We start from the raw sequence: 108801 nt of genomic DNA, 5'->3' as shown, positions 1-108801 counted from the left end.
CTCGACATGTCGTTGCTGGACCACTGGGACGAGAGGAGCGTTAGCACGGACTAGGAAGCCGCAAGCAAGTCCTGCCGACATAGGGGGGTCAGAAGACATTTGCGAAAGATACTTGACGGAACCACGGGGGAGTTCTGTGGCAGCGACCGGCTCTCGATAGGGGGCGCCTCCTCGGAGGCGCCCTTTTGCAGATCCACCCAGAATTGTGCTTGCATAGAAGTTAGCCAAGGTGTACTATAAAGTTAGTTGAGGGCAACAAGTTCCCGCAACGAGTTATCACCTGCCCGAAAGGCGTGACTCCTCTCCCACGCCACAGAGGGCCCCAGCGCCGCCGGCCTCCCCCTGACACTGCCGGCGGCGCATTCTTGTGCAGACTCGCGTTAGAAGAGGGGAGCGACCCCGCTTGCGGGGCCGCTCCCTGGGTGCGCATTCGCGCGGACGTCCTTCTCGGGCGCATGCCCCTACTTCTTGGCCTTGCCCTGGTTGGCGACGGCCTGGATCTTGGCGGCGATCATGTCGGGGTCGCCGACGTAGTGCTTGTCGACGACGTTCCAGTCCTGGTCGAAGGTGTAGGACAGGGGGATGGCCGTCGGGATGTTGACGTTCAGGATCTCGTCCGGGGTGAGCTTGTCGAACTTCATGACGAGGGCGCGCAGGCTGTTGCCGTGGGCGGCGATGAGGACGCGCTTGCCGGCCTTGAGCTCAGGGGCGATCTCGTCCTGGAAGTACGGCCAGGCGCGGGCGATGGTGTCCTTCAGGCACTCGGTGTAGGGGAGGACGTCCTTCATCGCGACGTCGCGGAACATCTCCTGGGTGTGGGGGTCGCGCTCGTCGCCGGGCTCGAGGGCCAGGGGCGGCACGTCGTAGGAGCGACGCCAGATCTTGACCTGCTCCTCGCCGTACTTGGCCGCGGTGTCGGCCTTGTTCCAGCCCTGGAGTGCGCCGTAGTGGCGCTCGTTGAGCTTCCAGGTCTTGACGACGGGCAGCCAGGCGCGGTCCATCTCGTCGAGCACGTTGTTCAGGGTGTGGATGGCGCGCTTGAGGTAGGAGGTGTAGCAGACGTCGAAGTCGTAGCCGGCCTCCTTGAGGGCCCTGCCGCCCGCCTGGGCCTCCTTGACGCCGTTCTCGGAGAGCTCGACGTCGGTCCAGCCGGTGAAGAGGTTGGCCTTGTTCCACTCGCTCTCGCCGTGGCGGATGAGCACGAGGTGCATGAGCTGATCTTCGCTTGCCATAGGAGTCCTTTCCCTAACGAGACGTTTCCTGCACATGCTCGGCAGTCTACTGCCTTTACGCATGTAGTATGACCCTTTCGGGTATAGTTTGTAGTGGTTAACTTATGACGGACGCCTTGAGTGCGCCGTCGGTGGCGCCGCTCGAGGGCGCCCGGAGAGGAGGGTCGGACATGAGTGGTATCGACGTCGTCATAGTCGTCGCGGTGGCTGCGGTGCTCGCCCTGTGCGTGCGGAGCTTCGTACGCCACAAGGACGGCTGCGCGGACTGCGCGAGCGCGGGATCCTGCAGTGCCAGCGCCCGTGCGCAGGGGCGCTGCGTCGCCACGGAGGACATGCTGAGGCGCGCGGACGCTGCGCTCGGCGAGGCGGAGCGGGGACGAGGGGGGCGCGCGTAGCGGGTCCGCTGCCCGCCCGCCCTCCGGGTGCGCGCCGTTCGCTGCCGTCGGTGCGTGCTATCCTGCCACGGGCACAGGCCCGCCTCCCGGCCCACTCGCCTGCCCCGCGTGCCCTGAAACGTGCCAGTAACATCCATGTGGGATGCTAATCTGCCAGATATGTTGTCAGGGGCGGGGTCTTGTCCCAGCTCAGACCACGTACTCGTCTCCTTGAGGAGGGCATAGCATGAGCAACGACCGAAACGTTGACTTCGTGTTGCGCACAGTCGAGAAGCGCGACATCCGCTTCGTGCGGCTGTGGTTCTCGGACATCCTTGGAAACCTCAAGTCCTTCTCGATTTCCCCGGAGGAGCTTCCGGAGGCCTTCGAGGAGGGCATCGGGTTCGACGGCTCGGCGGTGGACGGCTTCGCCCCGGCCGAGGAGTCGGACATGCTCGCCTTCCCCGACGCGCAGACCTTCCAGATTCTGCCCTGGCGGCCGACCGAGGGCGGCGTCGCGCGCATCTTCTGCGACATCCGCACGCCGCAGGGCGAGCCCTTCGAGGGCGACGTCCGCGGCTGCCTCAAGCGCGTCTTCCAGAAGGCGGACAACGAGGGCTACGTCTTCAACGTCGGCCCCAAGATCGAGTACTTCTACTTCGCCGACGAGGGCCCCGAGCCCGTCACCGTGGACAGCGCCAGCTACTTCGACCTCACTCCGTACGACTCCGCGCGCGACCTGCGCCGCTCGACGACCCTCACCCTCGAGCGCATGTCCATCCCCGTGCAGTACTCCTACCACGCCAACGCCCCCTCGCAGAACGGCATCGAGCTGCGCTACAGCGAGGCCGTCAACTGCGCGGACAACATCATGACGGCACGGCTGGTCATCAAGCAGGAGGCCAACGAGCAGAACATGTTCGCCTCCTTCATGCCCAAGCCGCTAACCGGCCACTCGGGCTCGGCCATGTTCCTCTACGAGTCGCTGCTCAACCACGACGGTGAGAACCTCTTCTGGAGGGAGGGCGGCGAGGGCGAGGACCACCTTTCCGACCTCGCGCGTCACTTCACGGCCGGCATCCTCAAGTACGCGCCCGAGTTCATGCTCATCACCAACCCCACGGTCAACTCTTACAAGCGCCTGCAGGCCAACGGCGAGGTCCCCATCTTCGCCACCTGGGGGCGCCGCAACCGCGCTGCGCTCGTGCGCATCCCGACCTACAAGCCGGGCAAGAAGATGGCCGCGCGCATCGAGGTCCGCAACCCCGACCCCACGGCCAACCCCTATCTGGCCTGCGCTGCCACGCTCGCGGCGGGCCTGCGCGGCGTCGAGGACGAGCTGCCCCTCACCGACGAGCTGTCGCTGTCCGGCGACGACCTCAGCGAGGAGCGCATGGCCGCGGCCGGCTTCCGCCGCCTCCCGCGCAGCCTCGGCGAGGCGATCGACGCCTTCGTCGCCTCCGACCTCATGCGCGAGGTCCTCGGCGACCAGATCTTCGACTACCTCGTGACGAACAAGCGCAAGGAGTGGGAGGACTACTGCACCACGGTGACCGACTGGGAGAAGGCCCACTACTACGCGGGCTTCTAGGACGTCGACGGCAGTTCCAGGCGCCTCGCGAACTGCGATGCGGCCGGCACCTGGCTTCAGGTGCCGGCCGCTTATTCATCCCAGGGATTATCGGGGGCGTTTTATAGCGGGAGTGTTAAAGTTAGGACTTCCCGCACAAATTCGGGCGTGGCTGGCTGAAAATTGTTTATGCAATCGCCAGGCCGTCAGGCAGCGAGGCGCGCGACGCGCCCCGGGCCCAGGCGGCGGGCCCTCGGGCCCCGAGCTGGCACGCCCGACAGGTCGAGGTGCCGAGGCACCGCCTTCCCTGAGATGAAGGAGTAGGAACATGATCACCAGGAAGCAGTTCGTCAGTGCGTCCTTTGGCGCGCTTCTCACGGGGACGCTCGCAGCCTGCGGCTCCCAGGGCTCCAAGGACGCCGCGTCAGGCGCGTCCGCACCGAGCTCGGCCGCAACCGACTCCCAGGGCTACGTCCTGGTCAAGGAGGGAACGCTCACCGGCGTCTCCGACATGGCATACCCGCCGCTCGAGTCCATCCCTGAGGGCTCCACCAAGCCCGAGGGCTTCGAGATCGACCTCATGGACGCCGTCGCCGGCAAGCTCGGCCTCACGATGGAGTGGCTGCCCGCAACGAAGTTCGACACCATCGTCCCCCTCATCAAGCAGGGCGGCAAGGCTGACGTGGGCGTCTCGGCCTTCACCATCACCGACGAGCGCAAGCAGCAGATCGACTTCACCGACTCCTACCTGGACTCCAACCAGGGCCTCGTGACCAAGGCAGACGCCGCGGCCGACACCCAGGAGGCCCTGAACGCCTCGGGTACCAAGGTGGCCTGCCAGTCTGGCACCACCGGCGAGACGTGGATCAGGGAGAACCTCCCCAACGCCGAGTGCGTGCCCCTCGACGACGCGATCCAGGCGATGACTGGCGTGCAGACCGGCCTGTACGCCGCCTGCGTCGCCGACCTGCCGGTCGTCACCTACCTTTGCAACAAGTCCTACACGGACTGCAAGGTGGCCCTGCAGATCCCCACGGGCGAGCAGTACGGCATCGTCGTCTCCAAGGACAACAAGAAGCTCACCGCCGACATCAACTCCGCCCTCGCGGACCTCAAGGACGACGGCACCATCGCCAGCCTCGAGGAGAAGTGGTTCGGCGAGGCCCTCTAGCGCCGCGCCGCCCCAACCCACCAGCTGCGGGCGCACCAAGGCGTCCGAGAGATAGCAAGGAGAGTGCACATGTTCACCAGGAAGCAGTTCGTATCCGCGTCGGTCGGCGCGCTCGTTGCGGGCACCCTCGGCGCCTGCTCCTCCAACGGCTCCAACGGCGGCTCCGCCGCCACCAAGGCCTCCGACGACAGCTACACGCTCGTCCAGAGCGGCAAGATCCTCGGCGCCTCCGACCTGCAGTACCCGCCCCTCTCGCAGATGAACGAGAGCACGGGCCAGCCCGAGGGCTTCGAGATCGACCTGCTGGCCGCCCTCGCCGAGAAGATGGGCCTCGAGTCCGGCTGGATCGACCCGATCAAGTTCGACGCGATCATCCCGCTGATCCAGCAGGGCGGCAAGGCCGACGTGGGCCTGTCCGCCTTCACCATCACCGACGAGCGCCTGAAGCAGGTCGACTTCACCGACTCCTACCTTGACTCCAACCAGGGCCTGGTCGTGAAGAAGGAGCTCACCGACGACGCCGAGGCCTACCTCAACCAGGCGGGCAGGAAGGTGGCCGCCCAGTCCGGCACCACCGGCGAGAGCTGGGCGAAGGAGAACCTCCCCAACGCCGAGCTCGTCCCCCTCGACGACGCCATCCAGGCCATGACCGGCGTCTCCACCGGCCTCTACGACGGCTGCGTCGCCGATCTGCCCGTGGTGAGCAACCTCACCCTCAACTCCTACACGGACCTGACGGTGGCCAAGCAGATCCCCACGGGCGAGCAGTACGGCATCGCCGTCTCCAAGGACAACCCCGGCCTCACGAAGGCGCTCAACAAGGCGCTCACGGAGATCCAGGGCGACGGCACCCTGGACGAGCTCAAGACCAAGTGGTTCGGCTCCAACATCTAGCGAGCTGTCACGGCCGGCGCGGGGCGCCGGTGCTGGGCAGGCGGACCCTCGAGGGTCTGCCTGCCCTTATGGATTGCAGGAAAGGCGGGGACACCCCATGCATGACAAGACGAAGAGGGGGCATGGCCGGCTGCGCGGGCTCGTAGGCGCGCTCGTGCTCGCCCTCGCGATCGCGCTCGCCGGCGCGGCAGCGCTCCCGGACGAGGCCTTCGCGCTCACGACGAACAAGGCGACGGCCAGGCCCAACGAGGACGGCGGCGACGGCGTCATCGGCGGCATCGCCACGCGCCTCACGTGGGAGGGCACGGTCGCGGACGGCGAGGAGCTCTCGAGCATCACGCTGACGCTGCCCGATGACGCCTCCTTCGCGGACTCTACGACGAGGGTGACCGTCCTGGACGGCCTCAACCGCATCAACCAGGACAGCACGGTCAGCGCCTCGGGCAACTCCCTCACGGTGGACTTCGCCTTGCCGATCCCCGCCGACTCGCTGCTCAGGCTCGAGGTCGAGGGCATGACCTTCCCCTCCGAGGGCGGGGACTACGTGGTCTCGGGCTCCTACGTCAACGACCAGGGCACCCAGCAGCTCCAGGACTCGCCCGCCATCAGCGTCATCGCCAACACGCCGCTGCAGCAGGCCGTGGACTGGCTCGACGGGCAGGCCTGGGTCGCGGCCTGGAACGCCAACCCCTTCCTGGGGATGTTCTTCAGGCCCCAGCTGCTGCTGACCTCGTTCGCCTCGCTGGCGCCCGGCTGGGTCCTGTGCCTCGTCATCGTGCTCGTGGCCTACCCGTTCGCCATCCTGCTCGGCCTCGTCGCGGCGTTCATGAAGATCTCGCGCCACCGCCTTTTGCGCGCCATCGCGATCGTCTACATCAACATCCTGAGGGGCACGCCGCTCTTCCTGCAGATCTACATCATGTTCTTCGGCCTGCCGATGGTCGGCATCAACATCAACAACAACGTCCTCGGCGTCATCGTGATGGCGATCAACTCCTCGGCCTACCTCGCGGAGATCTTCCGCGCCGGCATCGAGTCCATCCCGCGCGGCCAGTACGAGGCGGCGGCCTCCCTCGGCATGAACCACATGCAGACGATGGTCTCCGTGATCCTGCCGCAGACGGTGCGCCGCGTCATCCCCACGGTCACGAGCGACTTCATCACCTCCTACAAGGACACCTCGCTGCTCTCCTCGGTCGGCGTCATGGAGCTCATGATGTTCTCCAAGAACCTCACGACCGTGACCGGCAACATCACGCCCTACATGGCGGCCGCCATCTTCTACCTGATCGTCACCCTGCCGCTGATCAAGGTCGTCGGCATCGTGGAGAAGAACCTCGCGCGCTCCGAGAGGGGAGGCGGCCCGAGGCCCAAGGCGCAGGCCGCCGGCCGCGCGTCCGAGCAGGAGGGCGACGACGAGGGCCTCGAGGTCGCGGGCTCGAGCCACGCGGAGGCGAGCGACGCGGACGAGCTCCCCGGCGCGCTCCGCGCCCTCGTGGCGCCGTTCTGCGCCCACAACACGTTTGGAGGTATGGCCGATGCCGAGTAAGCACAAGCTGGGGGCCGCGGCCTCCATCGAGGTACCGCCCGCCCTCCCGGCCGACGAGGCCGCGAGGCTCGCGTTCGAGCACGACCGCGCGCTCACCCGCCACCACTTCGAGGAGGGCGAGCACCCCGTGGTGCGCATCGAGCACCTCAACAAGACCTTCGACGGCTCCACGCAGGTCCTGCGCGACGTCAACCTCGACGTCTGGCCCGGCGAGGTCGTCGTGGTGCTGGGGCCGTCCGGCTCGGGCAAGTCCACGATGCTGCGTTGCATCAACCTGCTCGAGAAGCCGACCGCCGGCCACATCCTCATCGAGGACAAGGAGATCACGGGCTCGGCCAAGACCGACGTCAACAAGCTCCGCCAGAACCTCGGCATGGTCTTCCAGAGCTTCAACCTCTTCCCGCACCTCACCGCCAAGCAGAACGTCATGATCGGCCAGACCAAGGTCCTCAAGAAGGACAAGGCCGAGGCGGCGCGCGAGGCGGAGCGCCAGCTCGAGGCCGTCGGCCTGCTCGACAGGGCGGACTTCAAGCCGGCGCAGCTCTCCGGCGGCCAGCAGCAGCGCGTCGCCATCGCCCGCGCCGTCGCCATGCACCCCGACGTGCTGCTCTTCGACGAGCCGACCTCCGCGCTCGACCCCGAGCTCGTCCGCGGCGTCCTCGACGTCATGCGCGACCTCGCGGAGAACGGCGGCATGACCATGATCGTCGTCACCCACGAGATGGGCTTCGCGCGCGAGGTCGCGGACCGCGTGGTCTTCATGGAGGGCGGCGTGGTGGTGGAGCAGGGCCTGCCCGAGAAGGTCTTCGACCACCCGGAGAACGCCCGCACGGCCGAGTTCCTGGGAAGCATCGACTAGCGCCGCCTCCCTGGCCCCGGCCCTTCTCGGCCGGGGCGCACGAAGGGGGGAGACGAGCTGCGAGCGCGACGGCGCCCCTGGCACGCAGCGTGCCGGGGGCGCCTCCCGTTCGGGTGCCATGGGAGGGAATGAGACACATTGTGAACAATATCGGATGGATAAAGCCGGCGTGCGAACGGCTGTGATACTATGGCGAACAGGTATCTGACGCAGTCGGCAGTTGGATTGGGGTCTGAGGATGCACCACAAGAATATCCTCCTCATGTCGCGGACGTCCCGCCACCACGAGCGCATGCGCGAGCTGTCGCACGCCCTGGACGTCTCGATCGCGCTCGCGACGCCTGACACGTTCTCGCAGGCGATCGTGAGCGGGCATGACTTCGACCTCGTCATCCTTGACTCCGCCGGCATGGACGAGGAGACCCTGAACGCGGTCGACTCCTACGTCGCCAACAACAGCTACATCCCGGTCCTCGTGATCCAGGACGAGGACAAGCTCCAGAGCCTGCGCATGCCCGTCCAGGGCCACAACGACTTCATCCTCGCGACGGCGGGGGAGGCAGAGTTCGAGGCGCGCTGCTCGCTGTTGCTCTGGCCCGGCGAGGAGAGCGCCCCGGCGGACATCGTGACCGTGGACAACATGACGATCAACCTCGCCACCTACCAGGTCTACATCGACGGCGCGCCCGTGGACCTCACGCTGATGGAGTACTCGCTGCTCTCCTTCCTTGCCACCCACCCCTCGCGCGCCTACTCGCGCGAGACGCTGCTGCACCGCGTGTGGGGCTTCGAGTACTGCGGCGGCACGCGCACGGTGGACGTCCACATCCGTCGCGTGCGCTCCAAGGTGGGGCCGCAGGTGGCCGCCCACATCGTCACGGTCCGTGGCGTGGGCTACCTCTTCAAGCTCTAGGCGAGGCTCCGCCGTCGGGGGCGTCTGGCAGGCGCCCCGCGCTTTCAGCTTGCCGGCAGCGGGTCTTCAGGTAGCCAAGAGGCTTGTCCGAGTGGTGTGGACCTGGGCAGTCGTAGAATGCGGCGCGTACCGGCGGGGTAGAGTTCACCTTGTCAAGAGGCGAGACGCCAGACCGGCGCCCGTCACATTGTCCTAGACAGCAAGGGGCGATACCATGGCAAGCGATTACAACCAGACACCTCCCGCGCCGGGCTCCTACGGTGCCTCGGGAGGCTCCGACCAGCCGAACCAGCCTCAGGGCACCGAGAGGATCTCGTACGCCCAGGCCCAGCAGGGACCCACCTCCCAAGGTCCCACCCCCGGCGGCACCGCCGGTGCCGGCTCCGGCAAGGGGGACGGCGGGCACGGCAAGGCGGGCGCCAGGGGCGTCGTGGGCGGCGCCGTCGCCGGCGGCGTCGTGTCGGCGGCGCTGGTCTGTGCCCTTCTCGGCACGGGCGTGATCGGCGGTGCGCAGAAGTCTGCGACCACGTCGACCACGGGCTCGTCCAACAACGGCACGATCACGATCAACACCAACGACGAGAACGCCACGACCGCCGAGGCCGTCGCCTCCAAGTGCCTGCCCTCCGTCGTCACCATCACTGTCACGTCCAGCGAGGGCACGGGCCTCGGCTCCGGCGTCATCCTGGACAACGACGGCAACATCATCACCAACTACCACGTGGTCGACGGCGCCCAGAGCATCTCGGTCACGATCGACGGCAAGAGCTACACGGGCACGCTCGTGGGCTCCGACGCCTCGAGCGACATCGCGGTGGTCCACGCCGAGGTCGACGACGGCACCACCCTCACCCCGATCGAGGTCGGCGACTCCTCCTCGCTCGTGGTGGGCGAGTGGGTCATGACGATCGGCAGCCCGCTCGGGCTCGAGCAGTCCGTCTCCACGGGCATCGTCTCGGCGCTCTACCGCTCCACGCTCACGCAGTCCGCGAGCGGCAACACCATCTACACCAACCTGATCCAGACCGACGCCGCAATCAACCAGGGCAACTCCGGCGGCGCCCTCGTCAACGCCCAGGGCCAGCTCGTCGGCATCAACACCCTGCTCGCCTCCGAGACCCAGTCCTTCTCGGGCATCGGCCTCGCGATCCCGGGCAACTACGCCGTGGACATCGCGGAGAAGATCATCGCGGGCGAGCCGGTCACCCACGCCTATATGGGCGTCTCCGTGCAGACCGTGAACGCCACCAACGCCCAGGCCAACAACCTCGGCGCCAACGAGGGCGCCTACGTCGCCGCCGTCACCGACGGCGGGTCCGCCGCCTCTGCGGGCATCCAGGTGGGCGACATCATCACCAAGGTGGACGACACCGACGTCGCCTCCGCCGACGGGCTGATCCTCGCGGTGAGGTCGCACTCGGTGGGCGACACCGTGACGGTCACCTATGTCAGGGGCAACGAGACCAAGACCGCCCAGGTCACGCTCGGCTCGGACGAGGGCGCGACCACGGGCTCCGGCTCGTCGTCGGTATCGGGCGGGAACGGCTCGGAGAGCATCCCGTACGACCTCTACGATTACTACCGCCGCTACTACGGCGGCAGCCAGAGCCGCTAGAGCCGCCGGCGCGGGGGTGCCCCCCGCGCGTGGGCCCGCCCCGCGCGGGTGGGAGAAGGGCTTCGAGGAGGGTCCCGGCCGGGGCCCTCCTTCGCGTCTTCGGCGGGGTGCCCCACGCCCTCGGGGAGTACCATCTGATTCTGGGCACGCCCCGGCCGAGCCGGCGCCTGCGCCCGCGAGAGAGGTGACAGACATGCGCTTCGTACACACCGCCGACCTCCACCTGGGCAGGAGGCTCGCGCAGATGCCCCTCGAGGAGGACCTCGCCTACGTCCTCGACGAGCTGGCGGGCGTCGTGGAGAGCGAGGACGCGAGCGCCCTCGTCGTCGCCGGCGACGTCTTCGACAGCCCCAACCCGAGCGAGGCGGCCCTGCGCCAGTGGGACGCCTTCCTGCGGCTCATGGCGGGTCGGGGCGTCCACACGCTGGTGGTGAGCGGCAACCACGACTCCGGGGCGCGCCTCGCCTACGGCGCGACGTTCGCTGCCGACAAGCGCGTCTACATCGCGGGCGAGCTCACCGGCGAGGTGGTCCACGTGGAGGTGGACGGCGCCACCTTCTGGCTCGTCCCCTTCGTGAGGCCGGCGGACGTGCGCGCCTGGGCCCAGCGCCTGGGCCTCGACGCCTCGGGGGTAGTGGGCTACGACACCGCGCTCAGGTTCGTGCTCGACCACGTCCGCGGCCTGCCGGAGTTCTCGCGCGGGCCCAACGTGTGCGTGGCGCACCAGTTCGTGACCTGCGGCGGAGCCTCGCCCGAGCGCAGCGACTCAGAGCGGCTCTCGCTCGGCACCCTCGACAACGTGGACTTCTCCGCCTTCGACGGCTTCGACTACGTCGCCCTCGGGCACGTGCACCGCCCGCAGCGGGTGGGGCGCGACACTTGCCGCTACGCGGGCAGCCCGCTCAAGCTCTCGAGCTCGGAGATCGTGCAGCAGAAGTCGTTCGCCGTCGTCGACGTGGGCGCGCCTGTGGCCCAGGCGGCGCCGCGCGGCAAGCACTTCGCCCCCACGCCCGCCTTGCAGCCCGCGCCCACGGCCTCCGCGCCCGGCGTCGGCGTGAGGCTCCGGCCGGTCCGCCCGCTCCACGACTTCAGGGCGGAGCGCGGCTCGCTCGACGAGCTGGTCGCGCGGGCCCAGGCGGAGCCGGAGGCGGAGCGGCTCGACTACGTCCGCGCCATCGTCACCGACGACTCGGCGCTCGACGTGGTGGCGCGCCTGCGCCACGTCTGGCCCAACCTCGAGCAGGTGACCTTCGACAACTCCATCACCCGGGCGGCGGGGGCCACGACCCCGGACGCCGAGGTCACGGGCCGCAGCATGCAGGAGCTCTTCTCGCAGTTCTTCTCGGAGCAGGCGGGAAGGCAGCCGAGCGAGGAGGAGGCCGCCCTCGTGCGGGAGGCCTTCGACCGTGTCATGGGGGGAGAAGAGCGCGCATGAGACCGCTGAGGCTGACCATGGAGGCCTTCGGGCCCTACGCCAAGAGGCAGGAGCTCGACTTCTCGCGCTTCGGCGACCGGGGTCTGTTCCTGATATACGGGGACACCGGGGCGGGCAAGACGATGGTCTTCGACGCGATCGCCTACGCCCTGTTCGGGCGGGCGTCGGGCGGCCGCGACGTGACGACGCTCAGGAGCGACTTCTCGCCGGCGGACGCGCCCACGAGCGTGACCCTCGACTTCGAGCACGCGGGGCGCACCTACAGCGTGACCAGGGCGCCGCAGCAGATGCTCGAGAGGCGCCGGCGCACTCAGGGGGCCTCCGCCTTGGTGAGCAGGGCCGCGGTGGCCACGCTTACCTCGGGGGAGGAGGTGCTGGCCAGCGGGACCAAGGCGGTCGATCGCGAGGTCACGGGGCTCCTCGGCCTCGACTACAACCAGTTCCGGCAGGTCACGATGATCGCCCAGGGGGCGTTCCGCGAGCTGCTCAACGCGGACCCGGACGCGCGCGAGGGGGTCCTGCGCAAGATCTTCGGCACCGAGGAGCTCGACCGGCTCGAGTCCGAGCTCGCGGCGGGCGCGCGCTCCTCCGCCGAGGCGCTCGCGCGGGCGCGCGCGGACTTCTCGGCCGCCGTCGCCCGCGTGGACGTGCAGGACGCCGAGCTCGACCACGACCGGGGCCTGAGGGTCCTCGTGGGGGAGCGGCCCGAGCTCGACGCCGACGCCTGCGTGGAGGCGCTCGGCGCGCTGGTCGAGGCCGAGCGCGGGGACGAGCTCGACGTCACGGCCGCCATGGGGGAGGCCAAGCGGGAGGCCCAGGCGGCCCACGACCGCGAGCGCGAGGCGCAGGAGGCCGTGGGCGCGGTGCGCGAGCTGCGCGCCGCCCGCGCGAGGCTGGACGCCGCCCGCCAGGCGGAGTCGCGTGCCGCCGAGGCGCTCGCGAAGGCCGCTCGGGAGCACGACGGGCGCCACCACGACCTCGTCGCCCGCGAGGGGGAGCTCGCGCGGGCGCTGCCGCGCTACGACGAGCTCGAGCGCAGGCGCGCCGCCGTCGCGCAGGCGCGCGAGCGCAGGCGCGCCGCGCAGGCGCGCGCGGAGGAGCTCGGGGCTCGCGTCGGGGGGCTCGAGGAGCGTGTCAAGGACGCGCGCGCCCGGATCGCGGCGGACGAGGGGGTGGAGGCGGAGCTCGCGCGGACGACCTCGGAACTCGCCGCGTCCACCCAGCTCGAGGGGCGCCTCGACGCAGCCCTGGCGGACGCCGCGGCGCTCGCGGAGGCCGAGGCAGGCCTCGCACCGGCGGCGGAGAGGGTGGACGGCGCGCGGGAGGCGGAGGCGCGCGCGACCGCGGCGGCGGACCAGGCCTTCTCCGACCTCGTCGCCAACGACGCGGCCTTCGTCGCCTCCCAGCTCAGGGAGGGCGAGCCCTGTCCCGTGTGCGGCTCGCTCGCGCATCCGCGCCCCGCACGTCCGGCGCAGAGCGCGCCGGACGCCGGCGCCCTCGAGGCCACGCGCGCCGCCCAGCGCCGGGCTCGCGAGGAGCTCGAGCGCCGCCAGAACGAGTACCTCAGCCTGAGGGCGAGCGTGCGGGAGCGCACGAGGGCGCTGCGCGCGTGCGCCACGGGCCTGCTGGGACCGGAGGCCGTCGCTGCGGCCGAGGGGGCCGCCGCGAAGACGGACGAGGCCGGCTCGCAGGCCGGGGTCGCCGAGCCCCTGCGCGCCGCGCTCGCGGCCGAGCGGGGGGAGGTCGCGCACCGCACGCGCACGCTCGGCGTGCGCGAGTCCGACCTCGCCGACAGGCTCGAGCGCGTGAGGGGCTACCAGGAGTCGCTCAAGGCCGACGAGGCGGACCTCCTCGAAGCGCGCAGCGACCTCGCCGACGCCTCCACGGCCGCCACCGCCGAGGCTGGGGCCGAGGCCCGCGCCGAGGCGGCCCTCGACGAGCTCGGCGGAAGCCTCGAGTACCCCTCGCGCGAGGAGGCGACAGAGCAGCTCGAGTCCGTGCGCAAGGAGGTCGCCGCCGTCGAGGGCGCCCTCGAGGCGGCGCGCGGCGCGCACAACGCCGCCGAGCAGGACGTCGCGGCCGCCGAGGTCCTTCTCGACGCCCGCGCCAAGCGCCTCGAGGAGCTCGGGGCCAGCGAGGCGACCGTGAAGGAGCGGCTCTCGGTGCTCAAGGAGGCCACGATCAAGGCCGAGGCGCGCCAGCGCCACCTCGAGCAGGCCCTGAGGGCCGCATACGCGCGCCGCGAGAAGAACGAGGGGCTCCTCGCCGAGCTCTCCTCGCTCGCGGAGGGCCTGCCCGCGCTCGAGGCGCGCGCCAGGTCGGCGCAGGTGATCGCCGACGTCGCCCGCGGGCGCGGCAGCGGCACCAACCACATCTCCTTCGAGCGCTACGTCCTCGGGTTCTACTTCGACCAGGTGATCATCTGCGCCAACCGCAGGCTCACGGTCATGTCGGACGGCCACTTCGAGCTCGTGCGCAACACCGAGGGCGAGAGCCGCGGCAAGGGCGGGCTCTCGCTCGACGTGATCGATTACGCCACGGGCAAGCGCCGCCCGGTGAGCTCGCTCTCGGGCGGCGAGACCTTCGAGGCCTCGCTCTCGCTGGCGCTCGGGCTCTCCGACTACGCCCAGCAGCAGGCCGGCGGCATGCACCTTGACACCGTCTTCATCGACGAGGGCTTCGGGTCGCTCGACCCCGAGTCGCTCGAGCTGGTCATGCAGGTGCTCGCGGAGCTCGCCTCGGGCGACTGCCTGGTGGGGATCATCAGCCACGTGGAGGAGCTGGAGAAGCGCATCGACCGGAGGATCGAGGTGTCAAAGACGCTCGAGGGCAGCAGCGCCCAGGTGGTGGTGGAGTAGGTTCGCCGAGATGTTGCTATATACCTCATAGGGGTATATAGTGGCTACTGCGGACGAGGCCCAGGAGGGGGAGAGATGGCGGAAGACGAGGGCAAGAAGGAGTGCGCCACGTGTGCGCACCTCAAGCGCACGCCGCGCTCGGAGGAGCTGAAGCACGACGTGACCTGCCGCTGCAACCGCGTGATCGGCCAGCTCAACGGCATCAAGGCCATGGTGGACGAGGACCGCTACTGCGGCGACGTGCTGACCCAGCTCGCGGCCGTGGAGAGCGCGGTGAAGGCCATCTCGCGCGAGGTCATGCGCGACCACCTCGAGACCTGCGTCGTGGAGGACATCCGCGACGGCGACACCGCGGTCATAGACGAGCTCATGAGGCTCTTCAAGAAGTTCATGTAGGGGGTCGGCGGAGGGGCCGGCGCGGAGGCGGGCGCAGGCCCGCCTCCGGGACTTGGGCCTCGCAGCGACCTAGCATACCCCACTATGGTATATACGTACGAAGGAAGGGCACGCAGATGAAGGAAACGTTCGACATCACGGGGATGACGTGCGCCTCGTGCTCCGCGCGCGTGCAGAAGGCGGCCTCGGCCGTCGACGGCGTGAGCGAGGCAAGCGTCAACCTGCTCAAGAACTCGATGGAGGTCGACTACGACGGGGCGGCCGCCACGGCGGACGCCGTGGTCGCCGCCGTCGAGAAGGCCGGCTACGGCGCGACCCCGCGCCACCCCCACGGCCCGGCTGCCCCTGCCGCGGGCGGCACCCACGAGCTCGAGAGTGCCGAGAACGCCTCGCAGGCCAGCGCCTGCAAGGCGCTCGACGAGAAGCTCCGCCAGCTCGTGGCCTCCGCGGTCTTCTCGGTCCCGCTGTTCTACCTCGCCATGGGCCCCATGCTCGGCTGGCCGGAGGTCCCGGGCCTCTCGGGCATGCAGGGGATGATGGCCGACGCATTCACCCAGTTCGTCCTCGCGTCGCTCGTGATCCTCACCAACCGGCACTACTTCGTGACGGGCTTCCGCACCCTGGCGCACCTCTCGCCCAACATGGACTCCTTGATCGCCGTGGGCTCGGGCGCGTCGTTCGCCTGGTCCGTCGTGATGCTCTACGGCATGGCTCTCGCGCTGGGCGCGGGCGACCTCGAGGCCGCGCACGCCGACATGCACAACCTGTACTTCGACTCGGCGGGCATGATCTTGGCCCTCATCACGCTCGGAAAGTACTTCGAGGCGCGCGCCAAGCTCAAGACCACCGACGCCATCAGCGACCTCATGAACCTCGCCCCCAAGCAGGCGACGGTCGTCCGCGACGGGGCCGAGCTCGTCGTCCCCACCGACGAGGTCGTCGTCGGCGACACCCTCGTGGTGCGCACCGGCGAGTCCGTGCCCGTCGACGGCGTCGTCACCGAGGGCACCGCCGCGATCGACGAGTCCGCCATCACCGGCGAGCCCATCCCCGTCGAGAAGGTCGCGGGCGACAAGGTCACGGGTGCGACCGTCACCCGCGGCGGCTGGTTCAGGATGCGCGCCTGCGCCGTCGGCGACGACACCGCGCTGGCCGGCATCATCCGCCTTGTGGACGAGGCCACGAGCTCCAAGGCCCCGATCGAGCGCTTCGCCGACAGGATCGCCGCCGTCTTCGTGCCCGTCGTCCTTGCGATTGCCGCGGCCACCTTCGTGGCCTGGGTCGCCCTGCTCGCCCCCGGCGACGTCGCGCTGGCGCTGACCCACGCCATCAGCGTGCTGGTCATCAGCTGCCCCTGCGCGCTCGGCCTCGCGACCCCCACGGCGATCATGGTCGGCACCGGCCGTGGGGCCAAGAACGGCATCCTGATCAAGGACGCGACCTCGCTCGAGACGGCCTGCAAGGTCACCACCGTCGTGCTGGACAAGACCGGCACCATCACCGAGGGCGCCCCCCGCGTGACCGACGTCGAGCTCGCCCCCGGCGTCGAGGCAGACGAGCTCGTCGGCCTCGCCTCCGCCCTCGAGCGCAAGAGCGAGCATCCGCTCGCCAGGGCCGTCGTGGGCTATGCCGCGGAGAGCGACGTCGCGGACGAGGCGGACGTCGAGGACTTCGAGCAGGTCGCGGGCGGCGGCCTGGCCGGCACCGTCGCGGGCTACCACGTGCTCGCCGGTAACGCCCGCCTGATGGGCCAGCGCGGCGTGGACATCTCCGCCCTCCAGGCCGCGGCCGACCGCATGGCCGCGGACGCCAAGACCCCGCTCTACTTCGCCGCGGACGGCCGTCCCCTCGGCGTGATCGGCGTCGCCGACGTGGTCAAGCCCACGAGCCGGCGCGCCATCGAGCGCCTGCGCTCCATGGGCGTGAGGACGTTGCTGCTCACGGGCGACCAGGCAAAGACCGCCCGCGCGGTCGCGCGCCAGGTCGGCGTCGACGAGGTCATAGCCGGCGTCCTGCCCGACCAGAAGGAGGGGGAGGTCAGGCGCCTGCAGGAGGCCGGCGAGGTCGTGGCCATGGTCGGCGACGGCATCAACGACGCCCCGGCGCTGGCGCGCGCCGAGGTCGGCATCGCCATCGGGGCGGGCACGGACGTCGCGAAGTCCTCGGCGGACGTCGTGCTGCAGCACTCCGACCCGGCCGACGTCGCGACCGCCATCGAGCTCAGCCGCGCGACCATGCGCAACATCAAGCAGAACCTGTTCTGGGCGCTGTTCTACAACGTCATCTGCATACCCGTCGCCGTCGGCGTGCTCGCGCCCTGGGGCGTCACGCTCAACCCGATGATCGGCGCGGCGGCGATGGGCTTCTCCAGCGTGTTCGTGGTGAGCAACGCGCTGCGCCTGCGCGGCTGGAGGCCGAGCGAGCCGAGCGCCGCCGGGCAGCCGGCCGGGGGCGCGGAGCCCGCGCTCACCCAGGCCGGAAAGGCGCCCGCCGGGGCGCAGGCCCAGGAGGGCGCCCAGGCACAGGATGGGGATTCAGAGGGGTCCAGGACCACGGGTGGCCACGGGGCCACGTCCGGCCCCGCCAAGAAGGGAGAGATCGACATGAGGTCCGTCAAGCTCAAGGTGGAGGGAATGATGTGCGAGCACTGCGTGGCGCACGTGACCGAGGCGCTTTCGGGCGTCAGGGGCGTGAGCAACGTGGCCGTATCGCTCGACAAGGGCGAGGCCACGCTGGACGCAGGCCTGCTCGTGAAGGACGACCAGCTCGTGGCGGCCGTGAAGGACGCCGGCTACGCCGCCGAGGTGGAGGCGTAGCCGGGGGACCCTAGCCGACCTTGCCGCTGGCGTCCCAGGGGATGCCGACGAGCCTTCCGGCCGAGAGCTCCCGGGCCCGCTCGACCCAGGGGGCCTCGGCCGCGGCGCGGGCGGCGAGCACGGGGTCGGACGTCTGCGTGAGGGAGAGGCACTGGTTCACGACCCACCAGCCGTGCGGGATCCGTGCGCGGTCGAGGTCGGCGACCAGCCGCGTCGCCTCCCGCACGGGCGTGTCCTCCGGCAGCGTCACGACGACGATCTGCGTCTGCGCCGGGTCGCGCAGGCGGGGCAGGAGGTCGACGACGCTCTGGGGGACGTCCCCTCCGGTGTGCTCGATCTGCTTGGCGAGGCTCTGGGCGCTCCCCAGCAGGAGCAGCGTGTGGCCGGTCGGGGCCGTGTCCACGACGACGGTCTCCTCGTCGGCGCGCTCGACGATGCGCGCGAACGCCCGGAAGGTGGCGATCTCCTGGGTGCAGGGCGAGCGGAGGTCTTCCTCGACGTATGCGAGGTCGTCGGCCCCCATGGTCTCGCGGGCCTTGGCGAGCACCTCCTCCTTGTAGCGCGCGAGCTCGGCGGCCTCGTCGATGTGGGAGACCTCGAGCCCCTCGAGGTCGAAGGCGGCGATGTGGTCGGCCGGGTCGGTCGTGGTGAGTCGCACGCGCTCTCCCGCTGCCGCGAGACGGCGCGCCACCTCGACGGCGACGCTCGTCTTGCCGACGCCGCCCTTGCCCATGGTGAGCACCACGCGCACACCGCGTGCGAGCAGGTCGGAGGTGAGGTCGGCGAGGCTTGCGAGCTGCGGTCGAGCGGCGTGCGCGCGCTCCGACGGGACCGTCTGCGTCGCGTCCGTCGCAGACGCCGGCACCGCCGCCGAACCGCCCTCGTAGGACGGTGCGTCGACGGGGGAGAGGAGGCGGCGCAGGCTGCTCGCGCCAGTGACGTCGAAGGCCCGGAGGGGGACCCAGCGGCGCTCCACGTCGCGGAGCCCCTCCGGCAGCCGGTCGAGCGCGTCGCGCTGAGAGGCCGCCATGGCACGCGCGGTCTCGTCCGCGGGCTCCTCGATGCAGCCGTTCACGACGAGCATTCGCGTACGGATCCCGAAGTCGCCGAGCTCGCGGGCGGAGCGTGCCGCCTCACCGAGCGAGAGCCGCTGCGGACGCGAGACGAGCACGAGCGCGCAGCGGCTCTCGTCCTTGAGCACGTCCATGGCGCGTCGGTAGTCCGTGCGCCTGTCGCCCAGGCCGGACAGCTGCCCCAGGCAGGAGGTGCCGGTCGTGTTCTCGTCGAGGAACGAGGTCCATGCGCTCGGCAGCTCGAGCATCCTCAGCGTGTGGCCGGTCGGCGCCGTGTCGAACACGATGTGGTCGTAGGTGCTCGCGACGTCCTCGTCGGCGAGCAGGCACGCGAATCGGTCGAAGGCGGCTATCTCCACCGTGCAGGAGCCCGACAGCTGCTCCTCGATGTTCGCGATCGCGTCGTCCGGAAGGATCCCTCTGTAGGGCCCCACCACGCGCTCGCGGTAGGCCGCCGCCTCGCGCACGGGGTCCACCTCCTCGAGCCAGAGCCCGGGGACGTCGCGGGCGGGGACGGGGTCGCGCCCGACCTGCTGCCCAAAGACGTCCCCGAGGTTGGACGCCGGGTCGGTCGTGACGAGAAGGACGCGCTCCCCGGAGTCCGCGAGCGCCGTCGCGACGGCGCAGGAGACGCTCGTCTTGCCGACGCCTCCCTTGCCCGTGAAGAAGAGGTACTGGAAGGCGTCGAGGTCGCGGGCGTCGAGTGGCCTGCGCCGCGCGCCCGGCGTCGTCGGGTCGTCCCCTAGCAGCATCCCGACTCGCCCCCGCAGCAGCAGCCGTCACCGCAGCGGCCGTCACCGCAGCAGCCGTCACCGCAGCAGCAGCCGTCCTTCTCGTGCTCGCCCCCGCAGCAGCCGTCACCGCCGCAGCAGCAGCCGTCCTTCTCGTGCTCGCCCCCGCAGCAGCCGTCACCGCCGCAGCAGCACCCGTGCTCCCCGCCCTCTGTGCCCTGTGCCTCCGCGGCGCCGAGGTCGATGCCGAGGGCCTCGCCGATGGTGTCGTTCGAGGGGTAGGCGCCCTTGGAGACGAGCCTGCCGTCTATGTAGGCGATGGGGAGCGCGTCCGCCCCCTCCTCCTTGAGGAGGGACACGATCTCGGGGTTTTCCGCAAAGGCCTTGGGATCCTGGGAGAGGTAGTGGCGCTCCACCGAGACGCCGGCGTGCGAGAGCCGGTCGAGCACGCCTGTGATCCTCAGGAGCTCGGGGTCCACCCCGGGGCCGCAGACCCCCGTCGGGCAGCACATGGCGCGGTCGTATATGGCTATCCTGCTCATCGTTACCTCCACATATCGACATATATCGAACTATTGGCAAGGATAACAGGAAGTCGGGCGAATGCAACGGGGGCTTTGCGGCGGTCGGGCCGATGGTCTAGACTCCCCCTCAACGGTTGGAGCTGCGAGGCTGGGAGGCCGCGCGCGAGGAGGGGAGGCCTGCCATGCGGGCGAGGTTCCTGCACAGGTGCACGCACGTCCTGGACAAGGAGGCCACGATCGCGTTCTACGAGCGGGCGCTGGGCTTCCACGTGGACCACGAGGTGGGACCGGAGGACGGGTCGTGGACCAACACGTTCATGGTGAACGACGCGTCGCCCGTCGAGCTCGAGCTCACGTGGAACCGCGGGCGTACCGAGCCCTACGACAACGGAGGGCGCGACACCCACATCGCGTTCGAGGTGGACGACATCGAGGCCGCGCATCGCCTGCACGCCAGCATGGGGTGCATCGACACCGAGAACCCCAGGATGGGCCTCTACTTCATAGTGGACCCCGACGGGCAGCGCATAGAGATACTCTCCGCCGACCGCAAGCGTTCGAGGGGGTAGCGCCGGCAAGGGGTGGTGCAGGCACGTCCGGCGCCGGGCGGCGGAGAGCCGTCCCGCGTCCCGGCTGCACGTCACTGCATGAGGCAGGAGGGGCCGCCCTCGTCGGCACGTCCGCCGGTGACGTAGCCCGTGGACGCCCTTCTCGCGTTGAGCTCGCTGAGCTCGCACTCGCCCTCGATGTAGGGGGCATAGAACCTGTCTATGCCGCAGGAGTCGAGCGAGCAGTCGCCGCAGTCGTCCCCGAAGGAGAGCGCCTCCGCCACGATGCGGATGCGCTGCTCGCGCGTCGTCTCCGAGACCTTGATCCTTCGTGCCATGGCCACCTCCGGCTCCGAGGGGCCGGCGTCATCGGAGCCCGCGCGAGACCCTCTCTGAAGATTAGATACTAACACGATGCCCCCGGCGCCCGCCCCCTGCGACCGATACTGACCCAGGGCGGCCGCTGGGCGAATATAGCCTTAAGTTTCAAAACGAGAATACTTCTATTAAAATCGTAGGGCGCCCGCATGGGGCGGGTGCGGATGATGGGGGACACCATGACGAATCTTTCTCGTAGGGGTTTTCTCGGCGCGACGGCTACCGCGGCTGCAGGTCTTGCCCTGGCTGGCTGCGGCGGCTCCGGATCTTCTGACGGAGGCTCCGGATCGGACAGCGCGGACCTCTCGCGCGTCGCGTCCGACGACATGATCAAGTCCGCCAAGGACGATGGCGAGCTCGTCGTCTACGGCTCCTGCGAGGAGGAGTACCTCGCCGCTGTGACCGGGCACTTCCAGGAGCTCTTCGGCATCAAGACGAGCTACCAGCGCCTCTCCACCGGCGAGGTGGAGGCCAAGATCGAGGAGGAGAACGGCAACCCCTCCGGTGACGTCTGGTTCGGCGGCACCACCGACCCCTACAACGTCGCCTCCGGCAAGGGCCTGCTCGAGGTCTACAAGGCCAACAACGCGAGCCACCTGATCGACGAGAAGTTCAAGAGCACCAACGACGACTGGTACGGCATCTACAAGGGCATCCTCGGCTTCATGTACAACAAGGACGAGCTCGAGCGCCTGAAGCTCGACGCGCCCGCCGACTACGCCGACCTTACCGACCCCAAGTACCAGGGCCTCATCTGGTCGTCCAACTACAACACCTCCGGCACGGCCAAGCTCATCATCAACACCGTCATCCAGAAGTACGGCCACGACCAGGGCGTCCAGTACCTCGTCGACCTCGACAAGAACATCGCGCAGTACACCAAGTCCGGCTCCGGCCCCTCCAAGTCCATCGGCATCGGCGAGTGCACGATCGGCCTCGGCATGCTGCACGACGGCATCTACCAGATCGTCGACAAGGGCTACGACAACGTGGGTCTCGTGATCCCGAGCTCCGGCGCCTCCTACGAGGTCGGCGCCACCGCCATCTTCAAGGGCTGCAAGCACGGCAACGCCGCCAAGCTCTGGGTCGAGTACGCGCTGTCGCCCGAGTGCGTGAACCTCGGTGCCGACAATGGCTCCTACCAGTTCCTCGTGATCGACGACGCCACCCAGCCCGCGGTCGCGACCGAGTACGGCCTCGACCCCAACAACGTGATGGACTACGACTTCGAGGACGCGAAGGAGCATACCGAGCAGTACGTCCAGGACGTGATGAACGCGCTCGGCGGCGGCGACGACCGCTTCAAGACCGAGTAGCCTGCACATCCAACCGAGCGGGGGACGGGGGCCGAGGCCGCCGTCCCCCGTTTCTGCAAGAGAGCCTCTAGGGGGGCTGCCCATGGCATCACAGCAAAGCGCGAAGCTCGACAGGCAGAAGTTCATGGCCGACCCGATCATGGTCACGACCATCGTTCTCCTGATCGCCTTCCTCACCCTGTTCATCCTCTATCCCCTGGCGATCCTCCTGGTCGACAGCGTGATCACCGACCAGGGGATATCCCTGTCGGTCTTCCAGCGCGTGCTGGCCATGCCGTCGTTCCAGACGGCGATCACCAACACCCTGAAGGTGGGCCTGCTCGTGAGCGTGGTCTCGACCCTCGTGGGGCTGCTCTTCGCCTACGTCGAGGTGTACGTCCAGCTCAAGACCAGGTTCATGTCGGGGCTCTTCAAGGTGGTCTCGATGCTGCCCGTCGTCTCCCCGCCGTTCGTCCTGTCCCTCTCGATGATCCTGCTCTTCGGCAAGATGGGCATCATCACCCGCGGGCTGCTCGGCATCCCCGACAACAACGTGTACGGCTACTGGGGCATCTTCGTCGTCCAGACGCTCACGTTCTTCCCGGTGTGCTACATGATGATGAAGGGCCTGCTCAAGAACATCGATCCGTCGCTGGAGGAGGCCGCGCGCGACATGGGCGCCTCCAGGTGGAAGGTCTTCACGAGCGTCACCTGGCCGCTGATCCTGCCGGGCCTGGGCAACGCCTTCCTCGTGACCTTCATCGAGTCGATCGCCGACTTCGCTAACCCCATGATCATCGGCGGCTCCTACGACACGCTCGCCACCACGATCTACCTGCAGATCACCGGCGCCTACGACAAGCAGGGCGCGTCCGCGATGGCCGTCGTGCTGCTGTGCATCACGCTCGTGATGTTCATCGTCCAGAAGTACGTCCTCGAGGCCAAGAGCACCTCCACGCTCACCGGCAAGGCGAGCCGCGCCCGCATGCTCATCACGGACAGCTCCGTGAGGATTCCGCTGTCCGTCCTGTGCGGCGCCGTGGCCGTCTTCGTGTGCGCCATGTACGTCTGCGTCCCCCTCGGCGCCCTCTTCAAGACCTGGGGCCGCGACTACTCGCTGACCCTCAAGTGGTTCCAGCTGGTCTTCACCCGCTACCACGGCCTGCAGGCCTTCCGCGACTCCTTCCTGCTCTCGCTCATCGCCAGCCCCATCACCGCGCTGCTCTCCATGATCATCTCCTACCTGGTGGTCAAGAGGACCTTCCACGGCAAGGGCTTCATCGAGGCCGTCTCGATGCTCGCGATGGCCGTGCCCGGCACCGTCCTGGGCGTCGGCTACATCCGCGGCTTCGCCTCCGGCGTCTTCCACACGGGCTTCATGCAGGCCTTCTACGGCTCCGCGGCGATCCTCGTCGTGGTCTTCATCGTCCGCTCGCTGCCCACGGGCACGCGCTCGGGCATCTCGGCGCTCCGCCAGATCGACAAGTCCATCGAGGAGTCCGCCTACGACATGGGCGCCAACAGCTTCCAGGTGTTCATGACCGTGACGCTGCCCCTGATCAAGGACTCGTTTCTCTCCGGCCTCGTGACCACGTTCGTGCGCTCCATCACGGCCATCTCGGCGGTCATCCTGCTCGTGACGCCCCAGTTCTTCCTCATCACGGTGCAGATCAACGAGTTCGCCGGCAAGGGCGACTACGGCGTGGCATGCGCCTTCTCCACGATCCTGATCGCGATCACGTACGCGTCCGTCCTCCTCATGAACCTCTTCATCAAGCGCTTCGGCACGAGCGCCAAGACCTCGAAGGAGTAGCCACATGTCTGACCAGAAGAAGGGTGTCCGCCTGGAGCACCTGAGCAAGATCTACAAGGACCCCAAGACGGGCAAGGACTTCTACGCCGTCCACGATGCGAACATCGAGATCGAGCCGGGGGAGTTCGTGACCCTGCTCGGGCCGTCCGGCTGCGGCAAGACCACCATCCTGCGCATGATCGCCGGCTTCGAGAGCCCGGACGAGGGCGAGGTCTACATCGGTGGCGAGCCGGTCAACGAGCTCACGCCCAACAAGCGCGACACCGCCATGGTCTTCCAGAGCTATGCCCTGCTGCCGCACTACAACATCTACGACAACGTCGCCTACGGCCTGAAGCTCCGCAAGATGGACAAGGCGACGATGGACGAGAAGGTCAAGAGCATCCTCAAGCTCGTCGGCCTGGAGGGCATGGAGGACCGCATGACCAACCAGCTCTCCGGTGGCCAGCAGCAGCGCGTCGCCCTGGCGCGCGCGCTGGTCATCGAGCCGGGCGTCCTGCTGTTCGACGAGCCGCTCTCCAACCTCGACGCCAAGCTCCGCGTGGACATGCGCACCGAGATCCGTCGCATCCAGCAGGAGGCCGGCATCACCGCCATCTACGTCACGCATGACCAGTCCGAGGCCATGGCCATCTCCGACCGCATCATCGTGATGAAGAAGGGCCTCGTCGACCAGGTCGCGGACCCCAAGACGATCTACTACCACCCCGTGGACGAGTTCGTGGCGGACTTCATCGGCGAGGCGAACTTCCTGCACGGGACCCTCGCGGGCAAGTCCGGCGACGAGGGCGTCGCCCTGGTCGAGGGCCAGGAGATCGAGGTCGCCGGCGTCGGCGACCTCGAAGCCGGCAGCAAGGTGACCCTGGTGCTGCGCCCCGAGGCCGCCCACCTCGCGGACGAGGGCAAGCTCCCCTGCGAGGTCGTCCTGTCCCGCTTCATGGGCCACTACCAGAACTACCACGTGCGCTGCGGGGACCACGTCGTGAAGATCACGGAGTTCAACCCCAAGAACAAGCACGAGTACCAGGTGGGCGACCACGCCTTCGTGCGCTTCGAGAAGGACGACCTGCACGCGCTCGCCCAGGAGGGCTAGGCAGGGTCCGGCACGCCGGGCGGGCCACCCCGGGCGTGCCCGTGGGGCCCTGTGCCCCGGACGCCCATACGCCCGCCTCTCGCCACAAGGACGCGCCTCGGGGGCGCCGTCGCGAACGTACGCGACGGCGCCCCCCTTCCTTCGGGGCCCGCGCGTCCGGCGCCTCCCGTCCCGCTCGTGCGATAATGTGCGATGCGAAAACCGGGAGCGAAGGAGCGCGCATGGCGGACACTGAGGCAACGGCGGGATCGGCGGGCACGGAGGACCAGCTGTCACTCTTCGGAGGCCCCGCGGGAGCGACCGCGCACGGCGCGGAGGGGGCAAGGGAGTCTGCGGCCGTGCCGCCAGACGCGCCCGAGGCGCCGCACCTTCCCGCGCGCCCGGCGGACACCCACGCCACCGACCCCGCGGCGAGGGCCCGCGAGCTGCGCGCCCTTCTCGACTACCACGCCTACCGCTACTACGCCCTCGACGACCCGGAGATAACGGACGCGCAGTTCGACCGTTACCTCACGGAGCTCCAGGCGATCGAGGCGGCGCACCCCGAGCTTGTGGTGCCGGACTCCTACACCCAGCGCGTGGGCGGCTACGTGGGCTCGCAGTTCGCGCCGGTGCGCCACGCCCAGCGGATGTACTCCATCGACGACGCAATGAACCTCGAGGAGCTCGACGAGTGGCTGGAGCGCACCGACGAGGCGCTCGGGTCCACGCCGGAGCACCCCGTCGCCTACACCTGCGAGCTCAAGATCGACGGCCTCGGCATCGCGCTCACCTATCGCGACGGGCGGCTGCTGCGCGCCGCGACCCGCGGCGACGGCACGACGGGCGAGGACGTGACGGCCAACGCCCTCACGATCTCGGACATCCCGCGCACGCTCGCCCGCGCGGGCCTCGAGCGCGTCCGCGACGGTGGCTTCGGGCTGGACGTGGAGGTCCGCGGCGAGGTCTACATGCCCAAGCACTCCTTCGTTCGCCTGAACGAGCAGAACGACGCGGCGGGGAGGCCCCCCTTCGCAAACCCCAGGAACGCCGCCGCTGGCAGCCTGCGCCAGAAGGACGCCTCCGTCACGCGCGCGCGCGACCTGGAGACCTTCATCTACGCGGTCGCGGACGAGGAGCCGCTGGCGGTCGCCACGCAGAAGGCCTTCCTCGACTGGCTGCGCGACTGCGGCTTCTCCGTGAACCCCCACGCGCGCCGCGTGACCGACTCGGCCGCGGTGCACGCCTATTGCGCCGACGCACTCGCGCACCGCGAGGATCTGGACTACGACATCGACGGCGTGGTCGTGAAGGTCGACTCCTTCGCCTCGCAGGGGGCGCTCGGCTTCACGGCTCGCGCGCCGCGCTGGGCCATCGCCTTCAAGTTTCCGCCGGAGGAGCGCCGCACCGTCCTGCGCGAGATTCGCGTGCAGGTGGGGCGCACCGGCGTCCTCACGCCGGTCGCGGAGTTCGACCCGGTCACGGTCGCGGGCTCCACCATCGCGCGCGCGACGTTGCACAACATCGACGAGGTCCACCGCCGCGACGTCCGCGAGGGCGACACGGTCGTGGTCCACAAGGCCGGCGACGTGATCCCCGAGGTGGTCGGCCCCGTCACGGAGGGAGAGCTGGGCGCCGCGCACGAGGCGCGCCCAGTCTGGCAGATGCCCACGACCTGCCCGAGCTGCGGAAGCCCCGTCATCCGCGAGGAGGGTGAGGTCGCCTACCGCTGCGTCTCGATCGACTGCCCGGCCCAGGCCGTCGAGCGTCTCATCCACTGGGGGAGCCGCAACGCCCTCGACATCGACGGCCTCGGCGAGGAGATCGTGGGCAGGATGGTCGACCAGGGGCTCCTGCGCGACGTGGCGGACTACTACGACAGGCTCACGGCCGAGCAGCTCGCCCAGGTGGACACCGGCCGCATCTACGAGACGTCCGGTCGCGACCACGCCGAGGGAGACCACATCCGCGTGGGGGAGACCATCGCGTCCAAGATCATGGAGCAGATAGCGCGCTCGCGCTCCGCGGGCCTCTCGCGGGTCCTCTTCGGGCTGGGCATCCGCCACGTGGGCGCCAACGTGGCCAAGCTCCTGGCGGACAGCTACGGCTCGCTCGAGCGCCTGATGGAGGCGGACGAGGAGGGCATCTCGCAGATCGCGGGCATCGGACCCAAGATCGCTCACAGCGTCTGCCAGTTCCTCGCGGTGCCGGAGAACGTGCGCGTCCTGGAGCGCCTGCGCGAGGCGGGCGTCTCGCTCGAGGAGGAGGGCTTCGGCGCCGAGCCGGAGCGGCCCCAGTCGCTGGCCGGCCTCACCTTCGTGCTGACGGGGACCCTCGAGGGCTTCACCAGGACCGAGGCGGGCGCCAGGCTGAAGGAGCTCGGCGCGAAGGTGTCGGGGTCCGTCTCCAAGAGGACGAGCTTCGTCGTCGCCGGTGCGGCGGCCGGCTCGAAGCTCGCCAAGGCCGAGCAGCTCGGCGTGCCCGTACTGGACGAGGCGGCGCTCGTGCGCGTCCTCGAGACGGGCGAGGCGCCCCAGGCGGAGTCATAGGGGACCGCGCCGACCGTCTGCGCAAGGGCGTGCGCCCTTGCGCAGAGCGCATGTAATACGGCCCGTGTGACCTCGTGCTTTTGTCCTCTGTGATAACTTAAGGAAGTATGGAATTTTCCAACGGGGCCGGAGGAAGTGGCCTTGAGCTACGGGGAGGCGTCGTGCGGGTAGCAGAGACTATCATCCTGTTGCTGCTCGGCATGATCGGCGGGATCGTCTCCGTCACGTTCGACGTCGCCCTCGTGGGCTCCCCGGCGGTGCTCCTGCACTTCGCGCCCTGGGTGCTCGTGAACGTGATCCTCGCCGTCCACCTCGCGGACGCGCGCGAGGCCGTGTTCGGCGCCATCCCCCTGAACTTAGGCCTGGTGGAGACGGCCGTGCTGGCCACCTCCATGACCTACGAGGGGCTCTCCCGCAAGATCCTGCTTCCGATGGCGCTGCTCGCCCTCACCGCGCCGCTGGTCTCGATCGTGGCGTGGATGGCGCGTCGGGAGCGTCACACGCTCTTCGGCAAGCTCGCCTCCGCGATGCTCGCCGCCTTCGTGCTGCTCGGCTGCGCCCTCCTCTACGGCGCGCCGGCCACGGGCGACTACGTCTGCGCCGCGCTCGTGCTCCTCTTGCTGCTCGTCGTCCCGACGAGGATGCTCCGCCTGTGCGCGCACGTCCCGGGAGGGGAGGGCGCCGACGCGGCCGAGGGGCGAGAGGGGCCACGGGCGGAGGGCGACGCCGCTCGTCGTCCCGCCGAGCGGCACCGCCCGCGTCGCACGGCGCGGCTCCAGGAGGCCGAGGGGGAGCGGCGGCAGCCTAGTGACACTGGCGGCGCGGACGATCGGCATCTGAGGCGAGAGCGGCGGCCCGCACGGACCGTCGAGCGCCCCTCCGTCACCTCCAAGGACATGGGCAGGCCCGCGCGAAGGCCCTCGCAGCAGCCTGCAAGGCGCGGGACGTCCGAGGGCACGACTCAGGAGGGGTCGCGCCGTCGCGCCGCCGAGCGCCCCGAGCGGGGGCAGTCCCGTCAGCGCCCGACGGCAGGCAGGCAGAGGCCGGCGCGCGCGCAGGAGCGCCCGGCGGCAGGCCAGCAGAGGCCGGCGCGCGGTCAGCAGCGCCCCTCGCAGGCGCAGTCGCGCCCGTCCGGGCAGACGAGGCTGGGCCTGCGTCCGCAGCGCCAGGACCGCCAGGAGAGGCCTCGTCCGACCAAGCGGACGGGCGCCCAGGGGCCGTCGGGTCCGAAGGACCAGGCGGCGAGGCAGCCCGGGCGGCGGGAGGATTCGCGCAGGAACCGGCCGAGGGGCTAGGCGCACGCCCCGCGCGGGCAGACAGCCCGCAGCGCCAGGTCCTTCTCGCCCAGGGCTAGTGCGTGCCCCTCACGCCGTCGTAGTTGATGCCGCAGACGATCTCCTCCACGTTGAGGCCGCCGCCGCGCACGTAGGACTCGACGAAGCCCGCGTAGTCCGCCAGGGCCTTGTGGTAGAGGTCGGCGAAGCTGTCGCAGGAGACCTCGCCGGTCGACGGGTCCGTCCACGGGTGTCGCTCGAGGTTGGCGGAGGCGCACTCGTCGCTCCTGAGCACCTGGTGCGCCATCGCGCGCAGGTGGGAGTGCGGCCGGAGGAGCCTCTCGATGGCGGCGTAGCCATCGCAGCGCATGGAGCCTGCCGGCTCGATGCGGCGGTAGACGAAGGCGTAGTCGCGTACGGAGCGGCCGAACTCGTCGGCTCCGACGCGCAGGTCGTACACCTGCCACGCTACCTGCGAGAAGAGCGCGCCGGCCACGCGGGCGATGCGTGAGGTCAGGGCCAGCTCCATGTCGGGCGGGCAGTCCAGCACGGTCGCGTGGCGCTCCTGCCAGAGCATCCAGGTGTCGATGTCGCTCTCGATCACGGCGTGCACGTCCACGCCGGCGCCCTCGAGGCCCACCCCCGCCTCGCAGATGGCGTCCTGCTCGGCGAAGACGAGGGGGTGCGCGGTGCGGTCGAGCAGGTAGTGGCCGGCCATGCCGAGGACGAAGGCGCGACCGACGCCCTTGTCCTCCTCCCAGAGGTGGGTGACGGCCTGGCGCAGGCAGACGAAGGCGCCGGCGACGTGCTCCTCGTGCATCTCGTGCGCGAGGCGGTGTGCCACGGCGGCCTTGTCCGGCCGGGTGGAGAAGCGCGCGAAGAAGGGGTCCGGCCCCTGGTTGCCCATGAGGAAGGCCAAGAGCTCCTCCTGGCCTTGGACGAGCCCCTCGGGCAGGGAGGTGACGGCGGCCTCGCCGAAGAGGTGGTGGGTTATGAGTGCGGGCATCGGTGTTCTCGATTCCGGGGCAATGTGTTGTTTTTGTCCATAATTGCGTTTACGCCGGACTAGGGTACCGCAAAACGTAGGGGAAGAGAAAGGCCGCCCGCCGGACTTGTCGGGATCGATGGGGTATATTCCCCTCGGTGCCCGGGCCCTGGGGTCGTCCGGTTCCGGTGCGTGCATACGAAGGCCCCGCGCGGTGGCTCTCGCCGCCAAGGGATAGGAGGCAGCTATGGGCAAGCTCTTCAAGAGGGCGCGCGCGACCATCATCCTCACGGGTGTCGCCCTCATCGTCCTCGGGGTGATCATCTTCCTGTACCCCATCGCCGCGACGAGCTCCCTCGTCGAGGTCGTCGGTTGGACGCTCGTGGTCGCGGGCGTGATCACGCTGGTCACGTCCTTCGTGCGGCGCAACCCCGAGACCGAGGTCGTGGCCGACCTCACGGTCGCCCTGGCAGAAATCGTCCCCGGCATCATCATGGTCATGGCGCCGACGGTCTTCGTCCTCTTCATCTGGTCGCTGATCGGCCTCTACATCATCCTCACGGGCATTAACGACGTCTTCGAGGCGCTCGACCTCAGGGGGGTGGCCGACCACCACTGGGGCGCCCGCCTCGCGATGGGGGTGCTGACCATCCTCCTGGGCGCCTTCGTGGTGGCCACGCCGGTCTTCTCCACGGCCGTGGGCATGCTCCTGTGCGCCTGCGCGCTCGTCGTCGACGGCGTCTCGGAGGTGGCGAGCGGAATCAGGCTCAAGGACCCGGACGTCGGCCAGCCTGACGACCTGTAGAGCCTGGCGAGGGGCCGGCGGGAGGGCCTTCCTCGGGCCGTCCAGCCGCCTGCCGCTCGCCTCGGGCGCGTCGTGCGACAAGGGAGGGGGCGCCCCGGCTGACCCGGGACGCCCCCTCCTCTCGTCTTGCCCTCGCTCGCTCGGAGCCGGCCCTACACCCAGAACAGCAGCTGGTTGTAGCTCGGGACGGGCCAGTAGTCGGTGGCGCAGATCTCTTCCATGCCGTCGACGGCGGCCCTGAGCCTGTCCATCGCGGGGAGGACGAAGTCGCGGTAGGCGTTGTCGCTCTCCTGCGGGTCCTCCTTGGAGCGCGCGTCCGCGTTCTTGGCGTCGAGGTCCTTCGTGGCGGCCACGATCTCGTCGATGCCGGCGGTCAGCTGCGAGATGAGCTCGCGCTCGGCCGGGCAGTCGATGCCGAGCTCGGCCTTGGTGGCAGCCGCCGTGGCGAGGTCGCCCGCGTAGGAGGAAATGGCGGGCACGTAGAGCTTGCGCGCCATGTCGACCATCGTGTTGGCCTCGATGTTGAGGAGCTTGGCGTAGGTCTCGCACTTGGTGACGTAGCGGGCGCGCACCTCGGACTCGTTGAGCACGCCGTACTTGCCGAAGAAGGCGATGTTCTCGGGCGTGACCAGGCAGGGGAGGACGTCGGGGGTCGTCTTGTAGTTGGGCAGGCCCCTGCGCTCGGCCTCCTCCTCCCACTCCTCGGAGTAGCCGTTGCCGTCGAAGAGGACGCGCTGGTGGTCGCGGAGGGTGTGGCGCACGAATCGCAGGGCCCTGGAGACGAACTCCTCCTCGGGGACGCCCTCGAGCTTGGTCGCGAAGCGGTCGCACTCCTCGGCCATGGCGGTGTTGAGGACCACGTTGGGGTCGGAGAGGTTCTGCTGGCTGCCGCACATGCGGAACTCGAACTTGTTGCCGGTGAAGGCGAACGGGCTCGTGCGGTTGCGGTCGGTGTTGTCGCGGAAGATGTTGGGCAGGGCGGGGACGCCGGTGTCCATGACCTCGCGCTCGGCGCTCTCGGTGTGCTCCTTCTTGATCAGGCCCTCGACGACCGGGGTGAGGGCGTCGCCCAGGAACACGGAGATGATCGCCGGGGGCGCCTCGTTCGCGCCGAGGCGGTGATCGTTGCCGGCCGAGGCGACCGAGCTCCTCAGGAGGTCGGCGTGGTTGTCGACGGCCGCGACGAGGCAGGAGAGGAAGACGAGGAACTGGAGGTTGTCCTCGGGGTTGCTGCCGGGCTCGAGGAGGTTCTCGCCGTCAGCGGAGAGCGACCAGTTGTTGTGCTTGCCGGAGCCGTTGACGTAGTCGAAGGGCTTCTCGTGCTCGAGGCAGGCGAGGCCGTGGTGGGTCGCCAGTAGCTTGAGCTTCTCCATCGTGAGGAGGTTGTCGTCGATGGCGAGCGAGCTGGCCTCGAAGATCGGCGCGAGCTCGTGCTGGGCGGGGGCGACCTCGTTGTGCTTGGTGCGGGCGGGGACGCCGAGCTTCCAGAGCTCGTCGTCGACCTCCTTCATGAAGGCGTTGACCGTCGGGCGGATGGCGCCGAAGTAGTGCTCCTCGAGCTCCTGGCCCTTGACCGGCGCGCAGCCGAAGAGGGTGCGGCCGCACATCACGAGGTCGGGACGGGCGGCGTAGTCGTCCTCCTTGATGAGGAAGTACTCCTGCTCGGGGCCGACGGTCGTGACGACGCGCTTGGGTGACTTGCCGAAGAGCGACAGGACGCGCTTGGCCTGCTGCTCGAGGGCGACCTCGGAGCGCAGCAGCGGGGTCTTCTTGTCGAGCGCCTCGCCGGTGTAGGAGATGAACGCGGTCGGGATGCAGAGGACCTCGTCCTTGATGAAGGCCGGGCTCGTGGGGTCCCAGATCGTGTAGCCGCGGGCCTCGAAGGTGGCGCGCAGGCCGCCGGAGGGGAAGCTCGAGGCGTCGGGCTCGCCCTGGACGAGCTCCTTGCCGGAGAAGGCCATGAGCACCGTGCCGTCGCCCTTGGGGGTGATGAAGCTGTCGTGCTTCTCGGAGGTGATGCCCGTCAGCGGCTGGAACCAGTGCGTGAAGTGGGTCGCGCCGTGCTCGAGCGCCCAGTCCTTCATCGCGTGGGCGACCTCGTTGGCGATCTTGAGGTCGAGGGGCTTGCCCTCGTCGATGGTGCTCCGCAGCTCCTTGTAGGTCGGCTTCGGCAGCCGCTCCTGCATGTCCGCGTCCGTGAAGACGAGGCTGCTGTACTCCTGTGTGACCCTGTCAGTTGCCATTGACCCGCCTTTCTCGAATAGGTCGAGCGAATAGGTCGAGCTCGCCGCGCGCTCGGTCGGCGCGCTGCATGAAACCACCTTAAGTGTCGCTTGTTACGCGAAAATTAAGGCGGAATTGACATGCAGTTGCACTTGCTTGCATAGATTGTATCGTGTCCCGGCGCCTCGCGCGCGCCTCCTCGGCGGATGCCGTCGCAAGCGCTTGGCTACAATGGGTGGACACGTACGAGAAAGGAAGCCCATGCCCCAGCCCAGCCCGGCGACGGCGGAGGAGCCGCGCCGCACCATCGCCGTCATCGACGGCAACTCCCTGATGCACCGCGCCTTCCACGCGATCCGCCAGCCCATGAGCGCCCCGGACGGGCGCTCCACCAACGCCCTCTTCGGGTTCTTCAACATGTTCATCAAGCTCGTCGAGTCCTTCCGGCCCGATGGCGTCATCTGCGCCTTCGACAAGGGCAAGCCGCAGGTGCGCATGGACATGCTCCCGCAGTACAAGGCCCAGCGCCCGCCCATGGACCCCTCGCTCCACGAGCAGTTCCCCATGGTGAAGGACCTGCTGCGCGCCCTCGACGTGCCCGTCGTGGAGTGCGAGGGCTGGGAGGGCGACGACATCCTCGGCACGCTCGCCCGCCGCGGCGAGGAGGCCGGCTACGAGATGTACCTCTTCACCGGCGACCGCGACATGTACCAGCTCGCGACCGACCACGTGAGGATCGTCTCCACCAAGAAGGGCGTCTCGGACGTGGCCATCATGGACCCCGAGAGCGTCGACGACCTCTACCACGGGATCACGCCCGCGCTCGTGCCGGACTTCTACGGCCTCAAGGGCGACACCTCCGACAACATCCCGGGCGTCCCCGGCATCGGCCCTAAGAAGGCGGCCGCCCTCATCGTCAAGTACGGCAGCCTGGACGAGGTCATCGCCCACGCCGACGAGGTGAAGGGCAAGATGGGCGAGAACCTGCGCGCCCACGTGGACGACGCCCTGCTCAGCCGCAAGGTCGCGACCATCCGCAGGGACGCGCCGATCGACGTCGACCTCGCGAGCGCCAAGTTCCCGACCTTCGACCCCGCAGAGGTGACGCGAGCCTTCTCCGAGCTGGGCTTCACCGGCATGACGGCAAGGCTCGTGCGCCTCTCGGACAAGGGGGCGGGGCCGGCCGCGCCCGCGCCCGCACCTGCGGAATTCGACGTCCCGCCCGTGCTCGAGGGCGAGGAGGCGCTCGAGGCGCTGGGGGCTGCCGTCAAGGGGGGCGGCTGGGTCTCCGCGACGAGGGTCGCCCCCGGGAGCAGGAAGGGCCAGCAGTCGCTCTTCGACGAGGCGCCCGCGGCGGAGCTGTGGCTCTTCGACGGGAACAGCCTGCTGCACCTGGTCGACGCGGCTGGCGGCGACGCGGCCGACCCCGGGGCAGGCGTCGTGGCCGGCGCGGTCGCGCGCCTGGTCGGGGAGGGCAGGCTCGCCTCCGGCGACGTCAAGGCCGTCCTGCACCTCGCCTACCCCGCGGACTCCTCAAAACCCGCCCTCTTCGGCGAGAAGGACGTGGACCCCGCGCGCATCTTTGACGTCGGCGTCGCCGACTACCTGCTCGAGTCCGACCGCACGGACTTCTCGCCCGCGGCGGTGCTCGCCACGCGCCTGCCCGAGACCCACCTGCCAGAGCCCACAGACGAGCTGCCCGCCGAGGCGCTCGACGCCGTCGCCGCCCGCCTGCTCGTCCCGGTGCTCGATGACCTTCTCGAGAAGGACGGCTCCGCCAAGCTCTTCCGCGAGATGGAGATGCCGCTGCTCCCCGTCCTCATGGAGATGGAGCGCACCGGCCTCTACGTCGACCCGGAGCGGCTGCGCCAGCAGTCCGCCGAGCTCGGCGCCGAGGTGGACGCGATGGTCGCCCACATCCACGAGGAGGCGGGGGAGGACTTCAACGTCGACTCGCCCCAGCAGCTCTCCCACGTGCTCTTCGACGTGTGGGGGCTCCCGACGGCGGGCCTCAAGAAGACCCGCAAGGGCTTCTACTCCACCAACGCCAAGACCCTGGGCGACCTTGCCGCCACGGACCCGCGCGTGCAGGAGGTCCTCGACTACCGCGAGCGCGCCAAGATCAAGAGCACCTACCTGGACGCCCTGCCCGCCCTGATCGCGGGCGACCACCGCATCCACACCACGCTCAACCAGACGGTCGCGGCGACGGGGCGCCTCTCGAGCTCCGACCCCAACCTGCAGAACATCCCCACCCGGTCCCAGCTGGGCCACCGCGTGCGCACGGCGTTCACGGTGCCCGAGGGCTCGGTCTTCCTCGCCTGCGACTACTCGCAGATTGAGCTGAGGCTGCTCGCGCACCTCTCGGGTGACGAGCACCTGATCGAGGCCTTCTGCGAGGGCGAGGACTTCCACCGCTCCACGGCGGCGCGCGTCTTCAAGGTGCCCTTCGACGAGGTGACGCCGCAGATGCGCAGCCGCGCCAAGGCGGTGAACTTCGGCATCGTGTACGGCCAGCAGGCCTATGGGCTCGCAAGCTCGCTCAAGATCCCGCGCGCGGAGGCGCAGGAGATGATCGACCGCTACTTCGAGGCGTACCCCGGCGTGCGCGCCTTCCTCGACGCCCAGATCGCCTTCGCGCACGAGCACAGGTACGTGCAGACGATGTACGGGCGCAAGCGCCACTGCAAGGACATCGCGTCGCGCAACTACCAGCTGCGCTCCTTCGCGGAGCGCACGGCCATGAACCACCCGATGCAGGGCACCGCGGCCGACATCATCAAGATCGCCATGACCCGCGTGCCGGGCATGCTGCGCGAGAGGGGCCTCAGGAGCAAGCTCGTGCTGCAGATCCACGACGAGCTGGACTTCGAGGTGCCCGCCTCCGAGGTCGAGGTCTGCTCCGCGCTCGTGAAGGAGGCCATGGAGGGCGTGGTAGAGCTCAGGGTGCCCCTCATCGCGGAGGTCTCGTTCGGCGACAACTGGGCGGAGGCGAAGTAGGATGGCGAGCTTCGACGAGTTCGTGCGGCAGGGCGGTCTCTCCGGCCCCGCGGGCGCGGCCGGCACGCCGGGCCCCGCGGCCGCCACGGCCAGCTCCGCGGCCGCCACGGCCAGGACGCACGTGGTCGCCTACACCGACGGGTCCGCCAGGAGGAACCCCGGTCCCGGCGGCTATGGCGTGGTCCTGCTCTTCTCCGACCACGCCGGCAGGCTGCACTCAAAGATGCTCTCCCAGGGCTTCCGTCGGACGACGAACAACCGCATGGAGCTCCTCGCGGCCATCGTTGCGCTCGAGACGCTGAGCCGTCCGTGCACGGTCGAGCTGCACTCGGACTCGCAGTACCTCGTGAACGCCATCAACAAGCGCTGGGTCCAGGGCTGGATGAGGAACGGCTGGAAGACCGCGAGCAAGAAGCCGGTCAAGAACCCGGACCTCTGGAAGCGCCTCGTGGCCGCGATGCGAAGGCACGACGTCGAGTTCGTGTGGGTCAAGGGCCATGCCGGCCACAAGTACAACGAGAAGTGCGACGAGCTCGCGACGTCGGCCGCCGACGGGAAGGCGGGCCCGCTCGCCGTCGACGCGGGCTTCGAGGAGTAGGGGGGGGCGCCGGGGCGGGGGCCGCTGGCCCCCGCAGCCGGCCGCGGCCGGACGTCCTTATCGCCCGCGGATCTCAACGGCTGGCCCCGTGGAGGCAGATGCCAGCCAAGCCTGTACAACCCCTCCGCATGGCGCTACAGTTACCCTTGTCAAACATAAACGGACTGGGGGTATACATGGTCGCCAACGTCATCATCGTCGCTCTCGTCGCCCTGGGCGTCGTCCTCGGGGCGCGCCGTGCCATGGGAGCGGCCACGGGCAGGCGCGACTGCTGCTCCGGGAAGGCGAAGCCGTCCGCGCGGCGCTTTCGAGAGGTCAGGGTCACGGACAAGGACGAGTCGCACTACCCGTACGCGGCGGACCTCTCGATCGCGGGCATGACCTGCGAGGGCTGCGCACGGAACGTGACGCGCGCGCTCGACTCCGTCGGCGGCACCTGGGCGGAGGTCTCGTTCGCCGACGGCTCCGCGCACGTGCGCTCCAAGGCGCCGATCGACGAGGCGGCCCTGCGCGGCGTCGTCGACGAGGCGGGCTATCGGGTCCTCTCCTGCGAGGTGGCGTAGGGGGTGCCCGCGTCGCCCCCTGCCCCTGCGCAGCCCTCGTCGCTCGTGTCGGTCTTGCCGATCATGATGTTCAGGATCTCGATGTCGGTGGGGTGCATGCCCACGCGGCCCACGTAGCCCATGGAGCGGATGGTCTCCTCGGCCGTCCTTCCGACCAGCCCCTCGCCCGGCCCGAAGTCGACGTTGGCGAGCGCCATGTCGCAGCCGAGGATGGCGGCGTCGACGGCGGCCGCGATCTTGGCTGCGCAGCTGGGCTTGGCGCCGTCGCAGACGATGCCGCCCACGTTGGCCAGGGTGTTGGCGATGGTGGCCTCGTACTGAGCGAACGAGCCGCCGCGCAGGTAGCAGATGGCCGCGCCGGTTCCGGCGGCCGCGGTGACGGCGCCGCAGAACGCGGAGAGCTCGCCGATGAAGCGCTTCGCGTGCACCGAGGTGAGGTCGGAGAGCACGACGGCGCGCAGCAGCTGCTCGTCGGTGGCGCGCAGGTAGCGGGCGTACTCCTCGACCGGGACCGAGCCTGTGATCCCCTGGTTGCCGCTGCCGCAGTTGATGACCACGGGCATGGCGCAGCCGCTCATGCGGGCGTCGGAGCCCGCCGCCGCGACGGCGCGGGCGCGACAGGTTATGTCGTCGGGCCGGGTGAGCAGGAGCGTCTTGCCGATCCGGGCGCCCCAGTCGCCGCGCAGCCCCTCGTTGGAGATGGCGCGGTTGAGGCTGATCTGGCGCTCGACGGGGCCGCGCACGTCATCTGGGTCCACCACGTGGGCGAACTCCCAGATGGACTCGAGCGAGAGGCGGGAGCGGTCGGTGCCGGCGGCGTTCCCGCCGGCGTCGTGCGGAGAGACGCCGGCGACCTCGACGGGCACGCCGTCGCGCGAGAGCTCCACCACGTTGGTGTGGCGCTCGGAGACGCAGGCCACGCCGGCGTGCCCGTCCGCCTCGGCGATGACGCGGACGTAGAGGTTGGGCACGTCCTCCGCGAGCTCGACGGCACAGGCGCCCGCGCGCTCGAGCGCAGCCGCGCGGGCGCGGTCCTCGTCGGTCAGCGACTCGAGGACCTCGAGCGCCACCTCGGCGTTGCCACCGACGGCACCGAGAAGGGCCGCGGCCTCGATGCCGCGCTGCCCGCCCGAGTTGGGCACCGTGACGCTCTTCACGTTCTTGATGATGTTGCCGCTGCAGGTGACGGAGAGGCGCGCGGGCGCGGTGCCGAGCGCCTCGCGCGCGAGGGCGGCTGCGTAGGCCACGGCGATCGGCTCGGTGCAGCCGAGCGCGCAGACGAGCTCCTCCTCGAGGATGGCGAGGTGGTTGCGATACAGGGCGTCGTCCATGGGTGCACCCTCCATGCTTCGTCCGGGGTAATATGTTGTGGGTTATTCTGCCACGCGGAGACGGGGTCGTGGGCCCCGGTCCTTCTCTGCGGTCTCTCCGTACATGGAAAATGTGCTATTCGAGGGTTCGTCCTTGCAATCGCCCCCGTCCATTGGTTACTCTTACCGACGTATGGGCATGGGGCTCATACACGGTATCTATCGGCCCCCGAGAGCATGCAAGTTTCCAGCACACGCCAACGTACCAGATGGCAACGCAGGCAGCGACCATGTAGAACGGGGCCCCATTTCCGAAAGGGGTCCACTTTTGAGTGAGATTCAGAACTCGTCCATCTTCTCCTTGGATGACGTGTCCGACGAGGAGATGAACAAGCTCATCGACGGCACGATCACCGACTTCGATGAGGGCGATCTTGTGACCGGCACGGTCGTCAAGCTCGAGCACGACGAGGTCCTGCTCGACATCGGCTACAAGTCCGAGGGCGTCATCCCGGCTCGCGAGCTCTCCATCCGCAAGGATGTCAACCCCGCCGACGTCGTCTCCCTGGGCGACCAGATCGAGGCCCTTGTCCTGCAGAAGGAGGACAAGGAGGGCCGTCTGATTCTCTCCAAGAAGCGTGCGGAGTACGAGCGTGCGTGGAACCGCGTCGAGGAGAAGTTCCAGTCCGGCGAGAACGTCGAGGGCGAGGTCATCGAGGTCGTCAAGGGCGGCCTTATCCTCGATATCGGCCTGCGCGGCTTCCTGCCCGCCTCGCTCGTCGACCTCCGTCGCGTCAAGGACCTGAACGCCTACCTCGGCACCCGCATCGAGGCTCGCGTCATCGAGATGGACCGCAACCGCAACAACGTCGTCCTCTCCCGCCGCGTCGTCCTCGAGGAGGCCCGCAAGGCCGAGCGCCAGGAGATCCTCTCCAAGCTCAAGGTCGGCATGCGCCTCAAGGGCACCGTCTCCTCGATCGTCGACTTCGGCGCCTTCGTCGACCTCGGCGGCATCGACGGCCTGGTCCACATCTCCGAGCTCTCCTGGAACCACGTCAACCACCCCTCCGAGGTCGTCAAGGTCGGCCAGGAGGTCGAGGTCCAGGTCCTGGACGTGGACTTCAACCGCGAGCGCATCTCCCTCGGCCTCAAGCAGACCACCGAGGACCCCTGGCGTACCCTGGTCAAGAAGTACCCCGTGGGCGCGATCGTCGAGGGCACCGTCACCAAGCTCGTCAGCTTCGGTGCCTTCGTGGACCTCGGCGACGGCGTCGAGGGCCTCGTCCACATCTCCGAGATGGCCAAGAGCCACGTCGACACCCCCGCGCAGGTCTGCGCCGTGGGCGACAAGGTCCAGGTCAAGGTCATGGAGATCGACCTCGACCGTCGTCGCATCTCCCTCTCGATGAAGGCCGCCGCCGAGACCCTCGGCACCGAGGTCGTCGTCAAGCCCCTCGAGGGCGAGGAGGCCGGCGAGGAGCAGGCCGAGAAGACCGACGCCGAGTAGCGCCGATCGCCACCCGACGTGGACGGGTATCGTCCGCGGAGAAGAACGTGCACTTCCGGAGGGGCCGCCAAGCGGCCCCTCCTTCATTAGGGAGGCCTGCAGCGGCTCGCAGAGGGGTCCCGACGTCTGCTTCAAGCACCTGAACCCTGACGACTGCCATCCCCGCCAGTGCCCCTACGGCTGCTCTCCCTTGCAAGCGTCCCGACACCGATATCGGATACTGTCCGAATTCCCGATGTGCGTACGCCTGTTCGCTGCGCCCCGTCCGCTGCAGCGACCTTCAGGACTCATGACTGTTGCTCGATGCCCTTTCTATCTGCGGCTTTGTACGATAGGTGTTACTAGAATGTAAATCATACCCAGTGATGAATAAACTGACCGAACTCTCATACATAGTTACATGGAAGCATAAGCCAGGTCGAAAGCGTTTGAACTTCGACCGCCGCATATGCGCGATTCTGTCGGACCAAAGAAAGGTGCACATGATGAGCTCTCTCACTCGTCGTAACTTCCTGAAGGGCTCGGCCGTCGCCGCCACCGGCGCCGTCGCTGCCTCCACGCTCGCTGCCTGCGGCTCCTCCTCCAGCGACTCCGGCGACAAGAAGAAAATCCTGCGCTTCGGCCAGTCCAACGCCAAGCAGGGCCTGGACATGCAGAAGTCCACCAACTCCGGCAGCTCCTCGATCGCCGACTCCATCGTCGAGGCGCCGCTTCGCTGGACCGAGGACAACGAGCTCGTCACCTGCCTGCTGACCGAGATCCCCTCCTTCGAGGACGACGGCGTCACCCTGCACTGCACCCTCAAGCAGGGCATCAAGTGCCACGACGGCTCCACGCTGACCGCCAACGACGTCAAGTACACCTTCGAGCGCATGTTCACGCCGTCGACGGGCGCCAAGTCCACCTACATGTACGACAAGATCAAGGGCGCCAAGGAGATGCTCGCAGGCGAGGCCACCGAGCTCGAGGGCCTCACCGTCGAGGACGACACCCACTTCACCTTCGTGCTGACCGACCCCATGGTCACCTTCGTCAACAACCTCGGCATCAACTACGCCGACATCTTCCCGAAGGACGCCTGCGAGAAGGCCGGCACCAGCTGGGGCTCCGGCACCAACATCGTCGGCACCGGCAAGTACAAGGTCAAGGAGAACGACGACACCACCGAGACCGTGGTGGAGAAGTTCAGCGACTACCACGACGGCGAGCCTGCGCTCGACGAGATCCACTACGTCTTCTACGACGACCTGAACACCAAGATGATGGCCTTCAAGAACGGCGACATCGACTACTGCGACCTCGACGCCTCGCTCCTCGCGCAGTACCAGAACGACCCCGACGTCAAGGACCTCATCACCCAGTACGAGACCCTGGGCGTCCAGTTCGTCAACCTCAACCTGAGCGACGGCATGGGCCTCACCGACGTCCGCGTGCGCCAGGCGCTTTCCCTCGCCATCAACCGCCAGGAGCTCATCGACTCCATCGCCGGCGGCGCGGGCACCGCGGCGTCCGGCTGGCTCGCCCCGGCGACCCCCGGCAACGACCCCAACGCGCCCGCGTTCGAGTACAACCCCGACAAGGCCCGCCAGCTCCTCTCCGAGGCCGGCGCCACCAACCTCTCGCTGGTCGCCAAGGTCCGCAACGGCATCAACCAGAAGCAGCTCGTCGCCGTCCAGGACTACTGGAACAAGGTCGGCGTCACCCTGGACGTGCAGGTCGAGGACAACGGCGTCTGGGCACAGGACTGGGCCGACGGCACCCTGCAGATCACGGCCCTCGGCTGGTTCCCCCTGTACGCCGACGCCGACAACCACATGTACACCTACTTCTACAGCGCCAACGCCAAGGGCAAGTCGTCCTTCTACAACAACCCCGAGTTCGATGACCTGGTCTCCCGCGCGCGCGTGTCCCAGGACAAGCAGGAGCGCGCCGACCTCTACAAGCAGGCTGACAACCTCCTGACCCGCACCGACTTCGCGACGCTGCCGCTCTACTGGCCCAAGAACCAGTTCGTCGCCAAGGACTACGTCAAGAACGCCAAGGTCGGCAACCTCGTGTACCACATGTTCGACGTCGACATCGACACCTCCAAGGAGGACTACTCCGGCGAGGAGTAGGGCTGCAGGGCTGACCGACGTCTGGCTACTGTTACGTGTTGGACCGTGGGGCGCCATCCAGCGGGATGGCGCCCCACGGCAGTAGTAATATCCTTGTGGCATTTGGTCGCGATAACGCATAAATGCCCCGTTTTGGAGAGGGGAGAGGCTGAATGAGGGACTTTCTCATCAAGAGAATCCTGCAGGCGATTGGCGTGATCGTCTGCATCTCCGCCATCACGTTTTTCATCCTCAACATCGTGCCGGGCGATCCCGTGCGCGTGATGATGGGCGACATGGCGGACGAGCAGACGATCGAGCAGGTGCGGCACACGATGGGCCTGGACCGCCCCGTGCCCGAGCAGTACGCCAGCTGGTTCGGCAACATGATCAGGGGCGACTTCGGCACGTCCTACACCCAGAACAAGAGCGTCGCGTCGCTCATGGGCAAGGCCTTCGCCGTCACGGCGCGCCTCGCCGGCTTCGCCTACCTGCTCGCGCTCGCCGTGGGCCTCGTCGTGGGCATCCTCGCGGCCGTCTATCACGGGAAGTGGGTGGACCGGCTGCTGATGGCGCTCTCGATCTTCGGCATATCCGCGCCGGCGTTCTGGGTCGCCATCATCGTCCAGATCGTGTTCGCGCTGAACCTCAAGTGGTTCCCGCTCTCGGGCGTCAAGACGCCCGCGGCCTTCGTGCTGCCCGTCATCGCGCTCGGCCTGCGCTACGCCGCGTCGATCGCGCGCGTGACGCGCACCTCGATGCTCGACGTCCTGAACCAGGACTACATCCGCACCGCCGAGGCAAAGGGCCTCAAGCGCTGGGCGATCATCATGGGACACGGCCTTAGGAACGCTCTGATCCCGATCATCACCATCGCCGGCACGCAGCTCGGCGACATCTTCACGGGTTCGATCCTCATCGAGTCGGTCTTCGCCATGCCGGGCATGGGCAAGCTCCTGCTCGACGCCATCAACGCCCGCGACCTGCCGCTCATCGAGGGCGGCGTCATGTACATCGCACTCATCTGCGTCGTGGTCTACCTCGTCGTCGACATCCTCTACGCCGTGGTCGACCCGCGCATCCGACTCGGAGGGGGGAGTGAGGAGTAATGGCACTTCTTTCGAGCGACAAGGGAGACAAGAAGGTCCAGCAGGCGGAGCGCGTCGCCGAGGACGCCGCCAAGGCCCAGGAGGCCGAGCAGGCGAGGACCGGCAAGAAGCGCGCCTCGAGCTACTGGGCCGTCAGCTGGAACATCTTCAAGAAGGACAAGGTCGGCATGACCTGCCTCGTCATCGTGGGCCTGCTGGTGCTCGTCGCCCTTCTCGCGCCGGTGCTCGCGCCCTTCGACCCGGACGCGCAGGAGCTCTCCAACATGCTCCAGGCGCCCAACGCCACGCACCCGTTCGGGACCGACGAGTTCGGCCGCGACATCCTCTCGCGCGTCATCTTCGGCTGCCGCATCTCGCTGTCCGTCGGCGTGATCTCGCAGCTGATCGCCCTGGTGATCGGCTTCCTCGCCGGCGTCTTCGCAGGTTACTTCGGCGGCAAGGTCGACGCCGTCATCTCCTTCATCATCCAGGTCTTCTCGAGCTTCCCGTTCCTGCTCTTCGCGATCGTTGTGATGTTCGTGCTCGGGCCGGGTCTCATCAACCTCTACGTCGCCCTGGGCCTGCTCATGTGGACCTCGACGGCGAGGCTCGTGCGTGGCGACGTCATGCGCCTCAAGGGCTCGGAGTACATCCAGTCCTGCATCCTCTCGGGCGGCTCCAGCTGGCGCATCATCATGAAGCACCTGCTGCCCAACTGCGTCTCCACGCTGATCGTCGTCTCGACGCTCGGCATCCCCAACGCGATTCTCTCGGAGGCGTCGCTGTCCTTCCTCGGCCTGGGCGTGCAGCCGCCCATGGCGAGCTGGGGCCAGATGATCTCGGCCTCGCAGCCCTACATCCAGTCAAACACGTACTACAGCGTCATCCCCGGCATCGCCATCATCATCACGGTCATGGCGTTCAACATGCTGGGCGACTCGCTGCGCGACGCGCTCGATCCCAAGATGCGCGCCTAGGAGGTGAGGACACATGCCTAAGGATATTTCCGTCACCCGCGAGGAGGGGAGGCGCATCGCCGAGCAGGCGATCGCACGCGACGTCGAGAAGGAGGTCCTTCTCGACGTGGAGAACCTCCACGTGACGCTGTTCACCGAGGACGGGGCCCTGCCCGCCATCACCGACCTCTCCTTCGTCATGCGCAAGGGCGAGACCCTGGCCGTCGTCGGCGAGTCCGGCTGCGGCAAGTCGATGACCGCCCTCTCCATCATGGGGCTCCTGCCCCAGCCGCCCGCCAAGATCACCGGCGGCCAGATCAACTTCGACGGCACGGACCTCGCAAAGCTCTCCCGCGACGAGATGCGCGCCTACCGCGGCTCCAAGATGGGCATGATCTTCCAGGAGCCCATGACCTCGCTCAACCCCGTCATGACCGCGGGCAAGCAGATTCGCGAGGGCATCTTGGTGCACAACCCCAAGATGGACAAGAAGGAGGCGGACGCCCGCGCGCTCGAGATGATCAAGCTCGTCGGCATCCCCGCCCCCGAGAAGGTCTTCCGCAGCTACCCGCACGAGCTGTCCGGCGGCATGCGCCAGCGCGTCATGATCGCCATCGCCCTCGCCTGCCAGCCCGACCTCCTGATCTGCGACGAGCCGACCACGGCCCTCGACGTTACCATCCAGGCGCAGATCCTGCAGCTGATCGACCGCATGAAGCAGGAGCTGGGCACCGCGGTCATGCTCATCACGCACGACATGGGCGTCGTTTCCGAGATGGCCGACTGGGTGCTCGTCATGTACGCCGGCCACAAGGTGGAGTACACCGTCTCGGCGGAGCTCTTCACCAACCCCAAGCACCCCTACACGCGCGGCCTCATCGACTCCATCCCGAGCCTGGACGACGACAAGGAGAAGCTCTTCGCGATCCCCGGCAACGTCCCCATGCTCTCCGAGATGCCCACGGGCTGCCCCTTCCACCCGCGCTGCCCCTTCGCCAGGGACATCTGCCGCAAGGAGACGCCGGACCTCTTGCCCGTCGACGGCGACGAGAACCACCGCTGCGCCTGCTGGAAGTACACCGATAAGTGGGGTGAGTAGCCGATGGAGCAGAACATGGACAAGAACACCGAGCCCGCGTCCGGCGCCAAGGACTCCGACGTCGTGCTCAGGGTCGAGCACCTCACCAAGCACTATCCCATCAAGAGCGGCCTCGTCGGGCGCTCCAAGCGCTACGTCCACGCGCTCGAGGACGTGTCGTTCGAGCTCCACCGCGGTGAGACCTTCGCGATCGTGGGCGAATCTGGCTGCGGCAAGTCCACGACGGGCAAGTGCGTCCTGAGGCTCACCGAGCCGACGAGCGGCAAGGTCTACCTCGACGGCGAGGACTTCACCTCGCTCAAGGGGGCCGACCTCACCCGCGCGCGCCAGAAGATGAAGCTCATCTTCCAGGACCCGTACAGCTCGCTCAACCCGCGCATGACCGTGGCCGACATCATCGCCGAGCCGATCGACATCGCGCACACGTACAAGACCCGCGCCGAGCGCGACGCCCGCGTCGAGGAGATCATGCAGGCGGTCGGCCTCGACCTCGTGTTCAAGTATCGCTACCCGCACGAGTTCTCCGGCGGCCAGCGCCAGCGCATCGGCATCGCCCGCGCCATCGTGCTCGAGCCCGAGATCGTCATCTGCGACGAGCCCGTCTCGGCCCTCGACGTCTCGGTGCAGGCGAAGGTCATCAACCTGCTCGAGGAGCTGCAGGAGAAGCTCGGCCTCTCCTACGTCTTCATCAGCCACGACCTCTCGGTCGTCAAGCACATCTCCGACCGCGTCATGGTCATGTACCTGGGCCACGAGATGGAGCTGGCCGAGACCGACGAGCTCTACGACCGGCCGCTGCACCCCTACACGCAGGCGCTGCTCGACGTCATCCCGCGCATCGGCCACGAGAGGATCCAGGACAAGAAGATCCTCCAGGGCGACGTGCCGAGCCCCACGAACCCGCCCGAGGGCTGCTGCTTCCACACCCGCTGCTCCAAGTGCATGAGGGTGTGCACCGAGAAGGTCCCGGAGCTTCGCGAGGTCAAGCCGGGCCACCTCTGCGCCTGCCACCTCTTCGACGAGGCCCTGAGCGAGGCGGAGCGCGAGCTCATGCCGATGGGCGTGGCCCAGGGAGCCGGTGCCGCGAGCCCGGCTGCGTCGCGGCAGGAGTCGGGTGCGTAGCGCCGTCCGAGGGGCTCGTGCGCGGCCCGGATCAGCAAGGTCTGCCATTAAGTGAGCGGCAGGTCGCCATTGGCGGCCTGCCGCTCTCCTGCGTCGAGCCATTGAAACCGGTGCGGGGGCAAAGAAGGGGCCGGCGCTCGTCGGGCGCCGGCCGGTGACTGCTACTTGTTGTACGTGACCTTCCTGAAGTGCGGGTCGACGAGCATCTCGAGGCCCTCGTAGCCCTCGCGAAGCACGTAGGGGTTCTGCGGCCAGTCCACGGGGATGGTGCCGTAGTCGACGCGCACCAGCTGGCGGTCGGCCTGGATGGCGTTGTCGAGCTGCGTTGCCTCGTCCTGCGAGCTGCGCGCGGCGTCGACGTAGGCGTCAAACGCCGGGCTGTCGTAGAAGGAGCTGCGCGTCTTGGCCTTGTCGCTCCTGAAGTAGGAGCCCATGTGTTCGACGCCCACGAACGAGAGGGTCGACCACGTGACCAGCGTCAGCGAGAGGGAGCCGTTGGAGCGCGACTCGCGCCACAGGCCGGAGTCGATGACCTGCACGTCCACGGTGACGCCGACCTGCTGCCAGTAGTTCTGGATCGCGACCATGACCGCCTGGTCCTGGGAGCGCACCTGGGCGGTGAGGTGAAGGTCTGTCGCGCCCGCCTCGGCGAGGAGCTTACGCGCCTGGTCGGGATCGTAGGGCAGGACCTCCGCGCTCTTGTCGTAGCCGGTCTCGGAGCTGGGGATGAAGGCCGAGCAGGGCTTGGCCGCGCCGGAGAGGATGGTGTCGCACAGCTCCTGGCGGTTGATCGCCAGCGAGAGCGCCTGGCGCACGCGGACGTCCTGGAAGCTCTCGTCGTTGAGGTTGATGTTCAGGAACTGCGTCGCCGCGGGCGTGTAGTAGACGATCTGGCCGCTCACGTCGTCGTTGGACTTGTACTGGTCCAGCAGGGACGTGTCGAGGAAGCACAGGTCGATGTCGCCGTTGGTGTAGTTCATCATGCGGGTGTTGCCGTCGTCGATGTAGTGCACCTCGACGCGGTCGATCGCCGGCTTGCCGTCGTGGTACTCGTCGAAGGCCGTGAGCACCACCTCGGTGGAGTCGTCGTTGCTCTCCAGCTTGAAGGGGCCGCAGCCGATGAAGTCGGTGCCCGTGCCCCAGGAGTCGCCGGCGGCCTCGCATGCCTCGTGCGGGTAGATGGAGGCGTAGAACTGCGCGAGGAGGTAGGGGAAGGAGGAGAAGGGCTGGGAGAGCGTGATGGTGAAGTGGCGGTCGTCTTGGGCGGAGAAGCCCGCGAGCTCGGTGGCGGCGCCGGAGACGACGTCCTTGGCGCCCGCGATCTTGTCGTAGCCGTCGGACTGCGCCTGCTTGGCGAGGACGCGCGTCAGCGTGTAGCGGACGTCCTCGGCGGTGAGGGTGGAGCCGTCGTGGAACTTGACGCCGTCCTTGAGCTCGAAGGTGTAGGTCAGGCCGTCCTCGGATACGGTCGGCAGGGAGGTCACCAGGACCGGCTCGAGCTGCTTGGAGTCGGGGTTGAGGCGGATCAGCGTGTCGCAGACGTTCTCGGACGCGCCCCAGGTGTTGGACGTAATCTGGGTGTCGAAGCTCGCCTTGGGGTTGGCGACGCCGAAGCGCAGGACCTTCTCGGTGGTGGTGCCCGCGTTGGAGGAGGCGCCGCCGCAGCCGGCGAGCGCCCCGGCGGCGCCTGCGGTGGCGGCGACGCCGATCGCGCCCCTGAGGAAGGAGCGGCGGGTGAGGCTGGAGCTGGTCGCGCGGACAGGGCCGCCGTTGCGCGATGAGGCCATGGTTGTCCTTTCTTGAGCGGTGCGAGCGCTGCGGGGACGCGAGCGGGGTTCGCGCGCGTCCGCGGCGGGGGCGCAAATCACACCCAGCAAATAGGTTTTTACAATGATAGCCAAATAATCACCTTTGGGCGAGTAGGGCGACCTTCCGAAACAAAAGCGTCCCGGCCGGGCGTTGGCGGCACCGTGCGCGCGGCCCGCGTCCGCGCGGCGGCCACCCGGGCGCGGCTTTGAGCAGATTGCGTAAGAACCTGTTAACGCCGCTGCGTCCCGCTGGCTTTTCTCCGTTCGCCGTCCTAACGTAGAGGGCCGCGAATATACAGCAAGCTGCATCGACTGCCGGCCACGCGCCAGGCGCGTGGCCACGTGGTGCCGCGCCTGGCGGGGAGCTGCCGCGCCCATCGAGGAGAGACATGCAAGTGCCCAAAGACCGCCCGCTGATCTGCGTCACCCCGCGCTACGAGCCCGCGAAGGAGCTCTTCGGCGAGAGGTTCCTGCCCAACGAGTCGCTGAGCCGGGGGCTCCTCGACGCCATCGTCGACGCCGGCGGCCTGCCGGTCATGATGCCCATCACGGACGACGCCGCCCTGATCCAGCGCTACGTGGACATGTGCGACGGCTTCGTGATCCCTGGCGGCCACAGCGTCGACCCCGCCCGCTGGGGCGAGGAGCCCCGTGCGGATGCCTCCGACGTCTCGCCCGAGCGCGACGCGCTCGAGTTCCCGCTGGTGGAGAAGGTCCTCGCGGCCGATAAGCCGCTGCTGGCGATCTGCCGCGGCATGCAGCTGCTCAACGTGGCCCTCGGCGGCACCCTCTCGCAGTGGCTCTACGACCTGCCGACCCGCGAGGGCACGACGCACTGGCGCCACGAGATCATCCTCAACGACCCCGCGCACCCCGTTGAGGTCGTCGCGGGCACCCTGCTCGACCAGGTCATGGGCGCCCGCCCGCGCCTGCAGGTCAACTCCAGCCACCACGAGTGCGTGGCCAGGCCGGGCGAGGGCGTGCGCGTGGACGGCTACGCCACCGACGGCATCATCGAGTCGATCGACGTGCCCGGCAGGCGCTTCTGCCTGGGCGTCCAGTGGCACCCCGAGTACACCTGGCCCACGCTCGAGACCGACCGCCTGCTGTGGCGCTCCCTCGTGGAGGCGTCGGCCGGGCACTGACGGAAGCCCCCGCGTGCCGCGGCGGGCCTCGGGCCTCGTCGTCCGCTGCGGCCGCACCCAAGCCCGGGGCGTGGAGAGGCCGCGCCCCTCGACCAGATGGCCCTCGCGAAAAGGCCGCGCCCTCGCGGCAGACCGAAAGGAAGAGACATGAGCGACGTTCTCGACAGGTTCGTCAGGTACTGCAAGGTCGCCTCGCAGTCCGACGAGACGAAGGACCCCACCAACCCCGACAACATCCCCACGACCGAGAGCCAGTTCGACATCGCCAACGTGATCGCCGACGACCTGCGCGAGCTCGGCGCCGAGGACGTCTCCGTGGACGAGCACGCCTACGTCATCTGCCACTGGCCCGCCAGCGAGGGCCTCGAGGACCTGCCGACCCTCGGCTTCTGCTGCCACATCGACACCGCCTGGCAGAGCTACGGCTCGCCCGTCCACCCGCAGGTGAAGCGCTACGAGGGCGGCAGGCTCCTGATCGGCACCGGCCGCGACGGCAAGGAGGTCTGGATCGGCCCCGAGACCAACCCCGCGCTCGAGCACATGGTCGGCTGGGACCTCGTCACCACCGACGGCACCTCGCTGCTCGGCGGCGACGACAAGGCCGGCGACGCGGAGATGGTGAGCCTCATGAGGCGCCTCAAGGACGACCCGTCGCTGCGCCACCCGCGCCTTGCCTTCGCCTTCGTGCCCGACGAGGAGATCGGCCACGGCGCCGCCCTGCTCGACCTCGACAAGTTCGGCGCCGCCTTCGGCTACACGATCGACGGCGGCCCGCTCGGCGAGTTCTGCTACGAGACCTTCAACGCGGCCGAGGCCGTGGTGCGCGCCAAGGGCCTCTCGGTCCACACCGGCACGGCCAAGGGCCTCATGGTCAACGCCGCCGAGACCCTCATGCGCTACAACGAGCTGCTCCCCGCCCAGGACCGCCCCGAGTTCACCGAGAACTACGACGGCTTCTACTACCTCTCGAGCGTCGAGGGCAGCTGCGAGGAGGCCACGAGCCACTACATCGTCCGCGACCACGACAAGGCCAAGTTCGAGCACCGCAAGCAGCTCATGCTCGACGCGGCGGAATACCTGAACGAGCGCATGGGTAGGCAGGTCGTGACCGTCACCCTGCGCGACCAGTACTACAACCTCGCCGACGTGATCTTGAGGCCGGAGAACAGCCACCTGATCGAGAACGCGCGCAAGGCCTTCGAGAAGGTCGGCCAAGAGATGAGGTGCATCCCCATGAGGGGTGGCACCGACGGCTCGCAGCTCTCCTTCCGCGGCTTCCCGTGCGCCAACCTCTCCGCGGGCTACTACAACGCCCACGGCGTGATGGAGTTCGTGCCGATCCCGGAGCTCGAGGCCATGGTCGACATGCTCGTGGAGCTCGTGGGCCTCTACGCCAAGCCCCAGGTGGCGGCCGGCGAGGTCGCGTCGGCGACGGAAGAGTAGGGGGCTGCCATGGCGAGCGAGAGCGAGCGCGGGACGGCCGCGAGGGCTGCTGCGGCGCCCCTGGACGAGGCGGCGCGCCGCGCGGCTGCAGAGCGCCTCGGGCTGGACGGGATCGACCCGGCGCGGCTGCGCGACCTTACCGAGGAGCTCGTGGGGGTCGACTCGACCGTCGGGTACTACCCCGAGATCCACGAGTTTCTCGCATCGAGACTCGAGGGGATGGGCTATGAGCCCTTCGTTGACAACAAGGCGACCATGTACGTGCGCGTGCCGGGAGAGGATGGCTCCAGGACCGTCTGCGTGGGCGCCCACCTCGACACGATCGGGCTGATCGTGCGCGGCTTCAACGACGACGGCACGCTGCGCGTGCGCAACCTCGGCGGCATCAACTACCACTCCATCGAGGGCGAGACCTGCCGCATCCACTGCAGGGACGGTCGCGTCGTGCCCGGCCAGGTGATCTGCAAGCGGCACTCCACGCACGTGTTCGCCGACGCCCGCACCGTCGAGCGCGACGAGGACAACATGTCCGTCTCGATCGTGGGCGACGTCGACAGCCCGGCCGACGCCCGCGCGCTCGGCGTGACGCAAGGGGCCATCTGCTCGATCGACCCGCACTTCCAGGCCTTCGACAACGGCTACATCGTGTCGCGCCACATCGACGACAAGGCCGCCGTCGCGGTGCTGCTCGACGTCCTGGACTGGCTCGCGCGAAGCGGCCGCAAGCCGGCGTTCGACACGCTCTTCGCGTTCCCCATCTACGAGGAGATCGGCCACGGCGGCGCGTACGTGCCGCCCGAGGTTGCAGAGTACGTGGCGCTGGACATCACGCTGATCGGCCCGGACTACGACTCCGACGAGCACAGCGTTGGCGTCATCGTGAGCGACCACAAGGGCCCCTACGACTGGAACCTCTCCAACCGGCTGATCCGCTGCGCAGAGGAGGTCTGCGACGAGGGCCGCTGGAACACCCAGGTGTGCTTCCACTACTCGACCGACGCGAACGCCGCCTCCGTGCTCGGCCGCAACCTCGCCTCTGGCGCCTTCGGCATGGCGTGCCTGAGCAGCCACGGGCGCGAGCGCTGCCACGTGGACGCGATCGTCGAGACCGAGCGGCTCTGCCGTGCCTACGTGATGGGCGAGTGCCTGGGGTAGGGACGGAGCGCCGCGGGCTGCCCGGCCCGCGGAACCGGCTCGCGGGACCGGCGCGCGGGACCGGCGCACTAGGCTCGCGGGCCCGGTAGCCCGCGCACCCGGGCCTCGGCGTCATGTGCTTATCGGGGAAAATCGGAGGCTGGCGCCGGGAGGCGCTAGCCTCTTCTTGTGCGTCGCGCCCCTGCGCCGCCGCGGCGCCTCGTGCGCCAGGCGTCCCGCGGAGGGCGGGACATCGGTTCGTCACCCAGGGCTCAGGCATCGTCGCCGGGGCAGGGGCATCCGGCTCGCGGGCGCCCGGGCCATCCGGCAAGGACAGGAGACCGCATGGACAAGAACATGAACGACAAGCTCGCGGACTGGCTCAAAGGCAGGAACGGCGCGGACGAGATCTCCAACCTCACGCTCGCCGTCGCCATCGTGCTCGTGGTCGTCAACCTCTTCGCCCACACGTGGGTGATCTCCCTCGTCGCCGTGGCGCTGCTTCTCTACACGGGCTTCAGGATCTCCTCCACCAAGGTCGCGGACAGGCGCGAGGAGAACGAGCACTTCCTGGCCGTCCTCGGGCCGCTCGCCCCGTGGGTCAGGAATCCCGCCGCGGCGATGCGCGAGGCGCGCGCCTACAAGCACCTCACCTGCCCAAACTGCGGCCAGCACGTCCGCGTGCCCAGGGGCAAGGGCAAGGTCCGCGTGACCTGCCCCAAGTGCAAGACCAAGTTCGACGCGAACGCCTAGCCTGATGTACGAGGTCCTTCTCGCCGGAGGCACGGCCTCGGGAAAATCGACCGTGGCTCGCGAGCTCGAGCGGCTCGGAGCCCGCAGGATCGATCTCGACCAGGTGTCGCGCGACGTGTGCGCCGTCGGCTCCGAGGTCTGCCGCCGCCTGGCCGAGGCCTTCGGCGCCGACGTGCTCGACCCGCGGACGGGAGAGCTCGACCGCGCCCTCCTCGCGCGCCGCGCCTTCTCGAGCGAGGAGTCGACGCGCGAGCTCGAGGCGATCGAGCTCCCCGCAATCGGGGAGGAGCTCGCGCGGCGCGTCCGCACGGCGGGCGACGGGGTGGTCGTCGTGGAGGTGCCGCTGCTCGACCGCGTCGAGGACATGCTCTACGACGTCGACGAGGTCGTCTGCGTCACCTGCCCGCTCGAAGTGCGTCGCCGGCGGGCCTGCGGTCGCGGCATGGACCCGGCGGACTTCGACCGCAGGGTCGCCCACCAGCCGAGCGACGAGTACCTCAGGGCGCACGCGGACACGGTGCTCGACAACTCCGGCGACGAGGAGGCCCTCGTCGCGCGCGTGGGCGCCTGGTGGGAGGAGCGCGAGCGCGCAGGCTGGCCCCGCGGGGGCTGGGCGCGCGGGTGCTGGAGGCGCGCGTGAGGTCTGGTTCGGAGAGGTTCTTCCGCTGGTACCGCACCCTGCCGCTCCTGGCGATGGGCGTCGTGCTGGCGCTCACGCTCGGGGTGGGGGCGCTGCCCGGGAGCATCGTGCGGCGGGTGTTCTACCCCGTGTCCTACGCGACGCAGATCAACGGTGCCGCGGCGCGCCACGACGTGGACCCCTACCTCGTCGCCGCCGTGATCAAGTGCGAGTCAGACTGGGATCCCCGGGCGCAGTCCGGCGCGGGCGCAGTCGGCCTCATGCAGCTCATGCCCGAGACGGCCCAAGAGCTGGCGGACCTGGGCGTCGTCGACGATGCGGACTACGACGTCTCGCGGCTGACCGATCCCAGCGTCAACATCGAGTACGGCACGGCCTACCTGGCCTACCTCTCGCAGGAGCTCGGCTCGACCGACGAGGTCATCGCCGCCTACAACGCGGGCCTGGGGACCGTGCGCAGCTGGCTCGCTGGTGGCGCCCAGGGCGTCGCCGAGGCGATCACCTACCCCGAGACCCGCCTCTACCTGCAGCGCGTCAAGCAGGCGCGCGAGCGCTACGCCGAGCTCTACCCGGAGGGGCTCAAGGATTACTAGCGCCCCGGCGCGCCGCAGGCACGCCGGGGTCGTCCGCCAGGGACGGTGCCCGGCGGCGCCCGGGACGGCCCGGCCTGGACGGCCGCACCCCGGGGCCGTGGCCTGGGGGCCGCACCCCGACGCAGTCCCCTCGCCTCGGCTGTGCATTTTTCCAAGTTAGGGATGGGTCGGGGGCTGACCGTGGAGGTCGGCGGGCCTCCTCCGTCGTGCCGTGCAATCCATGAGTCGCATTTGCCCAGGATTCGAAGGATCTGGGCGGTGGCGCTCTGGCATCGCGGGCTTGGAGTCGTCCATAAGTCGCAGAAATGCACTGTCCCTTTGTGGGAGCTGCGGCGGCCCCCGCGGCGGCGTTTCGACCACGCCTGGGACGCCCGGCCTACGCGGCCGTTCCATCGGCACCACATCGCGTTCGTGCGGATCGTCGCGACTCCGGCGGGTACAATCAAACACGTGTACCGAGAGAGGGGGAGGACAGGTGCAGCAGCCCAAGCAGCCCAAGCAGCCCAAGCAGCCCAAGCAGCCCGAGCAGCCCGAGCAGCCGGCCCAGCCCGCGTGGCAGGTGCAGCAGCAGGGAGGGTCCGCCGGCGAGGCGGGCCTGCGCGTCGAGGACGGCATCGAGTACGAGCCGCTGGCAGGCACGCCGGCGGCCAAGGAGCGCTTCGGCGCCGAGCTCAAGAGGTTCGGCCTCGGCAAGGACGACTCGCGCTTCGAGGTCGTCTCGCCCTTCGAGCCGGCCGGCGACCAGCCTCAGGCCATAGAGAAGCTCGCGGAGGGCGTGGAGCGTGGCCTGCGCTACCAGACCCTCATGGGCGTCACCGGTTCCGGCAAGACCTTTACCATGGCCAAGACCATCGAGAAGGTCAACCGCCCGACGCTGATCATGGAGCCCAACAAGACCCTCGCCGCCCAGGTCGCCAGCGAGATGCGCGAGATGTTCCCGCACAACGCGGTCACCTACTTCGTCTCGTACTACGACTACTACCAGCCAGAGGCCTACGTCCCGCAGACCGACACCTACATCGAGAAGGACGCGTCGATCAACGAGGAGGTCGAGAAGCTCCGCCACCAGGCGACCTCCAACCTCCTCTCCCGGCGCGACGTGATCGTGGTCGCCTCCGTCTCGTGCATCTACGGCATCGGCAGCCCCCAGGACTACGCGGGCCTCGCCCCCAACGTGGACAAGCAGGTCCCGCTCGAGCGCGACGACCTCATCAAGAACCTCATCGACGTCCAGTACGACCGCAACGACTACGACCTCTCGCGCGGCACCTTCCGCGTGCGCGGCGACACCGTGGACGTGTTCCCGCCCTATGCCGAGAACCCGCTGCGCATCTCCTTCTTCGGCGACGAGGTCGAGTTCATCGGCGAGGTCGACTCCGTCACGGGTGAGGTCGTGCGCGAGTTCGACGCCGTCCCGATCTGGCCCGCCTCCCACTACGTCACCGAGCGCCCCAGGATCAACCGCGCGTTGGAGACGATCAACGAGGAGCTCGAGGCCCGCGTCGCGGAGCTCAAGGCCAACGACATGCTCCTCGAGGCGCAGCGCCTTGCCCAACGGACCGGCTACGACCTCGAGATGCTCGAGCAGATGGGCTACTGCAACGGCATCGAGAACTACTCGCGCCACCTCGACGGGCGACGTCCGGGCGAGCCGCCCTACACGCTGATCGACTACTTCCCGAGCGACATGCTCTGCATCATCGACGAGTCCCACGTCACCGTCCCGCAGATCCGCGGCATGCACGAGGGCGACCGCTCGCGCAAGGTCACCCTGGTCGACCACGGCTTCCGCCTGCCGTCCGCGCTCGACAACCGCCCCCTGCGCTTCGACGAGTTCGAGAGCCGCATCCCCCAGTTCATCTACGTCTCCGCGACGCCGGGCGACTACGAGGAGGCCGTCTCCCAGCAGGAGGTCGAGCAGATCATCCGCCCGACGGGCCTCCTGGACCCCAAGATCGACCTGCGCCCCGTCCGCGGCCAGATCGACGACCTGATCTCCGAGATCAAGGAGCGCGCGGCGAGGAAGGAGCGCGTCCTCGTGACGACCCTCACCAAGAGGATGGCCGAGGACCTCACGGACCACCTGCTCGACGAGGGCGTCAAGGTCAACTACATGCACTCCGACACGGCGACGCTCGACCGCGTGGAGATCATCCGCAGCCTGCGCGAGGGCAAGATCGACGTTCTGGTCGGCATCAACCTGCTGCGCGAGGGCCTCGACATCCCCGAGGTCTCGCTCGTGGCGATCCTCGACGCGGACAAGGAGGGGTTCCTCCGCAACCGCCGCTCGCTCATCCAGACCATGGGCCGCGCCGCCCGCAACGCGGAGGGCCAGGTCATCATGTACGCGGACACCATCACGGACTCCATGCGCGAGGCGATCGACGAGACCCGCCGGCGCCGCAGCCTCCAGGAGCGCTACAACGAGGAGCACCACATCGTGCCGCAGACCGTGCGCAAGTCGATCACGGACATCTCGAGCTTCATCCAGGAGGCAGAGGACAACGTGGGCAGGCGCCAGCGCAAGGACGGCGTCTTCTACACGGCGGCCACGGGCGAGGACGAGGCGGCGGACGCGGGCGAGAAGGACGCGGAGTCGATAGCGGAGGAGCTCTCCGCGCTGCCACGCGAGGAGGCGGCCAAGGTGCTCGGCGCGCTCCAGGACGAGATGCTGCAGGCCTCGGCGGACATGGACTTCGAGCGGGCCGCCGCCCTGAGGGACCAGGTCGTCGCTCTCGAGAGCGCCCTGTCCGGCGAGAGCGCCGACGACGTGATGGCCCGGCTCAAGGCCACTGACCGCAAGGGCTCCGCCCACGCGACCCGTCGCAGGTATCATAGGGGCAAGCACTAGCCGGCGCGCCGCCGTCCGCGGCCAGGGCGCGCGGCTCCTGCGAGGCGTCGCTTGGGAAGGGGTGCGGATGAGAGGCGCGGACAGGGAGCTCCTCAGGCCCGAGCTCGTCTTCCTCGGCATGGACGCGCCTGACAGGGCGTCGCTCTTCTCCCAGTTGGGGGCCCGTCTCGCGCCGCTCGGCTACGTCACGCCGGACTGGTTGGAGAGGATCGAGGAGCGCGAGCGCGCATATCCCACGGGGCTGGCGACCGCCACGGTCGGCATCGCGCTCCCGCACGCGGACGGCTGCGTGGCCAGGCCCTACATCGCCATCGTGCGCCCGCTCGCACCCGTCGCCTTCGAGCCCATGGCCGGTGTCGGCGACACGGTCGAGGCGGAGCTGGTGCTGAACCTCGGCGTCACGCGCGAGGGGGGCCAGGTCGAGGTCCTCCAGGGCCTGATGAACCTCTTCATGCAGGAGGACCCCGTGAGGCGCCTCATGGCGCAGACGACGGGTGAAGGTATGGTTTCCACCCTGCTCGAGTTTCTCGGGTAGGCGTCTTTCAGGGTATCTTTTCGTTCGGGGCGCCTCGCGAGACGCGCCCAGGGGATATCGAAGCGGACGCTCCGCATCGCTCAGAAGGAGGACCCCAATGGCAGCTAGGATCATCGTCGCCTGTGGCTCGGGCATCGCGACCTCGCAGATGGTGGCCAAGAAGATCGACAGGCTCCTGCGCGAGAAGGGCGTGGAGGCAGACGTCGCGGCCGTGACCAAGGAGGCCCTCGCCGAGGAGGCCGAGGGTGCCGACGCCTACGTCGCCGTCGTGAAGACCGAGGAGGACTACGACGTCCCCACCTTCAACGGCGTCGCCTTCCTCACCGGCATCGGCGAGGACGAGGAGCTGGCACGTCTCGTGGAGGCGGTCAGGGACAAGTAGCGGCCGCTAGGGGCGCCGGGCGAGCGAGCTCGTGAGGGCGTCCGCCACGCGCAAGCCATCGGTGGCCGCGCTCATGATGCCGCCCGCGTAGCCGGCGCCCTCGCCGCAGGGCCACAGGCCCAGGGTCGACACGCTGGTCAGCTCGTCCGTCCGCGTGATGCGCACGGGCGAGCTCGAGCGCGTCTCCACGCCCGTGAGGACCGCCTCGGCGTCGTCGAACCCGCGCAGGTGGCGTGCCATGAGCGGGATGGCGGCGCGCAGCGTCCGCGCCACGTAGTCGGGCAGGCAGCCCTCGACGCTTCCCCAGCTGACGCCGCGCGGGTAGGTCGGCCGCACGCGGCCCGCCCCGCTCGAGGGTCGTCCCGCGAGGAAGTCGCCCACGAGCTGCGCGGGCGCGACGTAGGCACCGCCGCCCGCCTCGAAGGCGGCCCGCTCGCAGCGACGCTGCAGCTCGACGCCGGCGAGGACGTCGGCGCCGGGCAGGTCGGAGGGGAAGACGTTCGCCAGGAGGCCCGCGTTGGCGTTCGTGCCCGCGCGGTCGGACAGGCTCATGCCGTTGGTGCAGACGCCGCCCGCCTCGCTCGCGGCGGCCACCACGTAGCCGCCGGGGCACATGCAGAACGAGAAGGCGCTGCGGCCGTCCGGCAGGTGGCACGCGAGCTTGTAGGGTGCGGCGCCGAGCGCGGGGTGCCCCGCGAAGGGGCCGTACTGCGCGCGGTCGACGTCGGCCTGCAGGTGCTCGATGCGCACGCCCATGGCGAAGGTCTTGCGCTCGAGCGCGACGCCGCGACGGGCGAGCAGGTCGTAGACGTCGCGTGCCGAGTGGCCCGTCGCGAGGACCACGTCATCGGCGGGGACGACCTCCTCCACGACCATGCCGGTCGGACGGTCGGTGCGCGAGAGCGTGACCGAGCGCACGCGACCGCCCGTCGTGTCGACGTCGCACACGCGCTCGCCGAGCCTGACCTCTCCTCCCAGGTTCTCGATCCGGGCGAGCAGGTTGGTCACGACGGTGGGCAGGACGTCGCTCCCGATGTGGGGCTTGGCGTCCCACAGAATCCGCCGCTGGGCGCCGGCCTCGACGAGGGTCTCGAGGACGATCCGGTGCGCGGGGCTCTTGGTGCCCGTGGCGAGCTTGCCGTCCGAGAAGGTCCCTGCGCCCCCGAGGCCAAACTGGACGTTGCTCTCCGGGTCGAGCTCGCCCGTCTCCTCGAAGCGCCTGATGGCGGCCCGTCTGCGCGTGGCGTCCTCGCCGCGCTCCACGAGGATGGGGGATAGCCCCGCCTCGGCGAGGGAGAGGGCGCAGAACAGGCCCGCGCAGCCCGCGCCGACGACGACGGGCCTGCGCGGGCACGCGAGGCCGAGGCGCTCGGGCAGGCGGTAGGGCTCCCCCTCGCTGACCTGCCGCACGTTCTTGTCGGCATGCCTGCGCCTGAGCCGCGCGAGGGCGCGCCCCTCCGCCTCGGCGTCGCGCAGGGAGAGGCGGACAGTGTAGACGAGGCGGACGTCTCGCCTCTTGCGGGCGTCGACCGAGCGCCTCCTGAGCTCGAAGGAGGAGAGCGCTTGGGGCGAGACGCCGAGCCGGCGGCAGGCGAGGCGCCTGAGCGCGGCCTCCTCCGCACCCTCGTCCGCCTCGGCGTCGCCGAGGGCCACTGCCAGGTTCGCTATCTCGATCACGTCGTCCCCCAACCTCGTTAGATGAGAGGACCATCGTACCCCAGGCTGCGGTATGGTTGCTTGGCGCCTAGGCGGCGGAGAGACGGGCCGGGACGTACTGACGGGAGGGCGCATGGCAGAGCGCAATGGTGGTGGCGGAGGGACCCGGAGGGGCAGACTGTACGGCGTGGGCGCAGGCCCGGGCGACCCCGAGCTCCTCACGCTGAAGGCGGCCCGCGTCATCTGCGAGGCAGACTGCGTCGCCGTCCCCGACTCGGGGAGCGGACGCCGGATGGCGCTCGGGATCGTCTCCTCGTGGCTGGACGGCCAGGAGGTCATAGACTGCGCGACCCCCATGACCTCCGACGCGGACGTGCTCGCGCAGGCTCACGACGACGTCGCCCGCGAGCTCGCCTCGCGGCTGGACGAGGGCAAGGACGTCGCCATGGTCGTGCTCGGCGACGTCTGCGTGTACTCCACGTTCTTCTATGTCGCGGAGCGGCTGAGGCCCCGCGGCTACGAGGTCGAGCTCGTGCCGGGGGTCACCTCCTTCAGCGCCGCGGCCGCAAGGCTGTGCCAGCCCCTCTGCACGGGGTCGGAGTCCCTGCTCGTGACCCCCGCCTCCGCGGACGGGCTCGACGGGCGCCTCGGCGCGGCCGAGAACCTCGTCCTCATGAAGCCGCCCCGAGACCTCTCGGCGCTCGCGGGGAGCCTGCGGGAGCGCGGCCTCCTCGACGGGGCGTCGCTCGTCTCCGACCTGGGCCTTCCGACCGAGCGGGTCGTGCCCCGGCTCGCGGACCTGGAGGGCCAGGTGGGCTACCTCTCGCTCGTCCTCGTGCGGGGCGCCGAAGCGCGTGCGGCGGCGCGGGCTGGCCGGCCCGCCGGCCCGGAGCGCTAGTCCCGCGCCGCCCCGGATGCGGTGGGGCGGCGCCTGGGGGCCGGCGCCCCGGCGAGGGCGGCCCCTAGGCACCCGTTCGCGAGAGCGCCCGCTCCGCCGCCGCGGCGCCCGCGACCATGCCGCTCTTCCAGGCCCAGGCGAGGTTGAAGCCCCCGCAGTCCGCGTCCACGTCGAGCGACTCGCCGGCGGCGAAGAGCCCGGGCACGCTCCGGCAGGCGAGCGTCCTGGGCGAGAACTGCGCGAGCACGAGGCCGCCGCGCGAGACCTGCGCCCTCTTGGGCTCGGCCGGCCCCTCGACCGCGAGGGCGAGCCCCTTCGCGAGGGCGAGCGCCCGCTCCAGGACGGCCTCCTCCGTCGGCGCGCCGGCGAGTCCGGACGCCGCCTCGCGCGCGAGGGCGGAGGCGATGCGGGGGTCGAGGAAGCCGTGGAGGCGGGCCGCGGCGGCCTGCGTGGCGCGGCCCGCCTCCCGTGTGGGTCCGCGCCCGCGGGCTTGCCCGGCGGCACCCGCCGCCCGTCGCAGCTCCGTCGCGGAGTGGCCCGGGGCGAGGTCGAGCACGAGGGCGTCGTTGGGCCGGCAGCGGCGCGAGAGGTCGAAGGCGACGATCCCCGTGACCCCGTAGGGACGGAAGATGACCTCGCCCGCTTCCCGCGCGACCTCGGACCCGCCCCGCACGAGCAGGGCCGACACGTGGACGCGCCTGCCGTCGAGCTCCCCGAGCAGCCGACCCGCGCCCGAGCAGGCGATGGGGCACAGCACGGGCTCCCAGGGACGCGTCTCGAGGCCGAGGCCGCACCCGAGCAGGGCGGGGAGGGGTGTGCCGCCGCCGAGCGCCACCACGACGCAGCGGGCGTAGATCGAGCGCTCCCGCGCTGTCCCTCCCTCGCCGCACGCGAGTGCGTAGCGCACGCGCAGATCCTGGCCGCAGCGCTCGACGCGCGTGACCTCGCGTCCGGGTGCGAGCAGCGCGCCGGCCCGGCGCGCGCGGGCGAGCAGGACGTCGCGCACGGACGCCGCCTGCTTGCTGAGCGGGTAGAGCCTCCCGTCCTCCTCGGCGACTATGAGGCCGCTGCCCTCCATGAGGGAGACGACGTCCTCCCCGAAGCGCGTGCCGGCGGCCTCGGCCACGAAGGCAGGGTCGTTGTAGCGGGAGAAGTCGAGGTCGCGGTTGGAGAGGTTGCAGCGGCCGTTGCCCGTGGCGAGGATCTTCTGCCCGCAGGAGAGCCCCCGCTCGAGCGCCACCGTGGAGGCGCCGGCCTCGGCGCTCGCGATGGCCGCCGCGAGCCCCGCGGCGCCCGCGCCGAGGACGCAGACGTCGCAGGAGTCGCCGACCTCGACGCGGGCTGCCTCGTCCTCGAGCCTGCGCCTCTCCTCGGCGCGGGAGCGGCCCTTGGGCGGACGCGGCACCTAGACCCCCTTCGCCTCGTCGAAGGCGGCCGTGTTCTCCACGAGCTCGATGGCCTTGGGGAGTAGCCCCTCGGGGAGGGCGGTGTCGACGGTGCCCTCGTCGCACGCCTTGGCGATGGCGGGGTCGATCGGCAGCCTCCCGAGGACGTCGAGGTCGAACTGACGCGCGATCTCGTCGAGGTGGCTCGGCCCGTACGGCTCGATCCTCTCGCCGCAGTGCGGGCAGGCGAGGTAGCTCATGTTCTCCACGAGGCCGATGACCGGCACGTCCATCATCGAGGCCATGTTCACGGCCTTGCTCACGATGACCTGCACGAGGTCCTGCGGAGAGGTGACGATCACCACGCCCTCGATGGGCAGCGACTGGAAGACGGTCAGGGCGACGTCGCCGGTTCCCGGGGGCATGTCGACGAGCAGGTAGTCCAGCTGGCCCCAGTTGGTCTGGCCCCAGAACTGCCTGAGCACGCCGGAGAGCATGGGGCCGCGCCACAGCACCGGGTCGGTCTCGTTCTCCAGGACGAGGTTGGTGCTCATGATCTCGATCCCTGTGATGCTCGTGGCGGGGAGCAGCAGGTTGTCCTGGGCGAAGGCGTGCTCGCCGGACAGGCCGAACATCTTGGGGATGGACGGCCCGGTGATGTCGGCGTCGAGGATGCCCACGCGCCTGCCCGCGCGAGCGAGCTCGGTCGCGAGGATTCCGGTCACGAGCGACTTTCCGACGCCGCCCTTGCCCGACACGACGCCGATGACGTGCTTCACGCTCGAGTTCGGCTCCATCTCGAAGACCTCGGGGCCCTGCGGCTCCCTCTTGCCGAACGCCGCGTCTGCCTCGCGGCGAATCTGGTCCCTCTCCTCATCGTCCATGGGTTCTCCTTCCCTTGCGCCCTCGGCGCGGTGTGCATGACGTCTGGATTCTACCCGAGGCGCGCGAACGCCCTCGGGCCACCTTGTTCCATTTGATGTAGAACGTGTGTTCTCACATCATACCACCTGCGGCGCGTGTAGACTAGTCCCCGTCAGAGAATGGGGCGCATGCCCCGGACCGAGGTGGGACGGATTCCGCGAATGGCACAGAACTGCATCACGATCCGCGGCGCGCGCGAGCACAACCTGCGCGACGTCGACGTAACGATACCGAGGGACAAGCTCGTGGTCATCACGGGCCTGTCGGGGTCGGGCAAGTCGTCGCTGGCCTTCGACACCATCTACGCGGAGGGGCAGCGCCGCTACGTGGAGTCCCTCTCGAGCTACGCCCGCATGTTCCTCGGACAGATGGACAAGCCGGACCTGGACTCCATCGACGGCCTCTCGCCCGCGGTCTCGATCGACCAGAAGACCACGAGCAGGAACCCCCGCTCCACGGTCGGCACCGTGACGGAGATCTACGACTACCTCAGGCTCCTCTATGCGCGCGTGGGCACGCCCCACTGCCCGGTCTGCGGGCGCGTCATCGAGCGCCAGACGACCGACCAGGTGGCGGACAAGGTCCTCGCGCGGGCGCAGGGCCGGCGCGCCTACGTGCTGGCACCGGTCGTCCTCGGTCGGAAGGGGGAGTACGCCAAGCTCTTCGAGGACCTGCGCAAGGAGGGCTTCTCGCGCGTCAGGGTGGACGGCGAGGTCCTCGACCTCGACGGGGAGCTCAAGCTCAACAAGAAGCTCAAGCACTCGATTGAGGTCGTCGTCGACCGGATCGTCGTGCGCGAGAACTCCCTCGGCCGCATCGCGGAGGCGGTCGAGCAGGCGACGCGGATCGCCGAGGGCCGCGTGGGCTTCTACCTCCTGCCGGACCGCGACGACCCGGAGGCCATGCCCGGCGAGCTGCTCCAGTACTCGCTCGCCCTGGCCTGCCCGGAGCACGGCCACTCCATAGACGACCTCGAGCCGCGCGACTTCTCCTTCAACGCCCCCTACGGGGCCTGCCCGGACTGCGACGGCCTGGGGACGCGCAGGATGGTGGACGCGGCGGCCCTGATCGACGACCCCTCGCTCTCGGTGGCCGGCGGCGTGTTCAACGACCTGTTCGGCTCCCGCTCGAACTACTACCCCCAGCTCCTCGCGGCGGCGGTGCGCGCCATGGGCGAGGACCCGGACACTCCCTGGGAGGACCTCTCGGAGAGGACGAGGGACGCCCTGCTCGACGGCATGGGCGACGAGAAGATCCGCGTGGACTACCACACGCGCGACGGGCGCGACACCTCCTGGGACGCCACGTTCCCGGGCGTCAGGAGGATCCTGTTCGACAAGTACCAGGAGACCACCTCGGAGACCCTGCGCAAGCACTACGAGAAGTACATCCGCGAGGTCCCCTGCTCCACCTGCCACGGCGCGCGCCTCAAGCCGGAGTACCTCGCCGTCACGGTGGGCGGCAAGAACATCTGGGAGGTTTGCCAGCTCTCGAGCAAGGAGGCGCTCGACTTCTTCTCCGGCCTGACCATCGAGGAGCGCAAGCGGCCGATCGGCGCCCCCATCGTGAAGGAGATCGTGGCGCGCCTGCGCTTCATGGTGGACGTGGGCCTCGACTACCTCACGCTCTCGCGCGCGGCGGCGACGCTCTCCGGCGGCGAGGCCCAGCGCATCCGCCTGGCCACGCAGATCGGCGCGGGGCTCATGGGCGTCCTCTACATCCTGGACGAGCCCTCGATCGGCCTGCACCAGCGCGACAACGACCGCCTCATCGCGACCCTGCGCCACCTGCGCGACCAGGGCAACACGGTCATCGTGGTCGAGCACGACGAGGACACGATCCGCGCCGCCGACTACGTGATCGACATGGGCCCGGGCGCGGGCGAGCTCGGCGGCGAGGTCGTGGCCGCGGGAACGCCCGCCCAGATCATGGCGGACGAGCGCTCGCTCACGGGCGCCTACCTCACGGGGAGGCGGCAGATCCTGCTGCCGGAGCGCCGCAGGAACCCCAGGCGCGGCTCCATCAGGCTCAGCGGCGCGACCGCCAACAACCTCAAGGGCGTCTCCGTGAAGGTCGAGCTCGGCACCCTCACCGTCGTCACCGGCGTGTCGGGCTCGGGCAAGTCGTCGCTCGTCACGGACACCCTCGCGCCCGCGCTCACCAACGCGGTCCAGCACTCCAAGCGCCCCGTCGGCCCCTTCCGCAAGCTCGAGGGGCTGAGGGACAAGGAGGGCGGGAAGACCGTCGACAAGGTCATCGACATCGACCAGAGCCCCATCGGCCGCACGCCCCGCTCGAACCCCGCGACCTACATCGGCCTGTGGGACGACCTCAGGGCGCTGTTCGCCTCCACCCCGGAGAGCCGCGCGCGCGGCTACTCGGCCGGCCGCTTCTCGTTCAACGTGCCCGGTGGCCGCTGCGAGGCCTGCAAGGGCGACGGCCAGATCAAGATCGAGATGAACTTCCTGCCCGACGTATACGTCCCGTGCGAGGTCTGCGGCGGCAGGCGGTACAACCGCGAGACCCTCGAGGTCACCTACCGCGGCAAGAACATCTCGGACGTCCTGGACATGACGGTGACCGAGGCGCTCGCGTTCTTCTCGAGCATCCCGCGCATCAAGAACAAGCTCCAGACCCTCTACGACGTGGGCCTCGGCTACATCCATCTCGGCCAGCCCGCGACGACGCTCTCCGGCGGCGAGGCGCAGCGCGTCAAGCTCGCGAAGGAGTTGCACCGCCAGCAGACCGGCCGCACCTTCTACATCCTGGACGAGCCGACCACCGGCCTGCACTTCGAGGACGTCCGCCAGCTCGTGGACGTCCTGGAGCGCCTGGTCGACGCCGGCAACACCGTCCTCGTCATCGAGCACAACCTCGACGTGATCAAGATGGCGGACCGCATCATAGACATGGGCCCCGAGGGGGGAGACGGCGGCGGCACCGTCGTCGCCTACGGCACCCCCGAGCAGGTCGCCGAGGTGGAGGGCTCCTACACCGGGCGCTACCTCAAGAGGGTCCTCGCGCGCGACCGCGAGCGCGAGGCCGCGGCCTCGGGAAGCGAGGGATAGCATGGCGAAGCAGGAGAAGTTCAAGAAGACCAACGCGATGCGCGAGCTCGAGCGCGGCGGGGTCGCCTACACCTACCGGCAGGTGGTCGAGGAGGACACCTCTCGCGGGCTCGGCGTGAGGCTCGCCGAGGAGAGCGGTCAGGACGTGGACTCCACGTTCAAGACCCTCGTGTGCGTGGCGCCCTCGGGCGACCACGTCGTCTGCTGCATCCCCGTCGCCTGCGAGCTCGACTTCAAGAAGGCGGCGGCCGCCGCGGGCGAGAAGAGCCTCTCGATGCTGCCGACCAAGGAGCTCGAGGACCTCACCGGCTACGTCCGCGGGGGATGCACCCCCGTCGGGATGCGCAAGCAGTTCCCGACCCTCATCGACGAGACCGCCCAGCTCTTCGACACGATCGGCATCTCGGGCGGCAGGAGGGGGCTGTCGCTCGAGCTCTCGCCCGTCGCCCTGGCGGAGTTCATCGGCGCGCGCTTCTCGGACATCACGCGCTAGGGTGCTCCCTCCCAGCTCCGGGCGGATGTTACCCGCTCATTACGGGAGATGTGGCCGGGGTGGCGCAACACTTTACTGTGCTAAAGTATCGACCGCGAGCGCTGTAGTGCGCTAAAGCGCCAGAGGATGGAGCGCCGGAGGAGGGAGCACCTTGATCGCAGGAACACCGAGAGGCTTCAGAGACATTCTGCCCGAGGAGGCGCTCGCCCGCGAGCGGATCGAGGGCGTCGTGAGGTCGTGCTTCTCCGAGCACGGCTACCTCCCCGTCGAGACCCCCCTGCTCGAGGACCGTGCCTGCCTCGAGAGGGGCGGAAGGATCCAGGACACCCCCTTCCAGCTCTTCGACTCAGACGGCAGCCTGCTGGTGCTGCGCCCCGACCTCACGCTGCCCATCGCGCGCCTGGTGGCATCGAGGGTCTCGCGCGACGAGCTGCCCTGCCGCTTCAGGTACGCCGCTCCCGTGGTGCGCGAGGAGCCCTCGCTCAAGGGGCAGCCGCGCCAGTTCACCCAGCTCGGCGTCGAGCTCGTGGGCGGCTGCGGCCAGAGCTCGGAGCCCGAGGTGGTCCAGCTCCTCGCCGAGGTCCTCTCCCGGCTGAACGTCCCCGACTGGCGGATCGTCTGCGGGTCGGTCTGCCCGCTGACCTCGCTGCTGTCCGCCTGCGACGTCTCCGACGAGTTCTCCGGGCGCGTGCTCGGCTACGTCCACGAGTCCGACCTCGTCACCCTCGACGAGTACGTGGACGCCACGGAGGGGCTCACGGACGCTCAGAGGCGCGCCCTGCACGAGGTGCCGCGCCTGAACGGCGACGTCGCGGTCATCGACCGCATCGACGAGCTCCTGGGGGCGGCCGGCGTCGAGGCGCGCGAGCGTGGCACCGAGGAGCTCCGCCAGCTCGTCTCGAGCTGCTCGGTCCTCGTGGGGCAGGGGAGGCTCCGCTTCGACTTCTCGATCATAAACTCCTTCGACTATTACACGGGCATCATCTTCAAGGGCTACGCGGAGGGCATCGCGGCCTCCCTCGCCTCGGGCGGTCGCTACGACGCCGTCCTCGACCACCTCGGCTGCGAGGGGGTGGCGGCCTGCGGCTTCGCGATGAGCCTCGAGAGGCTGCAGGAGGTGCTCGGCGAGCAGGGAGGGTCGGGCGTCGTCACGCCGGGCGTGCGCGTCGCCGAGCGTCCCCTGCGCATCGCGATCCCCAAGGGGTCGCTCTTCCCGGACACGGTCGCCCTGCTCGAGCGGGCGGGCCTGCCCGTCGAGGGCCTGCGCGACCCGGGCCGCAAGCTCATCGTGCACGAGGAGGGCGTCGACTACGTGATCGTGAGGGCGCAGGACGCCCCCGCCTTCGTGGGCTACGGCGGCGCCGACTGCGGCATCTGCGGCAGGGACTCGCTCATCGAGGCGGGCATAGACCTGCTGCAGCTCGTGGACCTCGCGTACGGCGGCTGCCGCTTCGTCGTCGCGGAGCCGGCGGCCACGAGGGGCAAGGCGGAGCGCGACTACGCCTGGCGCGGCACCATCCGCGTCGCCACCAAGTACCCGCGGATCACCCAGGAGTACTACGACCGCATCGGCCAGCAGGTGGACATCGTGCAGCTGCACGGCAACATCGAGCTCGGCCCGATCGTGGGCATGACCGACCGGATCGTGGACATCACGGCCACGGGCACGACGCTGCGCGAGAACGACCTCGTGGTCGTCGACGACGTGCTCGAGTGCACGGCCCGCTTCTTCGCGGGCCCGGCGGCGTACCGCTGCGACGCGCGCATCCGCGCGCTCGCCGCGCGCCTCGCCGAGGCCGTCTCAGGCAGGTAACGACAAGGAAAGCGAGGGGTTGCCGATGAGGACCATAGAGCTGAGGGGCGACCGCGCCCTCACCAACGAGGACCTGGAGCGCAAGGGGGCGCTCCCCGAGAGCGTCATGGAGTCCGCGAAGGCCATCGTGGACGACGTCAGGGAGAGGGGCGACGAGGCGCTGCGCGCGTACTGCACCAAGTTCGACGGCGCGTGCCCCGAGGACTTCCGCGTGGACGACGAGGTCGTCCGCGGCGCCCTCGACATGGTGGACCCGGAGTTCGTCTCCGCGCTGAGGCGCGCCTACGACCAGATCCGCGACTTCCACGAGCGCGAGGTGGAGCAGAGCTGGTTTTCCGCCAAGCCCGACGGCACCATCCTCGGTGTCAAGGTGACGCCCGTCCCGAGCGTCGCCGTCTACGTCCCGGGCGGGCGCGCCCAGTACCCCTCGACCGTGCTCATGGACACGATCCCCGCCAAGGTCGCCGGCGTCGGGCGCGTCATCATGCTCACCCCGCCGCAGCGCGACGGCTCGCTGTCCGCCTACACGCTCGCCGCCGCCGCGGTCGCCGGCGTGGACGAGGTCTACGCCGTGGGCGGCGCGCAGGCGATCGCCGCGGCGGCGTATGGGACCGAGTCGATCCCCAAGGTCGTGAAGATCGTGGGCCCCGGCAACGCCTACGTCGCGGCCGCCAAGCGCTACGTCTCGGGCGACGTGGGGATCGACATGGTGGCCGGCCCCTCCGAGGTCTGCGTCCTCGCCGACTCCACGGCCGACCCCGTCGTCGTCGCGGCCGACCTCATGGCCCAGGCGGAGCACGACCCCATGGCCACCTGCTACCTCGTCACCTGCGACCCCGCGCTCCCCGCGCGGGTGGAGGAGGCCACGGAGCGCCTCGTCTCGCAGAGCCCGCGCGAGGAGATCACGAGGGCGTCGCTGGAGCACGGCGTCGTCGTCGTGGCGGAGGACCTCGAGCGCGCCGTGGACGCGGTGAACGTCGTCGCCCCCGAGCACCTGGAGCTCCACACGGCGAACGCCTTCGACGTGCTCGGCTCCATCGAGAACGCCGGCGCCATCTTCGTCGGCCCCTGGAGCTCCGAACCCCTGGGCGACTACGTCGCCGGCCCCAACCACACCCTGCCGACCGGCGGCACCGCGGCCTTCTCGAACCCCCTCGGCGTCTACGACTTCGTGAAGCGCTCGAGCGTGATCAGCTACTCTCCCGCCGGGCTCGCCGCCGACGCGCCCGCCGCGCAGACGCTCGCCCAGGGCGAGGGCCTCTGGGCGCACGCGCTCTCCGTGGGCCTGCGCAGGAGGCTCGTCGAGGAGGGAGCCGAGCGCTTCGACGACCCCGTGGCCGCCTGCGAGGACGCGACGCGCACGGCCTGGCCGCAGGCGCTCGAGGCGCCCGGCACGCCCAGGCTCGACTTCAAGGTGAGGTAGGGGAGCCGCCATGGCGATATCGATATCCGCGCCCGTCCGGGCCCTCATGCGCCCCTCGGCGGCGGCCCTCGAGCCCTACGACCCGGGCTTCTCGCCCGTCGAGGTGAACCTCAGCGCCAACGAGAACACCTACGGCATGCCGCCCGAGGTGCGCGAGAGGGTCCAGGCCGCCCTGGCGGAGGTCTGCGTGAACCGCTACCCCGCCCCGCTCGCCGACGGCGTGAGGGAGAGGGTCGCTCGCTGGCACGGCGTCCGCCCGGAGTCGGTGTGCGTCGGCAACGGCGGCGACGAGCTGATCTTCAACCTCTTCCTCGCGTTCGGCGGGAGGGGGCACGTGCTCGTCAACTGCCCGCCGACCTTCTCGGTCTACCGCCTGTACGCCGAGCTCGTCGAGACCGAGGTGGTGGACGTCCCGCGCGATGCCGAGACGCTGCTGCCCGACGTGGACGCCCTCGTCGAGGCGGCCCGCACGGCGAGCATCGTGGTGATCTGCTCGCCGAACAACCCTACGGGCGACGTGATGGCCCCCGGTGACGTCGCGAGGGTCTGCGAGGCCTGCCCGGGGATCGTGCTGGCCGACGAGGCGTACGGAGAGTTCGCTCCCGCGGGCGCGAGCGCAGAGCCGCTCCTCGCGACCCACCCCAACCTCGTCGTGCTCCACACCCTCTCGAAGGCCTTCGCCTTCGCGGGCGGCCGGCTCGGCTACGTGCTCGCCGATCCCTCCGTGGTCGGGGCGCTCGCCGCGGTGAGGCAGCCCTATACGGTGGACTCCCTGGTCCAGGCGGCGGCCTGCACCATCCTGGACGACCGCGACGCCTTCGCGCCGACGATCGCCAAGATCGTCTCGGAGCGCGAGCGGCTGAGCGCGGCCCTCTCCGCCCTCTCGGGACAGGGGGTCAGGGTGTGGCCGAGCAGCTCCAACTTCCTCTGCGTCAGGGTGCCTCGCGCCCACGAGGTCTGGCTCGCCCTGCGCGACGAGTGCTCGATCCTCGTCAGGGACTTCTCGTCCACGCCGGGGCTGGAGGGGTGCCTCAGGGTGACCGTCGGCACGCCCGAGGAGAACGACCGCGTCGCCTCGCAGCTCGCGAGGCTCACCAAGGAGGTGCGCAATGGGTAGGAGCGCAACGGTCTCGAGGAGGACCGGGGAGACGGACATAGAGGTCGCGCTCGACCTCGACGGCACGGGCGCCTGCGACGTCCAGACGGGGGTGGGCTTCTTCGACCACATGCTCAACGCCCTCGGCCGCCATTCGCTGATGGACCTCAGCGTGCACGCGAAGGGCGACACCTGGGTCGACGACCACCACACCGTCGAGGACACGGGCATCGTGCTCGGGCAGGCGGTCGCCGAGGCCCTGGGCGACCGGAGCGGCATCAGGAGGTTCGGGGACGTCGCCGTGCCGCTCGACGAGGCCCTCGTGCTCGCCGCCGTCGACGTCTCGGGTCGCGGCGAGCTCTTCTGGGACGTGGAGATCGGCCCGGACAAGGTGGGGACCTTCGACTGCGAGCTCGCGCAGGAGTTCTTCGTGGGCTTCGCCCGCCAGGCAGGCCTCACGCTGCACCTGCGCAAGCTCGCGGGCACCAACGCCCACCACATCATCGAGGCGACCTTCAAGTCCTGCGCCAGGGCGCTCCGCGTCGCCGTCGAGCGCGACCCGCGCGTCGTCGGCGTCCCGTCCACGAAGGGGGTCCTGTGATGGCGGCGCCCGCGCGCGCGAGGAGGATCGCAATCGTCGACTACCACAAGGGCAACCTGTCGAGCGTCCTGCGCTCCGTCACGGAGGCGGGCGGCGACGCGAGCGTCGTCGACGACCCGGCGGCGATAGCCGCGGCGGACGCCGTGGTGGTGCCGGGCGTCGGCGCCTTCGAGGACGCGATGGACTACCTCCGCGCGTCCGGCGAGGCCGACGCCATCCTAGGCGGCGTCGCGCGCGGCGTGCCCTTCCTGGGCATCTGCCTCGGCCTCCACGTGCTTTTCGAGCGCGGCGACGAGCGCACGCACGAGCACGCGGCGGAGGACGCGTGGGCCGAGGGGCTGGGCGTGCTTGCCGGCTCCGTCACGAGGCTCTCCTCCGAGCGGCTCAAGGTACCCCACGTCGGGTGGGACCAGATCCACCTGACCGAGCACGGCCGCTCCTGCCCGCTGCTCGCGGGGGTCGCCGAGGGCGCCAACGTCTACTTCACGCACTCCTACGCGGTCTCCGACGACGTGGACCCCGCCATCGTGGCGACGCGCACCCACTACACGCGCAGCTTCGCGTCGGGGGTCTGGCGCGACAACGTCCTCGGCGTCCAGTTCCATCCCGAGAAGTCCTCGCGCACCGGCCTCGCCATCCTGCGCAACTTCGTCGGGATCGTCGAGCGAGGAGGGGTGGCATGATCCTGTTTCCCGCCATAGACCTCGTAGCCGGCCAGGTCGTGAGGCTCGAGCGGGGCGAGAGGTCCCGCATGAAGGTCTACTCGGACGACCCGGCCGCCGTCGCGCGCGACTTCAGGAGGCGCGGTGCCGCCTGGGTTCACGTGGTGGACCTCTCCGCGGCCTTCGAGGAGGACGAGGACGCCCGGGCGAGAAACGCCCGGGCCATCCGCTCGATCTGCGAGGTCGGGGGGATCAAGGTCGACGCGGGCGGCGGCGTGCGCTCGATCGGCGCGGTGGAGCGGCTGGCGGAGGCCGGCGCGAGCCGCGTCGCGATCGGCACGGCCCTCGTGCGCGACCCCGCCTTCGCTGCCGAGGCGGCCGGGCGCTTCCCGGAACTGGTCGTGGCGGACGTCGCCGCCAGGGACGGCATGGTCAGGGTCAACGGCTGGCGCGAGGGGGAGGGCCTCTCGGTCGAGGAGCTCGTCTCGAGGCTTGCGGGCATTGGCTTCAGGCACCTCGTCTTCACGGACATAGCCCGAGACGGGATGCAGTGCGGCATCGACGTCGAGGCCTACCGGAGGGTCGCCGCGGCCGCTGGCTTCCCGGTCGTCGCCTCGGGCGGCATCGCGAGCCTCGCGGACATCGAGCGGCTCGCGGCGGCGGGCCCGGGGACCATCGAGGGCGCCATTACCGGAAGGGCCCTCTACGAGGGAGGATTCACGCTCGAGGATGCGCTCGCGGCCGCCGCGGGCCCGGGCGAGCGGGGGGCGAGGAGCTAGCCATGCTTACCAAGAGAGTCATACCCTGCCTGGACGTGAAGGACGGGCGCGTGGTGAAGGGCGTCAACTTCGTCGGCCTGAGGGATGCGGGCGACCCGGTCGAGCTCGCGAGCGCCTACGACCGCGAGGGTGCCGACGAGGTCGTCTTCCTCGACATCACGGCCACGAGCGACGAGCGCAAGACGACGGTCGACCTCGCGAGCAGGGCCTCCGCCGAGCTCAGGATCCCCTACGCCGTAGGCGGGGGCTTCAGGAGGCTCGAGGACATGGTGCGGATGATCTCCGCGGGGGCAGACAAGGTCTCGCTCAACTCGGCGGCGGTCAAGGACCCCGGCCTCATCACCGTGGCCGCCCGCGCCTTCGGTAGCCAGGCGGTCCTCGTCGCGATCGACGCCAAGCGGGTCGGCCGGGGCGACAGGTGGGAGGTCTACGTCGCGGGCGGGCGCAAGCCCACGGGGATCGACGCCGTCCAGTGGGCCGAGGAGGCCGCGCGCCGCGGAGCGGGGGAGATCCTCCTCACGAGCATGGACCGCGACGGTACCAAGGAGGGCTTCGACCTCGCGCTGACCCGCGCCGTCGCGCGCGCCGTCCCCATCCCCGTCATCGCCTCGGGCGGCGTCGGCACGCTCGAGCACTTCGCCGAGGGCATCATCGAGGGGGAGGCGGACGCGGTGCTCGCGGCCAGCGTCTTCCACTTCGGTACGTTCACGGTGAGGCAGGTCAAGGAGTACATGGCCTCGCAGGGCATCCCCGTGCGCCTCGACTTCTGATCGGGCCTTCCGGGCGCGACCCGACCGGCCACTTGCGCGGCCCGCGCCCGGCTGCCGAGGCGCTTGCTGCGCCCCCTAGACCGAGTAGATGGGCGAGAGGAGCATCCTGCCGTCGACCGCGTTCTCCTTGAGGAGCTGGTCCCAGGCCCCGATGTTGCTCTTGATGGTGAGCCTCACGGACTGGCCGTCGAGCACGTCGAGCTCGTCGAAGACGGGGTGCTCGAGGCTCGTGACGTGGTCGAAGAGGGTGGAGTCGCGCTCGACGGACTCGCGCGAGATGCCGAGGGCGGCGAGGGTGTGGCTGATGCGCGGGTTGCGGCTCTCCATGAGGGAGGTGCGCGTCGTGGTGCTGCTGCCGTCCTCCTCGCGGGTGGGCGTGCCCGGGGAGACGATCTGCATGCGGTCGTTGAAGATCGTGATGTGCACGTAGCTCGAGCTGCGGTAGGAGCGGTGCATGAGCGCCCCGATGAGCCCGTCCACCCACGTCTGGCGGGGGTAGTCCCTGATCTGCCTGAGCCTGCCGTCCGTGTCGAGGAAGGTCACGTGACCGGTGAGCTCCGCGACGGTCTCCTCCGCCAGGCTGATGAGGATGGGCAGCGGCCCGTCGAGGATGAGGTCGCGGATGCAGATGGGCTCCTCGCCCGCAGACACCGCGGAGAACTTGCCGACGTGCACGCGCGCGCAGGGGAGGAGGAGGTTCGGGCTTCGTGCGAACATGATGACGGCGCCGTTGGTCAGCGCGTCGTTCCTGAGGTAGCCGGCCACTGCGAGGTACCCCTCGTTGGAGCCACGGTAGCCGAGGGCCTCGCGGCAGGTCTCGAGCAGCTCGCCGTCGAGGTCGTCCCAGGACGCCCCCGGGCAGGGCTCGTCCTCGAAGGCGAGCCTCGGTGACGGCGCCGCGCCCGTGCGCCCGCCCGCGACCCCCGCGGGCCGCCGTCCGATGGAATCCGCGCTGACTGACATGGCCACCCCAACCGCCGAACCGACGAATATCAAAGGGTTTATCCATGCGGGCGATCGCGCAAACCACGTATTCGGAGAGCGGCGCCCACCGCTCGCCCAGGGCCCCTCGGATGGGCTACTCTGGGGCCGTGCCCGGGCGTGTCCCTGGCCGTGTCCCGGGCGTGCCTCGGGCGTCCCGGGGCCAGATGACAACAGGAGGCAGGTACGTCGGCCGGCCGGGTGGTGCGGCCGGCGGGGAGGGGAGGACCCATGGAGGAGAAGGACGGCGCCGGCAGCTACGCCGGCGAGGCGCTGGGCGAGGTGGCGCTCGCGGAGGCCGCGATCGGCTACGACGAGCGGGGCCTCGTCCCCGTCGTGGTCCAGCAGGCGGGCTCGGGCGAGGTGCTGATGGTCGCCTGGGCGAACGAGGAGGCGATCCGCCTGACCTTCTCGACCCAGACGAGCTGGTTCTGGTCGCGCTCCCGCAAGGAGCTGTGGAACAAGGGCGCCACCAGCGGCAACGTGCAGCGCGTCGAGCGCGTCCTCGTGGACTGCGACGCCGACACCCTCGTCTACGAGGTCGACTCCCCCGGCCCCGCCTGCCACACGGGCCACAGGAGCTGCTTCTTCCGCGAGCTCACGGGGGAGTAGCGCGGGCGTGGGGCCTCGCTACATCTCCACCATGCCGCCAGCCTCGCGGGCGTCGAGGTAGAGCTCGACGCAGCGCCCGGCCAGGATGTCGAGGGAGTCGAAGAGGTAGTCGGGCCGCTCGCGCAGGTCCTGGAAGATGACGGAGAGCTCGGTGCAGCCCACGACCACCGCGTCGCAGCCCGCGTCGCGCAGGCGGCGGACCACGCCGAGGAACTCGTCCGCGTCGTAGGGCCTGTTCGCCTTCACGCAGTCGTAGATGAGCGACATGAGGGTGCGCCGGTCGTCGTCCCCAGGGGTCATGGTCTCGAGGCCCGCCTCGCGGAAGTAGCCCTGGAAGACCCCCGACTCGATGGTGCCGTCGGTCGCCATGAGGCCCACGGTGCCGCCGGTGCCGATGGTCCTGGAGATGCGCCGGGCCGTCTCGCTCATGATGTTGAGGACCGGTACCCCGACCGAGCTGGCGATGGCGTCGTAGAAGTAGTGCGCCGTGTTGCAGGGGATGGCGAGGTAGTCCGCGCCGGCGTCCTCGAGCCAGCGCGCGACCTTCACCATCTCGGGCTGCGGGTCGGGCATTTCGTGGTCGAGGATGTAGGCGGTGCGGTCGGGGATCTGCGGATCGTTGAACACGATCATGGGGATGTTGTCCTGGTCGCGCGCGGCCGGCGTCTTCTTGATGATCGCCTCCATGAAGTAGGCGGTGGCGAGCGGGCCCACCCCGCCGACGATGCCGAGAACAGGCTTGTGCATGGCTGCATCTCCGTAGAGTTGGTGTTTGTGTGCGGCTTCGGCCGGCCGTCCGCCGGCAGCGAGGGTACCCTTCCCACGAGAAAAACGCGTGGGTGCGAGGCGGCCCCGGGCGCTCGGCCCGCTCGCGCGAACGGACGACAAGCAAGAGTCTACCCCGCGAGAGGATGTCCATGGCAGAACCGAAGCATCTCAGGAGGCCGTCCGGCGAGGCGGGGGAGGCGGGGGCAGGCGCTCAGGAGGCCCCCAAGGGCGCGGACGCCGCCGCGGCGGCCCCTGCGGCAGGGGGCTCCGGGCCCGACCAGGCCGGGCCCGCCCGGCCCGAGACCGGCGACGCCTCCCAGGACGGCTCCGCCGGCTCGGTCGCCAGGTCCGCCGCGATGATGAGCGTCCTTGTCATCATCTCGCGCATCACGGGCCTCATGCGCACCTGGGGCCAGTCGATCGCCCTGGGCGTCACGGGCCTCGCGAGCGTCTACACCGTCGCCAACAACATGCCCAACATGCTCTACGAGCTCGTGGCTGGCGGCGTGATCATGACGGCGTTCCTGCCGACCTACATCCAGGTGAGGAAGAGGCTCGGGCGGGAGGGCTCGAACCGCTACGCTTCCAACCTCATCGCCATCGTCGGCCTGTTCATGCTCGTCCTGACGGCCGTCTCCCTCGTCTTCGCCGACTTCGTCATCTGGACCAACTCCGCCGGCGCCGCTGAGGGCTTCGACCACGACCTGTCGGTCTACTTCTTCCGCTTCTTCGCGATCGAGGTCGTGCTCTACGCGCTCTCCTCGATCCTCTCGGGCATCCTGAACGCGGAGCGCGACTACTTCTGGAGCAACGCGGCGCCGATCTTCAACAACGTGATCTGCACCCTCTCCTTCGTGCTCTACCTGGTCTTCGCCAAGTCCAACCCCACGGTCGCCATCCTTTCGCTCGCGCTCGGCAACCCCCTGGGCGTCCTCGTGCAGGTGCTGCTCCAGGTGCCCTCCCTCAAGCGCCACGGCATCCGGCTGCGCCTCCTGGTCGACTTCCACGACCCCGCGCTCAGGGACATGCTCTCCATCGGCCTGCCCACCCTTGTGGTCACGGTCGCGTCCTTCCCGACGGTCTCGGTCATGTCGTCGGCTGCCTCGCAGGTCACGGCCGCCGGGCCCTCGATCGCGTACTACTCGCGCATCTGGTACATGCTGCCCTACTCGGTCTTCGCGGTCCCCATCACGGTCGCCCTGTTCACCGAGCTCTCCCAGTACGCCTCCGACGGGGACATGGACTCCTTCAAGCGGGGCCTGCTGTTCGGCGTCAACCGCATCAACTTCTGGCTCGTCCCGTTCATGATGTACCTGATGGTGTTCGCCCCCGAGCTCTCCTACCTCCTCGCCGCCGGGCGCATCGACTCCCAGGCGCTCGCGGAGATGTCCGTCTACCTCGTCTTCCTCGCCACGGCGCTGCCCGCCTACGGCGTCTCGACCCTCCTGCAGAAGGTCTGCTCCTCGCTGCACCGCATGATGGCCTACGCCGTGGCGGCCGTGGTCGGGGCCGCGGTGCAGGTCGCCTTCTGCCTCTGGGCGGTCGGCCCCTTTGGGCTCGCGGGGGTGGCGTTCTCCTCGACCCTGTACTACGCGGCGATCGACGTGGTGGCCCTCTTCAGCCTGCGCAGGACCCTGGGGCACGTCGGCGTCTCCCGGATGGCCGCCTCGGCGCTGCGCTCGCTCGTGGTCGGCCTTGCCGGCGCGGCCGTGGGCGCCCTCGTGCTGGCGGGCGTGACCTCGGCCCTGGGAGAGGTCCACTCGCTCCTCGGCAGCGTCCTGTACTGCGTCGCCGGCGGCGTGCCGGCGGTCGCGGTCACCTACGGCCTTGCGCTCGCCACCAAGATGCCCGAGTCCCGGGAGGTCAAGGCCCTTCTCCGCAGGTCGCGCTCATAGCGGCGGCCGCCTGCGGGCTGGCCGCGCGCCGCGCGCGGCTTTCTGTAGCTACCGTGCAAAGCGGCCCCGCGCCCGTGCGGTGCCGTAGAATCGCTAGGACGCCGCCGCCCCGAGGGGCGCCCGGCCGGCACAGAACCGACGTCGGGCCCCGCGCCCGCTTGGAGGCCCCATGCAGCTTAGAGAGGTCAGCTTCGATCAGTTGGAGTCCGAGGCAAAGGGCCTCGGCTGCGAGTTGCCCATCGAGCAGACGGAGGTGTGGGCCCGCTACCAGGACACCGTCCCCGGCCGCAGCCAGTGGGGCTCCTTCGTGGTCGAGGAGGACGGCGCGGCCGTCGCCTTCGTGAGCTTCCTCGACTTCGAGACCCATGGCTACCACTACCTGCGCTCCGGCCACGGTCCCGTCTGGGTCGCCGAGCCCACCCCCGAGCAGGAGTCCGCCGCGCTCGCCGCGATCGCCGAGTGCGTGCGCGCCCGCGACCCCAAGGTCGTCTTCGTGCGCCTGGCCGTCCGCGCCGAGCTGCCCGAGACCCACGCCGTCCTGTCGACCATCCCCTACGACCAGACGGTCGTTATCGACCTCACCGGCTCCGAGGAGGACGTCCTCTCCCGCTTCAAGACCCGCGGCCGCCGCGACGTCCGCAAGGCGCTGCGCGAGAGCCCGGCGTCCTACGCCGACGAGACCGAGCGGGCGCGCGAGTCCTTCTCCGAGTACTACGACGTGATCGTGGAGACCGGGCGGCGCGACGGCTTCGAGCCCGCGCCGGCCTCGGACTACGAGGACATGCTCCGCATCCTCGGGCCCTCCCACTGCCGCCTGTACGCGGGCAGGGTCGACGGCAAGGTCGTGACCTGGTCGATCGTCACCATCAACGGCACCCGCGCGACGCGCTACTACGGCGCCTCGCGCACCGAGTTCCAGCGCGCGCACGTCACCGACGGGCTGGTCTTCTGGGAGTGCCGCGACCTGGCGGGCGAGAAGGGCTGCACGGCCTACGACATGATGGGCATCGGCTCTGACTTCGCGCCGTCCCTCATGGGCCTGAACGAGTTCAAGTGCAAGTTCTCCAAGGAGGTCACCCCGGTCGCGCCCGACCGCGACCTCCCGATTAAGCAGGCTCTCTACGCGCTGCTCACGCAGGCCCACGGCTTCGTCGCCGCGCGCCGCGAGCGCAAGGCCGCCGAGGCCGAGCGCGCGCTGCGCGAGAGGCCGCGCGAGGACCTCGTCCCCGTGATCGTGGGCGGCGACATCGGCGCGTACTCGCTCGGCGTGGAGATGCACGCGGCCTACCACTGCAAGAGCGTCTGCCTGGCGTCCGCCCCGATCGCGGCGATCCAGCACTCCGACATCTTCGACGTGCGCCCCATCGCCAAGGTCACCTCCGACGAGATCGTCCGCGCCGTCACCCAGATCGCGCAGGAGAACCCGGACAAGAAGGTCTTCCTCACGGGCAACACCGACGGCGTGATCTACGCCATCAACGGGGCCAAGGACCGCCTGCCCGCCAACGTCTTCTACGCCGTCCCCTCCGAGGAGGTCGTGGAGCTCGTCTCAGACAAGGCCCGCTTCCAGGCCCTGTGCGAGGAGGTCGGCATCGACGTCCCGAGGACCGAGTACGTCGACCTTGCGGGCGACGCCCCCGTCGCACCCTGCGGCCTCGCCTTCCCCGTCGTCGCCAAGCCCGCCGTCTCGGCGCGCTACGACCACCTCTACGCCCAGGGCTTCAAGAAGGTCTACTTCCTCCACGAGCAGTCCGAGCTCGACGCCCTCTGGGCGGATCTGCGCGCCGCCGGCTTCCACGGCGAGTTCCTGGTCCAGGAGCTCATCGAGGGCGACGACACCAACATCGACTGCCTCACCGTCTACGTGGCGAGCGACGGTACGCTGGCGATGTACGGCTCGGCGCAGGTCCTCCTCGAGGACCACGCGCCCACCATGCTCGGTAATCCCGTCGCGATGATCTCGCGCCCCATGCCGGACAGCTGGAAGAAGATCGAGGCCCTGCTCAAGCACCTCGAGGATAAGGGCTACCCCTACCGGGGCTTCTGCAACTTCGACACCAAGCGCGACCCGAGGACCGGCCGGGTGGTCTTCATGGACATGAACCCGCGGATCGGCCGCGGCTCCTACTACAACGTCGCCGGCGGCATCAACCCCATGCGCTGCTGCGTGGAGGACGTGATCGACCACAAGAAGCCGCGCGCGGTCAAGATCTTCGAGAAGGGCCTCTTCACCGTCGTGCCGGTGGTCCTCGTGGAGAAGTACGTCTCGGGCGACCTCCTCGAGGAGGTGCGCGAGCTGGCGTCCTCGGGCAAGGTCTTCGACCCGCAGCGCTACCTCGGCGACCGCAACCCCGGCCACCGGCTGGCCGTGGAGCTCACCGAGCGCAACCAGATCCGCAAGTTCCAGACCTTCTACCCGGAGCCGACCGAGACCTCCTTCTAGGGGGAGGTCGCGCCGGGCGGGTGCGGCGTCAGCGGGGCGACGCCCCGCGGCGCGCCCGCCCGGCGGGTATACTCTGACGCATGACGATCAAGGACCCCGGTTACGAGCCGGACATACAGGCGGACCTCAAGGCCCCCACGCCCGAGGCGGAGGGCCTGCCCTCGATAGCCGAGCAGGTGGACCAGGTCCCCACCGAGCCCGGCTGCTACCTCTGGAAGGACGCCCAGGACCAGGTCATCTACGTCGGCAAGGCCAAGAACCTGCGCGCTCGCATGCGCCAGTACACGACCCTCGCGGACGACCGCGCCAAGATTCCCCTGATGATGCAGGTGGTGCGCTCGTTCGACTACATCGTGGTCGGCAACGAGCACGAGGCCCTCGTGCTCGAGCGCAACCTGATCGAGCAGTACCACCCCTACTTCAACGTCGACTTCAAGGACGACAAGAGCTACCCCTACATCGCCATCACGGAGTCCGACGTCTTCCCCGCGATCAAGTACACGCGCGAGCGCCACCGCAAGGGCACCCGCTACTTCGGCCCCTACACCGACGCCCACGCCGCGCGCGACACGATCGACACGCTGCGCAAGGTCATCCCCATCTGCTCGGCCGGCTGCGCGCAGTGGAAGCGCGTGAGGCGCATGCTGGAGAAGAACCCGGACGACGCGGCCGTCGCCAACCTGCTTCTGGCCGAGAGCGGCAGGCCCTGCTTCGACTACCACGTCGGCCGGGGGCCGGGCGTCTGCGTCGGCGCGATCGGCACGGTCGAGTACGCCCGGCACGTGAGCCAGGTCGAGCGCTTCCTCTCGGGCAAGCGCTCCGAGGTCGTCGACGAGCTCACCTCCCAGATGCAGGAGGCCGCCTCGGAGCTCGAGTTCGAGCGCGCGGGGCGCATCAAGCACCGTCTCGACGCCATCGGCGCGCTCGACGCCAAGCAGGAGGTGGTCTTCTCGTCGGCCGTGAGCCTCGACCTCATCGGCTTCTACCGCGAGGAGACCATCTCGGCCGCCTGCGTCTTCGTGGTGCGCGAGGGCCGCACGATCCGCTCGAGCGAGTTCGTCCTCAACAAGGGCAACGACGTGGACGAGGTCGAGCTCCAGGGGGGCTTCCTCAAGCGCTACTACGACGAGACGGCCGACATCCCCTCCGAGGTCGACCTCATGGTGGACCTGCCGGACGCCGAGGTGGTGGGGGAGTGGCTCTCCGAGAAGCGCGGCAGGCGCTGCCGCGTCAGGCGGCCGCAGCGCGGCGAGAAGCTCCACCTGCTCGAGATGGCGGCCGCCAACGCCCACCATGCCCTCAACCGCTACATGGTGCGCACCGGCTACGCGGACGACCGCACCAACCAGGCCCTTCTCCAGCTTGAGAGCGCCCTGGCCCTCGATGCGCCCCCCATGCGCATCGAGTGCTTCGACATCTCGACCCTGCACGGGCGCTTCACGGTCGCCTCGATGGTGGTCTTCACCAACGGGCGCCCGGACAAGTCTCAGTACCGCCGCTTCAAGATCCAGGCGCCGCTCGAGGAGGCCAACGACTTCGTCTCGATGGGCGAGGTGCTGGGCAGGCGCTACGGGCCCAAGACCATGGCCGACGAGCGCTTCGGCAAGGCGCCGGACCTCCTCGTCCTCGACGGCGGCAAGCCCCAGCTCTCGGCCGCCCTCGAGCAGCTCGACCGGCTCGGGCTCGACATACCCTGCTGCGGCCTCGCCAAGAGCGACGAGGAGGTCTTCGTGCCCTGGGACGAGACGCCAATCGTCCTTCCCTCGGGCTCGGCCTCCCTCTACCTCATCAAGCAGGTGCGCGACGAGAGCCACCGCTTTGCCATCACCTTCCACCGCGAGCTGCGCGACAAGGCCATGACCGTCTCCGTCCTGGACGACGTGCCGGGGGTGGGGCCCACGCGCAAGCGCGCGCTCCTGCGCCATTTCGGCTCCATGAAGCGGCTGCGCGCCGCGAGCGTCGACCAGATCGCCTCCGTGAGGGGGATCCCCGAGCAGGTCGCCGAGGCGGTCTTCTGCGCCCTGCGCGCCTGGGATGCGGAGCGCGAGGCGCTGGGTGGACGGCTTGCGGGCGCAGAGGGCGGCGACGGAGGCACCAACGAGGATTAAATGTTATATAGATTTTCAGGTAACAGGCTAATTCTTTCAGGAAACAGCGTTCATTCTACCGTCAGGCCCCTATATTTGTCTCATTGGGCGAAACTGGCTTCCCTAAATGTAATGGCCCCCATACTCTGGGAATCAAGCGCAGCAGCGACGTGCGCCAACCGGCCGGGGCCCTCCGCCTTGGCCCCGCCGCTGCGCGAGGGACTCTACGAATGGGGGATCACATGAAGGACATGAACCTGTCGCGTCGTTCTTTCCTCGGCCTGGCCGGTACCACGGCCGCCGCCAGCCTCGCGCTCGCGGGCTGTGGTGGCTCCAGCTCCGAGGGCGGCTCCACCGGCGGCACCGTCGGCGGCGGCACCATCACGGCCGGCACCGCGTACTCCACGCAGAACTACAACCCCTCCAGCACTTCCTCGGCGCTGGCGCTCGGCACCAACTGGCACGTCGTCGAGGGCCTCTACGGCATCGACTACCACGACTACAGCACCTTCCCGGAGCTGGCGACCGGCGACCCCAAGCAGGTCGACGACACCACCTACGAGATCACCCTGCGCGACGGCGCGAAGTTCTCCGACGGCAGCGCCGTCACGCCCGAGGACGTCATCGAGTCCTTCGCCCGCGCCTCCGCCGAGGGCAACATCTACGTCTCCATGCTGACGCCGATCGCCTCCGTGGAGAAGAAGGACGAGAAGACCCTCACCGTCAAGACCACGGTCCCCAACTTCGCGCTCCTGAAGGACCGCCTCGCCATCGTGCGCGTCGTCCCCGCCTCCTCCACCAAGGACGACATGACCAACAAGCCCATCGGCTCCGGCCCCTGGATGTACGACTCCATTACGGACAACACCGTCGAGCTCGTCCCCAACCCCAACTACAACGGCAGCTTCCCCGCCAAGGACAACAAGATCCACTACGACGTCCTGAAGGACGCCACGGCTCGCGTCACCGCCCAGCAGGAGGGCTCCACCCTCGTCATGGAGATGGTCACCGCTGACGCCGTCTCCCAGCTCGAGAGCGCCGGCTGCTCCATCGACACGGTCGACGGCTTCGGCACCCGCTTCATGATGTTCGACGTCGCCAAGGCCCCCTGGGACAACGTCAAGGTCCGCCAGGCCGTCATGTACGCCCTCAACTACGACCAGATGATCCAGAACGCCTTTGCCGGCATGGCAAAGGCGCCGACCTCCTACCTGCCCGAGAGCTTCTCCAACTACCACAGGGCCTCGACGGTCTACACCTACGACGTCGAGAAGGCCAAGTCCCTCATCAAGGAGGCGGGCATCACCCCGGGCGCAATCGAGCTGCGCACGACCGACAACGAGCAGGTCGTCGCCATGGCGACGCAGGTCAAGAACGACCTCGACGCCCTCGGCTTCAGCACCACGATTAAGACGGACACCTCCGCGGCGACCTACGCCGCCATCGACCAGGGCGACAACACCTACGACCTGCTGCTTGCCCCGGGCGACCCGTCCTGCTTCGGCGCCGACCCCGACCTGCTCATGAACTGGTGGTACGGCAACAACGTCTGGATGAAGACCCGCTGCCCCTGGATCGAGTCCGACGAGTGGAAGCAGCTCAGCTCCCTCATGCAGGAGGCCCTCGGCCAATCCGGCGACGAGCGCCAGCAGACCTGGAACAAGTGCTTCGACCTCCTCTCCGAGAACGTGCCGCTCTACCCGGTGATCCAGGTCCAGACCACCACGGCCTCCTGGCGTGATACCGCCAACGCCAACGGCACCAAGATCGAGAACTTCTCCGGCATCGGCACCACGGGCCTGTACTTCGTCGGCTCCAACACCGTCAGCGCGTAGCGGACCTCCGGCGGGCGCCTTCGGGCGCCCGCACGACACGGGGACGTTCGCGCCGCGAAGGCGTAACGTCCCCGTGCCTGCCTCGCAACTCGGGCCCGAGTAGACTCAGGTGGACCTGGAAGAATCTACTCGGGCTTTCAGGAGAGCGTATTTGTTATACCAATAGGGGAATAGTCAGGAGAGGAGAGGGGAACGTGAACAACCTGCTGCGTCTCATCGGTCGTCGTCTCGTAGCCCTGCCGATCATGGCACTCGGCGTGACGATCCTGGTGTTCGTGCTCATGTCGTTCTCGCACGTCGATCCGGCGTACAATGCCCTCGGCGAGTCCGCGACGCCCGAGGCCGTCGCCCAGTACCACGAGGAGCACGGCCTGGACGACCCGCTGCTGGTCCGCTACGGCCGCTACATGGGGGGTCTCGTCCACGGCGACCTCGGCACCTACGGTGCCGCCAACTACTCGGTGGGCGAGAGGATCAGCAGGGCCCTGCCGGTCACCATGCAGCTCACCTTCATCGGTCTCATCATCGGCGCGATCGTCTCGTTCCTGCTCGGCGTGCTCGCCGCGCTCTACCGCGACCGCTGGCCGGACCAGGTGATCCGCGTCATCTCGATCGCGGGCATCGCGACGCCCTCCTTCTGGCTCGCCGTCCTGCTCATCCTGCTCTTCTCGAGCTACATGCACGCCCTGCCCGCCTCCGGCGCCCTGCCCGCCTTCACGAGCAACCCCGGCGGCTACTTCGCGCGCATGCTCATGCCCTGCATCGCCCTGGCCTTCCCGCTGACCGGCCAGATGACGCGTATCGTCCGCACCGCGATGGTCGAGGAGCTCGACAAGGACTACGTCCGCACCGCGAAGGGCGGCGGCCTGCCGCAGTCGGTGATCGTGGGGCGCAACGTCCTGCGCAACGCGCTCATCACCCCCGTCACCACCCTCGGCATGAAGATCGGCTACCTCATGGGCGGCGCGGTCGTCATCGAGGTCATCTTCAACCTCCCGGGCATGGGCACCGCCATCCTCGAGGGCATCCAGGGCAACGAGACCAACCTCGTCCAGGGGGTCGTCATCGTCGTCGCGCTCTCGTTCATCGTCATCAACATCGTGGTCGACATGCTCTACATCCTTATCAACCCGCGCATTAGGACGGTGTAGACATGATTACTAAGAGAAGGGAACAGGCGGAGCAGCTCGAGGAGGCCGCCGCCAGGGGCGCTAAGCTCGGCGGGCTCAAGAAGATGAGTACCGGCTCCAAGATCGCCCTCGTGCTCCTCGTCGCCGTGGTGCTGCTCTCCGTCCTCGCGGCCGTCATCGCCCCGCACAACCCCACCGACATCTTCACCGCGCGCCAGGCCCCTGGCAGCGGCTTCCTCTTCGGCACCGACGACAAGGGCCGCGACATCCTGTCGCGCATGCTCTACGGCGGCCGCTACTCACTGGTGATCGGCTTCGGATCCGTCCTGTTCGCGCTCGTGTTCGGCTCCATCATCGGCGCGATTGCCGCGGTCTCGGGCAAGGTCGTCTCCGAGGTGATCATGCGCATCCTGGACATCATCATGTCCTTCCCCGGTATCGCCCTGGCCGCCGTCTTCGTGACGATCCTCGGCAACTCGGTGCCCGCCATCATCTTCTCCATCGGCTTCATGTACACGCCGCAGATCGCCCGCATCGTGCGCGCCAACATCGTGTCGGAGTACGGCGAGGACTACGTGCGTGCCGTCATCGTCTCCGGCGCCCGCGCGCCCTGGATCCTGTGGCGCCACGTCCTGCGCAACTGCATCGCCCCGATCATGGTGTTCACCGTGACGCTCGTCGCCGACGCGATCATCTTCGAGGCGTCCCTGACCTTCATCGGCGCCGGCATCACCGAGCCGACCCCGACCTGGGGCAACATCCTCGCCGACGCCCGCGCCGGCGTCCTCGCCGGCCGCTGGTGGCAGGCCCTGTTCCCCGGCCTGGCCATCATGGTCACCTGCCTCGCGCTCAACATCCTCGCCGAGGGCCTGACCGACGCAATGGCCGCCGCGCCCGGCGCGCCCGTCGAGGTCGAGAACGCCGAGTCGCGCCGCAAGGACGACATCCTCGCCTCCGACCCGGTGCGCGCCTACGCCGAGCAGGCCGCCTCCCTCAACCGCCGCCTGTCCGACCTGCGCGCAGTCGAGCTCAGGCGCACCGACCGCCACGTGCCGGACTTCTCCGTGAAGCCGCTGCTCGAGGTCAAGAACCTGAGCATCAGCTTCGAGAGCCACGGCGACACCAAGGTCGTGGACAACGTCAGCTTCGACGTGCGCCCCGGCCAGTGCATGGCCCTCGTCGGCGAGTCGGGATGCGGCAAGTCCATCACCACCAAGGCGATCATGAACCTGACCGACCCCAAGGAGACCCTCACGGGCCAGATCCTCTACAAGGGCCAGGACCTGCTGAAGCTCTCCTCCGAGGAGCACCGCAAGCTCCTCGGCACCGAGCTCGCCATGGTCTACCAGGACGCGCTCTCCTCGCTCAATCCCTCCATGCTCATCTCCACCCAGATGAAGCAGCTCACGAGCCGCGGCGGCACCCGCAGCGCCGAGGAGCTCCTCGAGCTCGTCGGCCTCGACCCCAAGCGCACGCTCGAGAGCTACCCGCACGAGCTCTCCGGCGGCCAGCGCCAGCGCGTCCTCATCGCTATGGCGCTCACCCGCGACCCGTCGCTGGTCATCTGCGACGAGCCCACGACCGCCCTCGACGTCACCGTCCAGAAGCAGGTCATCAAGCTTCTGAACGACCTGCAAGCCAAGCTCGGCTTCGCGATGATCTTCGTCTCGCACGACCTGGCGCTCGTCGCCGAGGTCGCCTCCGAGATCACGGTCATGTACGCCGGCCAGATCGTGGAGCAGGCGCCCACCAAGGAGCTGCTCACCAACCCGATCCACGAGTACACCCGCGGCCTGCTCGGCTCGGTCCTCTCCATCGAGGAGGGCGCCAAGGACGGCTCCCGCCTGCACCAGGTGCCCGGCTCCGTCCCCTCCCCGGAGGACTTCCCGGCCGGCGACCGCTTCGCGCCGCGCTCGAGCCATCCGACGCTCGGCCTCGACGTCCACCCCGTCCTGAAGGACCTGCCCGGCGATGCCCACCACAGGTTCTCGGAGCTGCCGGATGCCTACCTCAGGGAGAACGGTCTCGTCCCGTACCTCGACAACCTCGCGAAGGAGGCCTAGGCCATGGCAGAAGAGAACAGCGCCTCCACGGAGCCGATCATCTTCCTGGACGACATCTCCGTCACCTTCAGGACCCGCACGGGCTCGCTGATCCACCCGAACCTCGTCCACGCGGTGCAGGGCGTCACCGTCAAGCTCATGCCGGGGGAGACCATCGGCATCGTCGGCGAGTCCGGCTGCGGCAAGTCGACCACCGCGAACGTCATGTGCGGCCTGCAGTCGCCCACCAGCGGCAAGGTCTACTTCATGGGGACCGACGTCACCAAGAGGACGGCCGACCTGCGCAAGAAGATCGGCCGCGTGGTCTCGGTCGTCTTCCAGGACCCGGCGACCGCGCTCAACCCGCGCATGGTCGTCCGCGAGCAGCTGCTCGACCCGCTGCTGGTCCACAAGGTCGGGAGCAGCGCCGAGCAGGAGCGGCGCATCAACGAGCTGGTCGAGCTCGTCGGCCTGCCGCACTCCGCCCTGAGGGCGCTGCCGGGGCAGCTCTCCGGCGGCCAGCGCCAGCGCGTCGCCATCGCCCGCGCCATGTCGCTCAACCCCAAGGCCATCATCGCCGACGAGCCCACCTCGGCCCTCGACGTCTCGGTCCGCGCCCAGATCCTCAACCTCTTGACGGACCTCAAGCACGACCTCGGCCTCTCCATGATCTTCATCAGTCACGACATCCAGACGGTCCGCTACATCTCCGATCGCATCATCGTGATGAACCACGGCCAGATCATGGAGCAGGGCCCTGCGAAGCAGGTGTTCGAGCACCCGCAGGACGCCTACACTAAGACCCTGCTGGGGGCCGCCCCGTCGCTCTTGCACCCCAAGCTGGGGCAGTAGGCTTGAGAGCCGGCCGCCGGGCGCGCCCGGCGGCCGCGCGGCCTCCCCGGACGCCCGTCCCGGTCGCGCCCGGGGGCTATCAGAAGCCCAGCTAAGAACCCACGAGAAGGAGAGAAGCAAAACAATGTCCGACTTCAAGATCTCCGGCGTCGTCCCGCCCGTCGTCGTGCCCGACACGCCCGAGGGCGCCCTCGACGTCCCCTCGTTCGAGCGCAGCATCAACCGCATGATCGACGCGGGCGTCGACGGCCTGTTCTTCCTCGGCTCCTCGGGCGAGGTCGCCTTCGTGACCGACGAGCGCCGCGAGCAGATCATCCGCGAGGCGGTCCGCATCGTCGACCACCGCGTCCCGGTCCTCGTGGGCGTCATCGACACCGAGACCGAGCGCGTCCTCGAGCACGGCCGCCAGGCCCTCGCCCTGGGCGCCGACGCCCTCGTCGCCACCGCCCCCTTCTACGCGCTGGGCGGCATGGCCGAGGTCGAGAACCACTTCCGCATCCTCCACGAGGAGCTCGACGCCCCGATCTTCGCCTACGACATCCCCGTCTGCGTCCACGTGAAGCTCCCCTGGAAGCTCCTGGTCAGGCTGGGCGAGGAGGGCGTGCTCGCCGGCGTCAAGGACTCCTCCGGCGACGACATCAGCTTCCGCTACCTCTGCGAGGCCAACGCCAAGGCGGGCCACCCCCTGAGCGTCCTTTCCGGCCACGAGATGGTCGTGGACTGCGCCTACCTCTCCGGCGCCGACGGGTCGGTGCCCGGCCTCGCCAACGTCGAGCCCTACGGCTACGTCCGGATGTGGAAGGACGCCCAGGCCAAGGACTGGGAGGCGGCCCGAAAGGAGCAGGAGCGCATCAACGAGATTAGCCACATCTTCGACGTGACGAGTGGCGTGGTCGGCTACGGCGCCGGCGTCGGCTCCTTCAAGACCGCCCTGTGGCTCATGGGCGTCTTCGACTCCAACATGATGATCCGTCCCGTCAAGCCCCTCGAGGGCGCTAACGTCGAGGCAATCCGCAAGGTCCTCGTCGAGAACGGGCTGCTCGAGGCCTAGGCACGGGGTGGCCCAGGTCACAGGGCGAGGCGGAAGCCAGTGGACGAGGGACCCGGGCGCCAGGCGGCGCCCGGGTCCCGGACGAGCAGGAGGAGGCACAAGACATGGCAGACACCAAGCGCGTGGTGGCGCTCGACATCGGCGGCACCAAGATCGCATCGGCCCTGGTGACGCTCGTCCCCGGCGAGAGGCCGCGGGTCGATGCCGTCGGCAAGGTCCCCACGGAGGCCAAGCGCGGCGGCGCGGTCGTGCTCGAGCGCGCCATCGAGTCCGTGCGCCGCGTGATCGAGGAGACGGGTGCCGCCATCGACGGGATTGGCGTCTCCTCCGCGGGCGTCATCGACCCCAGGACTGGTGACGTCACCTACGCGAACGAGATTATGCCCGGCTGGGGCGGGACGCACCTGGGCGCAGAGCTCGAGGCCGCCTTCGGCGTGCAGGCTCGCGTCATGAACGACGTGCACGCCCACGCGCTCGGCGAGGCGCGCTGGGGGGCGGGCCTCGGCAAGTCCAGCTGCCTGGTCGTCGCCGTGGGCACCGGCATCGGCGGCGCCTTCGTGAACGCCGGCTCCATCCTGCTGGGCGCCCACAACGAGGCGGGCCACATCGGCCACGTCTGCTGCACGGATGCCGTCGGCGTCCCGTGCTCATGCGGCGCGACCGGCCACCTCGAGCCCATCGCCGCTGGCCCCGGCATCATCGACAGGTACCTCGAGCTCGGCGGCAGCGAGCTCACGCCCTCGGGCGACCCCGTCGACGGCGCCTACATCGACAGGCTCGCCGCCGCGGGCGACGAGGCGGCGATTGCGGCGGAGGCCCGCTCAGGCCACGCCATCGGCGAGGTCCTTGGCAGCATGTGCAACATGTTCGACCCGGACTGCGTCATCCTGTCCGGCTCGGTCGCCCAGTGCGGCCCCGCCTGGCACGACGCCATGGCCCGCGGCTGGAACGAGTCGGTGATGCCGCCCGTCGCCAAGACCCCGGTCGTCTCCGGCTCGCTCGGCGGGGACGCGCCGCTGGTCGGCGCGGCCGAGAACGTCGTCAGCTCCGGGTACGCGGAGTTCGCGTAAGGCACGTTGGGCGGGCGCCCGGAGGGCCCGCCCTCATCAGAGGCAGGGGAGAGGATATGGAGATTTCACCGCTCGTAGAGTCCCTCAGGGGCAAGCTCATCGTCAGCGTCCAGGCCTACCCGGGCGAGCCCCTGCGCCACCCGGAGACCATGGCGCAGATGGCCCAGGCGTGCGAGGAGGGCGGTGCCGCCGCGATCCGCTGCCAGGGCCTGTCCGACATCGCCGCCATCAAGGGCCGCGTCGAGATTCCGGTCATCGGCCTGTGGAAGGAGGGGCACGAGGGCGTCTACATCACCCCGACCCTCCGCCACGCCGTGGCCTGCGTCAACGCCGGCGCCGACGTCGTGGCGCTCGACGCCACCGACCGTCCGCGCCCTGACGGCCGCACCTTTGAGGAGACCGTGCGCGACCTGCGCGCCCAGTGTGAGACGCTCGTGATGGCCGACTGCATGACCATCGAGGACATCCGCCGCGGCGTCGCCTGCGGCTGCGACCTCGTCTCCACGACGCTCAGCCACAACAAGCCGGCCATCCAGACCACCATGGACGAGGGGCCAGACCTCGCCCTTCTCCGCCAGGCGACCGAGGAGTTCCCGGGACTGCCCATCGTGTGCGAGGGCCACGTCCACACTCCGGCGGACGGAGCCGCCGCCATCGAGGCCGGCGCCTGGTCGGTCGTCGTGGGCACGGGCATCACGCACCCCACGAGCCTGACCAAGTGGTTCAAGGCCGCCATCGAGGGATAGCCACCCCCGCCCGAAGGAGAGGGCAGAGGCCCCCGGGCACGACGCCCGGGGGCCTCGTGCGTTCAGGCGGGCGTGCGGTGGCGTGTCCTTCTCGCCTGTAGTCCGCATGGGGGTGGGCGAGCGTCGCTGCGCGCGCCCGCGCGTTCGCGTATCCTTGGCGGCGTGGGTTTGTCCCGTCGCACTTCCAGGGGTGATGTGCATGAGCGACGCAAGCGTGGAGATGCGGGCCGCCGAGGCGCAGAGCCGCGTCCCGGACATCGTGGTCATCACGGGCATGTCGGGCAGCGGCAGGACCCAGGCGATGCACGCCCTCGAGGACATGGGCTACTTCTGCATCGACAACCTCCCGCCCCGCCTGATCCTGCAGCTCGCAGAGATCGTGGGCATCAACAACGGCGTCGGCCGCCACCTCGCGGTCACCTGCGACGTCCGCTCACAGGGACTTTTCGACGAGCTCAACGACGCCCTCGAGGAGCTGCCCTCCCACGAGCTCTCCTACAAGGTCGTCTTCCTCGACTGCTCCACCGAGGAGCTGATGAGGCGCTACAACGAAAACCGCCGCCGCCACCCCATCGCCGTGTCGGGCGAGAGCATCGAGCACGCCATCGGCCGTGAGCGCAGGCAGCTCGAGAGCGTCAAGGCCCACTCCGACCTCGTGATAGACACGAGCCACCTGCACGCCAACGAGCTGCGGCGCCGCGTGCGGCAGGCCTTCTCCTCCCTGGGGGAGCAGCAGCTCCTCGACGTGAACGTCTTCTCGTTCGGCTTCAAGTACGGCATGCCGCAGGAAGCCGACCTCCTCGTGGACGTGCGCTTCCTCGCGAACCCGTTCTACGACCCCGAGATGCGTCGCCTGACCGGCCTCGACGCGAAGGTGCGCGACTTCGTCCTTGCGCAGGAGATCACGAGGCGCTTCTCGGAGCGGTGGTTCGGCATGCTCGACGTCGTGCTGCCCGGCTACATCACGGAGGGCAAGGCGCGCGTCAACGTGGCCATCGGCTGCACCGGGGGGCAGCACCGCAGCGTCGCCATCGCCGCGGCGACCGCCGCCCACCTCGAGCAGGCGGGATACCACGTCGCGCTCTCGCACCGCGACCTTTCGCGCGCGGACGTGAGCCCGGCCTCCGTGGCAGCGCGCCGCCCCGAGGGCGGGGCGCGGTAGCGCCATGTCGTTCACGGCGGAGGTGAAAGACGAGCTCTCCCGCGTGGAGGGCGACTGCGAGGGCTGCGGGCTGGCCGAGCTCTCCGCCCTCATGCGCATCTGCGGCACCCTCACGCTCACGGGAAGCGGGCGCCACTCGATCCGCGTCTCGACGGAGACGGGCGCGGTGGCGCGCAGCACGATCAAGCTCACCCACGAGCTCCTCGACCTGGAGACCCTGCTCACGGTGAGGCGCTCCGTGCTGCACAAGGCGCGCAACTACCTGATAGAGATCCCCGAGCAGGACCGGCTGGCCTCCCAGCTCGAGCGGCTCCAGATCCTGGACCCCGGCCTCAAGATCCACCCCGGCGTCCCCGAACGCCTCCTCGGGCCCGCGTGCTGCCGCGCCGCCTTCGTCCGGGGCGCCTTCATGGCCGGCGGCTTCGTCGCCGACCCCCGTGGCGACTTCCACCTCGAGATCGCGGTGGTGGGGGAGGAGTTCGCGCGCGGCCTGGCCGACGTCCTCTCCTCCCTGGGCATCCAAGCCCGCCTCAACCACCGGCGCGGCGCCTTCGCCATCTACCTCAAGAGCTTCGACGACGTGGAGAGCATGCTCCAGGTGATGGGCGCCGGTCGCTCGGCGCACACCGTGGCGCGCGTGCGCGAGCTCAAGTCGGTCAAGAACGACGTCCAGCGCAGGGTGAACGCGGAGATCGCCAACCAGGCCAGGCAGACCGCCTCCGCCCTCGACCAGCGCCTCCTCGTGGACCGGGTGCGCTCGACCGTGGGGCTGAGGTCGCTCCCGCCCGCGCTCAGGGAGTTCTGCGAGCTCAGGGAGCGCCACCCCGGCGCCTCGCTCGCCGAGCTCGGCAGCCTCGCCACCCCCGAGGCGTCGAAGTCCGCCATGTACCACCGGCTGCTCAGGCTCCAGGCCATGGTGGACGCCGCCGAGGCCGCCGAGGGGGAGCGCGAGGCCGGCGAGGCCGCCGAGGGGGCCCGAAAGGGCGATTGAGGTTTGGGCGAAAGGTCCTTCTCGCTAGGCAAGCGGTAGTAAAACCGGTCGCCGATTTGTGGAGAATCGCCGGCGCACGCGCATAAGTTGACCAGGATTCGCGGACATCTGAAAGCGCCTGCGGCGGAGAAGCCCCAGCTCACAGCCACGCGCGGGCCCGCAGGACTCCCGGCCGGGGCGGGCGCGGAATCTCGTGTTTAATCAAAGGCATCTTTGTGGCTATACTGTGAGAGGAAGGCATTGACCCGTCTGGGGATCGGCCTCAGAGGGCCTTGCGAAAGGAGAAGGCATGGCAGTTAAGGTTGCAATTAACGGCTTTGGCCGCATCGGCCGTCTGGCTTTCCGTCAGATGTTCGCGCACGAGGGCACCGAGATCGTCGCCATCAACGACCTCACCTCCCCGGAGATGCTCGCTTACCTCCTGAAGTACGACTCCACGCAGGGTAACTACTCCCGTGACCACGAGGTCACCTTCGGCGAGGACTCCATCACCGTCGACGGCAAGCAGATCACCATCTACAAGGAGCCGGATGCCAACAACCTGCCCTGGGGCAAGCTCGGCGTCGACGTCGTGCTCGAGTGCACCGGCTTCTACACCTCCAAGGCCAAGGCCCAGGCGCACATCAACGCCGGCGCCAAGAAGGTCGTCATCTCCGCTCCCGCGGGCAACGACCTGCCGACGATCGTCTACAACGTCAACCACGAGACCCTGACGGCCGAGGACAACATCATTTCCGCCGCCTCCTGCACCACCAACTGCCTTGCTCCCATGGCCAAGGGCCTCAACGACTTCGCCCCGATCGTCTCCGGCATCATGACGACCATCCACGCCTACACCGGCGACCAGATGATCCTCGACGGCCCGCAGCGCAAGGGCAACTTCCGTCGCTCCCGCGCCGGCGCCGAGAACATCGTCCCCAACTCCACGGGTGCCGCCAAGGCCATCGGCCTGGTCCTCCCCGAGCTCAACGGCAAGCTGATCGGTGCCGCCCAGCGCGTCCCGACGCCCACCGGCTCCCTCACCAACCTCTACGCCGTCGTCGCCAAGACCGTCACGGCCGACGAGGTCAACGCTGCCATGAAGGCCTATGCCGAGACCATCCCCGAGACCTTCGGCTACAACGAGGACCAGATCGTCTCCCGTGACATCGTCGGCGAGACCCACGGCTCCATCTTCGACGCCACCCAGACCATGGCCCAGGACCTCGGCAACGGCCAGACCCTCGTCCAGGTCACCTCTTGGTACGACAACGAGAACTCCTACACCTCCCAGATGGTCCGCACCATCAAGTACTTCGAGAAGTTCGTTGCCTAGCCAGTCCTAGACATGAGGCCCGAGGGGCGCGGTTGCAGCTTCAAAGCCGCGGCCGCGCCCTTCTTTCGTATGCAACGGTTAGGAGAGAGCATGGCTTTCACTAAGAAGACCGTCCGAGACGTGGACGTCGAGGGCAAGCGCATCCTCATGCGCGTCGACTTCAACGTGCCCCTGAAGGACGGCGTCGTGACGGACGACACCCGCGTGCGCGCCGCCATCCCGACCATCAAGTACCTCAAAGAGCACGGCGCCGGCATCGTGCTCATGAGCCACCTCGGCCGCCCCAAGGGCGACGGCCCCGAGCCCGAGCTCTCGCTCAGGCCCGCCGCGGAGAAGCTCGCCGAGCTCACGGGCTACGACGTCAAGTTCGTCGATGACACCTACGGCGAGAAGGCCGCCGAGGCCGTCGCCGCCGTCAAGCCGGGCGACATCCTGGTCCTCGAGAACGTCCGCTTCGACAAGCGCGAGAAGAAGAACGACCCCGAGATCGCGAAGAGGCTCGCCTCCTACGGCGACATCTTCGTCCTCGACGCCTTCGGCACCGCCCACCGCGCTCAGGGCTCGGTCGTCGGCCCGGCCGCCTACATCCCGGCCGTCGCCGGCTTCCTGCTCGAGAAGGAGGTCGACACCCTGACCTCCATCTTCGCCGAGCCGGAGCGCCCCTTCGTCGCCATCGTCGGCGGCTCCAAGGTCTCCAGCAAGATCGGCGTCCTCGACCACCTCATCGACTCCGCCGACACCCTGATCATCGGCGGCGGCATGGCCTACACCTTCTTCCTGGCGCAGGGCCACACGGTCGGCACTTCCCTCAAGGAGGAGGACTGGGTCGAGCGCGCCGGCGAGATGCTCAAGAAGGCCGAGGCCAAGGGCGTCAAGGTCCTTCTCCCCGTGGACAACGTCGTGGCCGACCACTTCGGCGAGGACGCCAAGGGCGAGGTCGTCAGCTCCGACGACATCCCCGACGACCGCATGGGCATGGACATCGGCCCCAAGACCGAGCAGCTCTTCGGCGACGCGATCAAGGGCGCCAAGACCGTCTTCTGGAACGGCCCCATGGGCGTCTTCGAGATGGACCAGTTCGCGCATGGCACCGAGGCCGTCGCGCGCGCGGTCGCCGAGGTCAAGGCCAACGGCGGCACCTCGATCATCGGCGGCGGCGACTCCGTCGCGGCCATCAACAAGTTCGACCTTGCCGACAAGATGAGCTGGATCTCCACGGGCGGCGGCGCCTCGATGGAGCTCGTCGAGGGCAAGGCCCTTCCCGGAGTGGAGGCGCTTCTCGATGCGTAACCATGTGATGGCAGGCAACTGGAAGATGAACAAGACGTTCAGCGAGGCCGTCGAGCTCGCGAGCGGCCTGGCCGCCGAGCTCAAGGGCGGCGTGGGCGACGTGGACGTCATCGTGGCCCCGCCCGCGGTCGACCTCAAGGGCGTCGCCGAGGTCATCGAGCAGGAGCAGGCCCCCTTCGCGCTGTCCGCGCAGAACGTCTACTTCGAGGAGTCCGGCGCCTACACGGGCGAGACCTCCCCGTCCATGCTCGAGTCCGTCGGTGCGACCTACTGCATCATCGGCCACTCCGAGCGCCGCGGCTACTTCGGCGAGACGGACGAGGACGTAAACAAGAAGGCCAAGAAGCTGATGGAGCACGGCATCGTCCCCATCAGCTGCTGCGGCGAGTCCCTCGAGGTCCGCGAGGCCGGTAAGCACGTCGAGTTCGTGTGCGACCAGGTCAGGCGAGACACCGAGGGCCTCGACCTGTCCGACCCCTCCAAGTACATCATCGCCTACGAGCCCATCTGGGCCATCGGCACCGGCAAGACCGCCACGGCCGACGACGCCGAGGAGGTCTGCGGCGCAATCCGCCGGACCCTCGCCGAGGTCTTCGGCCAGGAGACGGCCGACGGCGTCCGCATCCTCTACGGCGGCTCCGCCAAGCCGGGCAACGTGGGTGGCTTCCTGGAGAAGGACGACGTCGACGGCGCGCTCGTCGGCGGCGCCTCCCTCAAGGCCGACTCCTTCGCGGAGATGGTGCGCGCCGCCATGTAGCGGCTCGGCAGCGGCGGGCCCGTGGGCTCGACCGAAGGAGCGACGAATCGGGGTCCGGGCGATGGCGCCCGGGCCCCGATTCCTTCTCTCCCAGACCCCGGCTGTTGGAGGACGCCGCGACGGTGTGCCCGATGGCGCGCGGCCGACGCGGCTCTCGCGAGGACGCCACGGGTGCGGCCGGCTTCCGTGCGACGGTGGGGGAGCGCATGCTCTGGACGGTTTGTGCACCCCTTGGCCCGTGCATCGGCATGTGCTAATGTCAATACGTTGGATTGTCTATGCAAGTGCGCGTCACGCACAGAGGGAGTCTTCGTGAGCGTCCTCAACATCATCCTGCTCGTCCTCATGGCCATCTCGGCTTTCCTGACGATCGTGCTCGTCCTCATGCACTCCGGCAAGGGAACGGGCGTCTCGGACCTCATCGCGTCCTCCATGTACAACGCGACCGCAGGCTCCGGCGTCTGGGAGAAGAACCTCGATCGCCTGACCATCATCACCGCCGTCACCTTCGGCGTCTGCGTCCTCATCATGGCGCTGACCTTCCCGACCGGCACCATCGGGATGTAGCCTCGACGGGCGCGCGCCAGCTGCGTTCTGCAGAGCCTCCCTGCACGCGAGCCTCCCTCGCAGCATTGCGGGGGAGGCCTTTTTGTGCGAATTTTATGCAAATCCTGTGCGAGCCGCGCGCAGGGAGCGCGGCTCCGACTGCTCGGCGCCACGCCGCCTCGCCTGGGTCCGTGCAGGTCAGGCGTCGACAGCGGCTCCGCACGGGGGATTGGTGACCCCGCGCGCGCGTCCGCGTAACAGTGTTGGAGTATAGTAATAACTTGTCGGAAATCTGCTCGTAAACAATTGTGCGCTTGGGCGCATGGGCCATCGCCGTGGCCACAGGGTTCGCCGCGGCGGCGAGCATGGCGTGAGGAGCCTTCAATGGGGCGTTTTCTGTTGTACATCTTCAAAAGAGTCGTGAGCTACGCGGTGATGATCTTCGTCGCGACCTCGCTGACCTTCTTCATGGCGTCGGCCTTCATGAGCCCGAGGTCCAACTACGAGTCCAAGACCCCGCGCCCGCCGCAGGAGTCCATCGAGAAGTCGCTGAACGACGCCAACCTCAACGACAAGACGCCCATCATGGAGCGCTACGGCACCTGGCTCAACGGCATCTTCTCTCAGTGGGACTGGGGCAAGACCCCCGAGGGCAGCTCGGTCAACGCCGAGATCTCCTCGCGCATCATGAACTCGGTCAAGCTGCTGGCCCTCTCGACGATCCTGTCGGTCGTGATCGGCGTGAGCCTGGGCGTCTACACGGCGCAGCGGCAGTACCAGTGGCAGGACAGGTTCTGGAGCGGCGTGGCCTCCATCTTCATGGTCATCCCGACGGTCGTCCTCGCGATTCTGATCGTGTTCTTCGCGATCGAGATAAACACCGCCTCAGGGGCGAGGATCTTCTACGTGACGGGGCTCTCGAGCTACACGGGCGACAACTTCCTCCTCGCCCTCCTCGACTTCCTGCAGCACATCTTCCTGCCCACCGTGGTCCTCACGATCATCACCGCCGTGGGCTACCACCTGGGGCAGCGCACCTACCTCCTCGACGAGATGCACGCCGACTACGTCCGCACGGCCCGCGCCAAGGGCCTCACCCGCAAGCAGGCCATCCGCAAGCACGCCCTGCGCGCCTCCCTCATCCCCACGGCGGTGAGCGTGGCCTTCTCCATCGCGAGCGTCTTCACCGGCGCCGTCATGACGGAGAAGATCTTCGCCATCCACGGCATGGGCGAGTACTTCATCAACTGCATCAACAGCAACAACATCTACGGTGCGGTCGCCGTCGCTGCCTTCTCCGGCCTCTGCACGCTCGTCGGCGCGCTTCTCGCGGACCTCTTCGCCGCTGCGCTCGACCCTCGCATCAAGCTGAGCTAGGAGGTCAGACATGGCAGACGAGAAGAAGGACGGCCTGCGCCAGGACGCGGGCAAGAGGGGCGAGGACGCGCAGGCGGCGGGCGCCCCCAACGACTCCATCGCGGAGAAGATCGACAGCGAGGCGCACCTCTCCAACGCCGAGCTCGAGCTCATGGCCGACGCCCAGGGCGGCTCGGGCATGGAGGTCAAGCGCATCGGCTACGCGCAGCTGATCTGGCGTCGCTTCGTGCGCCAGAAGAGTGCCATGGTCGGCCTCGTCATCCTCGTGGTGATGGTGCTGCTGGCGGTCTTCGGCCCCTTCATGACCAAGTTCACCTACACCGACCCCGACTTCACGGCGCTCAACGTCCCGCCCAACGCGCGCCACTGGTTCGGCACCGACGGCGGCGGCTTCGACCTGTTCGCCTGCGTCGTCCACGGCCTCGGCCGCTCGCTCACGATCGGCATCGTCTACGCCGTCCTCACCACGATCATCGCGGCCATAGTCGGCACCGCCATCGCCTACGCGCGCGGCGTCGGCGAGAAGGTCGGCATGTGGCTGCTCGACATGCTCCTGATCATCCCGAGCTTCCTCCTCGTCGCCATGATCGTGCGCTCGGCGAGCGGCACGACCGGCTGGATCACCCTCATCCTCGGCCTCACGGCCTTCGGCTGGATCGGCTACGCGAGGACCCTGCGCACCATGGCGCTCTCCCTGCGCGAGCGCGACTACGTGCGCGCCGCCAAGTACATGGGCGTCCCGCCGATCAGGATCATCGTCCGCCACCTGATCCCCAACCTGGGCTCGATCCTGATCCTCGACACGGTCCTCGGCGTCATCTCGGGCATCAACTCCGAGACCGCCTACAGCTTCCTCGGCCTGGGCATCAAGGCGCCCGACACCTCCCTCGGCTACCTCCTCTCGCAGGGGTCCTCGGCCATGCTCTCGGCCCCCTGGGTCATCCTGATCCCCTCCGTCGTCCTCATCGTCCTCTGCGTGAGCATGCAGCTCATCGGCGACGGCCTGCGCGACGCCATCGACCCGTACTCCCGCGCCGCCGGCAAGGTCGAGGACGACGCCGACGCCGAGTCCAAGGCCGAGGCCGAGGCCGCCGAGCCGGCGCTCTAGGCAGGGGTAGAGTCATGAACACGAAAGAGAAGAACATGGACATCGCAGCCGACAAGGGCTCTTCGACCACGCCCGACCAGGTGCTCGCATACGAGCTGCTCGAGAGCAACGGCCCCAAGGGGGCGCCCACCGGCGACCCGATCATGAGCGTCCGCGACCTCAGGGTCTCCTTCAACACCGAGGCCGGCAGGGTCGACGCGGTCCGTGGCGTCAACTTCGACCTGTGGCGCGGCCGCACCCTGGCGATCGTCGGCGAGTCCGGCTCGGGCAAGTCCGTCACGGCGCTCTCGCTCATCGGCCTGCTCGACGACAACGCGCGCGTCTCCGGCTCGGTGCGGTTCGCGGGCGAGGAGCTCGTGGGCAAGACCGACGAGGAGATGGCGGCCTTCCGCGGCAAGTCCATCTCGATGATCTTCCAGGACCCGCTGTCCGCCCTGACCCCGATGTTCACCATCGGCGAGCAGCTGGCAGAGGCCCTTCTCGTCCACGACCCCAAGATGGACAAGCAGGCCGTCCACGACCGCTGCGTCGAGCTGCTCGAGACCGTCGGCATCACGAGGCCCGAGGAGCGCCTCGACTCCTACCCGCACGAGTTCTCCGGCGGCATGAGGCAGCGCGTGGTCATCGCCATCGCGATCGCCAACAACCCCGACGTGATCATCGCCGACGAGCCCACGACCGCCCTCGACGTGACGATCCAGGCCCAGATCCTGGACGTGCTTGCGGTAGCCCAGCGCGAGACGGGCGCCGCGGTCGTGCTCATCACCCACGACCTCGGCGTCGTTGCCGGCACGGCCGACGACGTGCTCGTCATGTATGCGGGCCGCGCCGTCGAGCGCGCGAGCATCGACACCGTCTTCGAGCGTCCGTCGCAGCCCTACACCATGGGCCTGCTCGGCGCCGTCCCCAAGCCCCACGTGGCCGCCACGAGCAGGCTCGTGCCGATCAAGGGCAACCCGCCCTCGCTCGCCGCGATCCCCTCCGGCTGCCCCTTCTCGCCGCGCTGCCCCATGGCGACGGAGGAGTGCCACAGGGTCGAGCCCGCGCTCGAGGCCTTCGAGCCCTCGGAGGGGCACCTCGTGAGCTGCCTGCACCAGGACAAGATCCGCGCGGAGCACCTCACCTTCGACAAGGTCTACCCCGCCCTCGAGCCGCTGCCGCCCAAGTGGGCGGAGGTCCCGCGCGACCAGCGCCCGGTGGTCCTCGAGGTCACCGACCTGGTCAAGACCTTCCCGGTCCAGGGCAAGGGCCTCATCCGCCGCAACAAGGGCACCATGACGGCGGTCGACCACGCCACCTTCAAGATCCACGAGGGGGAGACCCTCGCGCTCGTCGGCGAGTCGGGCTCCGGCAAGTCCACGACGCTCACGCAGATCATGGAGCTCGTGAAGCCCGAGTCGGGCACCATCAAGGTCCTCGGCAAGGACATCGCGGAGATCAAGGGCAGCCACGAGCGGCGCGAGCTGAGGCGCGACCTGCAGGTCATCTTCCAGGACCCGATGAGCTCCCTCGACCCGCGCATGCCCATCTACGACGTCCTCGCCGAGCCGCTGCGCGCGCAGAAGTGGCCGGAGGGCAAGATCAACAAGCGCATCGGCGAGCTCATGCACCTCGTCGGCATCAACCCCGACTACGTTGACCGCTTCCCGTCGCAGTTCTCCGGCGGCCAGCGCCAGCGCATCGCGATCGCGCGCGCCCTGGCCACGAGCCCCAAGATCCTGCTCCTCGACGAGCCGATCGCCTCGCTCGACGTCTCCATCCAGGCCGGCGTCATCAACCTGCTCGAGGACCTGCAGCGCGAGCTCAAGCTCTCCTACCTCTTCGTCGCGCACGACCTGGCCGTCATCCGCCACATCTCCGACTACGTCTGCGTCATGCACCTCGGCAAGATCGTGGAGCAGGGCGACACGGAGGAGGTCTTCACCAACCCGCAGGACCCCTACACCAAGGCGCTCCTCTCGGCCATCCCCATCCCCGACCCCAAGGTCGAGCGCACGCGCGAGCGCCTCGTCTACAAGGACGGCGAGCTCGTCCCGGCGGCCTCCCTCATCCGCGGTGGCAGGGCGTAGCGAGGCCCAGGACGGCCGGAGGCTGGTGTTTAGACATCGTTTGGAGAGCGCGCGCCAACCTCGCCGGTTTCAAGAATCGCTTGTGTCATAGTTAGGAAATGTCTCTGTCATGACTCTGTAGAAAGGATGACACATGACCGCAAAGCTCACGCGCAGGACGTTCGTCTCCGCCTCCGCGGCCGTACTCGCAGGCCTGGGCCTCGCCGCCTGTGGCGGCAACGGCTCCGGCACCAACAACGCTGCGCAGGGGAACGACGTCACCGGCACCGAGCCGGCGAGCGGCAGCCCGGCGACCACCGACCTCACCAAGCTCCCGCTCCCCGAGAAGGGCAAGGTCTACACCAACCCCAAGTCCCGCGACGAGATCAAGGACGGCGGCACGCTCAACCTCTCCGCGAGCGAGATCGGCCCGGACTTCAACCAGTACAACATCAACGGCAACACCACGTACATGAAGTACTTCTGGCAGCTCTACATGCCGCTGTTCCCCTTCAAGCAGAGCGCCGACGGCGGCACCTTCACGCCCGACCCCAACTTCATCGACTCCATCGAGACGACCGAGGAGAGTGGCAAGGAGGTCTGCACCATCAAGATCGCCGACAAGGCGACCTTCAACGACGGCACTCCGATCGACTGGCGCGCCTACGAGTCCGTCTGGAAGTCCTGCAGCGGCCAGAACGCGGACTACACCCCCGCCATGACCGACGGCTACCAGCAGATCGAGTCCGTCAAGGCCGGCGCGACCGACAAGGAGTGCGTGATCACCTTCTCGACCCCGTACTACCCGGTCGAGTCCATCATCTCGTTCCTGCACCCGGACGCTGCGGCTGACGCCGAGACCTTCAACAACGGCTTCAACAACAACCCGCACAACGAGTGGGGCGCGGGTCCCTTCGCCGTCGACACCTTCGACCAGACGCAGATCACCTTCAAGCGCAACCCCAAGTGGTGGGGTGACGAGGCCAAGCTCGAGTCCATCGTCTACAAGCAGATGGACTCCCAGGCCATGTACAACGCCTTCAAGAACGGCGAGATCGACGCGACCGAGCCCGGCGCCACCGGCTCCTCGGAGATGCTCTCCAACTTCGCCGGCATGGATAGCGCAGAGATCCGCCGCGCCAACTCCATCTCCATCGCCAACATCGAGATCAACTCCACGCGCGACTCGATGAAAGACATCAACGTCCGCAAGGCCTTCGCGCAGTGCTTAGACGTCCCGACGATCCTGAGCATCGTCTATCAGGGCGTAAACTGGTCCGAGGAGCGCATCGGCTCGCTGCTCTGCTGCCAGTGGCAGGACGGCTACGAGAACAACCTGCCCGACGACATCACGGCCAACAGCGACGCCGAGTCCGAGATCGCGGCTGCGAAGAAGACGCTCGAGGACGCCGGCTACGAGATGGGCAGCGACGGCTACTACGCCAAGGACGGCCAGCAGGTCGCCTTCAGCTTCACGACCTTCGGCGACTCCAACGTCACCAAGAACCGCGCCGCCGCCATCCAGAAGATGTGCAAGGACGCCGGCATGAACCTCACGATCGACAACCACCCCGGATCCGAGTTCTCCAAGACGCTGACCAGCGGTAACTGGGACACGGTCCTGTTCGCCTGGAGCGCCGGCTCCGCCTCCTACAACAATGGCGGCCAGATCTACGGCTCCGAGTCCTCCTCCAACTTCACGCACCTCGGCAACGCCGAGCTCGACGCCAAGTTCGCGGCCGTCTGCGGCATCGCGGACCACGCCGAGCAGATGAAGGCCGTGAACGAGGCGGAGAAGGAGGCCCTCAAGTCCTACGGCTTCATCCCCGTCTTCTGCGGCGCCGACGTCGTCGTGGCCAAGAAGGGCCTCGCCAACTTCGGCCCGTGCCTGCTCGAGACCCCGTCGCCCGAGAACTACGGCTGGGAGAAGTAACGAAGGCCCTGCGGCCTTGCCGCGGAGCTTGCACGAACCTGAGGGGGCGCCAAGGCGTCCCCTCTTTCGTAGGGGAGGTGCGAGGTGCGCGAGTGCCGGGATGCCGCGGGAGGAGCAGCCTGCGGCGGCGCGAGCCGCCGGGATGCCGCGGGCGGGCCCGTGTCCTTGTCCCCTGGCCTGCCCTAGAGCGGCGGACCGAAGGCGAGAAAAAAATCCAAATTGGGGCTTGCGCGCGTCTGACGGTCTGCTAATATATTCCTTGTTGCAAGCGAGCACGCACTGAGTTCGCTCGCATGTCGGAGTGGCGGAATTGGCAGACGCGCTAGCTTGAGGTGCTAGTGACTGACTAAAAGGTCGTGCGGGTTCAAGTCCCGCCTCCGACACCACGAATCGCAGGGCGCCTTCGGGCGCCCTTTTTCGTATAGAGGGGCCCCGTACTCGGAAGGTCCCGGCGGCGCAGGCGGAGGGAGCGCGACGTGGACGCAGGGCGCGACCAGGAGGGACGGCAGGACGCCGCAGGCGTGGACGGGGGCGCGGACGCCCTGTCGGGCCCCGGGCTCGTCCACACGGACGGGGCCCACCGCTCCCCGCAGGCGGGCGCAGAGGGGCGCAGGAGGCCCGTGGAGAGCGTCACGGGCATCGGCAGGGCCTCGGTCTCGGGCGCCTTCGCGGGGCTGCTCGCGCTCACGGGCGACGCGGTCGTGGCCTTCGACGGCGCCGGCGTGATACTCCTCGCCAACGAGGAGGCCCGCCGCCTCTTCCAGCATACAGACGACTTCCTCGTGGGCCTGGACGTGCGCGGACTCTTCCCGCCGGCCGTGGGGGTCGCGCCCGAGACGCCCTTCTCGCTCGCCTCCCTGCCCTTCCCGAGCGACGGGACCTCCGCGCGCCTCGTCATCGCCAGCCTGGACGGCACGCCGGCGCGCGTCGTCGTCCGCTGCGACCGCGTGCGCGCGCCGGGCGACACCTACCTGCTCGTCGCCCACAGGGACGACTCCGAGGCCGCGGTGGCCGCCGAGCACGAGCGGCTCGTCTCCGAGCTCTCCGAGGCGAACCGGCGCCTGTCGGGCACGCTCGACATCGTCCTGGGCACGCTCGACTCGCCCGACGTGGGGACCCTCTTCGAGCGCGTGCTCGACGGGATCGACCGGACCATGGGGGCGAGCGGGACCATGGTCTACATCGCCGAGTCCGACGGCTTCCACCTGCGGGCGATGAGCGAGGGCGCGGACGTCGGCCGCGCCGCCCAGTACCTGCCCTACGCAAAGGTCTCGGGCGCCGCGGCCAAGCGGCTCGGCCAGGCGATGCGTCTCAGGGTGCTTAGCGCCTCCACCGAGGACCTGCGCCGCGGCCGGCTCGCCACCCGCGAGGTGCTCGACGAGGAGACGCACGAGACCCACCGCGTCGACGCGCGGCTGCTCCCGCCCTTCACGAGCTTCCTCGTGGTCCCCGTGTGGTTCGGCGGGCGTGTCATCAGCGTCATCATCGTCGGCTGGAAGGCGGTCCACCCCACGAAGCGCGAGGACGCGCGCCTGCTCGACGCCGTGGGACAGTACCTCTCCGTGCAGCTCATGGGCGCCTTCGCCGCCATGCGCGCCCAGCGCAAGGAGCACCTGGCCGCGCGCTCGACCGAGCTCAGGGAGCGCCTCATGGCCGCCGACACCCTGGACGAGGCCCTGGTGGCCTCGGTTCTCGCCGACGCCGCCGACGAGCTCGACGCCCGCTTCGTCCGCGTCCGCCTGGGGCCGGACGGCTCGAGGGGGATGGCCGTCCTCTCCGACGGCCGCAGGATGGAGCTTGCGGCCGAAGCGGCCGCCCAGCTGGCAGACCCCGCGCAGGACGGCGGCGAGGTCGCGCCCCTCGAGGCGTCCTCGCCGCTTGGGCGCGCGCTCGCGGCGTGGGGCGAGGACCTCTCGCAGTCCGTCGTCGTGGACGTGGGGAGCGCGATCTCCCCGCGCCTGGCCTTCGTGCTGGCGCGAGGCGCGGGCGAGGAGCCCTTCGAGGACGGCGAGGTCGACTTCCTGCGCCGCCTGGCCGATGACGTGCGCGACCTCGCCCAGGGGCGCGAGGAGAGCGCGCGCGACAAGCGCATCTCGCAGGCGCTGCAGAGCGGCATGAGGAACGAGCTGCAGGAGGTCGAGGGAATCTCCGCCCAGGGGCTCTACTCGTCAGCCACCGCCTCGGCCTTCGTGGGCGGCGACTTCTACGACCTCGTCCGCCTTCCGGGGCGCCGCGCGTGCGTGATCATGGGCGACGTCTCGGGGAAGGGCGTGGAGGCCGCGTCCGTCTCGGCCGCGGTGAAGACGGCCCTGGGCGCCTACGCTTGGGAGGGGCTCAAGCCGGCGCGCATGGTGCGCTCGCTCAACGACTTCCTCCTGGGCTTCTCGCGCGTGGAGACCTTCGCCACGCTCTTCGTGGGCCTCGTCGACCTGGACGAGGCGACGATCACGTACTGCTCGGCCGGACACCCGCCAGCGATCCTCATGCGGAGCAGGACGGGCGAGTACGCGACGCTCAACGTGCAGTCGGGCGTGGTCGGCGCCTTCTCCGACATGGCCTACCAGGACGGCGTGGAGTCCATCGAGAAGGGCGACATGCTGCTGCTCTATACGGACGGCACCACCGAGGCGCGCTCGCCTGCAGGCGACTTCTTCGGCGAGGACGGCCTCAGGGAGGCCGTCATGCGCGAGGCGGCGGCAGGCTTCGAGGGCATCTGCGACCGGCTGCTCGCCACGCTCGACGGCTTCACGCACAACAGCCTGGACGACGACGTCGCCATGGTCGCGCTGCGCTTCGACGGGGTCGGGCCGGAGGCGTAGGCGGGCGCGGGCGGGCGCGGCACCGTCCGGGATGTGGGCCGCCGTGGCGCCAGGCCGGGGCGTGGGCCGCAGCGGCGCCAGGAACGCGGACATCGCGAAGTCGCGGGGCCTCGCGCGATTGCGCTCCGCCACAATGGGAACAAATCCCATATGGCAGGAAAGACGAACATAGCAGTCGTGCCCGTGGGGCGATCGCTCGACGTGCGGCAGGCCGCGTCGCTCAAGAGGCTCATCCAGAGCCTGAGCGACCAGGGCTGCCGCCGCATCATGCTCAACTTCGCCCAGACCGACTACGTCGACTCCGCGGGCATGGGCATGCTCTTCGGCGCCGTGCGCAGGATGCGCGAGTCTGGCGGCCTGCTCTCGTGCATCAACGTTTCGCCGCGCGTCATGCGCATCTTCAGCATCTACCGACTCGTGGACTATGCCCCCGTGCAGCAGACGGGCGAGCGCCCGCGCTTCGAGGAGCTCGACCCCCAGGCCCAGCCCGTCTCCCACAACGTGCTGCGCGTCGAGGGGGACAACCTCCAGGCCGCACGCGGTCGCGTGGAGGAGCTGCTGCGCCACCTCGGGTTCGAGGGCGACCGCCTCTTCGACATGACGCTTGCGGTGGGGGAGGCCATGGGAAACGCCGTCGACCACACCGAGCAGGGCGGCGTGCTGGCGACGGTGACCGGCTACCCCGACAGGGCGATCGTCGACGTGAGCGACTGCGGAGCGGGCTTCGAGCTCGCGTCGGACGAGGAGCCCGTCTCATCCGTGGACGCCGTCGAGCGCGGGCGCGGCATCAAGCTCATGCGCCTGCTTGCCGACAGCGTCTCGATCCATCTCAAGCGCTCCGGCCAGGGCACGGTCGTACGGCTGGTGAAGCTGCTGAGGTAGCCGCGGGTGCCGGTGCCGCCTGCGGCGGTGTGTCCCGTGGTCGGCGTCCCGCTCCATGGCCGACGCGCCGGCGAAGCCCGCAGTCTACGCCCCGCCCCACGTCACGTCGCGCCCCACGTCACGCGCCCCGTACGCTGTTGGTCTCAGAGCCACACAATGTGCCCGGCTTCTCCGCCCGCTTCGTCGCCCGTGCCCCTCCTCCGCAATTTCCCGCGCTGATAGTTGCAGTTTCGGAGGTTATGGACGGGTTGCGGGCGGAGCCGGGCCATGGAGCGGACCGGTACGTCGTGGCTACCCGGGAAAACGCCGGCCGAGACGGATTGCAGCGAGGGCCCGGCCGGGCTGCCGGGCCAGGGCGTGGCGCCGGGGGGCGTCCCTAACTCCCGAAAGTGCACGCGCATCGCCGGCTGGCTGCGCCGGCGCCGGTCGTGGCCGGGGCGGCCCCAGGCGGGGCGGCGCCGCTCCGACAACCGCCCGCGCCGCCTGCGGCGCCGTATGCGGCCGGGGGCCCGGCCGGGGCCGGGCGACCGCCGCCGTCCGCCGCCCCGGAAAAGTGAGAGGGCACCCCGTGGGGTGCCCTCGACGTCGCTTGGAGGCGAGACCCGGATTCGAACCGGGGATAAAGGCTTTGCAGGCCTCTGCCTTACCACTTGGCCATCTCGCCAACGCTATGAAAAAGGCCGATACGAGACCGGCCCCATTAAATCATGGAGCGGGCTACGGGGATCGAACCCGCGACCTCCACCTTGGCAAGGTGGCGCGCTACCAACTGCGCTAAGCCCGCGACGCAAGAAAGTATTATGGGGGAAGGTCCCGCATAACGCAAGCGGTTTTTTGAAATTTTCTGACCTGGTGAGAAAAACGCAGGTAAGGATAGGCGCGAACCCACGTTGGGCCAACCGGAGGCAGGTCGACTCGGGCAAGCTTCTACGGGCAAGCTCCCGTATGCGACGCGTGTAGGAGCCGGCAGGCAGTTCACGCGAGAGGCTCTATCGCCGGTCCAGCGAGGAGTTACGCACGGTTGCAGTCCTGGCCTTCTGCCAACTGGGCTTTTGCCGCGCGTTGGTTCAGTCGTGCGTGATTCGGACATCCTCGTCCGTGCCGGGCGCCCTGGAGGCGCTCGCGGCAGGGGGGCGAACCGCGGCAGGGGGGGCGAGCCGCGGCCGGGGGGCGAGCCGCGGCAGGGGGCCGCTCCGAAAAAGTGAGAGGGCACCCCGTGGGGTGCCCTCGACGTCGCTTGGAGGCGAGACCCGGATTCGAACCGGGGATAAAGGCTTTGCAGGCCTCTGCCTTACCACTTGGCCATCTCGCCAACGCTATGAAAAAGGCCGATACGAGACCGGCCCCATTAAATCATGGAGCGGGCTACGGGGATCGAACCCGCGACCTCCACCTTGGCAAGGTGGCGCGCTACCAACTGCGCTAAGCCCGCGACGCAGGGATTAATATACGCAATGTGGCGGCTGTGCGCAAGAACTTTTTTCCCTTTTTGGGAAAACCTTGGAGAGCGCCAGTCGCCGGTGGATTGAATTTGTAAGCGCAACACTGCATTCCGAAGCGCAACGTTTGCATCAAGTCCTGCAGAATGCGGCGGAAGCGTTGCGGCAAGGCGTGCAATTCGGCCTTCCGGAGGGCCCTGGGCGCCGAATCGCGCATCTTCCGGCCATGCCGGGACCGGCCCCCTCTCCCTGGTTGCACGACTGCGCGCAACGGAGGGGGACTGACGGGCGTGCTGCTGCCGGCTCCGGCCGACGTATTCCCTTCGTCCGCCGCCGGCGGACCCATGCCGCAGGCAGCGCCTGCGGACATGCTACCTCAGATACGCATGCGGGACGAGCGTGGGCTTCAGCACCACGCCCCCCGCGGGGATGCGGACGATCCCGAGCCTCGCGAGCGCCCCTTCCGGCAGGAGCGAGCC

At 69.1% G+C, this 108801-nt stretch carries 83 protein-coding genes and 5 tRNA genes; 71 read left to right on the top strand and 17 right to left on the bottom strand.

Annotated elements, in window-relative coordinates; genetic code table 11:
• Positions 1–461 precede the first annotated feature (461 nt).
• Positions 462–1232 carry a 2,3-diphosphoglycerate-dependent phosphoglycerate mutase gene (gene gpmA / locus VXJ25_RS06670; RefSeq protein WP_330958429.1) on the bottom strand — a complete coding sequence of 257 codons (771 nt, stop codon included), beginning with the start codon at positions 1230–1232 and terminating at the stop codon, positions 462–464.
• A gap of 170 nt (positions 1233–1402) precedes the next feature.
• Here gpmA and VXJ25_RS06665 point away from each other — a divergent pair, with 170 nt between their 5' ends.
• The 12 genes from VXJ25_RS06665 to VXJ25_RS06610 all read left to right on the top strand — a co-directional run bounded on the left by VXJ25_RS06665 (position 1403) and on the right by VXJ25_RS06610 (position 17682).
• Entirely contained in the window at positions 1403–1627 is a 225-nt protein-coding gene (locus VXJ25_RS06665; RefSeq protein WP_330958428.1) for a FeoB-associated Cys-rich membrane protein, read from the top strand.
• Between the two features lie 226 nt (positions 1628–1853).
• Positions 1854–3197, top strand: a complete 1344-nt coding sequence (locus tag VXJ25_RS06660; protein WP_330958427.1) for a glutamine synthetase family protein — start codon at positions 1854–1856, stop codon at positions 3195–3197.
• A 307-nt stretch (positions 3198–3504) separates the two neighbouring features.
• On the top strand, positions 3505–4347 hold the full coding sequence (locus VXJ25_RS06655; protein ID WP_330958426.1) for an ABC transporter substrate-binding protein: 843 nt from the start codon (positions 3505–3507) through the stop codon (positions 4345–4347).
• A 69-nt stretch (positions 4348–4416) separates the two neighbouring features.
• Complete coding sequence (locus VXJ25_RS06650; protein WP_330958425.1) at positions 4417–5241, top strand: ABC transporter substrate-binding protein; 825 nt, start codon at positions 4417–4419, stop codon at positions 5239–5241.
• Between the two features lie 97 nt (positions 5242–5338).
• Positions 5339–6790: an ABC transporter permease subunit gene (locus VXJ25_RS06645; protein WP_330958424.1), complete on the top strand. Its 1452-nt coding sequence runs from the start codon at positions 5339–5341 to the stop codon at positions 6788–6790.
• Positions 6780–7649 carry an amino acid ABC transporter ATP-binding protein gene (locus tag VXJ25_RS06640; protein WP_330958423.1) on the top strand — a complete coding sequence of 290 codons (870 nt, stop codon included), beginning with the start codon at positions 6780–6782 and terminating at the stop codon, positions 7647–7649. Before VXJ25_RS06645 ends, VXJ25_RS06640 begins: the two co-directional genes overlap by 11 nt.
• Positions 7650–7887: 238 nt before the next feature.
• Positions 7888–8562: a winged helix-turn-helix transcriptional regulator gene (locus tag VXJ25_RS06635; protein WP_330958422.1), complete on the top strand. Its 675-nt coding sequence runs from the start codon at positions 7888–7890 to the stop codon at positions 8560–8562.
• 214 nt (positions 8563–8776) lie between these two features.
• Positions 8777–10177, top strand: coding sequence for a S1C family serine protease (locus VXJ25_RS06630; protein ID WP_330958421.1), 1401 nt, complete (start codon positions 8777–8779; stop codon positions 10175–10177).
• A gap of 193 nt (positions 10178–10370) precedes the next feature.
• Complete coding sequence (locus tag VXJ25_RS06625; protein WP_330958420.1) at positions 10371–11612, top strand: exonuclease SbcCD subunit D; 1242 nt, start codon at positions 10371–10373, stop codon at positions 11610–11612.
• Entirely contained in the window at positions 11609–14470 is a 2862-nt protein-coding gene (locus VXJ25_RS06620) for an SMC family ATPase (protein WP_330958419.1), read from the top strand. Before VXJ25_RS06625 ends, VXJ25_RS06620 begins: the two co-directional genes overlap by 4 nt.
• Positions 14471–14545: 75 nt before the next feature.
• Positions 14546–14866, top strand: a complete 321-nt coding sequence (locus VXJ25_RS06615; RefSeq protein WP_330958418.1) for a metal-sensing transcriptional repressor — start codon at positions 14546–14548, stop codon at positions 14864–14866.
• A gap of 116 nt (positions 14867–14982) precedes the next feature.
• Entirely contained in the window at positions 14983–17682 is a 2700-nt protein-coding gene (locus VXJ25_RS06610) for a heavy metal translocating P-type ATPase (RefSeq protein ID WP_330958417.1), read from the top strand.
• A 10-nt stretch (positions 17683–17692) separates the two neighbouring features.
• On the opposite strand, the gene arsA is transcribed toward VXJ25_RS06610, so the two are convergent.
• Both arsA and arsD read right to left on the bottom strand, forming a co-directional pair.
• Complete coding sequence (arsA, locus tag VXJ25_RS06605) at positions 17693–19507, bottom strand: arsenical pump-driving ATPase (RefSeq protein WP_330958416.1); 1815 nt, start codon at positions 19505–19507, stop codon at positions 17693–17695.
• A complete protein-coding gene (arsD, locus tag VXJ25_RS06600; RefSeq protein WP_330958415.1) occupies positions 19498–20028 on the bottom strand; it encodes an arsenite efflux transporter metallochaperone ArsD in 531 nt (176 codons plus the stop codon). The genes arsA and arsD overlap by 10 nt, the downstream gene beginning before the upstream one ends.
• A gap of 164 nt (positions 20029–20192) precedes the next feature.
• On the opposite strand from arsD, the gene VXJ25_RS06595 reads away from it, so the two are divergent.
• The gene (locus tag VXJ25_RS06595; protein ID WP_330958414.1) at positions 20193–20579 is read left to right on the top strand and encodes a VOC family protein; all 387 of its coding nucleotides are present in this window, start codon (positions 20193–20195) and stop codon (positions 20577–20579) included.
• A gap of 71 nt (positions 20580–20650) precedes the next feature.
• Here VXJ25_RS06595 and VXJ25_RS06590 read toward each other — a convergent pair whose 3' ends face one another.
• Entirely contained in the window at positions 20651–20896 is a 246-nt protein-coding gene (locus VXJ25_RS06590) for a hypothetical protein (RefSeq protein WP_330958413.1), read from the bottom strand.
• Positions 20897–21115: 219 nt separating this feature from the next.
• Here VXJ25_RS06590 and VXJ25_RS06585 point away from each other — a divergent pair, with 219 nt between their 5' ends.
• From VXJ25_RS06585 to VXJ25_RS06565, 5 genes are all read left to right on the top strand, one after another.
• Entirely contained in the window at positions 21116–22252 is a 1137-nt protein-coding gene (locus VXJ25_RS06585; RefSeq protein ID WP_330958412.1) for an ABC transporter substrate-binding protein, read from the top strand.
• Between the two features lie 82 nt (positions 22253–22334).
• The gene (locus VXJ25_RS06580) at positions 22335–24044 is read left to right on the top strand and encodes an ABC transporter permease (protein ID WP_330958411.1); all 1710 of its coding nucleotides are present in this window, start codon (positions 22335–22337) and stop codon (positions 24042–24044) included.
• Positions 24045–24048: 4 nt separating this feature from the next.
• The gene (locus tag VXJ25_RS06575) at positions 24049–25137 is read left to right on the top strand and encodes an ABC transporter ATP-binding protein (protein WP_330958410.1); all 1089 of its coding nucleotides are present in this window, start codon (positions 24049–24051) and stop codon (positions 25135–25137) included.
• Positions 25138–25358: 221 nt separating this feature from the next.
• Positions 25359–27665 (top strand): NAD-dependent DNA ligase LigA, encoded by a 2307-nt coding sequence (gene ligA / locus VXJ25_RS06570; protein ID WP_330958409.1) that lies wholly within the window; start codon positions 25359–25361, stop codon positions 27663–27665.
• A gap of 161 nt (positions 27666–27826) precedes the next feature.
• The gene (locus VXJ25_RS06565; protein WP_330958408.1) at positions 27827–28960 is read left to right on the top strand and encodes a hypothetical protein; all 1134 of its coding nucleotides are present in this window, start codon (positions 27827–27829) and stop codon (positions 28958–28960) included.
• 55 nt (positions 28961–29015) lie between these two features.
• Here the strand turns inward: VXJ25_RS06565 and VXJ25_RS06560 are convergent, their stop codons facing one another.
• A complete protein-coding gene (locus VXJ25_RS06560) occupies positions 29016–29945 on the bottom strand; it encodes a zinc dependent phospholipase C family protein (protein WP_330958407.1) in 930 nt (309 codons plus the stop codon).
• Positions 29946–30171: 226 nt separating this feature from the next.
• Here VXJ25_RS06560 and VXJ25_RS06555 point away from each other — a divergent pair, with 226 nt between their 5' ends.
• Positions 30172–30729 carry an HdeD family acid-resistance protein gene (locus VXJ25_RS06555; RefSeq protein ID WP_330958406.1) on the top strand — a complete coding sequence of 186 codons (558 nt, stop codon included), beginning with the start codon at positions 30172–30174 and terminating at the stop codon, positions 30727–30729.
• Between the two features lie 152 nt (positions 30730–30881).
• On the opposite strand, the gene VXJ25_RS06550 is transcribed toward VXJ25_RS06555, so the two are convergent.
• A complete protein-coding gene (locus VXJ25_RS06550; RefSeq protein ID WP_330958405.1) occupies positions 30882–32972 on the bottom strand; it encodes a glutamine synthetase III family protein in 2091 nt (696 codons plus the stop codon).
• Positions 32973–33213: 241 nt separating this feature from the next.
• Between VXJ25_RS06550 and VXJ25_RS06545 the strand changes: the two genes are divergently transcribed.
• The 3 genes from VXJ25_RS06545 to VXJ25_RS06535 all read left to right on the top strand — a co-directional run bounded on the left by VXJ25_RS06545 (position 33214) and on the right by VXJ25_RS06535 (position 37113).
• Entirely contained in the window at positions 33214–35952 is a 2739-nt protein-coding gene (locus VXJ25_RS06545) for a DNA polymerase I (protein ID WP_330958404.1), read from the top strand.
• Between the two features lies 1 nt (position 35953).
• Positions 35954–36550 carry a ribonuclease HI gene (gene rnhA, locus VXJ25_RS06540; protein WP_330958403.1) on the top strand — a complete coding sequence of 199 codons (597 nt, stop codon included), beginning with the start codon at positions 35954–35956 and terminating at the stop codon, positions 36548–36550.
• Between the two features lie 176 nt (positions 36551–36726).
• Positions 36727–37113: a heavy-metal-associated domain-containing protein gene (locus VXJ25_RS06535; protein WP_330958402.1), complete on the top strand. Its 387-nt coding sequence runs from the start codon at positions 36727–36729 to the stop codon at positions 37111–37113.
• Here the strand turns inward: VXJ25_RS06535 and VXJ25_RS06530 are convergent.
• Complete coding sequence (locus VXJ25_RS06530; RefSeq protein WP_330958401.1) at positions 37083–38444, bottom strand: L-cysteine desulfidase family protein; 1362 nt, start codon at positions 38442–38444, stop codon at positions 37083–37085. The two genes, VXJ25_RS06535 and VXJ25_RS06530, sit on opposite strands and share 31 nt — an antisense overlap.
• Before the next feature lie 307 nt (positions 38445–38751).
• Here VXJ25_RS06530 and rpsA point away from each other — a divergent pair, with 307 nt between their 5' ends.
• From rpsA to VXJ25_RS06500, 6 genes are all read left to right on the top strand, one after another.
• Positions 38752–39930: a 30S ribosomal protein S1 gene (gene rpsA / locus VXJ25_RS06525; protein WP_330958400.1), complete on the top strand. Its 1179-nt coding sequence runs from the start codon at positions 38752–38754 to the stop codon at positions 39928–39930.
• 485 nt (positions 39931–40415) lie between these two features.
• A complete protein-coding gene (locus VXJ25_RS06520; RefSeq protein ID WP_407941920.1) occupies positions 40416–42047 on the top strand; it encodes an ABC transporter substrate-binding protein in 1632 nt (543 codons plus the stop codon).
• Positions 42048–42199: 152 nt separating this feature from the next.
• Positions 42200–43135, top strand: a complete 936-nt coding sequence (locus tag VXJ25_RS06515; RefSeq protein WP_330958398.1) for an ABC transporter permease — start codon at positions 42200–42202, stop codon at positions 43133–43135.
• Complete coding sequence (locus VXJ25_RS06510) at positions 43135–44091, top strand: ABC transporter permease (RefSeq protein WP_330958397.1); 957 nt, start codon at positions 43135–43137, stop codon at positions 44089–44091. The genes VXJ25_RS06515 and VXJ25_RS06510 overlap by 1 nt, the downstream gene beginning before the upstream one ends.
• 13 nt (positions 44092–44104) lie before the next feature.
• The gene (locus VXJ25_RS06505; protein WP_330958396.1) at positions 44105–45169 is read left to right on the top strand and encodes an ABC transporter ATP-binding protein; all 1065 of its coding nucleotides are present in this window, start codon (positions 44105–44107) and stop codon (positions 45167–45169) included.
• Positions 45170–45172: 3 nt separating this feature from the next.
• The gene (locus VXJ25_RS06500) at positions 45173–46291 is read left to right on the top strand and encodes an ABC transporter ATP-binding protein (RefSeq protein WP_330958395.1); all 1119 of its coding nucleotides are present in this window, start codon (positions 45173–45175) and stop codon (positions 46289–46291) included.
• A gap of 161 nt (positions 46292–46452) precedes the next feature.
• Here the strand turns inward: VXJ25_RS06500 and VXJ25_RS06495 are convergent, their stop codons facing one another.
• The gene (locus tag VXJ25_RS06495; protein ID WP_330958394.1) at positions 46453–48078 is read right to left on the bottom strand and encodes an ABC transporter substrate-binding protein; all 1626 of its coding nucleotides are present in this window, start codon (positions 48076–48078) and stop codon (positions 46453–46455) included.
• Between the two features lie 410 nt (positions 48079–48488).
• Between VXJ25_RS06495 and VXJ25_RS06490 the strand changes: the two genes are divergently transcribed.
• The 9 genes from VXJ25_RS06490 to VXJ25_RS06450 all read left to right on the top strand — a co-directional run bounded on the left by VXJ25_RS06490 (position 48489) and on the right by VXJ25_RS06450 (position 57575).
• Positions 48489–49244 (top strand): gamma-glutamyl-gamma-aminobutyrate hydrolase family protein, encoded by a 756-nt coding sequence (locus tag VXJ25_RS06490; protein WP_330958393.1) that lies wholly within the window; start codon positions 48489–48491, stop codon positions 49242–49244.
• A 147-nt stretch (positions 49245–49391) separates the two neighbouring features.
• Entirely contained in the window at positions 49392–50687 is a 1296-nt protein-coding gene (gene pepT, locus VXJ25_RS06485; protein WP_330958392.1) for a peptidase T, read from the top strand.
• A gap of 9 nt (positions 50688–50696) precedes the next feature.
• Positions 50697–51842 (top strand): M20/M25/M40 family metallo-hydrolase, encoded by a 1146-nt coding sequence (locus VXJ25_RS06480; protein ID WP_330958391.1) that lies wholly within the window; start codon positions 50697–50699, stop codon positions 51840–51842.
• A 324-nt stretch (positions 51843–52166) separates the two neighbouring features.
• Positions 52167–52574: a hypothetical protein gene (locus VXJ25_RS06475; protein WP_330958390.1), complete on the top strand. Its 408-nt coding sequence runs from the start codon at positions 52167–52169 to the stop codon at positions 52572–52574.
• Positions 52575–52578: 4 nt separating this feature from the next.
• Positions 52579–53214, top strand: a complete 636-nt coding sequence (coaE, locus tag VXJ25_RS06470) for a dephospho-CoA kinase (protein WP_330958389.1) — start codon at positions 52579–52581, stop codon at positions 53212–53214.
• Complete coding sequence (locus VXJ25_RS06465) at positions 53211–53807, top strand: lytic transglycosylase domain-containing protein (RefSeq protein WP_330958388.1); 597 nt, start codon at positions 53211–53213, stop codon at positions 53805–53807. The genes coaE and VXJ25_RS06465 overlap by 4 nt, the downstream gene beginning before the upstream one ends.
• Positions 53808–54435: 628 nt before the next feature.
• Entirely contained in the window at positions 54436–56658 is a 2223-nt protein-coding gene (gene uvrB, locus VXJ25_RS06460; RefSeq protein ID WP_330958430.1) for an excinuclease ABC subunit UvrB, read from the top strand.
• Positions 56659–56725: 67 nt separating this feature from the next.
• Positions 56726–57193, top strand: a complete 468-nt coding sequence (locus tag VXJ25_RS06455; RefSeq protein ID WP_330958387.1) for a PTS sugar transporter subunit IIA — start codon at positions 56726–56728, stop codon at positions 57191–57193.
• Between the two features lie 97 nt (positions 57194–57290).
• Complete coding sequence (locus VXJ25_RS06450) at positions 57291–57575, top strand: PTS sugar transporter subunit IIB (protein ID WP_330958386.1); 285 nt, start codon at positions 57291–57293, stop codon at positions 57573–57575.
• A gap of 6 nt (positions 57576–57581) precedes the next feature.
• Here the strand turns inward: VXJ25_RS06450 and VXJ25_RS06445 are convergent, their stop codons facing one another.
• The gene (locus VXJ25_RS06445; RefSeq protein ID WP_330958385.1) at positions 57582–59252 is read right to left on the bottom strand and encodes an NAD(P)/FAD-dependent oxidoreductase; all 1671 of its coding nucleotides are present in this window, start codon (positions 59250–59252) and stop codon (positions 57582–57584) included.
• Positions 59253–59364: 112 nt separating this feature from the next.
• Between VXJ25_RS06445 and cobI the strand changes: the two genes are divergently transcribed.
• Positions 59365–60129 (top strand): precorrin-2 C(20)-methyltransferase, encoded by a 765-nt coding sequence (gene cobI, locus VXJ25_RS06440; protein ID WP_330958384.1) that lies wholly within the window; start codon positions 59365–59367, stop codon positions 60127–60129.
• Positions 60130–60193: 64 nt separating this feature from the next.
• Here cobI and VXJ25_RS06435 read toward each other — a convergent pair whose 3' ends face one another.
• Both VXJ25_RS06435 and VXJ25_RS06430 read right to left on the bottom strand, forming a co-directional pair.
• On the bottom strand, positions 60194–61534 hold the full coding sequence (locus tag VXJ25_RS06435; protein WP_330958383.1) for an aminoacetone oxidase family FAD-binding enzyme: 1341 nt from the start codon (positions 61532–61534) through the stop codon (positions 60194–60196).
• Positions 61535–62398: an Mrp/NBP35 family ATP-binding protein gene (locus VXJ25_RS06430; protein ID WP_330958382.1), complete on the bottom strand. Its 864-nt coding sequence runs from the start codon at positions 62396–62398 to the stop codon at positions 61535–61537.
• 201 nt (positions 62399–62599) lie between these two features.
• Between VXJ25_RS06430 and uvrA the strand changes: the two genes are divergently transcribed.
• From uvrA to hisF, 9 genes are all read left to right on the top strand, one after another.
• Entirely contained in the window at positions 62600–65506 is a 2907-nt protein-coding gene (uvrA, locus tag VXJ25_RS06425; protein WP_330958381.1) for an excinuclease ABC subunit UvrA, read from the top strand.
• Between the two features lies 1 nt (position 65507).
• Positions 65508–65999 carry an aminoacyl-tRNA deacylase gene (locus tag VXJ25_RS06420; protein WP_330958380.1) on the top strand — a complete coding sequence of 164 codons (492 nt, stop codon included), beginning with the start codon at positions 65508–65510 and terminating at the stop codon, positions 65997–65999.
• A 151-nt stretch (positions 66000–66150) separates the two neighbouring features.
• Positions 66151–67812, top strand: coding sequence for an ATP phosphoribosyltransferase (gene hisG, locus VXJ25_RS06415; protein WP_330958379.1), 1662 nt, complete (start codon positions 66151–66153; stop codon positions 67810–67812).
• Between the two features lie 25 nt (positions 67813–67837).
• Positions 67838–69235 carry a histidinol dehydrogenase gene (gene hisD, locus VXJ25_RS06410; RefSeq protein WP_330958378.1) on the top strand — a complete coding sequence of 466 codons (1398 nt, stop codon included), beginning with the start codon at positions 67838–67840 and terminating at the stop codon, positions 69233–69235.
• Positions 69236–69245: 10 nt separating this feature from the next.
• Positions 69246–70352, top strand: a complete 1107-nt coding sequence (gene hisC, locus VXJ25_RS06405) for a histidinol-phosphate transaminase (protein ID WP_330958377.1) — start codon at positions 69246–69248, stop codon at positions 70350–70352.
• Entirely contained in the window at positions 70345–70932 is a 588-nt protein-coding gene (gene hisB, locus VXJ25_RS06400; protein WP_330958376.1) for an imidazoleglycerol-phosphate dehydratase HisB, read from the top strand. The genes hisC and hisB overlap by 8 nt, the downstream gene beginning before the upstream one ends.
• On the top strand, positions 70932–71615 hold the full coding sequence (gene hisH / locus VXJ25_RS06395) for an imidazole glycerol phosphate synthase subunit HisH (RefSeq protein WP_330958375.1): 684 nt from the start codon (positions 70932–70934) through the stop codon (positions 71613–71615). Before hisB ends, hisH begins: the two co-directional genes overlap by 1 nt.
• Positions 71612–72373, top strand: a complete 762-nt coding sequence (locus VXJ25_RS06390; RefSeq protein ID WP_330958374.1) for a 1-(5-phosphoribosyl)-5-[(5-phosphoribosylamino)methylideneamino]imidazole-4-carboxamide isomerase — start codon at positions 71612–71614, stop codon at positions 72371–72373. Before hisH ends, VXJ25_RS06390 begins: the two co-directional genes overlap by 4 nt.
• 2 nt (positions 72374–72375) lie before the next feature.
• Positions 72376–73143, top strand: coding sequence for an imidazole glycerol phosphate synthase subunit HisF (hisF, locus tag VXJ25_RS06385; protein WP_330958373.1), 768 nt, complete (start codon positions 72376–72378; stop codon positions 73141–73143).
• A gap of 75 nt (positions 73144–73218) precedes the next feature.
• Here hisF and VXJ25_RS06380 read toward each other — a convergent pair whose 3' ends face one another.
• Positions 73219–74106, bottom strand: coding sequence for an ATP-binding protein (locus tag VXJ25_RS06380; protein WP_330958372.1), 888 nt, complete (start codon positions 74104–74106; stop codon positions 73219–73221).
• A 249-nt stretch (positions 74107–74355) separates the two neighbouring features.
• On the opposite strand from VXJ25_RS06380, the gene hisI reads away from it, so the two are divergent.
• Positions 74356–74736 carry a phosphoribosyl-AMP cyclohydrolase gene (gene hisI, locus VXJ25_RS06375; protein WP_330958371.1) on the top strand — a complete coding sequence of 127 codons (381 nt, stop codon included), beginning with the start codon at positions 74356–74358 and terminating at the stop codon, positions 74734–74736.
• Positions 74737–74754: 18 nt separating this feature from the next.
• Here the strand turns inward: hisI and cuyB are convergent, their stop codons facing one another.
• Complete coding sequence (gene cuyB, locus VXJ25_RS06370) at positions 74755–75483, bottom strand: cysteate racemase (protein ID WP_330958370.1); 729 nt, start codon at positions 75481–75483, stop codon at positions 74755–74757.
• 170 nt (positions 75484–75653) lie between these two features.
• Between cuyB and murJ the strand changes: the two genes are divergently transcribed.
• The 23 genes from murJ (at position 75654) to VXJ25_RS06255 (ending at position 106883) form a co-directional block, all read left to right on the top strand.
• The gene (murJ, locus tag VXJ25_RS06365) at positions 75654–77399 is read left to right on the top strand and encodes a murein biosynthesis integral membrane protein MurJ (RefSeq protein ID WP_330958369.1); all 1746 of its coding nucleotides are present in this window, start codon (positions 75654–75656) and stop codon (positions 77397–77399) included.
• 169 nt (positions 77400–77568) lie between these two features.
• Positions 77569–79842 carry a GNAT family N-acetyltransferase gene (locus VXJ25_RS06360; protein WP_330958368.1) on the top strand — a complete coding sequence of 758 codons (2274 nt, stop codon included), beginning with the start codon at positions 77569–77571 and terminating at the stop codon, positions 79840–79842.
• Positions 79843–79922: 80 nt separating this feature from the next.
• On the top strand, positions 79923–81950 hold the full coding sequence (uvrC, locus tag VXJ25_RS06355; RefSeq protein WP_330958367.1) for an excinuclease ABC subunit UvrC: 2028 nt from the start codon (positions 79923–79925) through the stop codon (positions 81948–81950).
• Between the two features lie 221 nt (positions 81951–82171).
• Positions 82172–83764 carry an ABC transporter substrate-binding protein gene (locus VXJ25_RS06350; protein WP_330958366.1) on the top strand — a complete coding sequence of 531 codons (1593 nt, stop codon included), beginning with the start codon at positions 82172–82174 and terminating at the stop codon, positions 83762–83764.
• 194 nt (positions 83765–83958) lie between these two features.
• Positions 83959–84915, top strand: coding sequence for an ABC transporter permease (locus VXJ25_RS06345; protein WP_330958365.1), 957 nt, complete (start codon positions 83959–83961; stop codon positions 84913–84915).
• 2 nt (positions 84916–84917) lie between these two features.
• Positions 84918–86957 carry a dipeptide/oligopeptide/nickel ABC transporter permease/ATP-binding protein gene (locus VXJ25_RS06340; RefSeq protein WP_330958364.1) on the top strand — a complete coding sequence of 680 codons (2040 nt, stop codon included), beginning with the start codon at positions 84918–84920 and terminating at the stop codon, positions 86955–86957.
• Positions 86958–86960: 3 nt separating this feature from the next.
• On the top strand, positions 86961–87788 hold the full coding sequence (locus VXJ25_RS06335; protein ID WP_330958363.1) for an ABC transporter ATP-binding protein: 828 nt from the start codon (positions 86961–86963) through the stop codon (positions 87786–87788).
• Between the two features lie 124 nt (positions 87789–87912).
• On the top strand, positions 87913–88839 hold the full coding sequence (locus VXJ25_RS06330; RefSeq protein ID WP_330958362.1) for a dihydrodipicolinate synthase family protein: 927 nt from the start codon (positions 87913–87915) through the stop codon (positions 88837–88839).
• 104 nt (positions 88840–88943) lie between these two features.
• On the top strand, positions 88944–89909 hold the full coding sequence (locus tag VXJ25_RS06325; protein ID WP_330958361.1) for an ROK family protein: 966 nt from the start codon (positions 88944–88946) through the stop codon (positions 89907–89909).
• A gap of 56 nt (positions 89910–89965) precedes the next feature.
• Positions 89966–90655, top strand: a complete 690-nt coding sequence (locus VXJ25_RS06320; protein WP_330958360.1) for an N-acetylmannosamine-6-phosphate 2-epimerase — start codon at positions 89966–89968, stop codon at positions 90653–90655.
• 199 nt (positions 90656–90854) lie between these two features.
• On the top strand, positions 90855–91817 hold the full coding sequence (gene rapZ / locus VXJ25_RS06315) for an RNase adapter RapZ (protein WP_330958359.1): 963 nt from the start codon (positions 90855–90857) through the stop codon (positions 91815–91817).
• Positions 91818–91821: 4 nt separating this feature from the next.
• Positions 91822–92808 (top strand): DNA-binding protein WhiA, encoded by a 987-nt coding sequence (gene whiA, locus VXJ25_RS06310; protein ID WP_330958358.1) that lies wholly within the window; start codon positions 91822–91824, stop codon positions 92806–92808.
• A 289-nt stretch (positions 92809–93097) separates the two neighbouring features.
• On the top strand, positions 93098–94123 hold the full coding sequence (gene gap / locus VXJ25_RS06305) for a type I glyceraldehyde-3-phosphate dehydrogenase (RefSeq protein WP_330958357.1): 1026 nt from the start codon (positions 93098–93100) through the stop codon (positions 94121–94123).
• Between the two features lie 90 nt (positions 94124–94213).
• Positions 94214–95413, top strand: a complete 1200-nt coding sequence (locus tag VXJ25_RS06300; protein WP_330958356.1) for a phosphoglycerate kinase — start codon at positions 94214–94216, stop codon at positions 95411–95413.
• Positions 95406–96170 carry a triose-phosphate isomerase gene (tpiA, locus tag VXJ25_RS06295; RefSeq protein WP_330958355.1) on the top strand — a complete coding sequence of 255 codons (765 nt, stop codon included), beginning with the start codon at positions 95406–95408 and terminating at the stop codon, positions 96168–96170. The genes VXJ25_RS06300 and tpiA overlap by 8 nt, the downstream gene beginning before the upstream one ends.
• A 312-nt stretch (positions 96171–96482) precedes the next feature.
• On the top strand, positions 96483–96737 hold the full coding sequence (secG, locus tag VXJ25_RS06290) for a preprotein translocase subunit SecG (RefSeq protein ID WP_330958354.1): 255 nt from the start codon (positions 96483–96485) through the stop codon (positions 96735–96737).
• Between the two features lie 363 nt (positions 96738–97100).
• On the top strand, positions 97101–98093 hold the full coding sequence (locus VXJ25_RS06285; protein WP_330958353.1) for an ABC transporter permease: 993 nt from the start codon (positions 97101–97103) through the stop codon (positions 98091–98093).
• 10 nt (positions 98094–98103) lie between these two features.
• Complete coding sequence (locus VXJ25_RS06280) at positions 98104–99201, top strand: ABC transporter permease (RefSeq protein ID WP_330958352.1); 1098 nt, start codon at positions 98104–98106, stop codon at positions 99199–99201.
• Positions 99202–99215: 14 nt separating this feature from the next.
• Complete coding sequence (locus tag VXJ25_RS06275) at positions 99216–101270, top strand: ABC transporter ATP-binding protein (RefSeq protein ID WP_330958351.1); 2055 nt, start codon at positions 99216–99218, stop codon at positions 101268–101270.
• A gap of 133 nt (positions 101271–101403) precedes the next feature.
• Positions 101404–103182, top strand: a complete 1779-nt coding sequence (locus VXJ25_RS06270) for an ABC transporter family substrate-binding protein (protein WP_330958350.1) — start codon at positions 101404–101406, stop codon at positions 103180–103182.
• 295 nt (positions 103183–103477) lie between these two features.
• Positions 103478–103568, top strand: a tRNA-Leu gene (locus tag VXJ25_RS06265).
• Between the two features lie 90 nt (positions 103569–103658).
• Entirely contained in the window at positions 103659–106001 is a 2343-nt protein-coding gene (locus tag VXJ25_RS06260; protein ID WP_330958349.1) for a GAF domain-containing SpoIIE family protein phosphatase, read from the top strand.
• 150 nt (positions 106002–106151) lie between these two features.
• Positions 106152–106883, top strand: a complete 732-nt coding sequence (locus VXJ25_RS06255) for an anti-sigma factor antagonist (protein ID WP_330958348.1) — start codon at positions 106152–106154, stop codon at positions 106881–106883.
• A gap of 590 nt (positions 106884–107473) precedes the next feature.
• Here VXJ25_RS06255 and VXJ25_RS06250 read toward each other — a convergent pair.
• The 4 genes from VXJ25_RS06250 to VXJ25_RS06235 all read right to left on the bottom strand — a co-directional run bounded on the left by VXJ25_RS06250 (position 107474) and on the right by VXJ25_RS06235 (position 108315).
• Positions 107474–107547: transfer RNA gene (locus VXJ25_RS06250), tRNA-Cys, on the bottom strand.
• A gap of 44 nt (positions 107548–107591) precedes the next feature.
• Positions 107592–107667: transfer RNA gene (locus VXJ25_RS06245), tRNA-Gly, on the bottom strand.
• A gap of 454 nt (positions 107668–108121) precedes the next feature.
• A tRNA-Cys gene (locus VXJ25_RS06240) sits at positions 108122–108195 on the bottom strand.
• A gap of 44 nt (positions 108196–108239) precedes the next feature.
• Positions 108240–108315 (bottom strand) — tRNA-Gly (locus VXJ25_RS06235).
• Positions 108316–108801 lie beyond the last annotated feature (486 nt).

The sequence above is a fragment of the Olsenella absiana genome, assembly GCF_036408855.1.
Classification (GTDB): domain Bacteria; phylum Actinomycetota; class Coriobacteriia; order Coriobacteriales; family Atopobiaceae; genus Olsenella_K; species Olsenella_K absiana.
The sequence above is the reverse complement of the archived record's forward strand: the minus strand, read 5'-3'. Positions and strand labels throughout refer to the sequence as shown.

What these genes read in the sequence shown, in the direction of transcription:
- VXJ25_RS06615 (WP_330958418.1), top strand. Translation starts at nt 14,546, where the DNA reads ATGGCGGAAGACGAGGGCAAGAAGGAGTGCGCCACGTGTGCGCACCTC.
- VXJ25_RS06550 (WP_330958405.1), bottom strand. Translation starts at nt 32,972, where the DNA reads ATGGCAACTGACAGGGTCACACAGGAGTACAGCAGCCTCGTCTTCACG.
- VXJ25_RS06390 (WP_330958374.1), top strand. Translation starts at nt 71,612, where the DNA reads ATGATCCTGTTTCCCGCCATAGACCTCGTAGCCGGCCAGGTCGTGAGG.
- rnhA (WP_330958403.1), top strand. Translation starts at nt 35,954, where the DNA reads ATGGCGAGCTTCGACGAGTTCGTGCGGCAGGGCGGTCTCTCCGGCCCC.
- VXJ25_RS06270 (WP_330958350.1), top strand. Translation starts at nt 101,404, where the DNA reads ATGACCGCAAAGCTCACGCGCAGGACGTTCGTCTCCGCCTCCGCGGCC.
- arsD (WP_330958415.1), bottom strand. Translation starts at nt 20,028, where the DNA reads ATGAGCAGGATAGCCATATACGACCGCGCCATGTGCTGCCCGACGGGG.
- VXJ25_RS06335 (WP_330958363.1), top strand. Translation starts at nt 86,961, where the DNA reads ATGGCAGAAGAGAACAGCGCCTCCACGGAGCCGATCATCTTCCTGGAC.
- VXJ25_RS06300 (WP_330958356.1), top strand. Translation starts at nt 94,214, where the DNA reads ATGGCTTTCACTAAGAAGACCGTCCGAGACGTGGACGTCGAGGGCAAG.
- VXJ25_RS06275 (WP_330958351.1), top strand. Translation starts at nt 99,216, where the DNA reads ATGAACACGAAAGAGAAGAACATGGACATCGCAGCCGACAAGGGCTCT.
- hisF (WP_330958373.1), top strand. Translation starts at nt 72,376, where the DNA reads ATGCTTACCAAGAGAGTCATACCCTGCCTGGACGTGAAGGACGGGCGC.
- cobI (WP_330958384.1), top strand. Translation starts at nt 59,365, where the DNA reads ATGGCAGAGCGCAATGGTGGTGGCGGAGGGACCCGGAGGGGCAGACTG.
- VXJ25_RS06645 (WP_330958424.1), top strand. Translation starts at nt 5,339, where the DNA reads ATGCATGACAAGACGAAGAGGGGGCATGGCCGGCTGCGCGGGCTCGTA.
- VXJ25_RS06555 (WP_330958406.1), top strand. Translation starts at nt 30,172, where the DNA reads ATGGGCAAGCTCTTCAAGAGGGCGCGCGCGACCATCATCCTCACGGGT.
- gap (WP_330958357.1), top strand. Translation starts at nt 93,098, where the DNA reads ATGGCAGTTAAGGTTGCAATTAACGGCTTTGGCCGCATCGGCCGTCTG.
- arsA (WP_330958416.1), bottom strand. Translation starts at nt 19,507, where the DNA reads ATGCTGCTAGGGGACGACCCGACGACGCCGGGCGCGCGGCGCAGGCCA.
- VXJ25_RS06545 (WP_330958404.1), top strand. Translation starts at nt 33,214, where the DNA reads ATGCCCCAGCCCAGCCCGGCGACGGCGGAGGAGCCGCGCCGCACCATC.
- VXJ25_RS06630 (WP_330958421.1), top strand. Translation starts at nt 8,777, where the DNA reads ATGGCAAGCGATTACAACCAGACACCTCCCGCGCCGGGCTCCTACGGT.
- gpmA (WP_330958429.1), bottom strand. Translation starts at nt 1,232, where the DNA reads ATGGCAAGCGAAGATCAGCTCATGCACCTCGTGCTCATCCGCCACGGC.
- tpiA (WP_330958355.1), top strand. Translation starts at nt 95,406, where the DNA reads ATGCGTAACCATGTGATGGCAGGCAACTGGAAGATGAACAAGACGTTC.
- VXJ25_RS06665 (WP_330958428.1), top strand. Translation starts at nt 1,403, where the DNA reads ATGAGTGGTATCGACGTCGTCATAGTCGTCGCGGTGGCTGCGGTGCTC.
- VXJ25_RS06655 (WP_330958426.1), top strand. Translation starts at nt 3,505, where the DNA reads ATGATCACCAGGAAGCAGTTCGTCAGTGCGTCCTTTGGCGCGCTTCTC.
- VXJ25_RS06360 (WP_330958368.1), top strand. Translation starts at nt 77,569, where the DNA reads ATGCAGCTTAGAGAGGTCAGCTTCGATCAGTTGGAGTCCGAGGCAAAG.
- VXJ25_RS06455 (WP_330958387.1), top strand. Translation starts at nt 56,726, where the DNA reads ATGAGAGGCGCGGACAGGGAGCTCCTCAGGCCCGAGCTCGTCTTCCTC.
- murJ (WP_330958369.1), top strand. Translation starts at nt 75,654, where the DNA reads ATGGCAGAACCGAAGCATCTCAGGAGGCCGTCCGGCGAGGCGGGGGAG.
- rapZ (WP_330958359.1), top strand. Translation starts at nt 90,855, where the DNA reads ATGAGCGACGCAAGCGTGGAGATGCGGGCCGCCGAGGCGCAGAGCCGC.
- whiA (WP_330958358.1), top strand. Translation starts at nt 91,822, where the DNA reads ATGTCGTTCACGGCGGAGGTGAAAGACGAGCTCTCCCGCGTGGAGGGC.
- hisI (WP_330958371.1), top strand. Translation starts at nt 74,356, where the DNA reads ATGGAGGAGAAGGACGGCGCCGGCAGCTACGCCGGCGAGGCGCTGGGC.
- VXJ25_RS06420 (WP_330958380.1), top strand. Translation starts at nt 65,508, where the DNA reads ATGGCGAAGCAGGAGAAGTTCAAGAAGACCAACGCGATGCGCGAGCTC.
- hisH (WP_330958375.1), top strand. Translation starts at nt 70,932, where the DNA reads ATGGCGGCGCCCGCGCGCGCGAGGAGGATCGCAATCGTCGACTACCAC.
- hisD (WP_330958378.1), top strand. Translation starts at nt 67,838, where the DNA reads ATGAGGACCATAGAGCTGAGGGGCGACCGCGCCCTCACCAACGAGGAC.
- uvrC (WP_330958367.1), top strand. Translation starts at nt 79,923, where the DNA reads ATGACGATCAAGGACCCCGGTTACGAGCCGGACATACAGGCGGACCTC.
- ligA (WP_330958409.1), top strand. Translation starts at nt 25,359, where the DNA reads ATGGCGGACACTGAGGCAACGGCGGGATCGGCGGGCACGGAGGACCAG.
- VXJ25_RS06490 (WP_330958393.1), top strand. Translation starts at nt 48,489, where the DNA reads ATGCAAGTGCCCAAAGACCGCCCGCTGATCTGCGTCACCCCGCGCTAC.
- VXJ25_RS06585 (WP_330958412.1), top strand. Translation starts at nt 21,116, where the DNA reads ATGACGAATCTTTCTCGTAGGGGTTTTCTCGGCGCGACGGCTACCGCG.
- uvrA (WP_330958381.1), top strand. Translation starts at nt 62,600, where the DNA reads ATGGCACAGAACTGCATCACGATCCGCGGCGCGCGCGAGCACAACCTG.
- VXJ25_RS06590 (WP_330958413.1), bottom strand. Translation starts at nt 20,896, where the DNA reads ATGGCACGAAGGATCAAGGTCTCGGAGACGACGCGCGAGCAGCGCATC.
- VXJ25_RS06640 (WP_330958423.1), top strand. Translation starts at nt 6,780, where the DNA reads ATGCCGAGTAAGCACAAGCTGGGGGCCGCGGCCTCCATCGAGGTACCG.
- VXJ25_RS06480 (WP_330958391.1), top strand. Translation starts at nt 50,697, where the DNA reads ATGGCGAGCGAGAGCGAGCGCGGGACGGCCGCGAGGGCTGCTGCGGCG.
- VXJ25_RS06530 (WP_330958401.1), bottom strand. Translation starts at nt 38,444, where the DNA reads ATGGACGACGCCCTGTATCGCAACCACCTCGCCATCCTCGAGGAGGAG.
- VXJ25_RS06285 (WP_330958353.1), top strand. Translation starts at nt 97,101, where the DNA reads ATGGGGCGTTTTCTGTTGTACATCTTCAAAAGAGTCGTGAGCTACGCG.
- VXJ25_RS06320 (WP_330958360.1), top strand. Translation starts at nt 89,966, where the DNA reads ATGGAGATTTCACCGCTCGTAGAGTCCCTCAGGGGCAAGCTCATCGTC.
- VXJ25_RS06515 (WP_330958398.1), top strand. Translation starts at nt 42,200, where the DNA reads ATGAGGGACTTTCTCATCAAGAGAATCCTGCAGGCGATTGGCGTGATC.
- VXJ25_RS06450 (WP_330958386.1), top strand. Translation starts at nt 57,291, where the DNA reads ATGGCAGCTAGGATCATCGTCGCCTGTGGCTCGGGCATCGCGACCTCG.
- VXJ25_RS06635 (WP_330958422.1), top strand. Translation starts at nt 7,888, where the DNA reads ATGCACCACAAGAATATCCTCCTCATGTCGCGGACGTCCCGCCACCAC.
- VXJ25_RS06575 (WP_330958410.1), top strand. Translation starts at nt 24,049, where the DNA reads ATGTCTGACCAGAAGAAGGGTGTCCGCCTGGAGCACCTGAGCAAGATC.
- cuyB (WP_330958370.1), bottom strand. Translation starts at nt 75,483, where the DNA reads ATGCACAAGCCTGTTCTCGGCATCGTCGGCGGGGTGGGCCCGCTCGCC.
- VXJ25_RS06505 (WP_330958396.1), top strand. Translation starts at nt 44,105, where the DNA reads ATGCCTAAGGATATTTCCGTCACCCGCGAGGAGGGGAGGCGCATCGCC.
- VXJ25_RS06380 (WP_330958372.1), bottom strand. Translation starts at nt 74,106, where the DNA reads ATGTCAGTCAGCGCGGATTCCATCGGACGGCGGCCCGCGGGGGTCGCG.
- VXJ25_RS06580 (WP_330958411.1), top strand. Translation starts at nt 22,335, where the DNA reads ATGGCATCACAGCAAAGCGCGAAGCTCGACAGGCAGAAGTTCATGGCC.
- hisB (WP_330958376.1), top strand. Translation starts at nt 70,345, where the DNA reads ATGGGTAGGAGCGCAACGGTCTCGAGGAGGACCGGGGAGACGGACATA.
- VXJ25_RS06535 (WP_330958402.1), top strand. Translation starts at nt 36,727, where the DNA reads ATGGTCGCCAACGTCATCATCGTCGCTCTCGTCGCCCTGGGCGTCGTC.
- VXJ25_RS06350 (WP_330958366.1), top strand. Translation starts at nt 82,172, where the DNA reads ATGAAGGACATGAACCTGTCGCGTCGTTCTTTCCTCGGCCTGGCCGGT.
- VXJ25_RS06430 (WP_330958382.1), bottom strand. Translation starts at nt 62,398, where the DNA reads ATGGACGATGAGGAGAGGGACCAGATTCGCCGCGAGGCAGACGCGGCG.
- VXJ25_RS06280 (WP_330958352.1), top strand. Translation starts at nt 98,104, where the DNA reads ATGGCAGACGAGAAGAAGGACGGCCTGCGCCAGGACGCGGGCAAGAGG.
- VXJ25_RS06520 (WP_407941920.1), top strand. Translation starts at nt 40,416, where the DNA reads ATGAGCTCTCTCACTCGTCGTAACTTCCTGAAGGGCTCGGCCGTCGCC.
- VXJ25_RS06330 (WP_330958362.1), top strand. Translation starts at nt 87,913, where the DNA reads ATGTCCGACTTCAAGATCTCCGGCGTCGTCCCGCCCGTCGTCGTGCCC.
- VXJ25_RS06255 (WP_330958348.1), top strand. Translation starts at nt 106,152, where the DNA reads ATGGCAGGAAAGACGAACATAGCAGTCGTGCCCGTGGGGCGATCGCTC.
- VXJ25_RS06650 (WP_330958425.1), top strand. Translation starts at nt 4,417, where the DNA reads ATGTTCACCAGGAAGCAGTTCGTATCCGCGTCGGTCGGCGCGCTCGTT.
- VXJ25_RS06625 (WP_330958420.1), top strand. Translation starts at nt 10,371, where the DNA reads ATGCGCTTCGTACACACCGCCGACCTCCACCTGGGCAGGAGGCTCGCG.
- VXJ25_RS06340 (WP_330958364.1), top strand. Translation starts at nt 84,918, where the DNA reads ATGATTACTAAGAGAAGGGAACAGGCGGAGCAGCTCGAGGAGGCCGCC.
- VXJ25_RS06660 (WP_330958427.1), top strand. Translation starts at nt 1,854, where the DNA reads ATGAGCAACGACCGAAACGTTGACTTCGTGTTGCGCACAGTCGAGAAG.
- VXJ25_RS06475 (WP_330958390.1), top strand. Translation starts at nt 52,167, where the DNA reads ATGGACAAGAACATGAACGACAAGCTCGCGGACTGGCTCAAAGGCAGG.
- VXJ25_RS06325 (WP_330958361.1), top strand. Translation starts at nt 88,944, where the DNA reads ATGGCAGACACCAAGCGCGTGGTGGCGCTCGACATCGGCGGCACCAAG.
- pepT (WP_330958392.1), top strand. Translation starts at nt 49,392, where the DNA reads ATGAGCGACGTTCTCGACAGGTTCGTCAGGTACTGCAAGGTCGCCTCG.
- VXJ25_RS06495 (WP_330958394.1), bottom strand. Translation starts at nt 48,078, where the DNA reads ATGGCCTCATCGCGCAACGGCGGCCCTGTCCGCGCGACCAGCTCCAGC.
- VXJ25_RS06620 (WP_330958419.1), top strand. Translation starts at nt 11,609, where the DNA reads ATGAGACCGCTGAGGCTGACCATGGAGGCCTTCGGGCCCTACGCCAAG.
- VXJ25_RS06610 (WP_330958417.1), top strand. Translation starts at nt 14,983, where the DNA reads ATGAAGGAAACGTTCGACATCACGGGGATGACGTGCGCCTCGTGCTCC.
- hisC (WP_330958377.1), top strand. Translation starts at nt 69,246, where the DNA reads ATGGCGATATCGATATCCGCGCCCGTCCGGGCCCTCATGCGCCCCTCG.
- VXJ25_RS06500 (WP_330958395.1), top strand. Translation starts at nt 45,173, where the DNA reads ATGGAGCAGAACATGGACAAGAACACCGAGCCCGCGTCCGGCGCCAAG.
- VXJ25_RS06595 (WP_330958414.1), top strand. Translation starts at nt 20,193, where the DNA reads ATGCGGGCGAGGTTCCTGCACAGGTGCACGCACGTCCTGGACAAGGAG.
- VXJ25_RS06560 (WP_330958407.1), bottom strand. Translation starts at nt 29,945, where the DNA reads ATGCCCGCACTCATAACCCACCACCTCTTCGGCGAGGCCGCCGTCACC.
- VXJ25_RS06510 (WP_330958397.1), top strand. Translation starts at nt 43,135, where the DNA reads ATGGCACTTCTTTCGAGCGACAAGGGAGACAAGAAGGTCCAGCAGGCG.
- coaE (WP_330958389.1), top strand. Translation starts at nt 52,579, where the DNA reads ATGTACGAGGTCCTTCTCGCCGGAGGCACGGCCTCGGGAAAATCGACC.